The sequence below is a fragment of the Sphingomonas sp. BL2 genome, assembly GCF_056680015.1.
In genome coordinates this window covers 1-113155 of record NZ_CM155261.1, presented here as the reverse complement: position 1 = coordinate 113155, position 113155 = coordinate 1, and the positions used below count along the sequence as shown (strand labels likewise).

The following is a 113155-nucleotide window of genomic DNA, read 5'->3' as shown; positions in this document are numbered from 1 at the left end:
GACATGCTCGTCTGGCGTTTCGTCACCGCACAGGAACACGACCTCGCCGAAACGCTTGCCGCGCTGCTGACCGGCGCGACCGGAGACCGGCTCGGCGGCAGCGGCATCATGGCGGCGTTGCTCTCGCCCGACGGCCGCGTCCGCACCGCCAATCGCGTGCTGCGCGCGCGTGCATGCGGCGACGAATACGATACGATCGAAGGTCGCGATTTCGCCCGCTTCCTCATCACCGACAGCCGCGGTCTCGTCCGCTTCGAACGCGAGGGCCTCGAAGGCACGCCACTCCGCGTCCTCCAGATCCCGTTCCTCGACGGCGACGACGCCCCCGTGCTGGTCGCGCTGCTCGACGAGGAGGAGAACGCGCCCGCGCTCGGTGCCAGCGCTTCCGCGCACGTCCGCAGCCTCGTCAGCATGATGCCGTTCGGCATGGCGCTGGTCGACCGCGACGGGCGCTTCCTGCAGATGAACGACTCGTTCCTGCGCGCCGCCGGCGTCAACTCGGTCGCGCCACCGCTCTATCCAGGCGACCTCGTCGTCCGCGAGGACAAGGCCGCGGTCGCCGACGCGATCCGCAAGTTCGCGAACGGCGCGACGCACTCCGCCGACATGGCCGTCCGCCTCAAGGATCACCCGGACGAGCCGGTCGCGCTGACGATCGCCGGCGCGCGCGGGCTCGGCGACGCGGCCGTCCTGCTCAGCCTCAAGGACAATAGCGAGGAAAGCCGCCTCAAGCGCGAGGTGGCGCAGGCCACCAAGATGCAGGCGGTCGGCCAGCTCGCGGGCGGCGTCGCGCATGATTTCAACAACATCCTGACCGCGATCATCGGTCACTGCGACCTGATGCTGATGCGCCATTCGCCGGGCGACAGCGATTACGACGACATCCAGCAGGTCCGCACCAATTCGAACCGCGCCGCCAGCCTGACACGCCAACTGCTCGCCTTCTCGCGCCAGCAGACGCTCCGCCCGCAGATCCTCCAGCTCCCCGATGTCGTCTCGGAGGTCTCCAACCTGCTCAAGCGGCTGATGGGCGAGAACGTCCGCCTCGACATGACGCACGGCCGCAATCTCGGCCCCGTCCGCGCCGATCCAGGCCAGCTGGAGCAGGTCGTGGTCAATCTCGCGGTCAACGCGCGCGACGCGATCGTCTCGGCGAACGCGCGCGGCGGCGGCGTGCTGACGATCACGACGCGTGCCGTTCCCGCATCCGAAGTGCGCGAGATGGCGTCCGACATCCTGCCCGTCGCCGACTACACCGCGCTGATCGTCCAGGACACGGGCACCGGTATCCCGCCCGACGTGCTCCCCAAGATCTTCGAGCCGTTCTTCACCACCAAGGAATTCGGCAAAGGCACCGGGCTCGGCCTTTCCACCGTCTACGGCATCGTCAAGCAGTCCGGCGGCTACATCTTCGCCGACAGCAAGCCGGGGCAGGGCGCGACCTTTTCGATGTACCTGCCGGTCCACTCCGCCCCCGCCGCGACTCGTCCCGTGGTCATCAAGCCCGCGCCGAAGCCGGTCGACCTGTGGGGCACGGGCACGATCCTTCTTGTCGAGGACGAGGACATGGTCCGCGCCGTCGCCGAGCGCGCGCTCACGCGGCAGGGGTACACAGTGCTGACCGCTGAAAACGGCGAGATCGCGCTGGAAGTGCTGGAGAAACACGGCCGCCCCGACCTGCTCATCAGCGACGTCGTCATGCCGCAGATGGACGGCCCGACGATGGTCCGCCATGCGCGCGAGAAATTCCCCGATCTGCCGATCCTGTTCATGTCGGGCTATGCCGAGGAGCAGCTGCGCAAGTCGATCGATCTAGACAACGTCGCGTTCCTGCCCAAGCCGTTCTCGGTGCAGGAATTAGCTGAAGCGGCACGAGACGTGCTTGCCGCACGCTGACTCGAACAAGATGTTGGCAAGTCGTAACAATCCCGACTATGCGAGAAATATGACCGCTACCCAACAGATCCTCATCGTCGAGGACGAACCGTTGATCGCCATGATGCTGGAGGATTTCCTCGAGGTATTGGACAAGGGAGTCGCGGGCTCGGTCGATACCGTCGCCGATGCCTTGAAGCGGATCGAAGAAGGTGGCGTAGATGGCGCGATCCTCGACGTGAACCTGCGTGGCGGCGAGAAGAGCACCGCAGTCGCCGAGGCATTGGCGGCAAGAGGCGTCCCGTTCGTGTTCGCGACCGGCGGCGGCGACGATGGAGTCGCCCCGGAATTTCGCGACCGCCCACGGTTGCAGAAGCCCTTCACCATGGACGGTGTAGCGAAGGCCCTCGAAGGCCTCTGATACTAATCGATAGAGCGCCAGGCGCCCCCCTTCTGCCCCCCTCCCTTCCAGGGAGGGGAGTAGTCCCGCTAAGCCTCGTCATTCCCGCGAAGGCGGGAACCCATATTGGCAGTCCTCACTAACAAGATCGTGAACCGTTGCCGTTCTGGATCTCCGCCTGCGCGGGGATGACGAGATTGAAGCGGTCCCGCTCGATCAAAAATCGACGCAACTCTCTTGCGTAAATACCCTCTCCCGCGACATAGGCGTTCGCCATGACCCGCACATTCGATAAATCGCGTCTACCGAGCCGCCATGTCTCCGTCGGCCCAGAACGCGCCCCGCACCGCAGCTATTACTACGCGATGGGCCTCGACGAGGAGCAGATCGCGCGCCCGTTCGTCGCGCTCGCGTCCGCCGGCAACAACTCCGCGCCCTGCAACACCACGCTCGACGCGCAGGCCGACGCCGCGCAGGCCGGCGTCATCCAGGGCGGCGGCATGCCGCGCCGCTTCAACACGATCACCGTCACAGACGGCATCGCGATGGGCCATCAGGGCATGAAGGCCAGCCTCGTGAGCCGCGAAGTCATCGCCGACTCGGTCGAACTCTCGGTCCGCGGCCATTGCTACGACGCGCTCGTCGGGTTCGCGGGCTGCGACAAGTCGCTTCCGGGGATGATGATGGCGATGCTCCGCCTCAACATCCCGTCGGTGTTCGTCTATGGCGGCTCGATCCTGCCGGGCCGCTACCAGGACCGCGACGTCACCGTCGTCGACGTGTTCGAGATCGTCGGCAAATACGCCGCGGGGGCGTGCCCGCTGTCCGAAGTCCATGCGATCGAGAAGGTGGCTTGTCCTGGCCACGGCGCGTGCGGCGGCCAGTACACCGCGAACACGATGGCCTGCGTCGCCGAGGCGATCGGTTTGTCGATCCCGAACAGCAACATGGTGCCCGCACCTTACACCACGCGCGAACAGATTGCGGTGGCGGCCGGTGCGCAGGTCATGGAGTGCCTCGCCGACAACATCCGCCCGCGCGACATCTGCACGCGCGAGGCGTTCATCAACGCCGCGCGCGTCGTCGCCGCGACCGGCGGCTCGACCAATGCCGCGCTGCATCTCCCCGCGATGGCCTCCGAGGCGGGCATCGAGTTCGACCTGTTCGACGTCGCAGAGATATTCAAGACAACGCCTTACATCGCGGACCTCAAGCCCGGTGGGAAGTACGTGGCGAAGGACATGTACGAGGCCGGCGGCGTCTACATGCTCATGAAGACGATGCTCGCCGGCGGGTTCCTCAACGGCGATTGCCTGACGGTGACGGGCAAGTCGCTGGGCGAGAACATCGACCAGGTGACGTGGAACCCCGACCAGAAGGTCATCTACGACATCAAGACCCCGCTGACCCCGACCGGCGGCGTCGTGGGCTTACGCGGTAGCCTCGCCCCCGACGGCGCTATCGTGAAGGTTGCGGGCATGCACCGCCTCCAGTTCTCGGGCCCGGCGCGCGTGTTCGATTGCGAGGAGGACACCTTCGCCGCGGTCGAGAAGCGCGAGATCAACGAAGGCGAAGTCATCGTCATCCGCTACGAAGGCCCCAAGGGCGGCCCCGGCATGCGCGAGATGCTGTCGACCACCGCCGCGCTCTACGGCCTCGGCATGGGCGAAAGCGTTGCGCTGATCACCGACGGGCGGTTCTCGGGCGGCACGCGCGGCTTCTGCATCGGCCATGTCGGCCCCGAAGCAGCGGACGGCGGCCCGATCGCGCTGGTCGAGAACGGCGACATCATCCACATCGACGCGGAGGCCGGCACGATCGACCTTGATGTTCCCGAAAACGTCATAGCAGACCGCCGCGCCGCGTGGGTGCCGCGCACCAACGATTACGGCTCGGGCGCACTCTGGCGCTATGCGAAGACCGTAGGCCCCGCGTACAAGGGTGCCGTCACGCACCCTGGAGCGGCAGCCGAAACCCATGTCTACGCTGATATCTAAGAGAATACCGACGGTTGCCCTGCTTCTCTCGCTCCCGCTATCAGCGTGCGGGCGGGGGCAGCCGAGCAGCGAACAGGTCGAGGCAAAGCAGCGCACCGAAACCGCTGGGGACAGCCGTATCGCCTGCGCGCAGGGTAACGTCGCGTTCGCGTCGATTTGCACGATCGAGCAGGCACAGGGGGAGAACGGCCTGATCCTGACGATCCGCCATCCCGATGGAGCCTTCCGCCGGTTGCTGGTAACGCAGGACGGTCGCGGCGTGATCGCGGCGGACGGCGCCGAGGTGGCGAAGATCACGATCACGGGCACGGACGGCATCGAGGTCGCGCTCGGCGGTAACCGCTACCGCCTCCCGGCCACCGTCAAGGGTACGACGAACCCCTCATGATCCGAATCGAAGGCCAGCCGGTCCTTACCGCCGCCGAAATGCGCGCGGCGGAGGATGCGGTGATCGCCACCGCAGTCTCGGTGGAGACGCTGATGGACCGCGCCGGCACCGCGATCGCGGGCGCCGTTCGCCGACTGGCTGGCGCAAACGAAGTCCTGATCCTCTGCGGCCCCGGCAACAACGGTGGCGACGGCTATGTCGCGGCCCGCGTGTTGGCGGAAATGGGCATTACGGTCAGGGTCGCGGCGCTGTCGGAACCCAGGACGGACGCGGCGAAGTCGGCTAGGGCAGGGTGGCTAGGCCTGGTCGAAACGCTGGCGGAGGCGAAACCCGCGCCGATCCTCGTAGACGCGCTGTTCGGCACCGGCCTGACCCGCCCGCTCGACTCGGTTCCCCATTCAAGCAGTTCCCCCGCGGACGCGGGGGCCCAGCTAAGTTCCGAGGGCTCACCTAGCGGCCTATCCTGGGCCCCCGCGTCCGCGGGGGAACGGTCTGTGGTCGAGTGTCTCCATTCCCTCGCGAACGCCGCGCAGCTAAGCATCGCGGTCGACCTGCCCAGTGGCCTTGGCACGGACACAGGCAAGGCGCTCAGCACGCCGCCCGTCTTCGACCTCACCCTCGCGCTCGGCGCGGTAAAACCAGCGCACCTCCTTCAACCTGCCGCGCGCTATTGCGGCCAGATTCGTCTCCTCAACATCGGCGTCCCCACCGTCAGCAAGGCCGAAGTCCTCGAGGTCCCAATCCTCCGAACCCCCGGCCCGGACTCGAACAAATACACACGAGGCATGGTCGCGATCGTCGCAGGCACCATGTCCGGTGCCGCCGACCTCGCAGCGCTCGCCGCTATGCATGCCGGCGCTGGCTACGTGACCCTGCTCGGCGACAGCGAAGGCCCCCCGCACGCGCTCGTTCGCATGCCGTTTTCCGATCACGCGCTTGCCAACGATCGCATCGGCGCACTCGTGATCGGCCCTGGCCTCGGTCGCGACGATACCGCCAAGAGCCGCCTCGGAGCCGCGCTGATCTCGGGCCACCCGCTGATCATCGATGGCGACGCCCTCCGCCTGCTCGACCCCGACCGGATCAAGGCGCTGAAAGCCCCCGTAGTCCTCACCCCCCATGCAGGCGAGTTCGACGCGCTCTTCGGCGAATCCGACACCGACAAGATCACCCGAGCCCGCGACGCCGCGGCCCGCGCCAACGCCATCGTCGTCTCCAAAGGTGCCGACACCGTCATCGCCGCCCCCGACGGGCGCGTCCGCATCGCGCAAGGGGCCAGCGACTGGCTCTCCACCGCCGGCACCGGCGACGTCCTCGCCGGCGCGATCGGCGCGATGCTTGCCGCCAAGCTCGATCCGCTCGACGCAGCCTCCGCCGGAGTGTGGCTCCACGGTGACGCTGCCCGCCGATTGGGGCCTGCGTTCATCGCCGACGACTTGGCGGAAGCGCTCCGGTCCGCCAGAGCGTCGCTATGACCACTGACTCGACCTCTGAACCGAATATCGACACCATCGTCCGCGTCGCGGCGCGTGGCGACGGCATGACCGCCGACGGCCGCCACGCCGCCTTCTCGGCGCCCGGCGACACGCTCGCCGCCGACGGCACGGTAATCCCCGGCCCGCACCACCAGACTCCCCCCTGCGTCCATTTCCCGACTTGCGGCGGCTGCCAGCTCCAGCATCTCGACGACCAAGCCTATGCCGAGTTCGTCACCGACCGCATCGCCTCCGCGCTCGACGGTCAGGACCTGTCCGCCCCGATCCGCGACCCCCACATCTCCCCCGAACGCAGCCGCCGCCGCGCGACGCTCCACGCCGAGGCCAAGGGCGGCAAGATCACGCTCGGCTTCACCGCGGAGAAGGCGCACACGATCGTCGACATCAAGGAATGCTGGATCCTCGATCCGCGGCTGTTCGCGCTCGTCCAGCCGCTCCGCCAGCTGCTCAAGCGCCTCAACTTCCGCCGCCGTGCGGACATACACCTGACGCTCGCCGACCAGGGCGCGGACATCCTGATCACCGGGTTCGCGCCCGAAGGCCTGCCGGCCGCCGAAGCGCTTACGAAATTCTGCGAAGACCACAAGATCGCCCGCGTGGCGTTCGACGACGGCCTCGGCCCCGAGACGCGCTGGGAGCCGGACGCGGTCACGATCACGCTCGGCGGCGTGCCCGTACCCCTGCCGCCCGCGTCGTTCCTGCAGGCCACACCCGATGGCGAGGCCGCGCTCACCGCCGCCGTGCTCGAAGCGATCGGCAAGCCCGCGACGGTTGCCGACCTGTTCGCCGGGCTCGGCACCTTCACGCTGGCGATCCCCGCCAAGGTCTATGCCGCCGAAGGCGCGCGCGACGCACTTGGCTCGCTGAAGGCCGCCGCGCACCGCACTCAGCGGCCCGTCTACCCGGAGCACCGCGATCTCTATCGCCGGCCGCTGACGGTGGCCGAACTCGACCGGTTCGACGCGGTGGTGATCGATCCGCCACGTTCGGGCGCGCGCGAACAGGCAACTGCGCTGGCCGAGTGCAAGACGCCGGTGATCGCCTATGTCTCGTGCAATCCAGCCAGTTTCGCGCGGGATGCCAAGGAGCTGTGTGACGCCGGCTGGCGGATCGACTGGGTCCAGCCGGTCGGCCAGTTCCGCTGGTCGACGCATGTCGAACTCGCCGCGAAGTTCGTCCGCAACGCTCCCCAGCCGTCATCCTGACGAAAGTCTGGATCTAGAGCCACCAATGCCGCGCCCTGTAACCCTGGATCCCGGATCAAGTCCGGGATGACGGGGGTGGGTAAACCGCACTCACGAAGAACAATCCATCGGGCGGCGCATTGAGCCCCAGCATCGCGCGATCCTTCGCCTCGAGCGCAGCCGCAACATCGCCAACCGCCCAACGCCCCATACCCACCAGCGCCAGGCACCCGACCATAGACCGCACCTGATGGTGCAGGAACGACCGCGCGGCCGCGTAGACGAACAGCCGCTCCCCCTCGCGCACCACCTCAAGCCGGTCCAAAGTCCGCACCGGACTATCCGCCTGGCAATGCGCCGACCGAAACGTCGTGAAGTCATGCCGCCCGACCAGCGCCCCCGCAGCCTCCGCCATCGCGTCCGCATCCAGCAACTGCGGCACCTGCCACGCCAGCCCCGCCTCGAACGTCAGCGGCGATCGCCGATTGACGATCCGATACTCATACGACCGCCCGACACACGAAAACCGCGCATGCCAATCGTCGTCGACCACCTCGCACGCCAGCACCGACACCGGCGCCGGCTTCACCAAGGCATTCAGCCCCTCCATCAACCGAAACGCCGCCAGCGGCTTCGCGATATCGACATGCGCGCGCATCGCCATGCCGTGGACGCCCGCATCGGTCCGCCCCGCCGCCTGCACCGACGCGGTCTCGCCGGTCATCTTCAGCACCGCAGCCTCCAGCGCTGCCTGCACGCTCGGCCCATGCTTCTGCCGCTGCCAGCCCATGAACGGCCGCCCGTCGAACTCCACCGTCAACGCGAACCGCGTCAAAGCTGAGTCCCCGACGGGATCGCAAACCCACGCAGCAATTCAGTGGCCGACGTCACGCCGCGCCCCGCCCGCTGCACCAAAGTCGGCCGGATCGCCCCGTCACCACACCCGATCGTCAGCTCGGCATTGACCGTAAGCCCCTCGCACCCAAGAAACGAGAACGGCAGCACATCCGCCGCCAGCACCTTGATCCGCTCCCCCGCATGCTCGAACCAAGCTCCCGGCGCCGGGTTCATCGCCCGCACCAGCCGCTCCACCTCGACCGCCGACCGCTCGAAATCGATCCGCGCCTCCGCCTTGTCGATCTTGGCGGCATAGGTAACGCCCTCCGCGGGCTGCGGCCGGGCAGGGTAGGCGTCGAGATCGGCCAGCACCTCGACCATCAACCGAGCCCCCATCGCGGAAAGCTCGGACGTCAGATCCCCCGCAGTCTTCCCAACGATCGGCGTCCGTCCCTCCAGCCGAACCGGCCCTGTATCCAGCCCCGCCTCCATCTGCATGATCCCGACGCCCGTCTCGGCATCGCCTGCGAGGATAGCGCGCTGCACCGGCGCCGCCCCGCGCCACCGCGGCAACAGCGACCCATGCACGTTGAGGCACCCGAACCGCGGCGCCTCCAGCACCGCGCGCGGCAGAATAAGACCATAAGCGGCCACTACCGCCACATCCGCGCCCAAAGCCGCAAACGCCTCGCGAGCTTCCAGCCCCTCCGGCAACGACGCCTTGAACGACACCGGCGTCCGCACCTCGATCCCCAGCGCCTCCGCCCGAAGCTGCACCGGCGACGGCACCAGCTCGCGCCCGCGCCGCCCCCCTGGCCGGGCCGGCTGGCAATATGCCGCTGCCACGTCATGCCCCGCCGCGACGAGGGCCTCCAGCACCGGTACCGCGAAGTCCGGCGTTCCCATGAAGATGATCCGCATGGCCCTCTCGAACACGCTGGCGGGGAGCCGCGCAACCCCCTATCTGTTCCCTATGGCATCCCCCGAGATCGAGGCGCTGACGCAGGCGCTGGCCCGGCTCCCCGGCCTCGGCCCCCGGTCCGCACGTCGCGCCGTGCTGCATCTGCTCAAGAAGCGCGACGCGGCGCTGGGGCCGTTGCGCGAGGCGCTGACCGCGGTCGACGAGCGGCTGGAGAACTGCTCGACCTGCGGCAACGTCGACACCACCAACCCCTGCGCGATCTGTGCCGACCCGCGCCGCGATCAGCGCTCGCTGTGCGTCGTCGAGGAAGTCGCCGATCTCTGGGCGCTCGACCGCTCGCGGCTGTTCCCCGGCCGCTTCCACGTCCTTGGCGGCCGCCTGTCCGCGCTCGAAGGCATCCGGCCCGAGGACCTCAGCATCGACAGCCTCGTCCGCCGCATCGAAGCCGGCGGTATCGACGAAGTCGTCCTCGCGATGAACGCCACGCTCGAAGGCCAGACCACCGCGCACTACATCGCCGAGCGCATCGAACGCTTCCCCGTGCGGGTCACCCAACTCGCACACGGCCTGCCGGTCGGCGGCGAACTCGACTATCTCGACGAGGGCACGTTGGCGCAGGCACTAAGGGCAAGGCGGCCAATGGCTTGAGCCAAGTCCTTGACGCACCCCTGCGCGGAACCTAGCTGCGCAGGATGACCGTCATGACCGTTCTCGAAGTCCCCGATCCCCGCCTGCGTCTCGTCGCCGAGCCGGTGGAAACGGTCGACGACTCCATCCGCACGCTCGTCGCCGACATGATCGAGACGATGTACGACTTCAACGGCATCGGCCTCGCCGCGACCCAGGTCGGTGTACAGCAGCGCGTCCTTGTCATCGATCTCCAGGAGGAGAAGGACGAGGACGACAAGCCGATCAAGAACCCCAAGGCCTACATCAACGCCGAGATCCTGTCGGTCAGCGACGAGGTCTCCACCTACAACGAGGGCTGCCTCTCGATCCCCGAGCAGTATGCCGAAGTCGCGCGCCCGGCGCGGTGCCGCGTGAAGTGGCTCGACGAGACCGGTGCTGCGCATGAGGAGGATTTCGACGGATTGCTGTCGACCTGCATGCAGCACGAGATCGACCACCTGGACGGCGTATTGTTCATCGACCACATCAGCCGGCTGAAGCGGGACATGGTCATGAAGAAGCTGGCGAAGCAGCGCAAGCTGGGCTGAGGGGCCGGGGCGACCACAAGCATGAGCGCGAGCGCTTGAGGGTGGGCACCCGTTCACCCAACACGCTACCACCCCGGCGAAGGCCGGGGCCCAATTGGGGGACATCGCCAACTGAGCGCATTCCTCCGTTACCGCGACCTTTCCAATTGGACCCCGGCCTCCGCCGGGGTGGTGCTATTCGGCGAGGGTGTCGTGGCGCCCCCTTTCTAGTTCCCTCGCGAAGGCGGGGGCCCAGGACCACGAGCGCTACCGCTTATAACCCTGGACCCCCGCCACCACGGCAGAACAATATTCCGATTGTCCTACATCAACCGTTCGACGTATGTTCCAAGCATGACGTCCCCATTCGCTCCCCAAACCCGCCCGCTAACGCCCCCATCTCCTCGCGAGGAAATGCTGCGCCAGCGTCTGCACTTCCTATACTTCACTCCAGTTTCGGCCGCGCAGAATGGCTGAGTTCGCCATCATCGCCGTCCTCGCGCTAGCCGCCGGCATCCTCCTGGGCTGGCTCCTGGCCTCCCGCCGAGCCGCCACCCTCGCCAGCGAACTTGCCGTCGCCCAAACCAAGGTCGCCGACGCCGACCTCATCCGCACCGCCCGCGATGCCGTAGAACGCGAACGCAACGCCGCGATGCAGGACCTCGCCACCCTCCGCGCGCAGAACGCCGAGCGCGCCACCGACACCGATCGCCTGCGCCTCGACCTCGCCACGATCCGCACCGACCGCGACGCCGCCCGCACCGAAATCGCCACGCTGAAAGCACAAGGCGAGGCGTTCGAAGCGCGCCTGCTCGAACTCCGCGAGGCGAAGGACGTCATGGCCGCGCAGTTCGGCGACGTCGCCAACAAGCTGCTCAGCGACGCGCAGAAGACCTTCCTCGAACGCGCCGACGCCCGCTTCCGCCAGTCGGAAGAGTCCGCCGGCCTCAACCTAAAGTCGATGCTGCAACCTGTCAGCGATCGCCTGCAACGCTACGAAGAGGGCGTCGCGAAGGTAGAAGCCGAGCGCCGCGACGCATTCGGCGACCTCAAGGGCCAGATCGAACAGATGCGGCTCGGCCAGGAAAAGGTCTCGACCGAAGCCGCCAAACTCGTCAACTCGCTCCGCAACGCCCCCAAGTCCCGCGGCCGCTGGGGCGAACAACAGTTGAAGAACGTCCTCGAAACCTGCGGTCTCAGCGAACACACCGACTTCCAGACCGAGGTTTCGGTCGCGGTAGGCGACGACGGCGCCCGCCTTCGCCCCGACGCGATCATTCGCGTCCCCGGCGGTCGCGCGTTGGTGATCGACGCAAAGGTCTCGCTCAACGCGTACCAGGACGCCTTCGGCGCGGTCGACGACGCCGAGCGCCTGATCGGCTTGGCCGCCCATGCGGCCTCCATGCGCGCGCACGTCAACGGCCTCGGCAACAAGGCCTATTGGAGCCAGTTCGCCGACACCCCCGACTACGTCATCATGTTCGTCCCCGGCGAACATTTCCTGTCCGCCGCGCTCGAACACGACCCGACGCTCTGGGATTTCGCGTTCGAGAAGCGCGTGCTGCTGGCAACGCCAACGAACCTGATCGCGATCGCCCGCACGGTCGCCGCAGTCTGGCGCCAGGAGAAACTCGCCAACGAGGCGCGCAAGATCGGCGAACTCGGCAAGGAAATGCACGATCGCCTTGCCAAGGTGGCCGACGATCTCCGCAAGGTAGGCGTCGGCCTCAACAGCGCGGTGAAGAACTTCAACGGCTTCACCAACTCGTTCAACGGCCGCCTGATGGTAACCGGCCGCAAGTTTCGCGACCTCAACATCGAAACGGGTGCGCGAGATCTGGAGGACGTGTCCTCGGTCGACGCACTGGCGCTAGGTGAGGGGCCCGCGCTGATCGAGAAGCCGGAAAACGTCGAAAGCTGACCTCCCCGTACCACCACCCCGGCGCAGGCCGGGGCCCAGTTGGGGGACACGGATGATGGACGCTGCGATCCGTTACTCTAGCTTTCCCAACTGGGCCCCGGCCTCCGCCGGGGTGGTGCGGAAGTAGCGTTCTTCCGCACAAAAAACCGATCGGTACAAAATTCGTTCATCTCACGGCAACCTTTCCCGACCCTGCGCATTAACCGGATAACACCCCCAAGAGTCACCCGGTCATGAAACACCTAGTCCCCATCCTCTGCGCCCTCATCCCCTTCGCAGCAATGATCGGCGCCTGCGTAACCTGCCCCTGACGCCTGTCGCGCAGACACAAAAAAAAAGGCCCGCCCGGATCACTCCGGGCGGGCCTTTCTGTATCGGCTAGAAGGGAAGCGAAGGGATCAACCCTGCGCTTCGTCCTCCTGATCGCGCGGTGCTTCGGCGGTCGCGCCGGGCTCTGCGTTCGGATCGTAATCCTCGACGAAGCCAGCCTCGTCGCGCTCGAACATCGACGACATCACGTCGACGCCCGAAGCCTGCATCTCGGCCTCTTCAGGCGAACGGGCGACGTTGACCTTGACGGCCACCGACACCTCGGGGTGCAGCGATACCTTGACGGTGTAGACACCGATCGCCTTGATCGGCTTGTCGAGCACGATCGCCGACTTGCCGACCTTGTGACCGTCGGCCACCAGCGCATCGACAAGATCGCGAACCGCGACCGAACCGTAGAGCTGGCCGGTGTTCGACGCCTGACGGATCAGGGTCACGGTCGCGTCGTTGAAGGTCTTCGCTTCGGTCTCGGCATCGCTGCGACGCGATGCGTTGTCCGATTCGATCTTCGCACGGTTCGACTCGAACACCTTGCGGTTGGCTTCGTTCGAACGAAGCGCCTTCTTGTTGGGAAGCAGGAAGTTACGCGCGTAACCGTCCTTGACCTTCACCACGTCGCCGATAGCACCAAGCTTTTCGACGCGCTCAAGCAGAATGACGTCCATGTGGGCGCTCCTTACTTAACGATGTAGGGCAGCAAGCCCAGATGACGCGCACGCTTGATGGCCTGGGCCAGTTCGCGCTGCTTCTTTGCGGCCACCGAAGTGATACGCGACGGGACGATCTTGCCACGCTCGGACACGAAGCCCTGCAGCAACCGGACGTCCTTATAGTCGATCCGGGGAGCGTCTTTGGCGGAGAACGGGCAGCTCTTGCGGCGGCGGAAGAATGGACGTGCCATGATTATTCAGCTCCCTCTTCGCGGTCACGACGGGGACCACGGTCCGGACGATCGCCACGATCGGGACGGCCCTCACGGCCACCTTCACGGTCGCCACGACGCTCGCGGTCACGATCCTGCTTGCGCATCATCACGGTCGGGCCCTCTTCGAGGGTATCGACCTTGACCGTCATGTAACGGATGATGTCTTCGTTGATCTGGGTCTGGCGCTCCAGCTCTGCGATCACGCTGCCCGGGGCATCGATCTCGAGCATGACATAGTGCGCCTTGCGGTTCTTGGCGATTTTGTACGCCAGCGAACGCAGGCCCCAGTTCTCGGTCTTTACGACCCGACCTTCGTTGTCGTTCACGATCTTGGTGGCGATTTCCGCCAGTGCGTCCACCTGCGCTTGTGCCAGATCCTGGCGCGCAAGGAACACGTGCTCGTAAAGAGCCATGTCTTGTCCTTCGTCTTGGCCGATCGCTGATACACGCCCCATGCGTGCACCCCTCCGGCTGTCGTCTTAGAAAACGGCGTCTAGAATGCAAACAGGGGCGAGAGACGCGAATCTCTCACCCCGGTTGCAGAGGGCCTTACCCGTTTATCGGGGAAAGGCAAGGTGTTCAGGTTTACTGGTCCGTTTACCGGAACGCGCCGCCACGAACCTGGACCACGTTGCCGCGACCGTCGATCAGGATCGCGTCACGACCCGAGCGAACCCACTGATGCGCGCGGGGCGGGGGTGCGAGGCGATAGTTGCGATACGTCGTGATCACCCGGTAGTTCTGCGCCTGGCGACGATCGAAGCGCTGGCCGGTGCGCCAGTTGCGATACTGCGGCGTACGGACGACGGTGCGCTTGGTGACGACGGTGCGGCCGTTGTCGTTGTGGCGCACGGTGGTGATTTCGCGACGCTGCTGCGCTTCGGCAGGCGCTGCGGCGAGCAGCGGGCTGGCGACGAGGGTGGCGGCGAGCGCGCTGAGGATGAACGTCTTCATGATAATCTCCCGTTGAAACACGGCGCCGTTGCTGCGGCGTCCTCCATAATCTGGGAGCCGATTGTCGCAGGCGCTTGTCGCAAGGTCGGCGAAATGGTCGCATATTGTCGCAAGGCCGCGTGGTTCGTTCAGGTTGCAACTCGACGCGCACCTTTATAGGCCCCGCGCTCAAACGAAGACCCAACACAGAGGAGAGGCCATGCGCGCGTTCATCTTCCCCGGCCAGGGGAGCCAGTCTGTCGGCATGGGCAAGGCGCTCGCCGACGCCAGTGCCACCGCCCGCGAGGTCTTCGCCGAAGTCGACGAGGCGCTCGGCCAGCACCTGTTCCGCCTGATGAGCGAAGGGCCGGCGGACGACCTGCTCCTTACCGAGAACGCGCAACCAGCGATCATGGCGAATGCGATCGCGACATTGCGTGTGGCTGAGAAGGAAGGCGGCCTCCGCCTTGCCGACAAGGCCGATTACGTCGCGGGTCACAGCCTTGGCGAATATACCGCCCTGTGTGCCGCCGGTGCGCTCGACCTGTCGACCACCGCGCGGCTCCTGAAACTTCGCGGCCGCGCGATGCAGGCGGCGGTCCCGGTAGGCGAGGGCGCGATGGCCGCGTTACTCGGTACCGACCTCGAAAAGGCGCAGTTGATCGCCGGCGCCGCGGTCGACGCGATCCTGGCGGAGGGCGGCCCCGAGCTGATCTGCACCGTCGCCAACGACAACGACCCGTCGCAGGTCGTCATCTCCGGCCACCGCCGCGCCATCGAAAAGGCGATCACGCTGGCCAAGGACCTAGGCGCCAAGCGCGGGATATTGTTGCCCGTCTCCGCCCCCTTCCACTGCCCCCTGATGCAGCCCGCCGCCGAAGCCATGGAAGCAGCCCTCCTGGACGCCGACCTCCGCGCGCCCTTGGTCCCGGTCTTTGCCAATGTCGACGCGGTCGCCGTCGCCGATCCCGGCGTGATCCGTCACCTGCTGGTGCAACAGGTTACCGGCATGGTCCGCTGGCGCGAATCGGTCCTCGCGATGCACGCGGCGGGCGTCGGCCACTTCGTTGAGTTCGGCGGCAAGGTCCTCAGCCCAATGGTCAAGCGCATCACCCCCGACGTTGAGACGACCAGCGTCATCACGATGGACGACATCGAAGCGCTTGTTCGGAGTTTGTAGAGTAAGAGTGGTTCGCGCAGAGGCGCGGAGGCGCAGAGGAGATTGCGATGGTGGATATCGATCGGATCACTGGCAACGTCATTGATGTCGCGATCCGCATCCACCGAGACCTGGGACCGGGACTGCTCGAAAGCGTTTATGAAACCGTCTTGGCGGGCAAGCTCACCGCGATGGGATATCGCGTGGAACGACAGCGTCCGGTAGACATCGAGTTTGAAGGAATGTGTTTTGCTGCCGCCTTCCGTATCGATCTGTTGGTGGACGAGCGACTGATCCTCGAGATCAAATCCATCGATCAGCTGAGCCCGGTGCATGCCAAGCAACTGCTAACCTATCTCAGATTGACCAAGCAGCCGGTCGGGCTGCTCATCAACTTCGGTGGCGAGACGCTCAAGGAGGGCGTCCGCCGGCTCGTCAACAATCACTATCCTCTCAGCGCCTCAGCGCCTCAGCGCGAACAAATTTCTTGAATCTGGAGACTAAAATGTTCGACCTCACAGGCATGACCGCCCTCGTCACCGGGGCATCCGGCGGGATTGGGTCCGAGATCGCCAAGGCCCTGGCCGCCCAAGGCGCGCGCCTGACCGTGTCCGGTTCCAATGCCGACAAGCTCGAAGCCTTCCGCGCGAGCCTTGGTAGTGACCATGTCGCACTCCCCTGCAACCTCTCCGACGCCGCTGCCGTCGACGCGCTCGTCCCACAGGCAGTGGAAAAGCTCGGCAAGCTAGATATCCTCGTCAACAACGCCGGCGTCACCCGCGACAATCTCGCGATGCGGATGAAGGACGACGAGTGGGACAGCGTCATCCGCGTCAATCTCGAAGCCGCGTTCCGCCTCATGCGCGCCGCCGCCAAGCCGATGATGAAGGCAAGGTTCGGCCGGATGATCTCGGTCACCTCGATCGTCGGCGTCACCGGCAATCCCGGCCAGGCCAACTACGCCGCATCGAAGGCGGGCCTGATCGGCATGTCGAAATCGATGGCGCAGGAACTCGCCAGCCGGGGCATCACCGTCAACTGCGTCGCGCCCGGTTTCATCACCTCGCCGATGACCGACGCGCTGCCCGAGGCTCAGAAGACCGCGCTCACCGCAAAGATTCCCGCCGGCCGCCTAGGCGAAGGCGCAGACATCGGCGCGGCGATCGTGTACCTCGCTAGCCGTGAAGCCGGGTACGTCACGGGACAAACCGTGCACGTGAACGGCGGGATGGCGATGATCTGAACTTGCGCGCTGAACTGCCGCGTTCTAGGTGCGTTCAGGAAATACCGAAAACCCCCAGATTTGAAGAGGGAACTACCATGAGCGAGACAGCTGACCGCGTGAAGAAGATCGTCGTCGAGCATCTCGGCGTCGAAGCCGACAAGGTGACCGAGGACGCGAGCTTCATCGACGACCTGGGCGCAGACAGCCTCGACATCGTCGAACTCGTCATGGCGTTCGAGGAAGAGTTCGGTGTCGAGATTCCCGATGATGCCGCCGAGAAGATTGCGACCGTCAAGGACGCGATCACCTACATCGACGAGCACAAGGCCTGATCAGGGTCTAGGGTTCAAACCTTTGGACCTGCCCTGAAGGGTGTGATTTGAGCGGCTCCCCGTCCTTGGGCAAAGAGGGCGGGGAGCCGTTTCGTTTTGAGAGCAGACGGAGTTTGAAGCCATGCGGCGTGTCGTCGTAACCGGGCTAGGCCTGGTCACCCCCCTGGGGGCGGATGTTGAAACGGCCTGGGCGAATATCCTCGCCGGCAAGTCGGGTGCGGGCCCGATCACGCGCTTCGACGCGTCGGATCAGGTGTGCCGCATCGCCTGCGAGGTGAAGCCGGCCGACCACGAATATGGCTTCGATCCCGCCAAGCGTGTCGACCACAAGGTCCAGCGCCAGGTCGATCCGTTCATCATCTATGGCATCGACGCCGCAGGGCAGGCTCTGGAAGACGCAGGTCTGACCGAGATGACGCTCGAAGAGAGCTGGCGTGCCGGCGTGTCGATCGGCTCGGGCATCGGCGGCCTGCCGGGTATCGAGAGCGAATCGATCGTCCTCCACACCAAAGGCCCGCGTCGCGTCTCGCCGCATTTCGTCCATGGCCGTCTGATCAACCTGATCTCGGGCCAGGTCTCGATCAAATACGGTCTGCGCGGTCCGAATCATGCGGTCGTTACCGCCTGCTCGACCGGCGCGCACGCGATCGGCGACGCCGCGCGGATGATCGCGATGGACGACGCCGACGTGATGCTCGCGGGCGGCGCGGAGGGCACCGTCTGCCCGCTCGGCATCGCCGGGTTCGCACAGGCCCGCGCGCTGTCGACCAATTTCAACGATTCGCCCGAGAAGGCCTCCCGTCCCTATGACAAGGACCGCGACGGCTTCGTTATGGGCGAGGGCGCCGGCGTGCTGGTGCTCGAGGAATACGAGCACGCCAAGGCACGTGGCGCGAAGATGTATGCCGAGGTGATCGGCTACGGTCTGTCGGGCGACGCGTATCACGTGACCGCACCGCATCCCGAGGGCGACGGTGCGTTCCGCTCGATGCAGATGGCGATTCGGAAGTCGGGCCTCAAGCTGGAGGACATCGACTACATCAACGCGCACGGCACTTCGACGCCGCTGGGCGACGAGCTCGAGCTCGGTGCTGTGCGTCGCCTGTTCGGCGATGCGATCTCGGGTCTGTCGATGTCGTCGACCAAGTCCGCGATCGGGCATCTGCTTGGCGGTGCCGGCGCGGTCGAGAGCATCTTCTGCATCCTCGCGCTGCGCGACCAGATCGTCCCGCCGACGCTGAACCTCGACAATCCGAGCGACAGCTGCGTGGGGGTCGACCTTGTCCCGCATGTCGCCAAGAAGCGCGAAGTCCGCGCGGTGCTGAACAACTCGTTCGGCTTCGGTGGCACGAATGCTTCGCTGGTAATGACCAAGGTCCGCTAAATAAGTTTGTTCCCCCGCGAAGGCGGGGGCCCAGACTGGGCTCCCGCCTTCGCGGGAGAACAAGAGGTAGTGATGCGCAAGGTCGGCTGTTTCGGACTCGTCTTAGGCCTGGCGGCCGTCGTCGCGCTGTTCCTGGTCGTCCAAGGCTGGGGCGGGGCAGGCCCGGCACCGCGCACGCTGACCGTACAGATCGGCGAAGGCAGCACGCTGGCCGGCGCTGCCACCGAACTCGAAAAGGCCGGTGCGATCCCCTCGGCCCGCCGCTTCCGCTTGTATGCGCGGGTCTTCGGCTCGGGCGATCCGATCAAGGCGGGCGAATACCGCATTGCGCCGCACGCCAGCCAGTCCGACATCCTCAAGCTGATGCAGGGCGGCAAGGTCCTCCAGCGCCTCGTCGTCGTCCCCGAAGGCTATCCCTCGGTCTTGGTCCACGACGCGCTGGCGAAGGCGGACGGCCTGACCGGCACCGTGCCCGTTCCGGCGGAAGGCTCGATTCTCCCCGACAGCTACGCCTTCCAGGCCGGTGACACCCGCGCATCGGTCGTCACGAGGATGCAGGCGGCGCTGAAGACCTACCTCGCCACCGCCTGGGCCGCGCGCAAGCCCGGCATCGCGGTGACGACTCCTGAACAGGCGATCATCCTAGCCTCGATCGTCGAGAAGGAAACCGGCAAGCCCTCCGAACGCCGCACCGTCGCCGCGGTTTACGGCAATCGACTGCGCAACGGCATGCCGCTCCAAGCCGACCCCACCGTGATCTACCCGATCACCAAGGGCCGCCCGCTGGGCCGCCGCATCTTGCGGTCGGAACTGCATGCGAAGAACGGCTACAACACCTATGCCGAAGCGGGGCTGCCGGTCGGCCCGATCGCCAACCCCGGCCGCGCCTCGATCGACGCGGTGCTCGACCCGGCGCAGACCCAGGCGCTCTATTTCGTAGCAGACGGCACCGGCGGCCACGTGTTCGCGAACACGCTGGCCGAACACAATGCCAACGTGAAGAAATGGTACGCCATCCGCAAAGCCCGCGGCGAGATGTAATCCTCCCCGGAACGGGGAGGGGGACCATCCGCAGGATGGTGGAGGGGGCTCACCGCGAGCGTACCAGCAGTGGCAACTACGGCAGGCGGTACGCTCGTGGCGCTCCCCCTCCACCCCGCCGCTACGCGTCGCGGTCCCCCTCCCCGTGCCGGGGAGGAGTTATCCCCGCAGAGCGTTAGCCGCGCGCGCCTTGATCTCGATTTCGGCCATCGTCCCGCCGGTCACCCAGCTACCACCGACGCAGAGCACGGGCTTGAACGCCAGCCACTCAGGAGCGCTCGCCTCGGTAATCCCGCCGGTCGGGCAGAAGCTGCACTGATAGAACGGCGCGGCCAGAGCCTTGAGCGCCTTCAACCCGCCATTCGCCTCCGCCGGGAAGAACTTGAAGTGCGTCAGCCCCAGGTCGAGCCCGGTCATGATGTCCGCCGCATTGGCGATCCCCGGCAGGAACGGAATGCCGCTCTCGATGATCGGCGTGGCGAGTCGTTCGGTCAGCCCCGGCGAGACGATGAACTCCGCCCCCGCATCGCGGACCTGCGCGAACTGCTGCGTGTTGACGACGGTACCTGCGCCGACGATTGCGCCGGGCACCTTCTTCATCTCAGCGATGGCCTCCAGCGCGGCGCCGGTGCGCAGCGTCACCTCGAGCACGCGCAGGCCGCCGGCAACCAGCGCCTCGGCGAGCGGGCGGGCGAGCGCGGCGTCCTCGATTACCAGCACCGGAATGACGGCGCTGGTCTGCATGATGTCTGCGATAGTGGGCGAGGGGGTTGCGGTCATTGGGTGTGTTCCTGTGCGAAGGCGGCCGCGGCGCCGAACAGGCCGGGCTGGGGATGGGTGATGAGCTTGACGGGCATTGCCGCCATCATACCCTGGAAACGACCCTTGGCGACGAAGCGCTGGTCGAAGCCCGAGCGGATCAGGCGATCCTTGATTCGGAAGCCGAGCCCGCCTGCGATCACGACGGCCTTCGCGCCTTGCGCCAACGCGAGATCGCCCGCAACCGCGCCGAGTGCGAGGCAGAATCGGTCGAGCGCCGCGAGCGCGATCGAATCGGTCCCGTCGATCGCCTCGGTCCAGATCGTCTTGTCATCATGGCTGGGGACCGCGCGGCCCTCCAGCGCGGCAAGCGTCTCGTAAATCGCGACGATGCCGGGTCCAGCAACGACGCGCTCGGCGGATACTCGCGTGAACGTCTTTCGCAGCCGCTTCAGCAGCGCATCCTCGATCCCGTCGAGCGGGGCGAAGTCCATATGACCGCCTTCGGTCTCAAGGACCTGATAGCCGTCCTTGCGTCGCAGCAGCTGCGCGACGCCGAGCCCGGTGCCGGGGCCGCAAATCGTCGTGATGCCCTCGGACGGCAGCGGCGTATCGGGGCCGCAGAGATGGATGAAGTCGCTGCTCGGCACCTGTGCGACGGCATGGCCGACCGCGCCAAAATCGTTGACGACCACCCACTGGTCGGCCTTCAGGCGCTCGGTGATCAGCGACTTGCGGATGATCCATGGGTTGTTGGTGAGGCGGATGACGTCGTTCGCGACCGGCGACGCGACCGCGATCGCGAGCGCACGGGGGAGGGGGCGACCGAGGCCAGCCTCGAACGCCTGGTACGCGGTCTGGAGCGACGCGTGGTCCGCGGTCTTCAGCGTCGCCGGCTCGCCGAGCGAAACGACGCGGCCGTTCTCGACCTCGGCGATCGCGAAGCGCGCATGCGTCCCGCCGATATCTGCCGCTACGATTTCCATTCGTCTCTCCCGATCCTCGATATCTTTGCATCCGTTCGTCCTGAGCGAAGTCGAAGGACCGCTCGCTTGGAGCAATGTCCTTCGACTTCGCTCAGGACGAACGGTAGGTAGGGATCTAAAGCCCAGCCCCAGCCAGCATCGCCGACGCACCCTTCTCCGCCTCGTCGGCAAGCCCACGGAACATGCCGAACAGCTCGCGGCCCATCCCGCTAACCGGTGGCGGAACCGCGACCATCTCGCGCGTCGCCCACACGTCCGCGTCGACCAGCGCGTCCAGCGTACCGTTGACCGCATCCACCCGGATCATGTCGCCATCGCGAATCAACCCGATCGCACCATCGAGCAGCGCCTCCGGCGAGCAATGGATCGCGCACGGGACCTTGCCGCTCGCACCCGACATCCGCCCATCGGTGACCAGCGCCACCTTGAACCCGCGATTCTGCAACACCCCCAACGGCGGGGTTAGCTTGTGCAACTCCGGCATGCCGTTCGCGCGCGGCCCTTGGAAGCGGACGACGACGACGACGTCCTTCTCCAACTCGCCGCGCTTGAACGCCTCGATCACGTCGAGCTGGTCGTCGAACACCATCGCGGGCGCCTCGACGATCCAGCGCTCGCGCTCGACCGCGGACACCTTGATGCACGCGCGGCCGATATTGCCCGCGAGGATTCGCATCCCGCCATCCGGCGAGAACGGCGCGGTGGCAGGGCGCAGGATCGTCTCGTCGCCGCTGTCCGGCGTATCGCGCCAGCCGAGCGTATCGCCCTCGACAACCGCGGTCTTCGTATAGGCCGAAAGATCTTCGCCAACGATCGTCATGATATCGCCGTGCAGCAGGCCTTCGCCGAGCAGCTCGCGGATCACGTAGGGCATGCCCCCGGCAGCCTCGAACGCGTTCACGTCCGCTGAGCCATTGGGATACACGCGCGCGATCAGCGGCACCGCGCAGGAAAGGCGGTCGAAATCCTCCCAGTCGATGATGATCCCCGCCGCGCGAGCGATTGCGGGGACGTGGAGCAGATGGTTGGTCGAGCCCCCCGTCGCGAGCAGGCCGACCGCGGCGTTCACGATCGCCTTCTCGTCGACGCAGTGCCCGAGCGGCCGATACGAATCGCCCCGCGCGCCGATCTTCGCCAACCGGTGCACCGCCGCCCGCGTCAGTTCCTGCCGCAGCTTCGTGCCCGGATTGACGAACGCCGCGCCCGGCATGTGGAGGCCCATCACCTCCATCATCATCTGGTTGGTGTTGGCGGTGCCGTAGAAGGTGCACGTCCCCTTCGAATGATACGCGCCGATCTCGGCTTCGAGCAGCTCGTCGCGCCCGACCAGCCCCTCGGCGAATTTCTCGCGAACCGCGGCCTTCGCCTTGTTGGGCAACCCGGTCGGCATCGGCCCGCCGGGGATCAGCACCATCGGCAGATGCCCGAAGCGGAGCGCGCCCATCAGCAGGCCCGGCACGATCTTGTCGCAGATGCCGAGCAGCGCCGCGCCTTCGAACGTGCCGTGGCTCAGTGCAATCGCCGTGCTCAGCGCGATCGTGTCGCGGCTGAACAGCGACAGCTCCATGCCCGGATACCCTTGCGTCACGCCGTCGCACATCGCCGGCACGCCGCCCGCGACCTGCGCGGTTGCACCGGCCTCGCGTGCCCAGATCTTCATCAGTTCCGGATAGCGGTAGTAGACGGCGTGAGCCGACAGCATGTCGTTATACGCGGTGACGATGCCGATGTTCATGCCGGCATCGGCCTTCATCGCGTCGCGGTCTTCCTCGGTCCCGGCATAGGCGTGCGCGAGGTTCGCGCAGCCGAGGCCGGGACGCCGGACCTGCGCCGCCGCCTCGCGCTTGATCAGCGCGAGATAGGCGGCGCGGCTGCCACGCGAGCGCTCGATGATCCGGTCGGTGACCGCGGAGACGACGGCGTTGAGCATCGTCACGGCGCCCAGTGCACGTCGACCGGCAGCTCGACCTCGGCCAGTACGCGGCCGATCGGATAGGACGACGACGGCCCCTGTTCGATCGCCTGCTCGAGCACCTTCTTCTTCGCGTCGCCGGTGATCATGATCATCAGCGCCTTCGACGACGCGATCGCCGCCGCCGACAACGTCACGCGCGCCAGCGGTGCCTCGGGCGGGAGCGGATCTGGCATCACGCCGAGCGCACGACGTTCCTTGGGACCGCTCAGCGCTTCGTCATAATCGGGGCCGGGGAAGATCGACGCAGTGTGCCCGTCGCCACCCATACCGAGCAGGCAGAAGTCGAGCGGCCAGTGCAGGTCCTGCATCAGCGCATCCGCCGAACGACCGGCCGCCTTGTAGTCCGACATCGCCTCGGGAACGATCGGCTTCACGCGCGCGCCCTTGGGGAGGAAGATCTTCGCCAGCGAAGTAACGTTCGACAGCGGATCGCCGAGCTTTACGATACGCTCGTCGCCCGGGATGATCGTGACCTTCTTCCAGTCGAGCTTTGCCTGGGCAAGCTTCTCGTACGCGGCGAACGGCGTCTTGCCGCCCGCCAGCGCGATCACCGCCGAGCCACGCGCGTCGAGCGCGCTCTCGATGACGAACTGGATATCGCCTGCGACTGCGTTGGCGAGCTCGCCCGCGTCGTCATATTCCCACCATTCGATTTCGGTCATAAACTTCAACTCACTCAGAAAATTGCTGTCAAAAATGCCGTTCGTGCCGAGTAGGGATCGATCGAAGCCGAGAGCCCGTATCGAGGTACAGTGCCACACTCCGGCCGATCCCTCGATACGCCTTCTCGACTTCGCTCGAAGGCTACTCGGGACGAACGGGAGAAACCAAACTCAGTCGTCCTGCCAGGTCACGCCATCGCGCTCGGTCAGCGCGATCGCGGCGGATGGACCCCAGCTGCCCGACGCATAGCTCTTGGGCTTCATCGCGTTGGCCTTCCAGCCCTCGCGGATCGCGTCGATCCAGGTCCATTGCGCCTCGACCTCGTCACGGCGCACGAACAGCGTCTGGTCGCCCTCGATCAGGTCGAGCAGAAGCCGCTCATACGCGATCCGCCGACGCGACCCGGCGAACTCGGCATCCATGCTGAGGTTCAGCGGCACTTCGCGCAGGCGGACGCCCTCGCGGTCGAGACCCGGTTCCTTCGCCATCACCAGCAGCTGAATATATTCCTCCGGCTGAAGGCGGATGATCAGCATGTTGGGCTGGAGCAGCCCGCCGCGTCCCGCGAACATCGAGTGCGGTACCGCCTTGAACTGGATCGCGATCTCGCTACGGCGCGTCGCCATGCGCTTGCCGGTGCGCAGGTAGAACGGCACGCCCTGCCAGCGCCAATTGTCGACATGCGCCTTGATTGCGACGAACGTCTCGGTGGTCGAAGGCTGGCCGAGTTCGTCCGAGTAGCTCTTGACGAACTTCCCCTTCACCGCGCCTTCGCCATACTGGCCGGTGACGGTGACGTTCGGGACTTCTTCAGGCTTGATCATGCGCAGCGAGCGGAACACCTTCGACTTCTCGTCGCGGACGTCGGTGCCCTCGAAGCGCGCGGGGGGCTCCATCGCGATCAGCGCGAGCAGCTGGAGCATGTGGTTGGCGACCATGTCGCGCAACGCACCCGCGGTCTCGTAATAGCCCGCGCGCTCTTCGAGCCCGACCGTCTCGGAGATCGTGATCTGGACGTTGTCGATCCCCTGCGCGTTCCACACCGGCTCGAAGAACGAATTGCCGAAGCGCAGCGCAAGGATGTTCTGGACGGTTTCCTTGCCGAGATAATGATCGATCCGATAGGTCCGGTCCTCCGGAAAAGCCTTCGCCACCGAGTCGTTGATCTCGCGGCTCGTCTCCAGGTCGTAGCCGAGCGGCTTCTCCAGCCCGACGCGCACTGTCTCGCCAGCAAGCCCAACCTTGTGCAGCCCCTCGATCGCGGCTTCGAACAGCGACGGCGCGGTCGACAGGTAGATCGCCAGCCCGCCGGAGATATCGCCGATCTTGTCCGCCAGCGGCTGGAAACTCGCCGGATCGGACAGGTCGGTCGGCTGGTAGAAGATCCGGTCGAGGAACGTCCCGATCGCGCCTTCGTCCTTGCGATCCTCGGGCAGGAACTCGTCGAGCGCCTTCTTGGCGAACTTGCGGTAATCCTTGTCGTCATGCTCGTGACGCGCGGCGCCGGTGATCGTCAGTTCCTCGGGCAGCAGCCCGTCGGCGTGCAGGCCATAGAGCGACGGCAGCAGCATGCGCTGCGCGAGATCGCCGGTCGCGCCGAACAGGAGCAGCTTGGCTACGGGATTACGGTGCATGGAAGCTCCTGGATGTGGCGATGGACCGGGCGGAAAACGCCGGTCCTAGAAAACGAGGCCGGCTACGGGATCGACCCCGGCCATGATGTTCAGGTTCTGGACCGCGGCACCGCCGGCGCCCTTGCCCAGATTGTCGAGCGTCGCGACCAGCCGCGCATGACCGACCGCATCGTTGCCGCAGACGCGCAGCGTCAGCCGGTCGGTCCCTGCATTCTCCTCGATATCGACCGAGCCGATATCGCCGGGAGCAACCGAGACGAGCTTCGAGCCATTGAACGCAGCGCGCAATACGTCTTCGATCGCCGCAAGCGTGGGCCGGCCGGGCAGGGCGTGGAGATGCAACGGCACTTCGACGACCATGCCGCGGTAGGTGTTCGCCACGGCAGGCGCGAAGATCGGCGCGTGCGTTAGGCCCGCATGTTGCGTCATCTCTGCGATATGCTTGTGCGCGAGACCTAGCGCGTAGGCGCGGAAGGCTGTCGCCGGTTCGCCATTCTCGAACGCCGCGATCATCGCCTTGCCGCCACCCGAATAACCCGAGGTCGCGTTGACGCTCAGCGGGAGGTCGGCGTGTATGAGACCGGCCGCGACCAGAGGCGCGACGAGCGCGAGGAAACCGGTGGGATAGCAGCCGGGGTTCGACACGCGCATCGCGGTCGCGACCTTATCCGCCTGGCCCGGCAGCTCGGGGAAGCCGTAGGTCCAGCCGGCAGCGACCCGGTGCGCGCTCGATGCGTCGATGACGCGGGTGCGCGCATTGTCGATCAGCGTGACGGCTTCGCGCGACGCCCCGTCCGGCAGGCACAGGATGACGAAATCGGCATCGTTCAGCGCCTCGCGCCGTGCCGCCGGATCCTTGCGCCGATCCTCAGGCAGCAGCGCCAGCGTGATGTCGGTCCGCCCGGCGAGCCGTTCGCGGATCTCGAGGCCCGTGGTGCCGACGGCGCCGTCGATGAAGACCGTGGTCATGCCGCGTCGTTCGCCGAAAGGTCGAGCGCTTCTGCAGCGACATAGCCGACCAGCCCGCTCGGGCGGGCGACGCCCCATGCGGAAACGCCAGCAATCTCCAGCACTTCGAAACTGTCGCCAGGGTTGAGGTCGACCATCGTATCGCTCGCTTCGTCTCGTCCGCTGCGCAACAAAGCTGTGCGCGCGACGGGCCGTATCATCGGCACGGCATAGTGTGGAGCGAATACGTATTCGGCGAGACGAATGTCGGCGATATCGCGGCGAACGGCATGGGTGCGCGGGTCGAGGTCGACCGAGCGGCCCGTCAGCGAAAAGCTCGTACGGGCCTGGTCGTCGAATGGCTCAAGCGTGAGCGGCTGCGCGGCCGCCAGATCCGTTGCCAGTGCCGGCAGGGGCGGGGCCGTCGCCGATGAATTGCCCAAACTCTTCAAGAAAATCTGCCCCTTCGGTCGTGCGCGCGACGAAGATGTTGCGCTTGTCGCTATCGTCGCGTTGCCGGCGCAGATAGCCGAGGGCACCCAATCTGTTCAAGGCGCGCGTAACGACCGGCTTCGATACGTTGAGCGCACGGGCCAGGCCGCGCACCGTATGTGGACCCGGTTTGAGATAAACGAGCAGAAGAAGCGCCATCTGACGATTGGTCAGATCGGGTTCACCCGAGCGGACATAATCCACCAGAGCGGTCATCCAGGTCGATAAGGTATTGGCTGCCATTGATGCCACAGCGTTGATCCGCCATCTGAATTTATGTGCACGATACCCAGTCATGAGCGTCATTACGGGGTCTCAACGCCGCCCGGACGTCATGTTTCCGTAGTTTTGCGATTGCCTTGCGATATGCGGAGGCAGCGCCACGGTCGATCGCCCGGTTGATCGAAACCGCGACGTCGCCTATGTGCGCGCCTTCGCAAAAGTTCCGGGGTTTTCCGCGCAATGTTCGCCTTTCTGCTCGTCATCCACGCGATCATCGCGGCCGCCCTCGTCACGGTGATCCTCATGCAGCGCTCGGAAGGCGGCGGTCTGGGCATGGGCGGCAGTCCGTCGGGCCTGATGTCGGCACGCGGCGCGGCCGATTTCCTGACCCGCGCGACCGGCGTTCTCGCGACGATGTTCGTGCTGTTCTCGATCCTGCTCGCGGTCCTCGCGGCGAATCACCGCACCACCACGATCGACACGTCGCTGGCGCGTACCCCGGCGGCGGCAACGGCCGTTCCGACCGCGCAGCCCAAGGGTGATGCGGCTCCGTTCGCCGGTGGCGCCGAGAATGCTGGCGTCCCCGCCGGCACGACCAAGCCGGCCGACAACGGCGCGGTCCCGCTAGCCAACTAAACACTCCATTCGCCGATAAAAGACCCTCGCGTGATCCGCGGGGCTCTTGTCGTTCGTCCCCAACACACGCTACGAGACTCTTCCCATGGCTCGGTACATTTTCATCACCGGGGGCGTGGTTTCGTCGCTCGGTAAAGGTCTCATGGCGGCATCGCTTGCCGCTCTCCTCCAGGCACGCGGGTATACCGTCAGGATTCGGAAGTTCGATCCGTATCTGAACGTCGATCCCGGCACGATGTCGCCGTATCAGCACGGCGAGGTCTACGTCACCGACGACGGCGCGGAGACCGATCTCGACCTCGGCCATTACGAGCGCTTCACCGGCGTTCCGTCGCGCCAGTCGGACAACGTCACCTCGGGGCGCATCTATCAGCAGATCATCACGCGCGAGCGTCGCGGCGATTATCTCGGCGCCACCGTGCAGGTCATCCCGCACGTCACCGACGCGATCAAGGCGTTCGCACGTGCCGAGACCGACGACATCGATTTCGTCCTGTGCGAGATCGGCGGCACCGTCGGCGATATCGAATCGCTCCCGTTCATCGAGGCGATCCGCCAGCTCAAGAATGAGGAAGGTCGCGGCAACGCGATCAGCATTCACGTGACTCTGGTCCCGTACATCGCCGCCGCCGGCGAACTGAAGACCAAGCCGACTCAGCATTCGGTCCGCGAACTCGCCGCGCTCGGCGTGCAGCCCGACGTGCTGGTCTGTCGCTGCGAACATCCCCTGCCGCCGTCGGAGCGCGCCAAGATCGCGCTGTTCTGCAACGTCCCCGCCAGCGCCGTCATTCCCGCGCTCGACGCGAAGAGCATCTACGCGGTGCCGCTTCAGTATCACGGCGAAGGACTCGACATCGAAGTTCTCCGCGCGTTCGGGATCGAACCCGCCGAGGCACCCGACCTGTCGCGCTGGACCGAGATCATGGACCGCCTGACCAATCCTCAGGGCGAAGTCACGATCGGCGTGGTCGGCAAATATGTCGGGCTCCAGGACGCGTACAAGTCGCTGAACGAGGCGCTGGTCCATGGCGGCATCGCGAATCGCGTGAAGGTCAACGTCCGCTGGATCGACGCCGAGCTGTTCGAGAACGCCGAAAGCGACATCGCGGGTCAGCTCGAGCCGTGCGACGCGATCCTCGTCCCCGGCGCGTTCGGCGAGCGTGGTGCGGAAGGCAAGATCGCCTCGGTCAAGTTCGCGCGTGAGCGGAAGATCCCGTATTTCGGAATCTGCTTCGGTATGCAAATGGCCTGCGTCGAGGGTGCCCGCGATCTCGCCGGCATCCCGAATGCTTCGTCGACCGAGTTCGGCCCGACCGACGAGCCGGTGGTCGGCATGATCACCGAATGGATGGGGCGCGAAGGTCTCGAAACGCGTGCAGCGGAAGGCGACATGGGCGGCACGATGCGGCTCGGCGCCTATGACGCGAAGCTCACGGGCAACAGCGTGGTGGCCTCTATCTATGGCGGTACCGAGATTTCGGAGCGCCATCGTCACCGTTACGAGGTCAACACCGGGTACAAGGAAGCGCTCGAACAGGGCGGCCTTGTCTTCTCGGGCATGTCCCCCGACGGCACGCTGCCCGAGATCGTCGAACGTCCCGACCACCCCTGGTTCGTTGGCGTCCAGTTCCATCCTGAGCTGAAGTCCAAGCCGTTCGACCCGCATCCGCTGTTCGCGAGCTTTATCGAAGCCGCCGTTAAGCAGAGCCGCCTGGTCTGAACAACGCTTCCTCCCCCGCGGAGGAGGGAGACAAGTCGTGCTTTCCGCCACCCAAGACATGCTCGCATTGAATATCCCCTGAATTACTAGACTTTGCGCGGCAAGGTTCAGGGGAAAACATTCATGTCGCTTACGCTTGCGCTGTTGCTTGCCGGTCAGGCCGCTACCGTATCAACGCCGGCCGTTCCGCCGCAGACGGCCGCTGGCGAGCAGGCTGACGCACAGGCCAACGGTCGCCTAGGCAACCAGCAGCAGGGTGGTGGCGGCGATGTCGTCGTCACCGCGCGTCGTCGCGCGGAGACGATTCAGACCGTCCCCATCGCGATGTCGGTCATCGGCGGCACCGCGCTCGCCGAGACTGGCGCGTACAACGTGAGCCGCCTGACGCAGCTTCAGCCGACGCTGCAATTCTACTCGACCAACCCGCGCAATTCCGCTGCCAACATCCGCGGCCTAGGCGCACCGTTTGGCCTGACCAACGACGGGATCGAGCAGGGCGTCGGCATTTATGTCGACCAGGTCTATTACAGCCGAATCGCCTCGGCGACGTTCGACTTTACCGATACCGAGCGGATCGAGGTCCTCCGCGGACCCCAGGGCACGCTGTACGGCAAGAACACCACCGCCGGCGCGATCAACATCACGACCCGCAAACCCAGCTTCACGCCGGAGGCGCGGATCGAACTCACGACGGGCAACTATCAGTTTATTCAGGCCAAGGCGTCGGTGTCAGGCCCGCTGATCCCCGACAAGCTCGCGATCCGGCTGTCTGCCTCGGTGACCGAGCGCGACGGCACGATCCACAACGTCGTGACCGGCAAGAACCTCAACGCGCAGGACAACAAGAGCGTCCGCGGACAGCTATACTGGAAGCCGACCGAGACGCTCGATTTCGCCCTGTCGGGGGATTACGGCCAGCAGAACCCCGATTGCTGCGTGCAATATTACGTCCGCACCGGCGCAACGCAGCGGCCGCTGATCCGGCAATATGCCGCGCTCGCCGCCGCACAGGGCTATGTAGTACCGTCGACCAATGCGTTCGACCGGGTGACCGATGTCGACACGCCGTTGCGTGCGAAGCAGGAACTGGGCGGCGTATCGCTGCTCGGCAATCTGGATTTGGGCGCGGCCACGATCACCTCGGTCAGCGCGTGGCGGTTCTGGCACTGGGATCCGTCGAACGATCGCGACTTCATTGGCTTACCGATCACCACCGTGTCCGCCAATCCGTCGCAGCAGACGCAGTACAGCCAGGAGCTGCGAATCGCCTCGAACGGCAAGCACACGCTCGATTACGTGCTTGGCGCGTTCTACTTCTACCAGACGATCGATACGCAAGGGCTTCAGGTCCAGGGGCCCGCGGCAAGCGCATTCCTGCTCAACCCGACCAGCACGGGCGGGAAGAATCCGGCGACGCTGAACGGCCTGACCGCGCGCAACACGATCGGCTTCAAGAACACCAGCGCGGCGCTGTTCGGCAAGCTGACCTGGAACGTGAGCGACCGGTTCCAGATCACGCCGGGCCTGCGCCTCAACTACGACAAGAAGAAGGGTGACTATGTCTCGGTCGTGACGACCGGCGCAGGCGAACTCGTCACCGGTGAGGCAAGATTCAACGACCAGCGCGGTGTGCTCGCGCCGCAGAGCTACCGGCCCGATTTCGACAACTGGAACCTGTCGGGCGACATCACGGCGGCCTACACCGTGACCTCCGACATCCACGCTTATGCGACCTACGCGCGGAGCTACAAATCCGGCGGGATCAACCTGTCCGGCCTGCCGCTCGACGGTAGCAACAATCCGATCCTGTCGGCCGCCACGGTGAAACCCGAGAAGGTCAATCACTACGAACTCGGCCTCAAGACGCAGTTTCTCGATCGTCGATTGACGCTCAACCTCGCCGGCTTCTGGACCGAGATCAGCGATTACCAGGCGACCGTCACCAACGGGCAGCTCGGCGTGTTGCGCGGCTATCTCGCCAATGCCGGCAAGGTGCGGACTCGTGGTCTGGAGTTCGATTCGGCCTTCCGCCCCACCGACCGGTTCAGCGTCTACGCCAATGGGGCCTATACGGACGCGAAATACGTGAAGTTCGTCGACGCGCCTTGCCCGCCTGAGCTATCCGGAGGGTCTGCCCCGACGGCGACGAGCCTGCCAGGTCCGGCAGGGACGGGGACGGTCAGCCCGGCCAACTGCGACATCTCCGGTCAGCGCCTGCCCGGCGTGTCGAAATGGGCTTTCTCCTACGGCGCCGAATACGATTTGCCGGCCACGATCGGCGGCGTCGATGGTCAGATGTATCTCGGCTATGACGGCAGCTACCGTTCGACGTTCTCGTCGAACCCGTCTCGCTCGCTCTATACCGACATCAAGGGCTATGCGCTCAGCAACTTCCGCTTGGGATTCAAGGCGAAGGACAGCTGGAACGTGTTCGGCTGGCTGCGTAACGCGTTCGACCACAACTACTACGAAGTGCTCGCGCTCCAGTCCGGCAGCACCGGCTTGGTCGTCGGACAGCCCGGCGATCCGCGTACCTACGGCCTGACCGTGTCGCGATCGTTCTGATCGCGACACGTGTTTCGTCACGACGCGTTCAGGTTGGGTGCGATAGGGGTTAATTACGGCCCGGAGGGACGTCGCAGTCGGAAGCTCCCGATGTCCCTCCGGATCCGGATCCGAGACATCTTGCCGTATGGCCGCATGCTCTTGCGCGTAGCCTCCACTGCGCGCAGTCTGTTGCCGATAAACTGGCAGGGGCGGCGACATGTTCTTCGTACGACAGGGGCCCTTGTGGTTTCGCATGACGACAGGCGTGATCGTTCTCTGGGGGCTCGTCGGATGTTTCATGTGCCTGCAACAGCTTAGGCTCGGCGCGGACGCGATGGGGCAGTCCAGCGCCTATGACCGCGCGCTCTATGCGGCGCTGCCCAACTGGTATGACCCGCTGTTTGCCGTTGCAGTCCTGACCGGCCTGATCGGCGCGGTGCTGCTGTTCATGCGGCGTGCCAGTGCGCGTCCGTTCCTGATCACATCGCTGGTGGCGACGATCGCACAGTTTGGCTGGCTGTTCGCCTCGACCGACATCGTCGCTCGCAAGGGCGCAAGCGAGACGCTGGGCCTGCCCTTCGTCATCATTGCGGTCGCGGCGTTCACGCTCTGGTTCGTCGGCCACGCCCGGCTGAAGGGTTGGGCAGTATGACGCGCACGACACTGGGCGAGCGTGACGCCGCACGCTATTAGCGCCGCCATGTCCACGACCTACACCCTCGACACCGCGACGAGTCGCGCCAACCCGACGCCCGCGCCGCTCAAGCACCTGACGATCCCCGCGATCCGCCGCCAGAAGGGCAAGACGCCGCTCGTCATGCTCACCGCCTACACGGTTCGCACGGCGCAGTTGCTCGACCCGCATTGCGACATGCTGCTGGTCGGCGACAGCCTGGGGCAGGTGATTTACGGCCTGCCATCGACGGTACCCGTAACGCTGGACATGATGGCGGCGCACGGCGCGGCGGTGTTGCGGGGCAGCTATCATGCGGTGGTCGTGATCGACATGCCGTTCGGCAGCTACGAAGCGTCGCCTGAAAAGGCGTTCGAGAGCGCGGCGTTCTTGCTCAAGCAGACCGGCGCGGCGGCGGTGAAGCTCGAAGGCGGCACCGCAATGGCGCCGACCGTCAAGTTCCTGACCGAGCGTGGTATTCCGGTGATGGGCCATGTCGGCCTCACCCCACAGGCGGTCAACGTGCTCGGCGGCTACGGTGCTCGCGGTCGTACGCCCGAGGAAGCCGCCAAGATCGTCGCCGACGCGCAGAGCATCGCCGAGGCAGGTGCGTTCTCGCTCGTGATCGAAGGCGTGGTCGAGCCAATCGCGATCGAGATCACCAACTCGATCGCCTGTCCGACGATCGGCATCGGTGCATCGGCGCAGTGCGACGGTCAGGTTCTGGTGACCGAGGACATGCTCGGGATGTTCGACCGGACCGCGAAGTTCGTGAAGCGGTTCGCCGACATCGCCGACACGATTTCGTCCGCGACGCAAACCTATGCGGACGACGTTCGCGCGCGCGCGTTTCCGGGCGCAGAGCAAGTCTACGCGCCCAAGGATTGATCCGCTTCCGTTTCGGTTCCGGCGCGGCTAAGGTCCGCGCCGCCCACCCCCTCACTATTTCCGGAGCATTCCTTGGCCCTCCCGCCGAAAACCGATCAAGCATTCCTGCGTGAGGTCGACGAAGAACTCCGACGCGACCAGCTCGCCGGGTTCTGGACGAACTGGGGCAAATGGGTCGTGGTCGGCGTCGTCGCCGCACTCGCGGCTCTCGCCGGTTTCCTCTACTGGCAGCATCACAATGGCGAGGCTGCTGGTGTCGAGGGCGAGCAGCTTCAGGCCGCTTACGATTCGCTCGGCGCTAACAACGCCGCGGCCGCGTCGAAGCCGCTCGCCGAACTCGCCAAGTCGAACCGCGACGGCTACCGCGCACTCGCGCTGTTCACGCAGGCCGACGTCCTTCTCCAGAAGGACGACCTGAAGGGGGCGGCTGCCAAGCTCGGTTCGATCGCTGCCGATACGTCGCTTGCAAAGCCGTTCCGCGATCTCGCGCTGGTTCGCCAGACCTCGGCCGAGTTCGACACGCTGAAGCCGCAGGTCGTCGTTGAGCGGCTTCGTCCGCTGGCCGTGCCCGGTGGTCCGTGGCTCGGCAGCGCGGGCGAGATGGTTGCGATCTCGTATCTGCGCATGAACCAGCGCCAGCAGGCAGGGACCATGTTCGGCCAGGTCGCGCGCGATACCGGCGTGCCCGAGACGATCCGTCAACGCGCGGTTCAGATGGCTGGCGTACTGGGTGTGGACGCTGTTGCCAGCACGGGCGCTACTGCCAGGGTGATCACTCCGGCTGCATCAAACGAGGATACCAAGGCGCAATGATGAAGACATATCGGGTGACGGTCGCCGTCGCCGCGCTGGTGGCGCTCAGCGGTTGCGGGATTTTCAAGGGCGGCGGCAACAAGAAGACGCCGACGGTAGGCGACCGCGTTTCGATCCTGGTTTCTGAAAACGAGGTCGAGACCGACAAGACGATCGCCGACGTCCAGGTCCTGTTGCCGGCCCCTGCGGTCAACGATGCCTGGGCACAGCCCGGCGGAAACCCTGCCAAGTCGATGGGCCAGCTCGCGCTCGGCGACCAGCCCAAGCGTCTCTGGCAGGCCGGGATCGACGGTGGCTCGAACCGCGAGCGTCTCGGCGCTGCTCCGGTCGTTGCCGACGGCAAGTTGTTCGTCACCGATGTCACAGCGACCATCCATGCCTTCACCGCCGATACCGGCGCCGCGCTGTGGAGCGCGGGGATCACCGAGGGCAAGCTCAACAAGGCGGCGCGCTTCGGCGGCGGCGTCAGCTATGACGACGGCAAGCTTTACGCCACCGACGGCGTCGGCGACGTGGTTGCCATGAGCGCGGCGGACGGCAAGATCCTCTGGCGCGCCAAGCCTGGCGCGCCGCTGCGTGGTTCGCCGACGGTCGCTAACGGCGCGGTCTATGTACTCACGCAGGACAACCAGGTCTTCTCGCTCAACCAGACCGACGGCAAGGTCCAGTGGGTCCAGTCCGGCACGCTCGAAACACAGGGCGTGTTCGGCGTCGCGGCACCCGCCGTGAGCCAGGGGACGGTGGTCGCCGGCTTCTCCAGCGGCGAACTCAGCGCGTATCGCTACGAGAACGGCCGAATTTTGTGGCAGGACGCGCTGTCCCGCACCTCGATCACGACGTCGGTGTCGAGCCTGTCGGACATCGACGCCGCACCGGTCATCGATGGCGGCCGCGTCTATGCGGTTGGGCAGGGCGGCCGCATGGTCGCACTCGAACTGTCGACCGGACAGCGTCTGTGGGAGCAGAACTTCGCGGGTATCTCGACCCCGTGGATCGCGGGCGAGTGGCTGTTCGTCATCACCGACGACGCGCGTCTGGTCTGCCTGTCGCGCTCGAACGGCAAGGCACGCTGGATCGCCCAGTTGAAGCGGTTTCAGAACGAGAAGAAGCGTAGCAACGCGGTCACGTGGTTCGGTCCGATCCTGGCCGGCAACCGCCTCGTCCTGACCAACTCGCGCGGGGAGATCAATTTCGTCTCGCCGACGGACGGTACGGTGAGTTCGACGATCGAGACCAAGACGCCGTTCTCGCTGCCACCGATCGTGGCGAACTCGACGCTCTACACGCTCGACCAGAAGGGCAAGGTCACCGCGTATAGGTAATGTCTGCTCCCTCTCCCCGCTGGGGAGAGGGAAGGGGCCCGCACGCGAAGCGGGTGGGAAGGGTGAGGGGCGTGAGGCTCGGATCGCGGATCCCAACTCCCCCTCACCCTTCCGTCGCCTAAGGCTCCTCCCTCCCTCTCCCCAGAGGGGCGAGGGATCTAGTGACGCCAGCGCGTTCCCGCGCTAAGGGCACGCCATGTCCAAACTCCCCGTGGTCGCGATCGTCGGCCGCCCAAATGTCGGCAAGTCGACTCTTTTCAACCGCCTCGTCGGCAAGAAGCTCGCGCTGGTCGACGATCGCCCCGGCGTCACGCGTGACCGCCGTGAAGGCGATGCGTCGCTGATCGGGCTCGAATTCCGCATCATCGACACCGCTGGCTATGAAGACCACGACGCGCAGACTCTGCCCGGCCGCATGCGCCAGCAGACCGAAGCCGCCGTCGAACAAGCCGATGTCGCGCTGTTCCTGTTCGACGCGCGCGCCGGCATCGTCCCGCTCGACGAAGAGATCGCGCGCTGGCTGCGCACCGCCGACGTTCCCGTCCTTCTCGTTGCCAACAAGGCCGAAGGTCGCGCAGGCGAAGACGGTATTCTCGAATCGCTCGCACTAGGCTTCGGCGACCCGGTCCAACTGTCGGCCGAGCACGGCGAAGGTATGGGCGACCTGTTCGAAGGCTTGCTTCCGCTTCTCGAAGGCAAGGAAGAGCCGCCCGAGGAACAGCCCGACAACGAATATGAAGGCCCGCTTAAGCTCGCGATCGTCGGTCGCCCGAATGCGGGCAAGTCGACCTTGGTCAATCGCATCCTCGGCGAAGACCGCATGATCACCGGCCCTGAGGCCGGCATCACGCGCGATTCGATAAGCGTCGATTACGACTGGCATCCGACCGGCGGCGAGGCGCGGAAGGTGCGCCTGATCGACACCGCGGGCATGCGCAAGCGCGCCAAGGTGCAGGACAAGCTCGAGAAGATGTCGGTCGAGGACGCGCTGCATGCGGTCGACTTCGCCGAGGTCGTGGTGCTGCTGCTCGACGCGACGTTGGGGCTAGAGGCACAGGATCTCCGCATCGCCGACAAGGTGCTGCAGGAGGGCCGCGCACTCGTCATCGCGCTCAACAAATGGGACATCGCCGAGAGCGCATCCTCGCTGTTCAACGGCGTCAAGCGCGCGCTCGAAGACGGACTGTCGCAGGTCAAGGGCGTCACGGTGATGACCGTGTCCGGGGCGACCGGCAAGGGCATCGACCAGTTGCTCCAGGCCTGCTTCGACACGCGTGATGCATGGTCGAAGCGCGTCGGCACCGGCGAACTGAATCGCTGGTTCGAGCGCGCAATCGAGGCGACTCCGCCACCGGCTCCGGGCGGCAAGCGGATCAAGATGCGCTACGTCACGCAGGTCAAGACGCGTCCGCCCAGCTTCGTCATCTTCGGCACGCGCGTCGATCAGTTGCCGGCTAGCTATGAGCGGTATCTGGTCAATTCGATGCGCAAGGATCTTGGCTTCGGCGCGGTGCCGGTGCGACTGATGTTCCGCGCGCCGAAGAATCCGTACGACGACGGCAAGGGCGGCGGCGGCCACTAGGCGGGGTGTCGGGCGTGGTCCGTATCGACGCCAGGGGCATGCGTTGTCCTTGGCCTGCGGTGCGGCTTGCCCGCGCGTTGCGCGACGGTGCGACCCGCGTCGAGGTGATAGCGGATGACCCTCAAGCCCCGACCGAACTCGCGGCGGTCGCGGCGTCCGCCAATGCAACAATAGAAATCGTTTTGGATGTATCTATTTCAGTCTTTGTCGTAACTTGTCGTTAGTTTTTCAACACTGTGTTTACCTAGGTTATGTATGATACGGCTCTGACCTTCATGGCGCTATTTGCTTAACGGGAGAAGGCGACAGTGGCGTTCGAGGGAAGCACCCTGATCAATTGGCCCGCGTTCGTGCAGGCGCGCAACGAACTGGGCGCGGGATTTGGCCGCATCCTCGGATATTTTCGTGAGGACGGCGTGAAGTCGGTTGCTGCGATCGAGGCGGCGATGCGCGCGCTCAATGCTGCGGCGATGGTGATCCCTGCGCATACGCTCAAGGGTGAAGCGCGGCAGTTCGGGGCGGAGCCGCTTGCCGATCTCGCGGAGGCGATCGAAGCGATTGCGCGCGATTGCCTGGAAATGCAAGACACACCCGACGAGGCGCTGGAGCATATCGTTCGGTTGCGGCCGCTGTTCGTCGAGACGCTGACGCTGCTGGAGCGCGAGGCCAATCCGGTCGCAGTGCGCAAGCCCGTTGCGGGCGGTGGGTTTGGTCGTCGCGCCGTGCCGACCGGGTTCGGCGGGGAATAAATTCATCGCCAGACTGGCGGACAATGCAGCCCTGCCATCTCACCTTTCAGCGAGATGACAGGGGGGTGAATCAGCCCTTCAGATACGGAGCCGCGCCCGCCTTGGGCGAATCATGCTCCGAGATCGAGTTGAGCTGGATGTAGTTGTGGATACCCATCCGCGCGATCATCTCGAACTGCCGCTCTAGCGTGTCGACATGCTCTTCCTCGCTGGCGAGGATGCGGGCGAACAGGTCGCGGCTGATATAGTCCTTGACCTCTTCGCAATACGCGATCGCGCCCTTGAGCTGGACGGTGGCCTCGACTTCGAGCGCCAGATCCGACTTCAGGACCTCCTCGACGGTCTCGCCGATGCGGAGGCGGCCGAGCAACTGGAAGTTGGGCAGGCCATCGAGGAACAGGATGCGCTCCGACAACCAGTCGGCGTGCTTCATCTCGTCGATCGATTCCATCCGCTCGTACTGGGCGAGCTTGTAGACGCCCCAATGCTCGAGCATCCGGTAATGGAGCCAATATTGATTGACCGCGGTCAGCTCGTTCTTGAGCGCCTCGTTCAGGAATTCGATTACTTGGGGGTCGCCGCGCATGGCCATATCTCCGTCACCTCTAAGGAGCATGTAGCGGGCTGACACAGATTAGCACAACCCCCAAAAATGGCGGTTTTCCGGGCTTTTCTAGCTGTTGCGACGCTTATGCAGCGGCGCGTTCCTCGTCGATAATCGCTCGCGCTATCGACGTGCACTGGCCACATTTCGGTTTCCGACCCATCGAGCGGAAGGCCTGGCACGGTGTAGTGCAACCGCCGCGTGCGCAGTTGCGAACGTCGGATTCTCGTATGGCATTGCAAACGCAGACGACCATGGGAACTCCCTAGCTGTAAGCAGGGGATACGGATAATGCGAACCACTCGCAAGGCCTTTTGCGTCTTATTCGCAAATAGCGTCATCGGCTGGCCGTGAATGCCGAACCGCGCATCGGCTGCCACGCGAAGCGGGAGAGGCTGCGCCATAGCCATTCGAGCGGACCATAGCGGAAGCGGTCGAGCCACGGCTTCGACCAGAGTAGCATCAGCAGCCAGATCGGCACGACGACGAGGTATAGCTGGGCTCGCGACAATGTGCCGTACAGCCCGAGCCCGTACCCGTAGAACAGGGTGGTGCAGAGGACGGTCGTACCGAGATAGTTTGAGAACGCCATTCGACCTGCCGCCGCGACTCGCGTCGTCAACCAGCCGCCGCGCAGTGCGAGCAGGATGATTGCCGCGGCGTACCCCATGATCGTCATCGGCCGAAGCGGGGTTGCGAGCGCGAGCCACGACAGCGCTACATAGCGCGCGTCGAACCCGTGGCCGATGTCGAACGCCGCGATGGCCGCATAGCCGATCCAGCCGATCCCGATCCCGACGACCGCAATCACCGTGTAGCGTCGCCGCGACCATTCCCCCGTCAGGAACCCCGATCGCAGCCCCGCCATGCCGAACAGCATGAAGCCTAGCGTCTCCGGACCAGTGGCGGTCAGCGACGTGATCGGCCCAGCGGCGTGCGTCCAGCGCCACGCGACCAAATCGCGCCATCCGCCACGACCGATCGCGAGTTCGCGGGTGACGGAGGCGCGGGAGGGCTGGCCGAATTGATCCGCCAACAGCTGCCAGTTCGTCATTACGCGCGCCGTTGCGCCCGGCCGGTGCGCGGCGCCGTGCAGGTCGAACGTGTAGGCGACGAGGGTCGTCAGCTCGACCGTCTGGAACGCGATGCAGGCGAGCCCGACGCCGATCAGCCAGCGCACCGGCAACCGCGCGAACATGTACGCGATCGCGCCGACCAGTGCGTAGTGCGCGAGGATGTCGCCCCACCAGAGCAGGTACAGATGCGCGGTGCCGAACACGAACAGCCACGCCATGCGGCGCAGGTGGACGGTCGCGGGGTCTTCGCCATTCGCCTCCGCCCGGTCGATGACCAGCAGCATCGACGCGCCGAACAGGAACGAGAACAGCCCGCGCATCTTGCCGTCGATGACGATGAAGGTCGTGGTCCAGGCGAGCAGGTCGGGCGTGCTCGGTGGACCCATCGAGGCGGGGGTCATGTAGGCGAATTCTGGGAAGCCGAATGCGGCGATGTTTGAGGCGAGAATGCCCATGACGGCGACGCCTCGGATGAGGTCGAGCGTGGCGATTCTGGTGGGGGCGGGGGTCATGCGGAACGCCGGAAGTGCACGAAGTGCAGCCGCTGGTGCAGCATTTTGCGAGAGCGTTGCGCTGGTTGGAATGCGGGGCTTTCGACGTCGGTAATCGTCGTGGCGTCGGCCTCGAGGAGGACGTCGGGCGTGGCCATTTTGGAGGGGCCGGGGGTCATGCGAAATGCCAGAAGTGCACAAAGTGCAGACGCTCGCGCAGTATTTCGCGGGAGCGTTGCGCTGGTTGGAATGCGGGGCTTTCGACGTCGGTGATGGTCGTCGCGTCGGTGCCGTCAAGGATGTCGGGAATGGGCATTTTGGAGGGGGCGGGGGTCATGCGAAATGCCGGAAGTGCACAAAGTGCAGGCGCTGGCGCAGTATTTCGTGGGGGCGTTACAGGGGGTGAGCCATGACGTGGTCGCGTTTGGCTGCACTGTAAGAGTGGTCGGTGTTGGGTGGGTCGGACGGACTTGGGCGGTGCTTGATCGACGCTTGGGTTCGGGCTCGGCGTCTTGGTAGCGCGGTAGGATGGTAATGCTTCGGTCATGGTTCGACGCTGGCATATCGGGGTGGTGTAGGACAGGGCGGTTTGACGGGTATCTTAGGTAGTGTGCCGTGTCGTTTTGGTGGATCCGTCAGCTGGTCGGTGAACTCCGCCGCCTGTCGTTTCTGCGCGATGCCTTGCCGCACATCGCCTGTTGTCCTCCGAGCTGCTCCGCCTCTCCCGTTACCCTAGCGGAAGCCGGGGCATTCTTTGTTGGCGAGCGCTTTGGCCCGATGCGAGAGATTCCGGCTTTCGCTGGGATCCCGGGTTGTGGGCGGCGACGCCTAGTCCGACGACATCTCTTGCAACCTTGTTCTCCCGCGAAGGCGGGAGCCCAGTCTGGGTCCCCGCCTTCGCGGGGAAACATTCTGTGTTTTATAGCTATTCCCGCTCGCAATCCACCGCCCCGGCGGAGGCCGGGGCCCAGTTGGGGAGAGGCGATGATGAGCGCGGTGCTCCGTTACCTTGGCCTTCCCAACTGGGCCCCGGCCTTCGCCGGGGTGGCGCTCGTGGGGGCAGGCAGTGGCAGGCAGTGGCAAGCAGCGGTAGCCGGTAGCCAGCAGCAGGCTGCGTCCCAGTTCGCCCGCGCTCGAATCCATCAAGCCAGCGCCGCATTTACGCCCATCAGCTTCGGGAAGAACCCCTCGTGCGCGGTCCGCAGTGTGTCGAGCGCGATCACGTCGTCGCGGTCGGGGCGTTCGAAGATCAGGCGCTTGCCGCCGGTGCGACCCAGGGGTTCGGCCTCGACGTCGGCGGCGTGTGCCGCACCGAGGAAGTCGAGCAGCGAATGGTCGTCGACCGTGACGATGTAGACGCCCTGGTCCTCCGCGAAAAACGAGCGGGCGCAGTCGAACGGTTGCTTCCGGTCGATCATCGCGCCGATGCCGCCGGCGAGCGCCATCTCGGCGAGCGTCACGGCGATGCCGCCGTCGGAGACGTCGTGGACCGCGGTCAGTTGGCCCAGCGCGATCGCTTCGCGGATTAGGTCGCCGACGCGGCGTTCGGCGGCGAGATCAACCGGCGGGGGCGGGCCGGCGTCGAGCTGTTCGCGGCCGTGGCATTCGCGCAGCCAGAGCGACTGGCCGAGATGGCCGCCGCGCGTGCCGACCGCGAGGATGATGTCGCCCGAGCCCTTGAACGCGATTGTCGCGTTCTTCTGCCAGTCGGCGAGCAAGCCGATCGCGCCGATCGCCGGGGTCGGCAGGATCGCCGAACCGCCGCCGGTCGCCTTCGATTCATTGTAAAGCGAGACGTTGCCCGAGACGATCGGGAAGTCGAGCGCGATGCAGGCGTCGCTCATGCCTTCGAGGCAGCCGACGATCTGGCCCATGATCTCGGGGCGCTGCGGGTTGGCGAAGTTTAGGCAGTTGGTGACAGCGAGGGGCAGCGCGCCGACGGCCGTGAGGTTGCGCCAGGCTTCGGCGACCGCCTGCTTGCCGCCCTCGACCGGGTCGGCGAAACAGTAACGTGGCGTGCAGTCGGTGGTCATCGCCAGCGCTTTCTGCGTGCCGTGGACGCGGACGACCGCGGCGTCGCCACCGGGGCGCTGCACCGTGTCGGCGCCGACCATGTGGTCGTACTGCTCCCAGATCCAGCGGCGCGAGGCGACGTCCGGCGAGCCCATCAGCGTCAGCAGGTCGGCGGCGATGTCGCTGCTGTGCGGCGCGTTGGCGAGCGGCGCAGGCTTCGGCGTCGGGACGTGCGGGCGATCGTAGAGCGGCGCTTCGTCGGCGAGCGGCCCGAGCGGGATGTCGCAGACGGTCTCGCCCTTGAACGTCAGCACCATGCGGCCGGTGTCGGTGACGCGGCCGATCACCGCGAAATCGAGCTCCCACTTCTTGAAGATCGCCTCGGCCTCGGCTTCGCGACCGGGCTTGAGGACCATCAGCATGCGCTCCTGCGATTCCGAGAGCATCATCTCGTACGGCGTCATGCCGGTCTCGCGCTGTGGCACGTCGTCCATCGTCAGCTCGATGCCAACGCCGCCCTTCGACGCCATCTCGACCGCGGACGAGGTGAGGCCCGCAGCGCCCATGTCCTGGATCGCGACGATGACGTCGGTGGCCATCAACTCGAGGCAGGCTTCGATCAGCAGCTTCTCGGTGAACGGATCGCCGACCTGGACGGTCGGGCGCTTGGCGTCCGAATCCTCGCCGAAATCGGCCGAGGCCATCGTCGCGCCGTGGATGCCGTCGCGGCCGGTCTTGCTGCCGACATAGACGATCGGATTGCCGATGCCACTCGCGGCCGAATAGAAGATCTTGTCCTGGTCGGCGATCCCGACGGTCATCGCGTTAACCAGGATGTTGCCGTCATACGCCGAGTGGAAGTTCACTTCGCCGCCGACGGTCGGCACGCCGACGCAATTGCCGTAGCCGCCGATGCCGTGGACCACGCCCGAGATCAGGTGGCGCATCTTGGGGTGATCGGGGCGGCCGAAGCGCAGCGCGTTGAGGTTGGCGATCGGCCGCGCGCCCATCGTGAAGACGTCGCGCAGGATGCCGCCGACGCCGGTCGCAGCACCCTGGTACGGCTCGATGTAGGAGGGGTGGTTGTGGCTCTCCATCTTGAAGATCGCCGCCTGGTTGTCGCCGATATCGACGACGCCGGCGTTCTCGCCCGGGCCGCAGATGACGCGCGGGCCCTTGGTGGGCAGCTTCATCAGGTGGATCTTGCTGGATTTGTAGCTGCAATGCTCGGACCACATCACCGAGAAGATGCCGAGCTCGACCATGTTCGGCTCGCGGCCGATGGCGCGGAGGACGCGCTCATATTCTTCGGGGGACAGGCCGTGGTCGGCGACGATCTGCGGTGTGATCTCGGTCATGGGGCGGGCTTTAGCGGGGTGGGGGGCGTCCGTCACCTGTGCGAACCACGACAATGTGGTTTGGGACCGTAATTACCCCGATTATGGCTTGGCGGCGCGCAACGTTTCGTTGATCCGCGACTGCCAACCGGGTCCGCTCGCGCGAAACCTTTCGAGCACGTCGTTGTCTAGCCGCAGGGATACGAGCGACTTGCCTGAGGTTACGGAGCCCTTTGGCCGGCCGTGCGACTTACTGCCGTTCGGAAAGGCCGCTGCCAATTCCGGGAGGTCTTCGATCGGCCGTGCCCGCGCGAAATCGGCTTCGGTCCATTCGGGATTGTCATCGTCGAATAGGATTTCCGGGGTATCACCAACCATGACGGCGCAACTCCTTCGCATGGGCGCGGCGCAGGTTGATCTAAACGAAAGCGTCGTTCGTTGCCATGTGCCGGGTCGGGCCCCTCCAGATCCCGTCATCCTGACGAAAGTCAGGATCCAGGGTAACCGAGTGCGGAGTCTTGTAGCTCTGAGTCCTGACTTTCGTCAGGATGACGGTGGGGAGAGAGTGCCGCGGTGAATGATCGGCCATAGGGCAGAGCCGCGGTTTGCCACGCCCGCGGATCGCCGTATCAACCGTACGGCGGCTGCGTGTAGCCCTTGGGGCTGAGCGTGAAGATGTCACATCCAGTCTCGGTAATGCCGATCGAATGCTCGAACTGCGCTGACAGCGAACGGTCGCGCGTGACCGCCGTCCAGCCGTCGTCGAGCAGCTTCACGTCGGGGCGGCCGATGTTGATCATCGGCTCGATCGTGAAGATCATGCCGGGGCGGAGCTCGGGGCCGGTGCCGGGCTTGCCGACATGGACGACTTCGGGGGCGTCGTGGAACAGGCGACCGACGCCGTGTCCGCAGAAATCGCGGACTACGCCGTAGCGGTGCTTCTCGGCATGGCGCTGGATCGCGTTGGCGACGTCGCCCATGCGGTTGCCGGGCTTGGCGTGCTCGATGCCGATCATCAGGCACTCGTAGGTGACTTCGACGAGGCGGCGCGCCTTGATGGGTACGTCGCCGATCAGGTACATGCGGCTCGTGTCGCCGTGCCAGCCGTCGAGCAATGGCGTGACGTCGACATTGACGATATCGCCCGATTTCAGCGTCTTCTCGCTCGGGATGCCGTGGCAGACGACGTGGTTGATCGAGATGCAGACGCTGTGCGTGTAGCCGCGATAGCCGAGCGTCGCGGGGACGCCGCCGCCCGCGACGATGAAGTCGTAGATCAGCCGGTCGATCTCGGCGGTGGTAACACCCGGCACCATGTGCGGGATGATCATGTCGAGCGTCTCGGCCGCGAGCCGGCCCGCCTTCATCATGCCTTCGAAGGCGGCCGGGCCGTGCAGCTTGATGGCGCCGGTGCGCGCGTCGGGCTGGTCCGAGGTGACGGTTACATATTCGGTCATGTCGCGCGATATAGCGTGGCGGGCGCGGTTTTGCGAGGCTATGCGAGGGGCATGACCCAAGACCCGGCACAAGAACGCATCTGGACGGCCGCGCTGACGATCATCGGCGACGAGATCCTGTCGGGCCGCACGCAGGACAAGAACGTCGCGCAGATCGCGGCCTGGCTCAACGTGCAGGGCATCCGCCTCGCCGAAGTGCGCGTGGTCGCCGACAAGACCGAGGCGATCGTCGAGGCGGTCAACGTCCTGCGCGCGCGCAACGATTACCTATTCACGACCGGCGGGATCGGGCCGACTCACGACGACATCACGGTGGACGCGATCGCCGAGGCGCTAGGCGTCGCGGTCGAGCATCATCCGCGCGCGATGGCGGTGCTCGAGGCGTATTACGCGACGCGCGGCGGGCTGACCGAAGCGCGCGCACGGATGGCGCGGGTGCCGGTCGGGGCGGACCTGATCGACAACAAGGTGTCAGGCGCGCCGGGGATCAAGATCGGCAACATCTTCATCATGGCGGGCGTGCCGCACATTACTGCAGGGATGCTCGACGCACTGACGGGTACGCTCGAGGGCGGACGCCCGGTGGTGTCGAAGACGATCGGGTGCTGGGTGGCAGAGAGCGAGGTCGCGGACATCCTGCGCGACGCGGAGAAGACGCATGAGGGCGTCGCGATCGGGAGCTACCCGTTCTTTCGCGACGGCAAGACGGGCGCGAACTTCGTGGTGCGAAGTTCGGACGAGGCGCTGGTGGACCGCTGCCTCGCGGACCTGACGCGTGATCTGGAAGCCACCGGGCGGACCGTCAGCGCGCAGGCGATCTGACGCGGATCAGGCGCCCCATTCGGGGCCTTCGGGATCGGGGTAGAAGGCGTCTGGATCGAAGGATGCCTGCCGCGAGGGCGGGACGTGCTCGATCGGCTCCGGCAAGGTCGGACTGTCTCCCCCAAACCGAATCCGGACATACCCCATATTGCCTGCCATCGCCTGGAAAACGACCGCATAGTCCTCCTGCTGCATGCGCCGGCCGATGTACGGCGCGCGCTCGGCGGAGACATAGCCCATCTGCACGCCGCGCAGGCTGAACACCGCGACCGCATTGGCATCATGCGGGTTCTTCGGTTCGCGTCGAAGCTCGACCGGTTCGCCAGGCGTACACAGCATCACCTCCATCCGCCGGTTGCTCTTGCTCTTGTCCGCATTGGGGAAGTCGATGCCGACTATGCTGAGGGTCAATTCGTCCATGCCGCATGCTAGGCCGGCGCCGCGCGGATCGTAAAGTGCCCGGGCGGGGAGCGGCCGCCGGTCCGCAGGCGCAATTCGACCGTCCTGGCCGACCGCATTGACGGCTGATCGTCCGCGATCCGTCGTTGTCGATACGTCGCGGGCATGCGACACGATGTGTTCAGGTTTTTCGGTCTAGCATGATCCCATTACCGATCGACGCCACGCAAGGACGACTGATGCGCGCACCCCGGTTTTCCTGTCTGTTGCTGTCGAGCGTCGCGGCAAGCTTGCTGGTCGCGACTCCGGCATCCTCGAGTCCCCTCGACCATGCCGAACTTCAGCGTGTGCTCAACGTGCTAGTGGCCGAACGCTCGGGCAACTATGGCATCGCCGCCCTCGACCTTCGCGATGGCGCGACCGTTTCGATCAATGGCGATATCCCCTTCCCGATGGCGAGCACGGTCAAGCTCGCGATCGCCGCCGCCTATCTCGGCGAGGTCGATCAGGGGCGACGGACTCTCGGCGACATGATCGTCGGCCGCCCCGCCGCCAGAGTCCTGGAATTGATGATCGTCCGCAGCGACAACCAGGCAACCGACCAGTTGCTCGCCGCACTCGGCGGCCCCGCCGCTATCCAGCAATGGCTGTGGTCGCAGAAGATATCCGGCATCCGGATGGACCGGACCATCGCTCAGTTGCTGCGAGAACGCGGACACCTTGCCGATAGCAAGGATGTCGCCACGCCCGTTGCCATGGTCACATTGTTGAACAAGCTCGACAACGGTACCGTTCTGACGGCGCAGAGCCGTGTTTTCCTGCTCGAACTGATGAGCCGTTGCCAGACGGGCACGCGGCGGATCCGCGCGCTGCTTCCCGCCGGCACCCGGGTCGAGGACAAGACCGGCACGCTCGACGGTATCACCAACGACGTCGGGTTCATCACCATGCCGGACGGCCGTCGCGTGGCTGTCGCGGTGTTCGCGCGGGGCGGCCGCGATCGCCAGCCGGTCATCGCCGAGGTCTCACGTGCAATCTACGACTATTTCGCGGACAGCGCCCGCAGCGCGCTCTCTCTTTTCATGCGAATGCGGTGATACCAGCATAGCTTTGCTCGCTGCGGCCTACGTCCGCAAACGATGCTGATCTCAACCGGTTGCGCGTGGTGGAGCCGAGGGGAATCGAACCCCTGACCTCTGCAGTGCGATTGCAGCGCTCTCCCATCTGAGCTACGGCCCCGCGCGGTTGGCCATAGGCCAGGATCAGTGGCTTAGCGGCTCGATTTGGGCCTTGCAACCGGGTTGGTGAGACGGCTCGAACTTCCCTCCGGCGCGTCGTCGCAACGCAGCGTCGTGTCGCCGTCAAGCTGCCGCAATCGCAGGAACATTCCGCCAGTTTGGCGCTTGTAGTCCTCGGAATGTACGACCCCGCAATCGACGGGGCCGGCAGCCGCAGGACAGCAATTAGGAGGTTCCTATGGTCTACGAACGCAACACCCGAGATCGCCAGTCGGGCGACTATTACGGTCGGCCGAACTCGAACGATTATGGTCGCGATTTCCGCGCAGACGGTGGCGGCTATGGCCGTTCCAGCGCGCGTGAATACGAAGCCGCCGGCGAATATGATCGCGACGACAACCGCAGCGGCCGTGGTCAGGGATATCAGGGGCGTGACGACCAGGGACGCGGCGATCAATATGGTCGCGAGCAGGGCGGTCGTGACTATTATGGCGGCCACAATGACCGCTCGCAGCCATCGGGCGGCGATCGCTACGGGCAGTCGCGCTACGGCCAGGGATCGAGCCAGGGTTACGGGCAGCAGGGTTATGGCCAGCAGGGTAACGGCCAGCAGGGTTACGGTCAGCAGCGGTCTGGACAGGGCTATGGCCAGCAGTCCTACGGCCAGCGCAGCCAGGGTTCGGGCGATACCGAATATCACGGCAGCTATGCATCGGACGGTCGCCGCTTCGAGGACGTAGGTCGCAACCGCGATGCCGATGACGACAACCGCAACTCTTCGCGCGGCGGCAGCCGAAACGAGGGGCGTGACTATGGTCGTCAGCCACAGGGCTATGACTATGACGATCGCGGGTTCATCGCGCGTGCAGGCGACGAAGTTCGCTCGTGGTTCGGTGACGACGAGGCCGAGCGCCGCCGCGAAGCCGATGCACGCTATGACGAGCGGTCCTATGGCAACTCGGACAACCGTGCGTTCGGCAATCGCGCGTCGAACACGCACGACGACCATTACCATAGCTGGCGCAGCACGCAGATCGCAGCGCTCGACCGTGACTATGACGAGTATCGCAACGAGAACCGCTCGAAGTTCGAGAACGAGTTCTCGTCGTGGCGCAATGAGCGCCAGGGCCAGCGCAGTTCGCTGTCGCAGGTCACCGAGCATATGGAAGTCGTCGGTTCGGATGGCAGCCATGTCGGCACGGTCGACAAGGTGAAGGGCGACCGGATTCTGCTGACCAAGAACGACCGCGATGCGGGCGGCGTGCACCACTCGATCCCGTCGCGCTGGATCAAGACCGTCGATGGCAAGGTCACGTTGTCGAAGTCGGCCGATGAAGCCAAGTCGGCGTGGAAGGAAGAAGAGCGCAACTCGGCGATGTTCGAGTACGGCGATCGCACGGGCGGCGACAAGAAGGATGCCAGCACAAGCGGTTATTCTTCGAGCTCGCAGACGGGCAGCACGCAGACGGGCAGCACGGCGACCGGCACGGCATCGGGTACCGGCACGACCACCGGCAGCACCACGACCGGCGGCACCACCGGCACGACGTCGGACACGCTCGGCAAGTCGGGTTCGACCACGTACTAACTGGTGGAAAGCGTTGGCTGGCGTCGCATGACGCCGGCCGGAGAGGGGCCCGGGCGGAAACGTCCGGGCCTTTTTGCAGGTTGCGTTGGGTGTGCGTTTCGCCATACCCGCAACACGAATAATCAAGACAGGAGCAAGTTATGGCCCGTGCATGGAGCCTGAAGGCACGTCCGCAAGGCATGCCGAAGCATACCGACTTCGCCATGATCGATCTCGACCAGGCGACGCTCGGCGCCGGCGAGGTGCGGATCGCCAATCGCTGGCTGTCGGTCGACCCGTACATGCGCGGGCGGATGAACGACGTGAAGAGCTATGTCCCACCGTTCTCGCTGGGCGAAGCGATGCAGGGCGGTGCGGTCGGCGAAGTGGTCGAGAGCAACGACGACGGCATCAAGGTCGGCGACATGGTCCTGCACATGGCAGGCTGGCGCGACGAGGCGGTGGTGCCGGCCGCACAGGTGCAGAAGCTGCCTGCGCTCGACGTGCCTCCGCAGGCATTCCTGGGTCAGCTCGGCATGCCGGGGATGACGGGGTATTTCGGCCTGCTCCAGGTTGCCGAGGCGAAGGCTGGCGACACGGTGTTCGTGTCGGCCGCAGCGGGCGCGGTCGGTTCTACCGTCGTGCAGGTCGCCAAGGCCAAGGGCATGACGGTGATCGGCTCGGCCGGCGGCGCGGAGAAATGCGCCTGGGTGAAGTCGCTCGGGGCGGATGCGGTCATCGACTACAAGAGCGACGTGCCGGTGGTGAAGGCGCTGGGCCAAGCGGCGTCTAAGGGCATCGACGTATATTTCGACAATGTCGGCGGCGAGCATCTCGACGCGGCGCTGGCGCATGCGAACATGCATGCTCGGTTTGCGGTGTGCGGGATGATCGACGTGTACAACAGCGGCGCGGCGACGCAGTTGAAATACCTCGCGCGGTTGATCGGCAACCGGGTTCAGATCCGCGGGTTCATCGTCAGCGATTACATGAATCGCGCCGAGGAGTTCTACAAGGACATGGGCGGGATGCTGGCGGCGGGGACGCTGAAGCGGCAGGAAACGGTGCACGAGGGGCTCGAGACGATGCCGGATGCGTTTCTTGGGCTGTTCTCGGGTGGGAATACGGGGAAGATGCTCGTCAAGGTTTGAGCGGGAGCCGGCCGGAGGATGAGCTTTGGCATGTGTCCCGGCCGCTCTCTTGTTCTCCCGCGAAGGCGGGAGCCCAGTCTGGGTCCCCGCCTTCGCGGGGAAACAAGCTAAGCTAGGTCCCCGCTACAGCCACTTCGCCTGCTTGAACTTCACGTACAGCCCGGAGCAGACCACCGCGATCACGCCCAGCACGACGTAATACCCGTACTCCGTCTTCAGCTCGGGCATGTTCTCGAAGTTCATGCCGTAGATCCCCGCGATCGCGGTGGGGACGGCGAGGATCGCGGCCCAGGCGGCGAGTTGGCGGGTGATTGCGCCGGTGCGTTGTTGTTCGAGCAGGTTGCTGAATTCGAACACCGACGTCAGCACTTCGCGCAGGCCCTCGACCATCGTCTGGACGCGGCGGACGTGGTCGAGCACGTCGCTGAAATAGGGTTTTGCCTCGGTGTCGATGCAGGGGAGGTCGAGGCGGACGATCTTGCTGGCGACCTCGCCCATTGGCCCTAGAATACGCTGGAAGCGGATCATTTCGCGTCTCAGACCAAAGATACGGACAATTTCGTCGCGGCCTAGGAATGCGTCGATCGTGCGTTGTTCCATCGCCAGCACCTCGTCCTCGATGCTCTCGACGATCGGAAGATAGCCGTCGACGACGTAATCGAGGATCGCGTGGAGGACGTAATCGACGCCGTTGATCAACAGCGTCGGCGCAGCTTCGAGCTGTTCGCGCAGTGCCTTGTGCGACCGTGCCGAGCCGTGGCGGACGCTGATGATGTGGCTGTGGCCGACGAAAATCGCGGTTTCGCCGTACGCGATCTTGTCGTCTTCGAGTTGCGCGGTGCGGGCGACGACGAACAGCTGGTCGCCATAGACGTCGACCTTGGGTAGTTGGTCCGCCTTGATCGCGTCCTCCACCGCCAGCGGGTGGAGGTTATACTGGTCCTTCAGCGTCCGCATCTCGGCGTCGGTCGGGTCGCAGATGCCGATCCAGACGAACTCCGAACGATCCGCGGGGCAATCGACCTTCTCGTCGATCGAGACCGCGCGGACGCGCTCGCCATGGCGATAGAGATACGCGGCGACGACCGTCATGGAGCCTCGAGGATTACGCGGACTAGGCTCGCGCCGGTATCAGAACGCCGGGAGGACCGCACCCCGATAATGCTGCTCGATGAAGGTCTTGGTCGCCGGGCTGCGCAGCGCGGCGATCAGTTTCACAACGCGTGGGTCCTTCTCGCCACCGGGCAGGCCGACGACGAAATTGACGTAGGGGCTGTTCTTGTCCTCGATCGCGAGCGCGTCGCGGACCGGGTTGAGCTTCGCGTCGAGCGCGTAGTTGGTGTTGATCAGCGCGAGATCGACCTCGCCGAGCGTGCGCGGCAGGGTGGCGCCCTCCAGTTCCTTGAATTGCAGGTTCTTCGGGTTGGTGGCGATATCGTTGAGGCTCGACAGCGGATTGGTCGGGTTCTTGAGCGTGATCAGCCCGGCCTTCTGGAGCAGCAGCAGCGCGCGGCCACCGTTGCTCGGCTCGTTGGGGATCGCGACGGTCGCGCCGTTGGGGATCTGCGCGATCGACTTCCACTTGCGCGAATAGGCGCCGAGCGGTTCGACATGGACGCCGGCATAGGTCACCAGATGTGTGCCGCGCGAGGCGTTGAACTCGTCGAGATACGGCTTGGTCTCGAAATAGCTGACGTCGATCTGCTTCTGCTCGACCTGGAGGTTGGGCTGGACGTAGTCGTTGAAGACGCGGATCTGGAGGTCGACGCCTTCCTTGGCGAGCGTCGGCTTGATCGACTCGAGAATCTCGGCATGCGGCACTGCGGTCGCGGCGACGGTCAGCGTCTTGCCGTCGTTGGTCTTGGCGCCTCCGCAGGCGGCGAGCGCGAGCAGCGAGAACGAGGCGAGCAAAATGCGGCGGTTCATGGCAGTTCCTAGCGGCGGGTGAAGTGGCGGGCGAGCGCGTCGCCGGCATATTGGATGATCTGGACGAGTACGACCAGCAGCACGACGGTGACGACCATGACGTCGGTCTGGAAGCGCTGATAGCCGAAGCGGATCGCGAGATCGCCGAGCCCACCCGCGCCGACGACGCCCGCCATCGCGGTGAACGAGACGAGCGCGACCGCGGTGACGGTGGCGCCGGCGATCAGCCCGGGGAGCGCCTCGGGGATCAGCGCGCCGGTGACGATCTGGCGCGTGGTGGCGCCCATCGCCTGCACCGCCTCGATCGTGGTGCGGTCGACTTCCTTCAGCGATCCCTCGACGAGCCGCGCATAGAAGGGCGCTGCGCCGACGACGAGCGGCGGGATCGCGCCGGCGACGCCTAACGAGGTGCCGACGAGCATGACGGTTAGCGGGATCATCACGATCAGCAGGATGATGAACGGGACCGAGCGGAGGATGTTGACGATGATCCCGAGCACGGCGTTGGCGACGCGGTTCTGCGACAGCCGGCCCCGGTCGGTGAGGTAGAGCAGGACGCCGAGCGGGAGGCCGAACGCGATCGTCAGGATCAGCGATCCGCCGAGCATGATCAGCGTGTCGAGGCAGGCCTGGCCGATGTCCGACCAGTCGATGTTGGCGAAGAAGCTCATGCCGCCAGCGCCGCCAGCATGCGCTGCGTCGCGGGGTGAGTGGCGTTGGCGAAGATGTCGGTGACGTCGCCGGTCTCGACGATGCGGCCGCGCTCGAGGACGGCGACGCGGTCGCAGACGTAGCGGACGACGTCCATTTCGTGCGTGATCAGGACGATCGTCAGGCCGAGGTCTCGGTTGAGCTCGCGGAGGAGGGTGAGGACCGAGCGGGTGGTTTCGGGATCGAGTGCGCTGGTCGCTTCGTCACAGAGCAGGATGTCGGGGTCGGTGGCGAGCGCGCGGGCTATGCCGACGCGCTGCTTCTGGCCGCCGGAGAGTTGAGCGGGGTATTTGGTGGCGTGATCGGCGAGGCCTACGCGGTCGAGCAGCGCGGCGACTTTCGTCTCGCGCTCGGCTTTGGATACGCCGGCGAGCGCCAGCGGGAACGCGACGTTTGCCGCGACCGTGCGCGACGATAGTAGGCCGAAGTTCTGGAAGATCATGCCGATCCGGCGGCGTAGCGCGCGCAGGTCCGCCGCCGACAACGCGGCTACGTCGACACCATCGACTTCGACCCGGCCCGAAGTCGGGCGTTCGAGCTCGTTGATCAGGCGGATCAGCGTCGACTTGCCTGCGCCGGACTGGCCGATGACGCCAAATACGCCGCGCGCCGGGATTTCCAGCGATACGCCGTCGAGGGCAGCCGCGTCGCTTGCCGGGTAGGTTTTAACGACGTCAGTTAGGCGGATCATGCGGTGCCCATGACCTGCGCGGCGAACCGCTCCATTTCCTCGGCCTGCGGGCTCATCTGGAGCAGCAGCAGGTCGAGACCGGCCGCCTCGTATTCGGCGACACGCTCCTTCAGTTGTTCGGGCGTGCCGACCAGGTTGGGGCGCAGGCCGCGGTTGGAGACGGAGTATTCCTGGATCTTGAGTTCGCGTTCGAGCTGCGTGCCCGACAGCCACTGGTCGAAGTTCGCGTAGCCTGCGGGGAGTTCGGTGACGCTGGTGATGCGGTCGAGCTCGCGCTTGGCCTCCGCCTCGCTGTCGCGGACGATCGCGTAGGCGGCCATGCCGTATTGCATCGGCGCGCCGCCAGCCGCCTCGCGTCGCGCCGCCATGTCGGCGATCTTCGGCGCGATCGCGTCGGCTGGGTCACCGTGCATGACGTAGGCGTCGCACTGCGCCGCGATCATCGCCTTGGCCTTCTCGCTCTCGCCGCCGGCATAGACGGTTGGGCGCTTGGCGGGCTTGGGCGAGCAGATCGCTTGCTGCGTGGTGTAGAACTGGCCCGCGAAGTCGAAGCGCTCCTGCGTCCACAGCCCGTCGACCACGGTCAGCCACTCGGCGGTGCGCGCGTAGCGATCGTCGTGCTGATCGAACTGGAGGCCGTATTGCTTGGCCTCGTCCGCCCACCAGGATGACACGACGTTGAGCGCGAGGCGGCCACCCGAAATGCGGTCGATGTTCGCCGCCGCCTTGGCGAACAGCGCGGGGTGGTGGAAGTTCGGGCGGACCGCGACCATCAGCTCGATGCTGTCGGTCACCGCCGCCAGCGCCGCCGCGGTCGACCATGCGTCGAGCGCTGGCTGTTCGATGCCCTTGATATCGTTGAGATTCAGCTCGGCGATCAGCGTCAGGTCATAGCCCCAGCGCTCGGCATTCTGCGTCAGCGCCTTGGTGTAGGCCCAGCTCGCCTCCATCCCCTCGTCGGGGACGTTGCGAAGCCAGCCGCCGAAGACGGGAGTCCAGTAACCATAGCGCATCAGCGGGCCTTTTCGATCTGTTCGATCAGGTAATCGACGAGGCGGTCGTGCGGATCCCAGCCGAGCACATCCAATGGCTTGGCGACGAAGTTCGACAGTGCGTTGATGTCGTAGAAGCGCGCGACGCCGTCGCGGTCGTCGATCATGACTTCCACGCCGCCGACGTCGAGATCGACCGCGCGGGCGATCGCTTCGGCGGCATCCTTCAAGGTTTGCCAGGGCTCGACCGCGGCCATCCTGACGCCGGAGCCGGGGACGACGCACGCATCCGCGGGGCAGAGATCGAACGCGCCGCCGCCCGCGACCTCGATCGCGTAGAGGCACTTGCGGTCTAGCGTCTCGATCCGGGTGATCGCGCCGTCGCGGACGGGGACGTATTCCTGGACCAGCAGCACGCCGTCTACGCTGCTTGGCAGGCCGGCATCTGCCACGGCGGTGCGCAGTTCTTCGAGGCTGTCGAAGCGGATGATGCCTGCGCCTGATCCGCCAATGTTCGCCTTCACGACCAGCGGGAAGCGGAGCGTCTGTGCGGCGGGGGCGACGTCGGCGGCGCGGTGGACGACACGCGTCTCAGGGATCGCGAGACCGAGCGAGGCGATCAGCGACAATTGCCGGGCCTTGGAGGCGTCGATCGCGAGAACGTCGGTGCCGTTGATCACGCGCGCGCCGGTGCGGCGCCAGCGATCGAGCATCGCCATCGTGTCGAAGATCGGATGCTCATCGTTGCGCAGGAAGCTCGACATCGCGATGCGGTTGAAGACGACGGGGGCGGGGGCGCTCTGGTCGGCGGGGTTCCAGAAGCCGTCGGGTTTGGCGCGCGAGAAGTCGACGCCACGGCGATCGAGGGCGGCGAACAGCGGTTCGAACCAGAGCGGGTGCTCGTAGAGAATGGCGAGATCGGTCATCGCCCACCGGATACGCATTGCGCACGGGCGTGCAAACCCAAGCAAAACTTTGCCGCGCGCAATATCGTGTCGCGGGGGTGCTGACAGCGAGGGGTGGAGGCGGTAGCGTGGCGGATGATCTCCAGATTCGTCACGCTCGCTCTTGCCGTTCTCGGCGCCGCTTCCGTCTCGGCGCAGGAGGCTCCGCCGGCGTCGCCGCCCGTTGCGCCGGCGACCGTCTCGATCGTACTGACGACGAGCGAGGGGCCGATCACGCTGGCGCTGGAGAAGGAGCGCGCGCCGCTGACGACCGCGAACTTCCTGCGCTATGTCGACCAGAAGCGGCTCGACGGGGTGACGTTTTACCGCGCGATGAAGCTCGGGGCGGACGCGGGGTTGATCCAGGGCGGGCCGCAAGGCGAGGTTAAGCGGTTGCTGCCGCCGGTGAAGCATGAGCCGACCAGCCAGACCGGGCTGTCGCATGTCGACGCGACGATCTCGATGGCACGGTTTGCGCCGGGGAGCGCTACGGCGGATTTCTTCATCACGGTCGGGCCGGTGTTGTCGCTGGATGCGAATCCGGCGGGGAGTGGGGATACGGCTGGGTTCGCGGCGTTCGGGCATGTTGTCGAGGGGATGGATGTGGTGAAGCGGATTCTTGCTGCGCCGACTTCGCCGACTGCTGGGGTTGGCGTGATGAAGGGGCAGATGATCGCTGCGCCGGTTAAGATTTTGACGGTTCGTAGGGTGAAGTAACGCAACCACTCAATTCCACCCCGGCGAAGGCCGGGGCCCAATTGGGGAACGTTGCTAACGTAGGACCGCCAGCAGCTACTCCGGCCTTTCCAATTGGGCCCCGGCCTTCGCCGGGGTGGTGCGAGGATGGGTCACCCCTCCACTAAATTGTTTCCCCGCGAAGGCGGGGACCCAGACTGGGCTCCCGCCTTCGCGGGAGAACAAGGTGGCGGGGGCTGACCTTCGCTCTCAGGCCGGCGCCATCACCCGGATGATCCCCGCGGCGACCTTCGCCGTCACCGGAGTCTTCGCCAGCACTTCGCCGTCGATCGAGATCGGCAGCGGCGGGATGGTGTTGATCTTCAGGCTCTTCCCCCGAAAATCGCGCACTTTCTCGTGGCGTGACTCGAGCCGGAACACGCTGGCATACCAGTTCTGCACGAGTCGCCGCTTCACGTGGCCCATCACCGCCTGCACCACGATCTCGCCCGAATCGACTGCCGCAGCGTCGACCAGTTCGGTGCCGCCATGATACGGCCCGTTCGAGATCCGCACCTCGACGACGCGGATCTTCACTGCGGTCGGGCCTTCGCCGACGATCAGCGTGAACGGGCGGAAGCGCATGTATTGATACGTCGCCCACGCCAGATAGCCGACCTTGCCGAAGACCTTCTTCAGCCCGTGCGGGACCGTCTCGGCGATCTTCGGGCTGATGCCCATCGCCGCGCAGTTCGCGAAATAATCGCCGTCGATCATGCCGAGATCAATCCGGCGCGGCTTGCCGGTGCGGATCACCTCCACCGCGCCCTCGATATTCAGCGGAATGCCGAGCGTGCGCGCGAAGCTGTTGGCGGTGCCGAGCGGCAGCACGCCGAGGATCACGTCGTGACCAACCATCAGGTCGACCAGTCCGCTCACCGTGCCGTCGCCGCCGCCCAGGATCAGCAGGTCGGGCTTCTTCGCGAGCGCCCGCAGCACCGTCGCCTCCAGATCCTTCGGGTCCTCGACCGCGTGCGCGTCGACCTCATAAGGTAGCCCCGACATCGCCGCACAGGCGCGCTTGAACAGCTTCTGCCCTTTGCGCGACTTGGCGTTGACGACGAGCGCCGCGGACGTGATCGTATCGTTCGACATAAGGCCCCCAACGCACGGCATGCGGTTTCGCACCCGTAACGCTCTTGCGTAACGCTTGATCCGTCCGCGCGCATCCCGCAAAGCCCCGCCATGACCGCAAGCTATCCCGCGCTTCGCCTCCGTCGCACCCGCGCCTCCGCCTGGAGCCGCCGCCTCCATGCCGAGACCGTGCTGACGCCCGCCGACCTGATCTGGCCGCTGTTCGTCACCGAAGGAGCCGGCGTCGAGCAACCGATCGCCAGCCTGCCGGGCGTGTCGCGCTGGTCGGTCGACGGGATCGTCGCGCGTGGCCGCGAGGCGCGCGACCTCGGCATCCCGTGCATCGCGCTGTTCCCGTACACGCAGGTCGACCGTCGGACCGAGGACGGTCGCGAGGCGCTCAACCCGGACAACCTCATGTGCCAGGCGATCCGCGCATTGAAGGATGCGGTGCCCGAGGTCGGCGTGCTGACCGACGTCGCGCTCGATCCGTACACGAGCCACGGCCATGACGGGCTGGTCGACGCGGCCGGCTATGTCGTCAACGACACGACCGCCGAGATGCTCGTCGCGCAGGCGCTCAACCAGGCGAATGCGGGCGCCGACATCATCGCGCCGTCGGACATGATGGACGGGCGGATCGGCATGATCCGCAGCGCGCTCGAGGCGGAGTCGCACCATAACGTCCAGATCATGTCCTACGCCGCCAAGTACGCGAGCGCGTTCTACGGGCCGTTCCGCGATGCGGTCGGCTCGCGCGGGCTGCTCAAGGGCGACAAGAAGACGTACCAGATGGACAATGCCAACGCCGAGGAAGCGCTGCGCGAGGTCGCGATGGACCTGGCGGAGGGCGCCGACACGGTGATGGTCAAGCCCGGCCTGCCGTATCTCGACATCATCGTCCGCGTCCGCCAAGCGTTCGAGGTGCCGGTGTTCGCGTACCAGGTGTCGGGCGAATACGCGATGATCGAGCACGCCGTCGCAGCTGGCGCGGCGGAGCGCGACGTGATGGTGCTCGAGACGCTGATGTCGTTCAAGCGCGCCGGCTGCTCGGGCGTGCTGACCTATCACGCGGCACATGCGGCGCAATTGCTCGGCGGATGATCGAGACCGAACGGCTGATCTTGCGCGGCTGGCGTGATGACGATGCCGCCTTGCATCATGCGATGTGCGCCGATCCGGCAGTGATGGCGTATCTCGGGCCGGCGCCGACGCCGGCAGAGTCCGCTGCGGTGGTGGCACGCCAGAAGGCGATGTTCGCCGACTACGGCGCTTGCTTCTGGGCGCTCGAACGACGGGATACCGGCGCGTTCATCGGCTGGTGCGGGCAGAGCGAATGGGGACAGGGCTATGCGCGGGAGGCAGCGGAGGCTTCCCTCGCCTGGGGGTGGCACGAGATGGACTTGCCGACGGTCTGGGCGATCACCGTCCCCCCAAACACGGCCAGCCGTGCGCTCATGGAGCGGCTCGGGATGACCCGCGTGGTCGATGGCGATTTCGATCACCCGAAGCTCGCCGAAGATGACCGCCTTCGCCGCCACATCCTCTACCGGATCGACCGTCCCGCTTATGTCTGACACCGTTGCGATGGAAGTGCGGCCCCTGATGGCGCGCTGGTGCCGGACGATGTTCGTGGCGACGATCCTGACCGGATCGTTCCTGTTGTTCCTCGTCCAGCCGATGGTGGCGCGGATGGCGTTGCCGCGGCTGGGGGGCGCGCCGGCGGTGTGGAACTCGGCAATGCTGGTGTACCAGGCGTTGCTGCTCGCGGGCTATGCGTATGCGCATTGGCTCGGCCGAGTGCGGCCGCGGGCGCAGGCGGCGATCCACCTTGGCGTGCTGATCGTCGCGGCACTGTGGTTGCCGATCGGGTTGATCGCGATGGACCTGCCCGCGGATGCGTTGCCGGCCTTGTGGGTGCCGTGGCTACTCGGGCTGTCGATAGGGCCGTTGTTCTTTGCGGTCTCCGCGCAGGCGCCGTTGATCCAGCGCTGGTTCAGTGCGGCGAGTGGCGGCGGCGATCCGTATGCGCTGTATGCCGCGTCCAATCTCGGCAGTTTCGCGGGGCTGATCGCGTACCCGTTGCTGGTCGAGCCGCTGATGGCGGTGCACGGCCAGAGCCTGTTGTGGAGCGGTGGGTATCTGCTGCTGATCGTGCTGGTGCTCGCCTGCGCCACGCGCCTGCCCAAGACCGCGGCGGTCGATCATGTCGCCGCAACCAGCGCGCCGCCGGGCGCGCGGCGGATCGCGCATTGGATCGCGCTGGCGCTCGTGCCGTCGGGGATGATGCTGGCGACGTCGACCTACATCACCACCGATATCGTCGCGATGCCGCTGCTGTGGGTGATCCCGCTTGGGTTGTACCTGCTCAGCTTCAGCGTGGCGTTTGCGAACGATCGCTGGCTGGCCGACCTGCTCACGCGGATCGCGCCGATCACGATCCTGCTGTTCGGCGGGGTCATCATGGGTGGGGTGAGCGAACGGCCGTTCTTCAGCGCGGGGATCGCGCTGGTGCTGCTGTTCATGATCTCCGTCGCGCTGCACACCGCGCTGTATCGCAAGCGGCCGGCGCCGGATCGGCTGACCGGCTTCTATCTCGCGATGTCGGTTGGTGGTGCGCTTGGTGGCGTGTTCGCTGCGCTGGTGGCGCCGGTCGTGTTCGACTGGACGTATGAGTACCCGCTGCTGATCCTCGCGGCGGGCGCGCTGGTGCCGCAAATCTATCTGTTTGGGCGGTTCCGCGCGCTGTGGATGGGCAGGGGGCCGGCGAAACACGTCGCGCTGCTCGCGATCGTCGTGGCGTTGGTCATCCTTACCGGGTTGCGGATCGGCAATCCCGATGGCGTGTTCGGCGAGGGGCGGCAGGGGCTCGTGTTCCTGGTGATCGCCGCGATCGGCTTCGTCGCGATCGGCGCGCGGCGGCCGTACATGGTCGTGCTGGCGGGGGCGCTGGTACTGTTCGGTGGGTATCGGTCGCTCGAGTTCTCGCTCGATCCGGGCGCGCGGGTGCGGAGCTATTTCGGCGTCTACACCGTACGAGACGAGCCGGGGCCGAACGGCGGCACGCGCGAACTCGATCATGGGACGACGGTGCACGGCATCCAGTTGCGCGGTTCGCCTGAGCGCGAGCGGACGCCGACGGCCTATTACGCGGCAGGATCGGGCGTCGGGCAGGCGATGCAAGCCGCGCCCGCGCTATACGGGCCGCAGGCGCGGATCGGCGTGGTCGGGCTCGGGACGGGGACGCTGTCCTGCTATGCGCGGCCGGGGCAGCGCTGGCGGTTCTACGAGATCGACCCGGCGGTGGTGCGGATCGCGCGGGATACCGGGCAGTTCACCTATCTGTCGCGGTGCCTGCCCAAGTCGGAGATCCGGATGGGCGATGCGCGGATCGCGCTCGCGCATGATGCGGCGGATAGTCTCGACCTGCTCGCGCTCGATGCGTTCTCATCGGACTCGGTGCCTATGCACCTGATGACGCGCGAGGCGTTCGCGACCTATGGCCGCGTGCTGTCGCCGCGCGGCCTCTTGCTGGTGCATATTTCCAACCGGTTCATTGATCTGGAACCGGTGATCGCGGCGGCGGCGCGCGAGGGTGGATGGACTGCGGTCGAGCTGAAATACCGTCCGTCGAGCTTGCTTGTCGATCGGGCATCGGCGTCGGACTGGGTGGCGTTGTCGCGCGATCCGCGTGCAATTGCCAAGTTGCGGTCGGGTGATCCCGAATGGGCGCCGCTGGTGCCGCGCAAGGGCTTCACCGCTTGGACCGACGATTATTCGACGATCCTGCCGTTGCTGAAGGGGTTCTAGCCTCCTGATCCTCCCCCGCCAGGGGGAGGTGGCTGGCGCTTGCCAGACGGAGGGGGCGGTAAGGGAAACCGCCGTTCCGTGTCCTCCCCCTCCGTCGCCTTTGGCGCCAACTCCCCCTGGCGGGGGAGGATCACAGGTCTGTCAGGCGGCCGGAAGGCTTGCCTGGATGCGCGTGATCGTGGCGCCTTGGCGATCGTTTTCCGCCTGTGCCTTGTCGCGGATCGCGGCCAAGGCCGGATAGTCCGCTTGCAGCTTGGCGGCGCGGTCGGTGGCGCGTTGTTCTATGTCGGTCACCAGTGCGGAGGATTGCGCGCGCCAGTCGTCGAGTCCGGCAAGGGCGGTCTGCGCGGCTAGCCACGCGTCGCTGCCGACGGCGCCGCCGCGTGCGGTCCGGGCGAGGGCTTCGGTTTTGGCTGCGTCACGCGTGAAGCCGGTGGCGATCGCATCGAGCTTGCCCGAAATCGTCCGGATATCGGCATCGAGCGCCGGATCGGGCGCGGCCACCGCCGTCTTCACCTCGGGCTCGGCGAATCCGAGCTTCTCGACTGGGCGCAGGCCGAGCGACGGATAGGCGGTGGTATCCTTGCTGCACGCGGACGCCGCGAGCAGGGCGAAGAGCGACAGCGAGCGGAGCGGAGCGGCGAGTTTCATGCCCGCCGCTCTATGCGTCCGCGCCGCGCGACACAACTTTATCGCGGCAAACCCTTGCGCCCCCGAAAATGCCTGCTATCAGCGCCCCTCCAGTGCACCCATAGCTCAGCTGGATAGAGCATCAGACTACGAATCTGAGGGTCGGGCGTTCGAATCGCTCTGGGTGCACCAGGATTTTCCGCTTCACGGCGGGCTTGTCGAACCGGTCACGGGACGGCGATGCACCCATAGCTCAGCTGGATAGAGCATCAGACTACGAATCTGAGGGTCGGGCGTTCGAATCGCTCTGGGTGCACCATTTTTCCTAGCATCGGGCGTCGAGCCAGTGGGCGATGCGATCGAGCAGCCGGTCGGTCGCGTCCAGTCTTTCGCCCATTTGCAGGAAGGCGTGGATCATGCCGTCGAACCGGTCGTGGTCGACCGTGACGCCTGCGTCGCGCAGGCGCTGGCCATAGGCTTCGCCCTCGTCGCGTAGCGGGTCGTTCTCGCAGGTTAAGAGCAGCGTCTGGGGCAGGGCAGTGAGGTCGTCTGCCAGGATGGGTGACGCGTGGGGGTTGGTGCGGTCTGCATCGGAGCCCAGGTACAGGTCGATCTGGCGCTCCAAGGACTTCGCATCGATGATGTTGCCGTCTTCGCTTTTCCGCGACGGGTAGGCGGTATCGCGGCGTAGGTCGGTGTTCGGGTAGAGCAGGATCTGGCCGTGTAGCGCTGGTCCGCCTTCGGATGCTGCGCGGGAGGCGAGGGCGGTCGCGAGCGTACCACCTATACTGTCTCCGGAGACGACGACGCGCGACGGGTCGATGTCCAGCGCATCGGCTTGCGCGACGATGCCTTGCAACGCGGTCCAGCTATCGTCGAGTTGCGCGGGGAAGCGGTGTTCGGGCGCGAGGCGATAGGCGGGGGCGGCGACCAGCCAGCCGGTCCGGTTCGCCAGCGCGCGCAACGCCGGGTCGTGGCCGACGATCGACCCGGCGATCGCCCCGCCGCCGTGGATGTGCAGCAGGAGCGGCAATGGGCCGGGTTTCGGGCGATAGAGCCGGACGGTCAGCGAGCCGGACTCGGACGGCAGCATGAGGTGCGTGATCGCGTGAACCGGTTCCGGATCGCCAGAGAAGGTCTTCAGCAGCGCCGTCTGGTAGCGGAAGTCGGCGAGCCACCGCGCATCGTTGGCGTGCGGATCGGCATCCGGGGCGAGTGTCTTGATCGTGTCGAGTATCGTTCGAGCCTGTGGATCCACCGGCGCATCTCCTTCGCGGGTCGGACGTTTGGTGGCTGTAACGGGTTCCCTGCGTGGGCGGCTGCGACTTTGGACAAGGCCGGGCGTTCAGCGCACTAAGGATTTGAAGGAGATGGCTATGAAGCGGACGGGCAAGCGATTGATCGGCGGGGCGCTGCTGGCGGCGGTATCGGGGATCGGGCTGTCGCTCTATTCGAGCCGCGTCGCGCGGCGCGCCGAGGACCTGGTGCCGGCGGAAGGACGCTTTCTCGACGTGGCGGGCGCTCGGCTGCACTACATCGACGTCGGCAGCGGGCCGGCGATCGTCATGGTCCACGGGCTCGCCGGGCAGTTGCGCAATTTCAGCTATGCGCTCGTCGACCTGCTGAGGGACGAGTATCGCGTGATCGTCGTCGATCGGCCGGGGTCGGGCTATTCGACCGCGACGGGGGCTATGCCGGGGATCATCGGGCAGGGTGCGATCATCGCCGACTTCATTCAGAAGCTCGGGCTCGATCGGCCGTTGCTGGTCGGGCATTCGCTGGGCGGTGCGCTGAGCCTCGCGGTCGGGCTCGACCATCCGCATCTGGTTCGCGCGCTCGCGCTGATCGCGCCGCTGACGCAGCCGTTGGAGCAGGTGCCGGAGAGTTTCCGCGGATTGGCGCGGATCCCGTCGGGTGCGCGTCTGGCGTTCGCGCAGGTGCTGGGGACGCCGCTCAGCCGGTTGACCGCGAAGAAGACGCTGGAAGGCGTGTTTGCGCCCGAGGCTGTGCCGGAGGATTTCATAACGCGGGGCGGTGGTGCGCTGTCGGCACGGCCGATCGCGATCGCGGCGGCGGCGGCTGATCTGGCTGGGGCGAACGACGATGTGACGGCGATGGTCGCGCGGTATGCGGAGATCGGTTTGCCGGTGCGGATATTGTTCGGGCGGCAGGATGCGATTCTTGACCCGGCGTGGAATGGGCACCGGACTGCGGCGATTATTCCGGGGGCTAAGATCGACACGATCGAGGGCGGGCATATGATCCCGATCACTGCGCCTGAGGCTTGTGCGCGGTTCGTGCGGGCTGCGTTTGCGGCTGGGTGAGGGATGCCGCGTCCCGTAGACTTTCCACCCCGGCGAAGGCCGGGGCCCAATTGGGGAAGCTAGCTAACGAAGCGCATCCCTCCGTTACGCCGAGCTTTCCAACTGGGCCCCGGCCTTCGCCGGGGTGGTGCCTTGGTGGAGGACGGCGCGCGCAACTGATGGTTCGGCGGTGGAGCAAAATACTACCGCCGCGGCTGATACCGCACCGATAATTCACAGCGCTACGCCATAATCGAGCGGCAACTCCCGCTCCTTGTTCTCCCGCGAAGGCGGGAGTCCAGTCTGGGCTCCCGCCTTCGCGGGAGAACAAGCTTTCGGTAAGGTTCAGCCCGCGACGGGGAGCTTCACCTTGCCGGCTTCGTCGCGTTCCAGGGGGCCGTAGGACAGCACGACTTCCAGCAGCAACGGGCCGCCATAGATGTGCGGGAACAGCTGCCCCCCACGCGACTCTTCCCACTTCACGTCGTCGCCGAGCGCTTCGAGATCGATCGCCGCGACGTGCAGGTCCGACTGACCGGCGAAGTGCTTGTCGACCGTCTCCGTCAGCTGCTCGGCGGTCGAAAGGTGGATATAGCCGTCGGCCACATCCACCGGCGCACCCACAAAGCTCCCGCTTTCCAGAGTCGCCAGCTGCTCCCCCGTCAGCACCTTGTACGCGATCGGATCGCGGCTCATTCGCCGTCCTCCGGGCCCGCTGCGTCGTCCTCGCCGATCGTCGCGCCCGTATCCGGAGCGAGCTCCGGCACGGCGTCCGCCAGGTTGATCTCGGCGTCTTCCTCGGTTTCCTCGATCCGTGCGGCGGAGACGACATGTTCGCCCTTCGCCACGTCGAACAGCTTCACGCCCGCCGAGTTGCGGCTGATGACGCGGAGCGACGCGAGTGTCGTGCGGATCAGTTTCGCCTGATTGGTCACCAGCATCAGCTGATGGCCCTTCGCCGCGGCGAAGCTCGCCACGACGGGGCCGTTGCGCGCGATGTTGTCGATGTTGGTGATGCCCTGACCGCCGCGACCGGTGCGGCGATAGTCATAGGCGCTCGACAGCTTGCCGTAGCCGTTCTCGCAGACCGTCAGGATGAATTGCTCGCGGTCCTTGAGGTCGTTGTAACGGTCCGACCCCATGCCGTGATCGCCCTCGCGCTCGCCCTTCCACGGTGCGAACTTGAGGTAAGTCTCGCGCTCCTCGGGCGTCGCGCCGACACGGTGCAGGACCGACAACGAGATGACCTCGTCGTCGCCCTTGAGCGTCACGCCACGCACGCCGGTCGACGTCCGGCTCTGGAACTCGCGAACGTCGTCGCCGGCAAAGCGGATCGCCTTGCCGAGCTTGGTCGCGAGCAGCACGTCGTCATGCTCGCTGAGCAGCGCGACGCCGATCAGCTTGTCCTCCGAACCCTCTTCGAAGCGCATCGCGATCTTGCCGTTCGACGGCACGTTGGTGAACGCGTCCATCGCGTTGCGGCGGACGAGACCGCGCTGCGTCGCGAACATCACGTGCAGGCGGCTCCACTCGCTGAGATCCTCCGGCAGCGGGAGGACGGTCGAGATCGTCTCGCCCGGCGCCAGCGGCAGCAGGTTGATCATCGGCCGACCACGCGTGGCGGGGCCACCCTCGGGCAGGCGCCAGACCTTGTAGCGATACACCTTGCCGAGGTTCGAGAAGAACAGCACCGGGGTGTGCGTCGAGGTGACGAACAGCTCGGTGACGACGTCCTCGTCCTTCGTCGACATGCCCGCGCGACCCTTGCCGCCACGCGCCTGCGCGCGGAACGTGTCGAGGCTGGTGCGCTTGATATAGCCCTGCATGGTCACGGTGACGACCATGTCCTCGCGCTCGATCAGGTCCTCGTCGTCGATGCCGTTGGCGGCGGCGGCGATCTCGGAGCGGCGCGGCGTGGCGAATTCGTCGCGGATCGCGATCAGCTCGCCGCGCATCACTTCGTACAGCTTCGCGCGGTCGCCGAGGATGTGGAGCAGCTCGCCGATCGTCGCGGCCAGCGCCTTCAGCTCGTCGCCGATCTCGTCGCGGCCGAGCAGCGTGAGGCGGTGCAGGCGAAGATCGAGGATCGCGCGGACCTGCGGCTCGGACAGCTTGTAGATGCCGTCGGCCTGCTTGTCCTCGACTGCTTCGACCAGTGCGATGTACGGCGCGATCTCCTCGACCGGCCATTCGCGTGCGAGCAGCTTGCCGCGCGCTTCGGCCGGGCTCGACGAGCCGCGGATGATCTTGACGACTTCGTCGAGGTTGGTGACCGCGATGACGAGGCCGAGCAACAGATGCGCGCGCTCGCGTGCCTTGGCGAGTTCGAACTTCGAGCGGCGGGTGATGACCTGCTCGCGGAAGGTGATGAACGCGCCGATGATATCGCGAAGGTTGAGCAGTTCCGGGCGGCCGCCGCGGATCGCCAGCATGTTGGCAGGGAAGCTCGACTGCGCCGGGGTGTGCCGCCAGAGCTGGTTAAGCACCACGTCGACGGTCGCGTCGCGCTTCAGGTCGATGACGATGCGGACGCCCATGCGGCTCGATTCGTCGCGGATGTCGCTGACGCCTTCGATCCGCTTGTCCTTGGCGGCTTCGGCGATCTTCTCGACCAGGCCGTTCTTGCCGGTCTGGAACGGGATCTCGGTAAGGACGATCGAGCGACGGTCGCCCTTGCCCTCCTCGACGATGTGCCGCGAGCGGACGATGATCGAGCCGCGGCCGGTCTCGTAGGCGGACTTGGCGCCCGCACGGCCGAGGATGATCGCGCCGGTCGGGAAGTCGGGACCGGGGACGATCTCGAACAGTTCCTCGGTCGTGATCGCGCCATTGTCCATGTAGGCGAGGCACGCGGCGATGACTTCGCCAAGATTGTGCGGCGGGATGTTGGTCGCCATGCCGACCGCGATGCCGCCCGCGCCGTTGACCAGCAGATTCGGGAAGCGTGCCGGCAACACCGAAGGCTCGCGCTCCGAGCCGTCATAGTTGGGCGTGAAGTCGACCGTGTCCTTGTCGAGATCGCCGAGCAGCGCGTTCGCGACCTTGCCGAGACGCGCCTCGGTGTAGCGCATCGCCGCGGGCGGATCGGGATCCATCGAGCCGAAGTTGCCCTGGCCGTCGATCAGCGGCACGCGCATCGACCAGTCCTGGGTCATGCGGGCCAACGCGTCGTAGATCGAGCTGTCGCCGTGCGGATGGTATTTACCCATCACGTCACCGACGATGCGCGCGGACTTGCGGTAGGGCTTGCCGGCGACGAAGCCGCTCTCGTGCGCGCCGTACAGGATGCGGCGGTGGACGGGCTTCAGGCCGTCGCGGACGTCGGGCAGCGCGCGCGCGACGATGACGCTCATCGCATAGTCGAGATAGCTCGACTTCATCTCGTCGACGATCGAGATCGTAGCGATGCCGGCGGGCTCGCCGCCCTGGGGTTCGGCGAGTATGGTCTCGTCGGTCAAATCTGAACGCTTTCGGCTTGTTGCGGTATGATGACATACCTTAGCCGAGGGGGGGGCACCTTACTACCCCCGCGCACGCGTACGCACGCGAGGGAGCAAGGTTTCATCGTTAATTCGGGGTTATTTGCAGGCGGTCTTGGTCTTGTTGCCGGCGAGCGAGCAATTGTACGTGACGGTCTTGCCGTTCGCGAGCTTGGCGGTGACCATGCGGCCCTTGGCGACGGTGGTCGTGCGCTTGGCGACCTTGGTGTTGCCCATCGGCGTGGTCGTCTTGGTCGTGGTGGTGTGCGTCGCGACGGTCTTCGGCTTGGCCGTCATGGTCTGCGCCTGCGTCGCGGCGACGGCTGCGGTGCCGGACAGCAGCGTCGCGGCGGCGAGGATCGCGAGGGGGAGGGACTTGATCATGCGGGTATCCTCTCGTTTCGGCCTTGGTGGACGATGCGGAGAGACTGCGCCGGAGGACCTGAACGGAGTGTGGCAGCGAGGTGAAATCGGCGTCATGGATCGGGTTACGGACGTCGACGATCCTCCCCCGCCAGGGGGAGGTGGCGCCAACGGCGACGGAGGGGGAGGACACGGAATAGAGGTTGCCCTTTCCTCCCCCTCCGACCGGCAAGCGCCAGCCACCTCCCCCTGGCGGGGGAGGATTGCAGGTTTCTAAGGCGTGACCTCGGCACCATCCCAGGCGAACAGCTTACCGCTGTCCGGTGCGCGCAGGCCGTCGATGACGTCGAGCAACTGCACCGCCGCGCGGTCCGGCTTGAACAGGTTGCCGGGGGTGACGTTACCCTGGAACGGCTTCGACAGGCCGGTGTCGACCGTGCCCGGATGCAGGCCGACGACGATCCCGCTCGAATTGCGGCGCTTGTCCTCGATCGAGATCGTCTTCACCAACTGGTTGAGCGCCGCCTTCGACGCGCGATAGCCATACCAGCCGCCGAGCTTGTTATCGCCGATGCTCCCCACGCGCGCCGAGAGCACAGCGAACACGATCCGCCCCGCTTTGGGCATCGTCGGCAAAAAGTACTTCGCCACCAGCGCCGGGCCGATCGCGTTGATCGCAAAGTTGCGCGCCATCCACGCCGGATCGAGCTCGCGCATCGCCTTTTCCGGGCCCTTGTCGCCGTCGTGCAGCAAACCGGTCGCCACTACCACCAGCGTCGGGGACCCGACCCGCAAGGCCGCCGCCGCAATGCTAGCCTCGTCTTCCAAATCGAGATGCCGATCGCCGCTATCCGATCGCGCGAACCCGTAGACCTTGTCGAAAGCCCCTTCCTCGATCAGCGCTTCCTCAAGCGCCTTGCCGATCCCACCCGACACACCGATGACGACCGCGCTGCTCACTTGCGCAAGAACCGGAACTGCGCGTCGCTGCTGCCCGCCGCGTCATACGCGTAGCCGTCGCTGTCGAACCCCTTGATCCCCTCGATGTCGTCGACGCGGTGTTCGACCAGCCACCGGGCGACCATGCCGCGAGCCTTCTTCGCGTGGAAGCTGACGAACTTCTGCGCCTCGCCCTCGCGGAAATCGATCGCGACGACGCGGATCGACTTGGGCAGTTTCCCATCCGCCGCCGCCCAATATTCCTGGCTCGCGAGGTTGAGGATCGTCCCCGACCCCTCCGCCTCGACGTCGTCGGCGAGCAGCTTGGCGATCCTGTCCCCCCACCAGTCGGTCAGCTTCGTCTTCCGCGGCGCCCAGCGTGTACCCATCTCCAGCCGGTAGGGCCGCATCAGGTCGAGCGGTCGCAACAGGCCGTACAGTCCCGACAGCATCCGCACGTGATCCTGCGCGTAATCCACCGCCGCCTCGTCGAGCGTCTTGGCCTCGAGCCCGGTATAGACGTCGCCGGCGAACGCGAACATCGCCGGCCGCTCGGGCAGCGTGTCGAAATCGCGGAACCGTTCCGCGTTCAGCTTCGCCAGCGCGGGCGAGATATGCATCAGTTCCGACAGCTTCTTCTGCGTCAGGTGCGCGGCGGCATGCGCCAGCGTCTTCGCCTCGTCGGCAAAGCGCGGTGCGGTAGGCTCGAGCTTGGGCAGCGCGCTCTCGTAATCGAGCGTTTTGGCGGGCGATAGGACAGCGATCATGCGCGCGATCTAGCGACGGCCGACGGCGCGTTCAATCGACGTTCACCCGCAATCTTACATCCGCGGGATCCAAGCCGCTCGCTTGAACGTATGCATGGCGGATCATATAGCGTCGTCGCGCGCCACTTACGTTATCGGGCCGACGCAGAGGGAGAGTTTCCGCATGAAGACCATTTCCAAGCTTGCACTGATTGCGGCGTTTGCCACCGGCACGAGCGGCCTCGCGCTGTCGGCGCCTGCGTTCGCTAAAGACAAAAAGGCCGAAGAGGCGCCGGCAATGAAGCTGAGCCCCGAAGTCCAGAAGCCCGGCATTGCTGCGCAGACCGCGCTGGCCGCCAAGGACTATGCCGGCGCACAGACCGCGATCGACCAGATCGATGCCGCCGCCAAGACCGACTACGAGAAATATATCGGTGCCGCGCTCCGCTATCAGCTTGAGAGTGATAAGCTGGTTGCCGCGCAGACCGCCAACCCGAACGCACCGATGAACGAGACGACGCTGGCAAAGCCGCTCGACGCGCTGATCGCCAACCCGGCGACGCCGGCCGCCGACCGCGGTCGCTACGCCTATCGCCGCGGTGCGCTCGCGTTCAATGGCAAGCAGTACCCGATCGCGCTCCAGTATTTCGCCAAGGCGAAGGAGCTTGGCTACACCGATCCGAACCTGCCGTTGCAGATCATCAAGGCGAAGATGGACAGCGGCGATGTCGCCGGCGCGACCGCCGACCTGGACTCGAGCATCACGCAGATGACGGCGTCGGGCCAGAAGGCGCCGGAGGAATATTACCGGTACGCGATCGCCAAGTCCTACGCCGCCAAGCGCAACGCCGACACGATGGCGTGGCTGAAGAAGTGGATCGCGGCATATCCGTCGGCAAAGAACTGGCGTGACGTGCTGATCCTGTCGGGCATCCAGGCAAACGCGCTGATCCCGCTCGACGAGGCACAGAAGGTCGACGTGTTCCGCCTGATGCGTGCGACCAATTCGCTCGCCGATCAGACCGACTATCTCCAGTATGCCGACAGCGTGAACCGTCGCGGCCTGCCGAGCGAAGCGCAGGCAGTGATCAAGGAAGGCCTCGCTGCGGGCAAGATCCCGGCGTCGAACACGATGGCCAAGGGCCTGCTGGCGGACGCGAGCAAGAACATCGCCAACGATGGTCCCTTGTCGGGTCTTGAGAAGCGGGCTGCGGCGGCGCCCAACGGCAAGCTCGCCGCGGGTACGGCCGATGCCTATCTTGGCCAAAACAACTACGCCAAGTCGATCGAGCTGTATCGTCTGGCGCTGACCAAGGGCGGTGTCGATGCCGACGACGTGAATCTGCACCTCGGGATCGCGCTCGCGCGGTCGGGTGACAAGGCGGGTGCTGCGACGGCGTTCTCCGCGGTCAAGGCTTCGCCCAAGGCCGACGTTGCCGGTCTGTGGACGACTTGGCTCGGCGCACCGGCGGCGTAAGCCACGGCGTCTTGAATTGGGAAGCGGGGCGGCAGCAATGCCGCCCCGTTTTTGTTTGGGGTATCGTTAGCCAAGCGCGGCGTCCGAACGCCTCTCTCTAGAAGGGAGGGGCGAAAGTTATCCAACCCCTCAATCCTCCCCCGTAAGGGGGATGTGGCTAGTGCTTGCCAGACGGAGGGGGAGGTAAGGGAGAACCGCTGTTTCGTATCCTCCGTCGCCTTCGCCGCCCCCCCCTTGCGGGGGAGGATCGAGGAGAAGATTAGTCGACCACCACCGGGATGCCCGACAGCGCCTTCGCGGTCCGGATCGTCAGCGACGTCTTCACGCTGGCCACGTTCGGCGCCGGCGTCAGGTGGGTCGTTAAGATTTCCTGGAAACTCTTGAGGTCAGCGGCGACGATCTTCAGGATGAAGTCGATCTCGCCGTTGAGCATGTGGCATTCGCGGATTTCGGGAATGTCGGCGATGTGATGCTCGAACGCGGCAAGGTCGTGCTCGGCCTGGCTGCGCAGCGACACCATCGCGAAGACGGTGATCGGGAAGCCCAGGCGGCTGGCATCGAGATCGGCGTGATAGCCACGAATGGCACCCGCTTCCTCGAGCGCACGGACGCGGCGGAGGCAGGGCGGTGCGGTAAGGCCCACCTGGTCGGCCAGGTCGACATTGGTCATCCGACCGTCGGCCTGCAGCAGCGACAGGATCTGACGATCGATCCGGTCAAAACTCATTACACGCAACTCCTGATGGGCATCGCAAACCAAGCGATTCATTCCTCATAGCGATAAGATTGTTGCGGCGAAACGCAATTGTCCCACAATGCGACGAAGGCCATTGCCTACCGAAATGGGTTGTTCCTTCGCATCGCCGCGCGCGTTAAGGAATCGGTACGGAGAGCGTGCTAAGCCCGCTGAAGCCGGGGAACGATGTGCGGTTCGACGATAGCCTGAAGACGATCCTTGCCGCCGACATGGCCACCGATTTCGGTGCGCAATCGGCATGGCGGCAGTTGGTCGACCTGATGGGACGCGGTCGTGCGGTGGTCGACGAGCCGGCGATCGCGCGGTTGCGGCTGTTGCGGCAGGCGGTACCAGTCGAGGTACGGGCTGCGAGTGCGCGGGCGCTGGCGTTTGCCAAGCCCGATGCGCGGCTCGTCGGGTTCTTCGCGGAGGACGTTCTGGCGATCGCCGCGCCGGTGTTGCGGACTGCCACGCTGGAGCCGGACGACTGGCTCGCGCTTCTCCCGCGACTGACACCGCCGAGCCGATCCGTGCTGCGCCATCGACGTGATCTGCCCGCCGAGGTCCAGCGTGGGTTGCAGAGCTTCGGTCCGACCGACTTCGTGTTGCCGCAACCCGAAGCGCCGGTTGGCGTGGAGGTGGTCGAGGCTGAACCGGTCGCGCCGGAGCCGGTCGCACCCGAACCGGCGCCCACCAAAAAGGCGCCGATCGTCGAAGCATTGATCGCGGAGGTTTCCAAACCGGCTCCCGCCGACATTCCCGAGCTGTCCCTCTACGCCGCGCCGCTCAGCGAAACCCCGTTCATGGCGCTCGGCGCGGTCGCACGCGGGCTGCCGTTCGTCGCCGAGGCGTTTCGCCACGCCAAGCTAGTCGAGACCGAGCCGACTGTCGTCGAGCCGGCTGAACCAGCACCGGCGGACCGGTTCGAGATTTCCGACCTCGTCGCGCGGATCGAGGCGTTCAATCGCGACCGTACCGTCGATGCTGCTACGCTCGCGCCCGCGGCTGCTGAAATCGAGGGTTTCCGCTTCGAGACCGACTCGCAAGGGATCATCCGGATGGTCGACGGCGTCGCGCGCTCGGCACTGGTCGGCGTGTCGCTCGCCTATGCCGCGCAGCAGGGCGAGGCGCATCTCGACGGAGTCGCGGCAGGCGCGTTTCGCCGCCGCTCCCGGTTCGGCGATGCGCGGCTTGAAGTAGGCGGCCTGTCCGACGCGTTCGGATCGTGGCGGCTTTCGGGCGTGCCCGCGTTCGAACATGCGTCGGGTCGCTTCATCGGCTTCCGCGGTACCGCGCGCCGCCCTCGTCGCGACGAGACGGCCGAGCCGGTTCGCGTCTCGTCACCGGTGTCCGACTCGCTCCGCCAGCTCGTTCACGAACTGCGCACGCCGACCAATGCGATCGCTGGGTTCGCGGAGCTGATCGAGACGCAGTTGCTCGGTCCGGTATCGCCGACCTACCGCGACCGTGCGACCACGATCCGCACGCAGGCCGGCGACCTGCTCGCGGCGATCGACGATCTCGATACTGCCGCGCGGATCGAAGGGCGTGCGCTCGACCTGCGCCCCACGACGGTGCCGGTTCGTGCGTTGCTTGACCGGGTCGTGCGGGATCTTCAGCCGCTCGCGACGCTGCGTGGTGCGAGCCTGGGCGTGGCGATGCCGGCAGGCGACTGCGACATTCGCGGCGACGACCGTGCGGTCGAACGGTTGATCGGCCGGTTGCTCGCCGCGCTGGTTTCGGCCGGGCGGAAAGGCGAGCAGCTCGGCGTGGTCGTGCGGCCGGTCGCCGAGACGGTAACGATCGAGTTCGACCGACCCGCCGCGCTCGCCGCACACGCCACCGATGTCCTGCTGAGCATCGATGCCGAACATGAGAGCGACGGCGATGGCGCGCCCTTGCTCGGGACCGGGTTCGCGTTGCGGCTGGCACAGAACCTCGCGGTCGAACTGGGCGGCGTGCTGACGATCGGCGCCGACCGCCTGACCCTTCAGCTTCCGGCCGCGGATATTGTCGATGCGGAGCGGACCGCCGACGAACAGCGGTGACGTATCGCCCCCCGCGCCCGACCGACGCACAACGCGTGGTATGGCCCGAGGCATTCGGCACGCGCTTCACCGTCTTCGTGGACGTCGAAGAGGAATTCGACTGGAACGCCCCGCTGGATCGCCGCAACCGAGCGACGACCGCGATGGCGGCCTTTCTAGAGGCGCATCGCCGGTTTGCCGAACGGGGCGTCGGGCTGTCCTGCATGGTCGACTATCCGATCGCTACCGATCCGGCGGCCGTCGCGATACTCAGGCGTGCCCTTGAAGACGGACGGTCGGAGATCGGCACGCAGCTCCATGCCTGGGTCAATCCGCCGTTCCCGGACAGCGCGCCGCCGGGATCGAGTTACGCTGGCAACCTGCCGCGCGCGTCGGAAGCCGCCAAGCTCGAAACGCTGACCCGGGCCATTACGACCGCATTCGGCCGCAGCCCGCGCGCCTATCGCGCCGGCCGCTACGGTATCGGTCCCAATAGTTTTGCGCTGCTCGCCAGGCTGGGTTACCGAATCGATAGCTCGGTTCGTCCCGGCTACGATTACAGTGCCGAGGGAGGCCCCGACTTCTCGATGGCCGACGCCGGCGCCTATCGCGCAGAGGGGATCGTCGAGTTGCCGCTGACCACGGTCTTCACGGGCGGTGCGCGACGGGGTGGGGCGCATTTGTACCGGGCACTCGGACGCATTCCGAAGGGCAGGGGCCTCTTCGCTCGCGCGCGCCTGTTGTCCCGTATCGCGCTGACGCCCGAGGACATGCCGATCGCCGATGCTCTGGAGGCCGTCGCGGTGGCGGCTGGCGAAGGTCTGCGGTTGCTCAACCTGTCCTTCCACTCGCCGTCTTTGGTCCCGGGTCACACGCCTTACGTTCGCGACGCGGCGGATCTGAAGCGAGTTCATGCATGGTGGACCGCGATGCTCGACGAGTTCGAGCGGCGTGAAATCCGCAACGCCTCGCTTGAAGAAATCATCGCGGCGTTGGGGTAAGGCGTCGATTGTTTCCCCGCGAAGGCGGGGACCCAGACTGTGCTCCCGCCTTCACGGGAGAACAAGAAACGGCCGCGCCGCTGCGGCTTCGACGCGCTTTCGTATCTGGCGGGAACATCAACGTTCGACAAGTTCGACCGCCGTGGCATCTGCAATAGTCACGCTGCGCGCCAACTCCAACAGGCTCCCCTCACTGGAAGGGAGGGGCAGGGGGTGGGTCGGCTTCCGCATGTCCGACCGTTGGGGCTGAAGCTGGCCGACCCACCCCCAATCCCTCCCTTCCAGGGAGGGGAGATCGTTGGGGTTTGGGGTTCGTTGCAGCTTTCACCCTGGCGTCATCACGCTGTACCCCAAAACGAGAAAGGGCGGCCCGTTGCCGGACCGCCCTTCTGATACGCAGATACTGAAAGCGAGATTAGCGCTTCGAGAACTGGAAGCTGCGACGGGCCTTCGCCTTGCCGTACTTCTTGCGCTCGACGACGCGGCTGTCGCGGGTCAGGAAGCCTGCTGCCTTCACCGATGCGCGCAGCACCGGCTCGAAGCGGGTCAGCGCCTGGCTGATGCCGTGCTTGACCGCGCCGGCCTGGCCCGAAAGGCCACCACCCTTGACGGTGCAGACTACGTCGTACTGACCTTCGCGCTCGGTGATCCCGAACACTTGGTTGATGACGAGACGCAGCGTCGGACGTGCGAAATACACTTCCTGGTCACGACCGTTGATCGTGATCTTGCCGGTGCCGGGCTTGACCCAGACGCGGGCGACGGCGTCCTTGCGACGGCCGGTCGCATAGGCGCGGCCCTGCTTGTCGAGGATCTGCTCGCGCAGCGGCATCGGCTCGCGGACGGGCTCGTTCGAGACCGGCGCTGCGATATCGCCTTCGCTGGTCGGCAGAGCCTGCTCGGCGGGGGCAGCCGGCGCGGGCTGGTTGGTCAGGCTCGCGAGATCGGCGAGCGACTGGCGGTTGTCGGACATTATGCGCCCACCTTGTTCTTGCGGTTCATGCTGCCGATGTCGAGCACGGCAGGGTTCTGTGCCTCGTGCGGATGCTCGGTGCCCTTGAAGATACGCAGGTTGCGCATCTGCTCACGACCCAGCGGGCCGCGCGGGATCATGCGCTCGACAGCCTTTTCGAGAACGCGCTCCGGGAAGCGGCCGTCGAGGACCTTGGCGGCAGTGATGCCCTTGATGCCGCCGGCATAACCGGTGTGCTTGTAATAAATCTTCTTCGCGGCCTTGTTGCCGGTGAAGCGGATCTTGTCGGCGTTGATCACGACAACGTTGTCACCGCAATCGACATGCGGGGTGAACGACACCTTGTGCTTGCCGCGCAGGACGTTGGCGATGATCGATGCGGCTCGGCCGACGACGAGACCTTCCGCGTCGACGATATGCCACTGCTTGTCCACCTCTGCCGGCTTCGCCGACTTGGTGGTCTTCATGAGCGCCTTCATGGGCGTTAGACCTTCCAGATTGAATGCAAGCGCACCAAGGGGAGGCCCCGCAGCGCGAATGCCGGCCTAATGCTGAAAGGGGGGCTTCAAGTCAAGCTTTCCGCCGGTTTCCTGACGGGTATTATTATACCCGCTGCTTGTAGCCCCGTTGATTCAGGCGGGGTGCGGTGCCGACTGCGTGGGCGGCGAACATCGCGGCGATCAGGAGGAGTGCGGCGTTACCCTGGTGCGCGACCGCGACGTCGATCTGTACGCCGGTCATCAGCGTCGCGATGCCCAGCATGATCTGTAGCGTGACGAGGCCAACGACGAAGAAGCCTGCACTGCTGCCGGTCTTGGTCGCCTTGATCGCCAGCCAGATGAGCCCGGCGGCGGCGGCAAACGCGAACCAGCGGTGGATGAACTGCACGACGATCGGGTTGTCGACCGCGTTGCTCCAGGCGGGGTTCACCATCGGCACGTCGGCAGGGAACAGCCCGTCGCCCATTAGCGGCCAACTCGCGAAGGCATAGCCGGCGTCGAGTCCGGCGGTGAAGGCGCCGTAGACCAGCTGCACGAACAGCAGCGCGAGCGCGAGGATCGCAACCGGCGCGAGGCGGGCAGGCGCGGCGAGCGGATTTCGGTGCAGCGCCATCAGGTCGAGCGCGGTCCAGACGATCCCGGCGAGGATCGTCAGTGCGGTCAGCAGGTGGACGGCGAGACGGATGTGGCTGACGTCGGTGCGCACCGACAGTCCGGAGGCGACCATCCACCAGCCGATCGCGCCCTGGAACGCGCCAAGCGCCAGCAGAGCCGACAACCGCCAGCCATAGCCGACCGGGATTCGCTTGCGCACCGCGAACCAGATCAGCGGCACCGCAAACACGAGGCCGATCACGCGGCCCCATAGCCGGTGGAGGTATTCCCAGAAGAAGATCGCCTTGAACCCGGACACGGTCATGTCGGCGTTGAAGGCGGCGTATTCGGGGATGCGCTTGTAGGCGGCAAACTCGGCCTGCCACTGCGCGTCGTTGAGCGGCGGGATGATCCCGCTGATCGGCTTCCACTGCGTGATCGACAGCCCCGACTCGGTCAGCCGCGTAATCCCGCCGATGACGACCATCGCGACGATCAGGCCGGCGACCGTGAACAGCCACAGGGCGACGGAACGAGGACGGGCTTTGGTGAGGAAGGCGGCGCTGGGTTGAAGCATGGTGAGGAGATAGTGGTTTGCGAGGTGAGGCGCCATCGGTTCGTGGTGCGGCGTTGCTTCATGTTGCTGGGGGCGATCGAGGGCCGAGACTCCAGTAGCCGCAGCACGCTACCTCCTTGTTCTCCCGCGAAGGCGGGAGCCCAGGCTGGGTCCCCGCCTTCGCGGGGAAACAAGTGAGGAGGGCGCGACGTTGCATGGTCAGGGCCTTGCTGGACGGCGACGAAAAACCACCCCAGCAGCCAACAAAATCTGCAATGTAATGTTGTATCCTTTCAACCACCCATCTATATCCGAAGAACGATGACGCCCTCGGCCACGCATACCCACCGCTTCGCCGGTCTCGATCGCTACGCGATCGGCCTGTCCGGCCTGTGCATGGTGCATTGCCTGGCGACCTCAGTACTCGTTGCGCTGATGTCGACGGCCGGCGGGTTCCTGCTCGACCCGATCTTCCACGAAGTCGGCCTGACGATCGCGATCGGCCTTGGCGCGCTCGCGCTCGGCCGCGGCGTGCTCAATCACGGCTATATGATGCCTGCCGCGATGGGTGCGCTCGGGCTCGGCATCATGGCGGGCGCGATGACGCTGCCGCACGACAGCGGTGGCGGCGAGACGTTGTGGACGATCGTCGGCGTCGGCCTGCTCGCATTCGGCCACGATCTCAACCGTCGCGCGGAAAGCTGAGCGGGTTGCTGGAACCCTTCCGGCATCCTACTTCATCCAGCATGGCGCACGCTCACAACCACACCGAACCGCAGGGCGCCGATCTCACCGTCGCAGCACAGACGACGCTTGAAAAGGCTGGCGAGCAATGGACGACGATGCGCGCCAGCGTATTCGCGGCACTGGCCAGCTTCGAGAAGCCGGCATCTGCGTACGATATCGCCGAAGCCGTCTCGAAAGCCGAAGGTCGCCGGGTCGCGGCGAACAGCGTGTATCGCATCCTCGACCTTTTCGTCGGCGCGAACCTCGCTCGGCGAGTCGAGAGCGCCAATGCCTATGTCGCCAACGCGCACCCGGATTGCCTGCACGACTGCATCTTCCTGGTCTGCGACTCGTGCGGCCAGACCACGCATCTCGATAACGACACGATCACCAAGGGCGTTCGCAACGCGGCTGAGGCGGCGGGCTTCTCCCCGGTTCGCCCGGTGATCGAAGTCCGCGGGCGATGTGCGGACTGCGAAGCGAAGTAGAAGCTTACCCCACACGCTTACCTTCGTGATCGGCCGTCCCTCCCTGGAAGGGAGGGGTAGGGGTGGGTCGGTTCGTTTTGGCCAGTACCACCTGATCCGGAAGCCGACCCACCCCCGGCCCCTCCCTTCCAGGGAGGGGTGGCTGCTGCGCTACTGGCTCGGTTTTACCCCAGATCCTTCCCCATCCGGACCATCGGCACAGGCACGTCCCCCGGGGTCTCGATCCGCTCGATCGGCAGATACCCGCAGGCCCGGTACAGCGGCTCGCCGGCCAGCGTCGCCATCATTTCCGCTCGCGCAAACCCGGCCTCTCGCGCTGCGGCCTCGCAAACCGACAACACCAGCCGCCCGACACCCCGCCGCGTAAAATCCGGATCGGTATACATCGCGCGGATGCGTGCCGCATCGCGCGCCGGATCGAGCAACGCCGCATCGCGCAACGCCGTGCTGTGATCGCCCCCATAGAGCGTCGCGCGCCGACTCCAGCCGCCACATCCGGCCAGCCGACCCTTCGCCTCGACTAGCAGATACGTCCCGTCCGCTATCAACTGCGTATCGAGCCCCATCACCGCGCGGCTCGCCTTGATCTGAGTCGGCGTGAGGAAGTCCCCCTGCAACGCTCCGATCGCGCGGGCCATCAGCGCGGAAATCGCCGGAATATCCGCCTCACGAGCAACACGGTGCGTAAAGTTCATAATTGTGCACTTTCCGAGCGATTCCAGTGCGAATGCTACGTCAAGACACGGTAACAATCGACACGATACGCGCGCTGCATTAAGCCCGTCCGATGGCCGACCTTCCCTCGACACCGCTGCTCGACACCGTTTCGACGCCCGACGACCTCCGCAAGCTGCGCCCGGACCAGCTCCGCCAACTCGCCGACGAACTGCGTACCGAGACGATTTCCGCGGTCGGCACCACCGGCGGGCATCTCGGCTCGGGGCTCGGCGTGGTAGAGCTGACCACCGCGATCCACTATGTCTTCGATACCCCGCGCGACCGCCTCGTATGGGACGTCGGTCACCAATGCTATCCGCACAAGATCCTGACGGGACGCCGCGATCGGATTCGCACGCTGCGGCAGGGCGGGGGGCTTAGCGGGTTCACCAAGCGTAGCGAGAGCGAATACGACCCGTTCGGCGCGGCGCATTCGTCGACGTCGATCTCGGCAGCGCTGGGCTTTGCGATCGCCAACAAGATTGCAGGCACCCCCGGCAAGGGCATCGCGGTAATTGGCGATGGCGCGATGTCCGCGGGCATGGCGTACGAGGCGATGAACAACGCCGCGCAGGCGGGCAACCGGCTGGTCGTGATCCTCAACGACAACGATATGTCGATCGCTCCACCGGTCGGCGGGCTGTCGGCGTATCTTAGCCGGATCGTGTCGAGTCGCGAGTTCCTCGGCTTCCGCGACCTTGCTCGGAAACTCGCCAAGCGGCTGCCACGGCCGATTGCCAGCGGCATGCGCAAGACCGATGAGTTCGCGCGCGGCATGACGATGGGCGGCACGTTGTTCGAGGAGCTCGGCTTCTATTATGTCGGTCCGATCGACGGGCATAACCTCGAACACTTGATCCCGGTGCTCGAGAATGTCCGCGATGCCGAGGAGGGCCCGATCCTCGTCCACGTCGTCACCAAGAAGGGCAAGGGCTACGGCCCCGCCGAGGCCGCCGCGGACAAGTATCACGGCGTCCAGAAGTTCGACGTGATCTCGGGCGTCCAGACCAAGGCGCCCCCAGGCCCGCCGCAATACCAGAACGTGTTCGGCGCGCAGCTCGTCGCCGAGGCCGCCAACGACCCGCGGATCTGCGCGATCACCGCGGCGATGCCTTCGGGCACCGGGCTCGACGCGTTCGCCAAGGCGTATCCCGACCGGTTCTTCGACGTCGGCATTGCCGAACAGCACGGCGTCACCTTCGCCGCCGGCCTCGCCGCGCAGGGCATGCGGCCGTTCTGCGCGATCTACTCGACGTTCCTCCAGCGCGCGTACGACCAGGTCGTGCATGACGTCGCGATCCAGAACCTGCCGGTCCGCTTCGCGATCGACCGCGCGGGGCTCGTTGGTGCGGACGGTGCGACTCATGCCGGCTCGTTCGATGTCACGTACCTCGCGACGCTGCCGAACTTCGTCGTGATGGCGGCGGCGGACGAGGCGGAACTCGTCCACATGACGCATACCGCGGCGCAGTACGACACCGGCCCGATCGCGGTGCGCTATCCGCGCGGCAACGGCACCGGCGTCGCGCTGCCCGAGACTCCGCAACTGCTGGAGATCGGCAAGGGGCGCGTCGTGCGCGAGGGCAAGAAGATCGCGATCCTGTCGCTCGGCACGCGTCTCGAGGAAGCGCTCAAGGCCGCGGAGGTTCTCGAGGCCAAGGGGCTGAGCACGACGGTAGCGGATCTCCGCTTCGCCAAGCCGCTCGACGTCGATCTGATCCGCAAGCTGCTCACGACGCACGAAGTCGCGGTGACGATCGAGGAGAACTCGGTCGGTGGTTTTGGCGCGCACGTGCTGACGATGGCGTCTGACGAGGGGTTGATCGATGGCGGGCTGAAGCTGCGTACGCTGCGTTTGCCCGATGTGTACCAGGACCAGGACAAGCCCGAAGTCCAGTATGCCGAGGCCGGGCTCGACGCGACTGCGCTGGTGGATACCGTGCTCAAGGCGCTCCGCCACAATTCGGGCGGGGTCGCCGAAGCGCGCGCATGACCGGGCCGACCAAGGGTCTTGTGATCATCGTTCTGGCGATGGTCGTGATGGTGTCGTTGAATATTGCGATGTGGCGGCGGATGCGGGGTGGGCTGGCTGCGGCGAAGGCCGAGCAGGCGGCTAATCCGGAACTGTTCGATGAGAACGGTACGCGGATTTCGTGAACCGCCAGCCCCACACGCCACCCCGGCGAAGGCCGGGGCCCAGTTGGTAAGGCCTTAGTAATCGAGGGTAGCGCTCCGTTAGTGACGTCCCCCAACTGGGCCCCGGCCTTCGCCGGGGTGGTGTATTTTGATCAACTTCACCCGCCCAAGTAGTGCGTTTGCGCGGCGTCTGTAGCGCTTACCGCAAGGATCGACCGCGCTTTGCTTGGCGGTAGAGCTTGCCCTCGACCATCACCACTTGCCGCGATGACGCGCTCGAGCAGATCCTGCCCTTCACGCCACCAGCCGATCCCACTCGCGGCATTCAAATGCCCTTGCGGCCCGGCGTCGACGAAGTGGCTGCCCCAGTCTGCCGCCATGCTGTGCGCGCGCTCGGGCGTGACCCAGGGGTCGTCGCTGCTCGCCACCACGATCGACGGGAACGGCAGCGGCGTTCGCGGAGTCGGCGAGAAGCCCTTCAGCTCGGCCTGCGCGCCGCCGCGATCGACGTCCGCCGGCGCCACCAGCAGTGCGCCCGCCACTGGCCAGCCATAAGGCTGCGGGCTGAGTTCGGCCCACCATGCCACCGCGAGGCACCCGAGGCTGTGTGCAGCGAGGATCACCGGTGCCTGTGCCTGCCGGATCGCCTCATCGAGTCGCGTCACCCAGGCGTTGCGGTGCGGCGTGTTCCACATGCCGAGCTCGACGCGGACCGTGTCGGGCCGCGCCTCTTCCCATAACGTCTGCCAGTGTGAAGGACCCGATCCACCAAGGCCGGGCACGGTCAGGATCGTCGGCTGGACGGAATCATACGGTGCGAAAGAACCCACAGCGCTTCTCCTTCTCCAAAACCTCGTTCTTCGAGGTCGGGAGCGTGGCCGAAGGACGCTCTAGGGCACGCCATCCGGTCACGATCCCATGTCTTCAACTTAATCCTACTAATCGAATGGGCAATGACATTGCGGCAAAAGGAAGGCAGCTTGCGGTAGTCGGACCCGGCGGCGATACGCACGCTCATGGCAAAGATACGCGCGGACCAGATGCTGGTCGACAGAGGCCTCGTCGAGTCGCGCACACGGGCGCAGGCGCTGATAATGGCGGGCCTCGTGTTTGCGGGGACGAAGAAGGTCGACAAGCCGGGGCAGACGCTCGCGGACGACGTGCAACTCGACGTGCGCGGTCGTGATCATCCCTGGGTCTCGCGCGGGGGGATCAAGCTGGCGCACGGCCTCGCGCATTTCGGCTGGGACGTGGCCGGCGCGGTCGCGATCGACGTCGGCTCGTCGACCGGCGGCTTTACCGACGTCATGCTGAAGAACGGCGCGGCGAAGGTCTACGCGGTCGATAGTGGCACCAACCAACTTGCCTGGTCGCTCCGGCAGGATGAGCGCGTCATCGTCCACGAGCAAACCAGCGCGCGTATCCTCACGTCCGCGCATATCCCCGAGCCGATCGACCTGATCGTCTGCGACGCGAGCTTTATCGGCTTGGCCAAGGTGCTGGAGCGGCCGATGTCCTTTGCCAAGCCCGACGCGAGGCTGATGGCGCTGGTGAAGCCGCAGTTCGAGGCGGGACGCGGCGAAGTGGGGAAGGGCGGTGTCGTCCGCGATACCGCGATCCACCAGCGCGTCTGCGACGAGGTCGCGGCGTGGTTGACGGGGCAGGGGTGGAGCGTGGTCGGCGTGGTCGAGAGTCCGATCACGGGGCCTGAGGGTAATGTCGAGTTCCTGATTGCTGCTTTGCATGGCGAGAGTTCGACGGTGGAACAGCGGACCTCGGACGTGCCAAACGATCCCGAAACGCCCCCGTCATCCTGACGAAAATCAGGACCCAGAGCCACGCGGGGTGCGTTCGGTATCCTGGGTCCTGACTTTCGTCAGGATGACGGCGTGGGGAGGTAGCGTGCCGGAATGAACCACTAGCGGAACGATTATCCACCAAACTCGGTTTACCGATCGCAAAATGCGCGCCAGGACGAGCGCGCGTAGAGGCGGAAGGATTTGTGTGGGCGGTATCGCTTCGAAGGGCCAGTTGAGGATGTCGTTCCTCCGCTGGGCGGTCGTGACCGTGCCCCTGATCCTTTTGCTAGGCTTCCTGTCCGGCCGATCGGTCAGCGTCGGCAGCGAGAATGCGTGGTACATGGCGCTCGCAAAGCCTGCGCTGAACCCGCCCGGCTGGGTGTTCCCGGTCGTTTGGACCACGCTCTACATCCTGATCGGGCTCGCGCTCGCTATGATCCTCAACGCGCGCGGCGCTCGGTTGCGCGGGCTGGCCGTCGCGCTGTTCGTTGGCCAGTTCCTGCTCAACCTCGCCTGGACACCGATGTTCTTCGGCGCGCACAAGATCGGGCTGTCGGTACTGGTGATCGTCGCGATGCTGGCGCTGTCGATCGCCGCGACCTTTGTATTCGCGCGCATCCGCCCCGCCGCGGCGTGGCTGATGGTGCCGTACATGGTGTGGATCAGCTTTGCCGGCGTGCTCGCGTTCAGCATCGGGCAGTTGAACCCCGAAGCCGAAACCCTTGCACCCGCGCCGCATACGTCCCAAATGCTGTGACGCAGCAGTCACTGTAACAGTCACTGCGACAGTCTTTGGGATTTTGAAGCAATGCAGTCCGAAAACCGCGTGTTCGACGATATCGTCAAGGTCTTGAACGGTGCTGCCGGTACGCTTGCGGGCGTCGGTCGCGAAGCCGGTTCCGGTGCACGGGAACGCGCGCGCGAATGGCTTGGCGGGCTCGACTTCGTCAGTCGCGAAGAGTTCGACGCCGTGAAGGCGATGGCGTCGGCCGCGCGCGACGAGAACGATGCGTTGAAGGCCCGGCTCGATGCGCTCGAAGCCAAGTTTGCCGCACAATCGACGGTAAATGCACCGCTCGGGGCGTCGGTCGACTGACTTTTCCACAGTTTTCCGCAGAATTGGGGCCGATGGGGTTGTCGGGGCGTTTTTGCCTCGGCACCCTTTGTCGTGCGATAAGGACCGCCAGGACCCTATGATGCTTGAACACGCCGACCACGACCACGAAGACGCCGCCCCGATCGACATGCTCGAGAGCTATTACGCTGCGCATGGCTGGGAGCATGAGCGTCACGACGACGAGATCGTCGCGACCGTCAAGGGAAGCTGGGCGACCTACGAACTGCGCGCGCTGTGGCGCGAAGACGATAGCGTCCTGCAATTCCTCGCTTTTCCCGACATCAAGGTGCCCGACGAGCGGCGCCAGGCCGTGTACGAGACGATCGGGCTGGTCAACGAACAGCTCTGGATCGGCCACTTCGAACTCTGGTCGTCGAGCGGCATCTTGCTGTTCCGGCACGCGGCGATGGTCGACGGCGGAGACGACGGCACGATGTCGCTCGACGCGGCGGAACTGCTGGTCGAATCGGCGATCGAGGAGTGCGAGCGCTTCTACCCCGTGTTCCAGTTCGTGCTGTGGGGCGGGAAGAGCCCCAAGGAAGCGATCGCCGCGGCACTAATCGAAACGCACGGCGAGGCATGAGCTTTCCGGCAGGTCCGCTGTGGCTGATTGGTTGCGGCAACATGGGCGGGGCGATGCTGCGGCAGTGGATCGCCGCCGGGCTCGAGCCGGCGACCGTTACGGTGATCACGCGGAGCGGGCAGGGGGCGCCCGAAGGTGTCCGTTCGCTGACCGCGCTTCCCGACGAAGAGTCGCCCGCGACGGTGATGCTCGCGCTGAAGCCGCAGCAGATCGATGCCGCGCAGGCTTTGCTGGCGCCCATGCGAGGCAAGCCGCAGCTGCTCCTATCGATCCTCGCCGGTGTCGACCACGCGGCGCTCTCCCAGCGGTTCGCGGCTGACACGATCGTCCGCGCGATGCCCAACCTTCCGGTGGCGATCGGCAAGGGCGTGACTTCGCTCTACACCGCTGGTGCGTCGGAAGAGGCGATCGCGGCGGCGGAAGCGTTCGCAGCGCCGCTCGGTCATTACGAATGGATCGCCGACGAAGCGCATTTCGATGCCGTGACCGCGCTTGCCGGATCCGGCCCCGGGTTCGTGTTCCGATTCGCCGATGCGCTCGCCAGGGCGGGTGCAGCGCTCGGGCTGCCGACGGACCAGGCGGCGCGTCTCGCTATCGCCACGCTGGAGGGTTCTGCGATCATGGCGGCCGAGGCGGACGTATCGCCCGGCATACTCGCCGACCGCGTCGCCAGCCCCGGCGGATCGACTCGCGAGGGCCTGAACGTCCTCGACCGCGACGATGCCCTGGTAGCACTGCTTACCGCGACGCTTGCCGCCTCCGAACGCCGCAACGCCGAAATGGCGGCTGCGGCGCGTTAGAGGCAGTCTTGATTGTCGTGGGAATTGCTAGCCGCGCGGTGCCGCTGCGGTGAAGGCAGCGGCGATTGCGGCGTGCATCGGCTTGGCGGCGAATGCGGCGTCGTATGGGCAGGGGCGGCGGCGAGCCTTGTCCTTGCGCGGCTCGAAACCCTCGATCCAGCTGTAGCGGTCGGTGATGCCCCACAACAGCACGTCCTTCAGCGCCGGGTAGGCGAACATCAGGTCTAGATAGCCGCGTGTGAAGTCGGCCACGCCTTGGTCGCGTGTGGCGACCTCGGCGGGGAGATTATTGTCGCGGACGTCGAGTTCGGTGATGACGATGGCATAGCCCATCGCGGTGACGGCATCGATGAAACGGCGCCATTCGCCTTCGAGCGCGGCGATCGTGGCGCGGGTGTCGGTGCCTTGCGTGACGAGGTGCGACTGGACGCCGAGTGCGTCGACCGGAACGCCGCGCGCCTTGAACCCTTCCAGCAGCTTGACGACGCCGGCGCGGTGCTGTGCGTTGCCCGGTTCCCAGCTCATATAGTCGTTATAGACGAGTTGCGCGTGCGGTGCTGCGGTGCGCGCCGTGTGGAAGGCAAGGTCGAGCGTCGCCTCGGGGCTGCCGAGGGCGCGGGACAGGGCGGTCGTGTACAGAGTGCCGTCGGCAGGGGTGACCGCCTCGTTGACCACGTCGTAGCTGCGGATACGCGTGCCATAGCGCTGGCATACCGTGGTGATGTGCCGGACGAGCAACTGTTCCGCCGCACGCGCAGGCGTCGCGCCGAAATCGTGGCTCTCTTCCCATTTCGGCATCCATTTCGGCTGGTGCCACAAGAGGTTGTGGCCGCGTACGGGCAGCGCGTTGGCATCGGCCCATGCCATCATCGCGTCGAACCGCGCGAAGTCGAAGGTCGTGGCGCTGGGGCGGAGCGCCTGCCACTTCATCTCGTTCTCGGGAACCAGCAGCCCGCAGTCGCGCTTGAGCAGTCTCGCATAGGCCGGATTGGCGAACGAGCCGCGGTCCGCGCCGGGTTCGCTCCACGCGAAACAGGAGCCGAGGCGCATGCCCTTGGCTGCTGCCAGCGATTGCAGGCTCCCGTCGGCTCCCGTCGGGCGCAGGATCGATCGCGCCTGAGCATTCGCCGCAGCGCCGGCAGCCGCCAGCCCCGCCAGCATGCCCAGTCCGTCCCGCCGTGTAATGTCCACGAAGCATCCTCATTATATTTTTGTGATAGCGCTATCGTTGTTAGATATCGGGACGATGTCAATCGCTTACCGGGCCGCTAAGGCCTGCGCGCCGCCAAGTCGCAGGCGGGTGAGGCTGGTGGGTGACTGGGCGGGTGACGTGGCGGGCGGCATGAACTAGATCGACATCATGCCTGGGCTCTTCGATCATCTTATGCCGGCGAAACGCTGGACGCCGTCGCGGTACCGTGCGTTGCTGCGTGCACGGGGGCCGCGGTCCGTGCAGTTCCGCACTCGTGCGGCGATCCTGACGGGGGCGATCCTGATCGGCGTCGTCGCGACGCTGTTCGCCAAAGCGGCGGACTGGGCGGCGGGGGTGTTCGCCGGTTACGCGCAGAGCTGGCACTGGCTGCCGCTGTTGACGACGCCGCTGACGTTCATGGCGCTGGTCTGGCTGACGCGGCGGTACGCGCCGTTCGCGCGGGGATCGGGTATTCCGCAGGTGATCGCGGCACAGGCCGATCCGAACGAGGCGACGCGGACGCTGATCTCGCCGCGCACCGTCGCCGCCAAGGCCGTGCTGACGATCGGCGCAGTGCTGGGCGGTGCGTCGGTCGGGCGCGAGGGGCCGACCGTGCAGCTTGCCGCAGCGGTGATGGGCGCGACGCACCGGCTGGTCCGCGTACCGTTGCGGGGCGGCGTGCTGATCGCCGGTGGCGCGGCGGGTGTCGCAGCCGCGTTCAACACGCCGCTCGCCGGGTTGTTGTTCGCGATCGAGGAACTGGCATCGGCGTATGAGCAGCGCGTGACGCTGCTGGTCCTCGCCGCGATCGTCATCGCCGGGATGGTCGCGCAGTCGGTGCAGGGCGACTACATCTATTTCGGCGCGATCGGCGCGCATATGCCGTTGCTGTCGGCGCTGCTGGTAGCGCCGGTCGCCGGGATCGCCGGCGGGATGGCGGGCGGTCTGTTTTCCCGCACGCTGCTGGCGATGGCGCAGAGCCGCAACCGCATGACGACCTGGACCCGCGCCAACCCGGTGAAGTTCGCTGGGGCGTGCGGCGCCGTCGTCGCGGTGCTGGGCGTGTTCACCGGCCTGACCTGGGGAACCGGCTATTCCGCGGCGCGCGCGATGATCGTCGGTGTCGATGCGCCGTTGTGGTTCGGACCCGCCAAGTTCGTGGCGACCGCCGCGACCGCGATCGCGGGGTTGCCGGGCGGGATTTTCGCGCCGTCGCTCGCGGTCGGGGCGGGTGTCGGCAATTTGCTTCGCGAAGTGTTTCCCGGCGAACCCGCGAGCGCGATCGTGATCCTGGGGATGGTCGCGTATTTCGCGGGTGTCGTCCGCGCGCCGCTGACCGCCGTCATCATCCTGTCGGAGACGACCGCCAGCCGCGGACTGATGCTGCCGATGTTCGCGACCGCGTTCATCGCCGATGCGGCCAGCCAATGGGTCTGCCGCGAGAAGCTGTACCACGGGTTGTCGAAGACGTTCGCGATGCCCGCAACGCCGAAAGCTCCTTAGGGCCCGATATCGATCGCCTGCGCCTCGGCCCGTTTGGCGGATGCCTTGGCGAAGCCGAGTTGCTCCGCGATCGGATCGTTCCAGCCGTAAGGATCGGTCCGAAACGCGACCTTGCCGGCGTAGTCGACATAGACGTTGTGGTACAGCAGCCGGACCGGAATGCGGCGGGGCAGGGGGACGAAGCTTGTCTCCCCCGAATCCTGCGCCGTCTGCCACGCCTCGCCGACGCCTTCGTCCTCCGCGAGGATCCGCGCGAACCCAAGCGCATCCTCGACGCGAACGCAGCCGTGGCTCAGATGACGCTGGCTGCGATCGAACAAGCCCGGCGCGGAGGTGTCGTGCAGGTAGATCGCCTGATCGTTCGCCATGTCGAACTTGACCATGCCTAGCGCGTTGCTCGGCCCCGGCTGCTGGACGATCCAGCCATCTCGGACGACCATGTTGTGCGCGGTGAGATACTCCTCGCCGACATTGGCCATCTCGCCGTTCTGGATCGATTTGGGCACGGTCCAGGTAGGATTGGCAACCAGACGATAGATCGGTGACGACAGCGCCGGCGTCTCGCGGCCGGGTTCGCCGACGATCACCTTGCGCTGATCGATCATCGTGCCGTCGCGGTAGTAGCGAAGCTGTGCGGCGGCGGTGTTGACGTCGATCCGCGTGGGCGGCGGCGTTCGCGCCAGCCATCGCCGCCGTTCGAGCCCGACCGCCAGCGCGCGAGCACGATCGCCCGCACCAAGGTTCAGTACCTTCAACGTCTCGGGTCCGACCACGCCGTCTGCGGCGATGCCGTAGTCGGTCTGCAGCCCTTTCAGCGCCTCGGCCATCGCCTGCGTGTAGATCATTGAAGTCGCGGTCGTCGGCGTGGTCGCCGTCGGCGAAATGGGCGTCGGTACGGGCGCTATGGCGAGCGGGTCGGTCGACGAGGGAAGATATCCGCTCTCAGCTAGCTGCTCGACGATCGTGGCGACACGCGCGTCGCGGTTGCCGACGCGGATGACGCCGGAGGGTATCGCCTGCACCGGCGTCGCGGTCGACGCCTTGGCGCTGAACGCGAGATACGCTTCTGAGAGTTGCTTGTACTCGGCATCCTGCGGCGCGAGACCGTCGAACCAGGCGACGAGGTCGCCCTTGGCGAGCGCCCGCGACAGCCCGGTGGTAAGGTCGACCTTGGGGCGGGGCAGCGTGTAGATCTGATGCAGCGAGGCGGGGTCGACGCGGCCCTGTGCGAGCGCGCCGGCATAATCGAGTGCGGCCTTGGTTCGCGCGGCATCGTCGACGGGCGGGGCGCCATCGGCGGGTGCGGGTAGGAACTCGACCCGATCGAGGCCTTGGCGCGCACGGTCGGCAAGGATTTGATCGAAGGCCGCGATGTTTGCCGCGGTCCAAGCGGCCTTGGTCGAAGTGGCCTTGCCAACTGCCTTTGGTGCCGACTTCGACGCGGTGCGGGGCTGGCCTTCCGCGATGGCCTTTGTTGGGACGATGGGCTTCGGCGCGCGAGCAAATCCACCGAGCGCCAGAGCCAGGACCGGCATGCAACCCGAAGCGAGCTGCATCCGTAAAGTTCGTACTGTCATCGGTGGATAACGTTTGGACCGTTGGATGGGCTCACATTAGCGGCAGATTTCTCGGTTTCTCAGTTCGGCCAACCGTCGATCAGCCGAAATCGAAGACGCCGCCGGGTGGTGCCGCGACAAACTTTTCGCGGGGTATCGTCGCTGCGTCCAGCGCCTCGGCCAGCGCGATTTGCGGCGCGTCGCGTGCTTCGTCGGTCAGCTGGAACGTGCCCCAATGGATGCCGAGCGCCCGTTTCGCGTCGACCTCGCCGAAGATGCGTACCGCCTCGGCCGGATCGACATGCTGCCCGGCCATGAACCAGCGCGGGGCGTAGGCGCCGATCGGGATCAGCGCGACGTCGGGCGCGCCGAGACGCTCGCGGATCTGGCCGAAGATCGCGCCATTGCCGTACGCGGTATCGCCCGCAAACCAGATCGCTCCGGCGGGCGTGTCGAGCCAGTGCCCTGCCCATAGCGCCATCCGGACGTCGCTCGGCCAGCGGTTCGCCCAGTGATAGGCAGGGGTGATCGTGGTGGCGATGCCGTCGCCAACCGGCAGGCGATCCCACCAGTCGCCGACGACGCATCTGGCTTTGGGCACCGCGGCGCGCAGGATCGTATCGTTGCCGAGCGGGAGGACGAACAGGGGCGCATGAGCCACCTGAAGCCTGCGCAAAGTGGCGACGTCGAAATGGTCGTAATGGCAATGGCTGATGAGGACGACGTCGATCGGCGGCAGGTCGTCGAAAGCGATGCCGGGCGCCGCGACGCGCTTTGGCCCGGCGAACGAGACGGGACTCGCGCGCTCCGACCAGATCGGGTCGGTCAGGATGTTGAGCCCCGCCACCTGGATCAGCATCGAGGCGTGCCCGATCATCGTGACGCGAATCCCGTCGACGCTCGCGTCGGGCTTGGCCGGCGTGACCGGTACCGAGCGCGGCCATTTCGCGACGCCGCTCGCCAGCTTCCACCGCAGCACGTCTTTCAGGCCGCGGTCGGTCGGCGCCTGCCCCGGATTGAAGAACCGAAGACCATCGAAATGGTCGGACGGGGGACCCTGGTAATAACGGTTCTGCGGCATGCGCCTGCCTAGCCCGAAGCCCCCCGGCCGCCCAGACGCTACTTTGCGTTCTTCACGTATTTGTCGAACCACGCGATCGACCGCTGCCGGACGTCTGCAGACTGTTCGGGGCCCGTCACGCAGTGGCCGGCGTCGGGATAGATCACCAGGCTGACGGGGACGTTCTGATCCTTCAGTGCGTGCCACCATTCGATCGACTGGGTCGGCGGCACCTCGATATCGCGCTCGCCGACATAGATGAACGTCGGCGTCCGCGCGGTCTTCGCATGATAGATCGCGGAGACGTCCTCATACGCCTTCATGTCGTCGTACATCGACGTGCCGAAGAACGGCAGCAGCCACTGGTCGATGCCGTTGGTGCCGTAATAGCTGACCCAGTTCGACAGGCCGGCGCCGGCGACGATGCCCTTGAAGCGGTTGGTCTGCGTGTTGGCCCACATCGCCATGAACCCGCCATAGCTGCACCCGCCGAGGCCGAGGCGCTTGTCGTCGACCGGCGCGACGCGTTCGACCGCATCGACGCCGGCCAGCACGTCGCGCAGGTCGCCACCGCCGAAGTCACGCTTGTTCGCGGCGGTGAATGCCTCGCCCTGGCCGTAGCTGCCGCGCGGATTGGGCAGGAAGACGTAATAGCCTGCCTTGACCAAAGCGGCGTTGAGCGAGGTCGGATAGAGATAGCTGGGCGTCGAGGCCGCCGACGGGCCGCCGTGGACGATCGTGATCATCGGCGCCTTGCCGGTTGGTGCGGTGCCCGAGGTGGGGCGGGGGGCGAGCAGCCAGCCCTGGACGTCGAAGCCCTCGTTCTTCCAACTGATGCTCCGCGCTGCGGCAAGCGCGGGCATCGCGTCGTTGTCGTGCGTGATCTGCTTCACGCCCTGTCCCTGGGGGGTGAGCGGCCCTGCGTAGATGGCCGGTGCGTGCTCGTAATCCTGGACCACGGCGGCGGCGATCCGCCCGTCCGCGGAGAACACCGCGCGGCCATCGCCTGCGCTCGAGCTTGCCGGCTTGGCAAACCCCGGCACGACCGGCTGCCCGGGGGTGAGCGTGCCGAACTGCATCTGGTCGCCGGCCAGCGTCACCGTGCGCAGGCCACCGCGGGTCCAGGCGATCGTCGTCACCGTCGACTTGGCGCCGGCGGTGACGTTGCGCGGGGTGCCGCCCTCCAGCGCGATCGTGAAGACGTCGCCGCCGATCGAGCCGAAATCGCTCATCAGGCCGCCGACATAGGCGACGGTGCGGCCATCGGGAGACACGCGCGGCTGGTTGATCTGCGTCGTCGGCTTGGCGATCGAGCGGACCGCGCCGGTCTGCGCGTCGATCGCGTCGAGCGTCGCGACCCACCAGTTGTTGTCGCCATTGCCGAGCGCGGTCGTCGCGACGAACCCGCGGCCGTCGGGCGTCCAGTCATATTCATAGACATAGCGACCCGCAGGCGAGAGCGGCGTCACGGTCGTCGTCGCCTTGGCGATGTCGAACACGGCGAGGCGTTGTTCGTCGCTCTTCTCGCCGATCTCGCCGATCATCCGAACGCCGGCCTGCGTCGCGCCCGATTCCTTGGCGGCGCCTAGCGTCACCAGCAGCGCGATCCGCTTGCCGTCGGGCGACACGCGCGGAGTCTGCGCGATACCGGCGATGGTCGCGACGGTGCGTGTCGCCTTGGCATCGGCATAGGTTAGCCGGACGTTGCCCGCCGCGGTGTCGCGGATCAGGAACACCAGGTCGCCATTTGGGGCAAACGTGAGCCCAGCATAGCTGCACGTCGCGCACGGATCGATCGTCCGCAGAACGCGCCCGTCGGTGACGTTGCGGAGCGTTATGACACCATGCGCGCTGCTGCTCTCGACGGTCGCGGTGCGATCGCCCGCGGGCGACAGCGCAAGCCCGCCATATTGATGGAGCGTCTGCGCGGACGCAGGCGCGGCGGTCGCGACGAGAAGGGCGGCGGTGACGGTAAGACGCATGGGGGGCTCCGGCAGGACAGCGGTTGCCCCTGCTTAGCGCCTCGCCAATCCGCGGCAAGCGGATGCAGGACGTTTGGCCTGTCGAGGGAATGGTGCGGCGGTTCCGCCACACCATTCCCTGCGATCAGAAGCCGATGCTGGCGGTCAGCTTGAACGTGCTGTCCGTGCCGCGATTGCCGATCAGTCCGGCATAGCCCGACGTCACCCGGATCGTCGCGCTCGGGGCCCAGACGAGATCGAGCCCCGCGGTCATCGCATCGCGCGACAAGGGGACCCCGGCGATGTCGAAGGTCGACGTGCCGGCGCTGAACCGAGCCATGCTGGTCGGTGCGGCACCGTCGACGCGGCGCTGCCAGGCGCTGACGCCACGCGCCGACAGACCCTCTACGATCGGCGTGTCGAACCGGAAGCCGGCGCTGGCGAACGCGAAGGATTCGGTTCGCGCTGCTACGGTCAGCGCGGTCGCGCCGCCTGCTTCCGCGATCCCGTCGGTATGGACGCGGAACGCCTGGAAGCCGGCGAACGGCTGGACGCTGCCGCCACCCAACGGAATCGCATACCCGGCCTCGGCGAAGCTGTGGAACGTATCGCCGTCATAATCGGCGCGCAGGCGATCGGCGAACCCGGGGAAGCTGACCGATCGCTCGGTGCGATTGTCGGTCCAGCCATACCCGACTCCGGCGCGAACCCTGACCGCACCATAGTCGCCACCGGCATAGCCCAGTACGTGGATCGTCTTCGACCGGGCGGTGCTCGCCCGCGTATCGATCGCCAGCTTGGTACGGGTATAGCCGCCGGCGATGCCGATCCGGCCACCGCCCGCGGCAACGTCGAAGCCCCCGACGCCGCCGATCGTATCGCGGTCGACCGCGCCCGTATCGGCGGTGCGATCGTCGTTGCCGCTGTTGGCGAGCAGCGTCCCCCACAGGCCACTCGGCTGGTCGCCGCCGAGTGTGCGCGACAGGGCTGCGTTCTGGACGACCTGCGCATCGCGAACCATCGCGGTCCGCAGCGAGGCGTGAACTTCACCGGTGAGCGTATCGAACGCGCCGGCGACGGTGTCGGCGTCGGGGACCAGTGTCAGCGCCGCATAGGCCGCATTGCCGATGCCAAGCGCGGCAAGGGCTGGGGCGACGGCCCGCTGGTTATCTGTACGGGCAACGCCGATCAGGCCCGCGCTTGTGCGCGCGACATCGGCGAACACCGCATTGCCGGTATAGCCGAGCCGTAGTTCGGTGCCGCCGGCGGTCGACTGGGTGACGGCATAGCTGCCGGTCACGCCACCGGCGGCGGTCAGCAGCGTGTAGCGAGTGCCGATCGTTCCCGCGGTCCCGGTGATCGCAAGTCGCGCGCCCGATTGCAACGTGGCGGTACCGCCGACCACGATCCGATCCGACAGACCGCCTGGCGCGATCTCGGCCGCGTAGATCGAGCCCGATTGCTGGACGAGATTGCCGGCGATCGTGATCGTACCGATGCTGTTGCCGGGTGCGATCGTCCCGCCGTTGGCGATGATCGCGCTGGCGATCGTGCCGTTGCCGCCCAGCGTCCCGCCTGACTGGACCGTCACCGCCGATGGCAGCGTGCCCGCCAGCGTAAGGCGTCCTGCCTGGACGCTGGTCGAGCCGGTGAAGCCGAACTGGTTGCCGATCGTGAGGTTGCCGGTGCCGGCCTTGACGAGTGCGCCCGTGCCGCCGAGCGTCGCGCCGAACACACCGTCGCCGGTCTGGTCGATCCGCACCGTTCCGGCGTTCGCGATACTGCCGGTCAGCGTCGTGGTGGTACCGTTCAGTATGGCCCCCGAGGCGATGCCCGTCCCGTTCGCGAAGCTGGACGCAGCAGTCAACGACCAGTTGCCCGAGACGATATCGAGGCGTTCGAAATTGACGGCCCCTGCGAAGCTGCCCGTGCCGGTTCCCGCGAGTACCACCTGGTCGGTGCCCGTGCCGCCATCGACGCGACCGGTGATCGACGAACCCGGCAACAGCGCGAGTGTATCGTTGCCTGCGCCGAAATCGATCGCCAGTCCGTTGCTGCCGCCGACGATGCTGCCGGAATTGACGATCATATCGTCGAACGTGCCGACGAAGGTGACCGCTGCGCCCGTGCCGCCCTGGATCGTGCCGGCGTTGACGATCGTGGTCGCGCCATAGGCGCTGCCGGCCGAGCCATTGTCGATCAGGATCCCGCGCGCGGCACCCGCGATGATCGCGCCCGCTGCGTTCTCGATCCGGCCGCCGCCCATCGCGATGCCCTCGGCACCGTTGGGTTGGCCGCCGGAGTCGACCCCGTTCGCGCTCAGCCCGCGGATCGTGCCGAAGTTGCGAACCGTGCCGATCAGGTCGATATCGACGCCGTCCCCGTCGCCATTGATCGCGACGCCGTCCCAGGCGCCGGTGATCGTGCCGTAGTTGGTGACGGTACCGGTGCCATCCGATCCGACGCCGGAGCCGTTACGCCCCTGGATCAGGCCGTAATTGGTGACGTCGACCGCTGTATCGCTGGTGATGCCGTGACGCAGACCGGAGATCGTGCCGGTCGCGAGGTTGGTCACGATGCCCGACTTCGCCTGCCAGTCGATCCCGTCATAGCTGTTGTTGGGTGCGCCATCGGAGCGGATCAAACCGGCATTGGTGACAATCGCACCCTGGCCCGGCCGGATCGCATCCTGACCGAACGATCGGATGATGCCCGTCGCATAGTTGTTGATCACAATCGACGCCGCACCGGAGGCGACCGCGTCGAAATCGATCGCCTGGCCACCGGCCGTGGTCTGGATCGTACCGGCATTGTCGATCCGAATGCTGCCGCCGGTCGGGTTGACGTTGATCCGGATCGCGTCGTCGGCGCTGGTAATCAGGCCACCCTCCGCGTTGACGATCGCGATCGTGCGGACGCCGTTCGTGCCGGCCACGCTGCCCGCGACGTTGATCGCGCGGCCGCTGGCGTTGGTGTTGGCGATCGTTCCCGCGTTCACGACCGACAGCGTCGGTCCGGTCGCGGCGATCGTCGTGGCGTTCGCGCTCGTCAACGTTGCGCCTGCGCCGACCGTATAGACGGTGCTGGCAAGCGTACCGGCCAGGGCAAGCGTGCCGCCGGTGACGTTGGTAGCACCCGTATAGGCTTGCGTCCCGAGGGTCAGAACGCCCGCTCCGGCCTTCGTGACGCTGCCTGCGCCCGTGACCGTACCGGTGAAGCCGGTGTTCGCGGTCTGGTCGAACACCAGCGCACCGGCGTTGGCGATCCGACCGTTCAGGACGGCGCCGCTGCCGATCGCGGTGGCCCCCGCGGCGATCGTCATGCCGCTCGAATAGGTCTGCGCGCCGGTCAGCGTCCAGATCCCGGCATTGACTGCTAGCGTCTCGAAATTGACTGCGCCGGTGAACTTGCCGGCGCCAACGCGCTGCAGGATCACCGCATCGGTTCCGTCATCGCCGTCGATCAGGCCCGAGACGCCCGTCTCCGCGCCGGTCTGCACGAAGACGTCGTTGCCCCCGCCGAAAATGAGCGAACCGGCGAGCGTGCCGCCGTCGGCGACATAGGTCGAGGTGGTGCCATATTGCAGATCGCTGCCGAGATAGACGTAGCCGACGATCGTACCACGGTTGAGGACGGTGCTGTCATAGCCGAGGATCGCCTGCGCTGCCCCGCTGATGACTCCGCCCGTATCGTTCAGCACGTCGGTGCGGCCATTAAGCGACAAGGCGGTATCGCGCCGGCTCTCGATCCGTCCGGTATTCACGACCCGATTGGGTTCACCGTAATAATAATCGGCCGATACCGCGACGGCGTCGGTGACGATCGTGCCACTGTTCTCCAGCGTGCGGACGTTCAGGATGCCGCTGCTGCTCGAACCGGTCGCCCCGGAGATCGTGCCCGAGTTGACGACGGTCGGGGCGTTGATGCCGTATGCGCCACCCGCGAGGTTGATCGTCCCCGAGTTGACGACGGTGCCGCTGCCGATGATCGCGCCGGATGAATAATAATAATAATAGTCAGCCGACCGGGCTCCCGTCATGTTGATCGTCCCGGCGTTCTCGAACCGGCCTGATCCGGCCTTCACCGCATAGGTTGGATCGTAGAAGACCCGGTCGTCTGCCGATCCGGTCAGCGTGCCGCGACTGATCACGGCAAGATCGTTTGCCGGCGCGTCGAGATCGCCGAGCCGTCGCGCCAGCGTCGGCGCCGTCATGTCGATCAGCGTTCGACCCGCCAGGCTGATATCGGCGGTCACGTCCACGGTACCGGTGCCCGACACGATCATCGTCGTGGTCAGCGGGCGTGCCGCAATCAGCGTCAGCGCGGCATTGTTCGCCAGTTCATAGCCCACGCCCTCGAACGCCGCGGGTATCGTGACCTGCGCCGCCGCATCGGCGCCGACGCGGTACACGATGCTGTCGAAGCCATCACCCCCGGTAATGCCGCCGGTCGCGCCGGCCAGCGCGCGGCCGGTCGGCTGAACCAGATCGGTGACGAGCAGGTCGTCGCCGCCGCCGAACTGGATCGCGCCGTTAACCGTGCCGCCGGTATCGACGAAGATGTCCGCCGATTGATCGTAATAGGAAGTACTCGCGAACTGGACGCCGCCGTTGATCGTGCCGCCGTTCAGGACGATGCTGCCATAGCCGTTGCGTCCGCTGATTCCGGTCGCGCCCGAGATCGTGCCGCCTGCCTGATTGTCGACGATCCCGTAATAAGTGATGTCGACGCCCACGCCGTCACCGTTCGCGCCGCCGGTGATAACCCCGGTATTGACGAAGCGTCCGTACGACAGCGAGACGCCGCTGGTCGCGCCCTGGATCAGGCCGCTGTTGGTCGATGGGGTCTCGTTCGACTGCGATCCGCTGATGATTGCGCCGATGTTGCCGGTCGAGCGGATCGTACCACTGTTCGCCAGCGCGCCCGAATAGACCAGCGCGCCATAGCCCGATGCGATGATCGTGCCCGTGTTGGTGATGGCGGTCGGACCATTGTAATTGGTGACGCTGGCCCCGCTGCCGCCGATCGCCGTGATCGTGCCGCTGTTGGTCAATTCGCCATTATAGACCGACACCGCCGCGCCATAGCTGTTGGTGACGTTGGCGGTGATCGCACCGATGTTGGTCAGCGACAGCGTGCCGGGATAGCGGGCCGACATCGTGATCGCCTGGCCGGTGGTCGCCAGCGTGGCGGCATTCGTGATGCTGCCCGTACCCGTCGCGGTCAGTCCATTGGGCAGCCGGACGCCGTCGGCGAGCGTCACATTGGCGTCGGTAAGGTTCAACCCGAGCTGTTCGAAGCTCGACGGGATCGTCCCGGCGCCCAGCGTCGTGTTGCCGTCGATGCCCAGTTTAAGCGTATCGATCCCGCCGCCGGCGTCGATGGTGCCGCTCACGCCGCCGATCCGGCCGGCGGCGATGTCGAACCGTGCGGTGACGGTATCGTTGCTGGCGCCGAGCAGCAGGTCGCCGTTGATCATGCCCTTGGCGATATCGATCGCGCTGTACTGATTGGCGTTGCCGCCTGCCACGACGGACCCGTTGATGGTGCCTGCGTTGACGAGATTGAGCGTGCCGGCGCTCCGGATCGCGATCGGTCCTGCGCTGCCGATCGTTGCGCCGGCGGCGTTGGTGACGCTGAAGAACCCGTTGGCCTCGATCGCGGCACCGCTGCCGGCATTGACGATCCGGCCGCTGTTCTCGACGATCATGCCGCCGGCCGATGCGAGGGTCGCGGTGCTAGCATTGGACGTGATCGCGCCGCTGTTGACGATCTGCAGATACTGGTACGTCGATACGGGGTTCGCGGCGATCGCGGAGGCGGAACCGGCCGTGATCGTGCCGCTGTTGCGGACCTGCTGGATCGCGCCGCTGATACCACCGTTGATCGCGCCCGCGTTCGTGACGAACGTGGCGGGGGCGAAGTTGGCGGGGGTGCCGACGACGATGCCGCGATCGATCGTCCCGGCATTGTCGATCGCGCGGGTGACGCCCGTGATGCCGGCGATCGTGCCCCCGGCCTGATTGGTGATCTGCGTGAAATATGCGCCCGTGTCCGCGACCAGGGCAGGGCCGGTGGTGGCGGTCAGCGTGCCTGCGTTGACGATCGTCGCTGTCAGGAGGCCGGCGGCATTGTTGGGATTTGCCTGCAACCGGATCGCCGAACTGCCGCTGACGGTGCCGTCGGCGGTAACGGTTATAGCGGTGCTGTTGGCGGGATAGACGGTGCCGTAGGGCGGACCGCAGACGATGACGCTCGCGCCCGCATAGGGGTCGCACGGGCCGAGATACCCGAAATAGGAATTCGCGGTGGTGACGACGATCCCCGGCCTGGCCCCACCTGAGACCGTCCCCCCGACCATCAATGTGGACGTCGAACCAGATGTCTCGATCCCCCCAGCGCCATTTCCCCCAAAAACAGTAGCGCCCTTTTCGACGACCACACGTGTCCCGTTGGTCGGAACGGCAAGCCCAGACAAATCGATTCCACTGCAGATGGTCGTGCCGCCGACCGTTGTCGGATCCGGGGCGCACTGCGCTGCGGCTGGCGAAGCAGCCGCAGCAATGGCAAGAACGCTCGTACCGAACGCAAACGACACGAGACGTGGCCGAACAGACCACGTCGCAAACTTACCAGCCATGCGAAAATTTCCCCCTGTCCCCGTCCCTATACGAGGAAAACGTGACGGTACCATTTCAGATAATCATGTCGAGAGGGGGATTGGCATTCGATCGGATATCGTCTGGTTTTTATTGCCCAAGGCGCCATGTGCCGGACGAGCAAGCCGTGGCTAACCACCGTTCGTGTCATCGGGTCTAGCTCAACGCGATATCTAATAAATGACTGGCGGGTGAGGGGCGTAAGAAAAAACCGATATCGCGTTACGTCGCTGATGTACCTCGCGTAAATAACAGGGCCTAGAACGACTTAGTGCCGTACACGTAAACCATGATTCGGGTTCTACATCCCAACCGAAAGCTTTCCGCGCGACAACCGTTCCAACCACTGCGGGGCAACCGGCAGGGCTGCCCGCCACCGCAATCGCAACCATTGAGTTTTCCGGCCGAAGCTCGGCCATCGCCAGTTGATGTCGGCCGGTTCAATCCAACCGCATACCGAATATTTATATTTGAAGCCGCCTTGTCGACGGGGCATTTTATGCTTCGGATAAGTGGCTCGGTACGTTTTGTGGCAGCGCTCTGGAGGAAGCGTTCTTCTCGCATTTGCTACCGTTCAATCACTTCTGCGCACTCATCGATCGACGGTCATACAAGAAACGTGGCCATGAACTGGGTGGCGTATGCGTGGGGGAGCTGCAATTATTTACAAAGTCTTTACCATGAGCCCGAATTCACGGACATAATCTGTAATTCGTTATGATCACTCGCGTTTGAAGCGCATGGTTAGCGGACGTGAATGCTACCTCCAAGAAGTAGCAGCGCGCAACCGGGAGAATGCAGGGTGGATTCGAGCAATCGACGCCGCGTACAGTGTATCTTTATCGTTGGCGAGAGAAGCGGCCAAACGTTCAAGGAGATATCCAGGTTTGTTCTAGGCAATGCGAATTACACTATCATAAGCATCCCCGATTTCGACGAATTCGTACGCGACATCGAAAATATCGAGCCGGGGTGCGTCGTCGTGAAAGCAAGCGCGGTGCAACTCGCGCAACTCGCCCTTGCGCGGCTAGAGAGTGCTCGATCGCCGCCGTTGTCGTTGATCCTGCTGGGGGACACACTCGACGTGGCAACCGTGATCGAGGCGATGAAGGTGGCGTCGATCCAGTTTCTTGCACGCCCTTTCGATGCATCGCATCTGCTCGCGGCGTTGGCGGAAGGGTTCGATAGCCTGGATCGGGAGTTGCAGACCACGACCGCGGATCGCGCGGGCGTCGATCAGTTGGCGTCGCTGACACCGCGCGAGCGCAACGTGTTCGAAGGGCTGATCGATGGCCTGTCCAACAAGGAGATCGCGAAGCGGTTGGCGATCAGCCACCGGACGGTCGAGGTGTACCGCGCCAATCTCGCGGTGAAGCTTCACTCCAAGAAACCGACCGACTGGGTTCGGCTGAAGTTGGGGCTTTCGCCGGGAACGGCAAATCGGCGGCGCGACGACACGTCGGCGGAGGAACCGGTCGTCGGAACCCCGGAGATCAGGGCGACACGTCGATCGTGATCGTATCGCTGTAACGCCCTGACGGCATGCCTGCCACCTCGCCGACGGTGATGCGGAGTTCGAGCGCGACGCCGTCGATCGTCAACGGCGGGGCGATCGTGCGCGACGATGGCCCCGACAGGTCGACGGGTGTTCCGTCGATCGCAAGGCCGTAGGGGATACGGGCCTGGCCGGAGTCGCTGCCGACCAGATGACCCGTGTTCGCCGATACGACGAGCAGATGCGCGACGGTGTTTGCCCGAACCTGAAGCATCGCGGTGCGCTGTTCGCCGGTGGTGAGCGTGCCGAGATCGATCGCCTGCGCCGACGTTCCGCTGGCAAAACCACTGCTCGTACCCGCGAAGTTCGCCTGGGCGCGGGCGATGCTGCGCAAGACGATCGTCGATCGCGCGGAGAAAGCGTCGGCAGCATCGGGCGTCCTGAGCATCGCCTGGACGATCCGGGAATATTCACCCGCCGCGATCACCGTATCCTGGTCGACCAGCAGCCTCCAGACGATCGTGACGCGCGGTCGCGCGGTCGTCAGGCGGACGGTCGACAGGTCGGGGGAAAGCCCCGCCACTACGCCGTCGCCGGGTTGCACTTCGATCCGGTACACGAGCGGCCGTGTCGCGTCGCCGAACCGGATCGTGCGCAACGGCGCCGACGCATCGTCGACCAGTGCGACGGTCGCCTCGCAATCCGTACCCTCGACCAGATCGACCGTCGTTCGCAGCGAACCCTCGCCGGGGGTCATGCCGAACGGGTCGTAGGCGATGGGGCTCGCGACCAGCGTGCCGATCCGGACATCGCACGCGAACGCGGTGACGGGCATCGCCAACCCCAGCACGATCGCGGCGCCGGGAAGCCAGCGGCTAAAGGCGGACTGCATGAAGCGTACCGACATCGACTATTCCCTTCGAGAGTTCTGGGACGGCGAACTCGACCGTGGCCACGGTTTCGATCGTCACGCGGTAGCGGCCGGGCGAGAGATGGTCGGCTGCGAACCGGCCCGCGTCGTTGGTGAAGATCGGCCGTTTGCCGAACGACTGGTCGCCGATCTTCTCGATGACGCCGGAGTAGCTCGACACCGGCCCGCTGGCGGTGACGATGAACCCCATCGCGATCCGCGACGCCGCCGATCCGACCGCGACTCGGTAGCCCGACGCGGAGCCCGGAAATGCGAGCAATTGCCCGTCGCCCAGATCATAGCCGGCGGGCAGCGGGTCGACGTCGTAGATGTCGAGGATCGGGCTGAACACCCGGTTGAGCGGCACCAGCGGCGCGCCAAGCCAATCCTGTCGTCCGACCACGTACCCCGCCTCGTCCTTGATCGTGACGGCCGCGCCGTCGAGCGTGGCGTGTCGATCGAAGATCGCGAAATTGCCGACGCCGGGGCGACCGATCGAGACCTTGCCGTCGGCAAAACCGAGAAAGGTCGATGCCCGCAGCCGCGTTTCGCGCGCGCCGATGCCGGTCGGCGAGCGGGAATATTGAAGGTCCTGCTCGATCGACGCGATGAACCGGTTGCCGAAATAGCGCGCATCGCCGGATACGCCCGCACGCTCGTCGCTGCGACCGAGCTGGATCCGGCCCGACAGGTCGCCGACCTGGTCGATCGGGCTCCGGCTGGCCTCGATCACCCCGGTATTCTGGCGGGTGTCGACTCGTGCCGCGATCGTATCGCGTCGCCCGGTGCGCATCGACAGGCCGAGCAGGCCTTGCGGATGCCAGCCGCCCGGCAGGTTGCGCTCGACACCCAGGGTGGCCGTCCAGACGAAGCGACCGCGCGTGAGATAGCCGTTCAGGTCGAGGCCCTGCCGTCCGGTGTTGCTGCGCGTGCTGCCGTAGCTTGCGATCGCGGCGAGACCGTAATTGCCGCGTCGCCAGTCGGCGCGGGCATCAACATGCCAGCGCTCGTCGTTGATCCGTCCGTCGCGATCGAAGGGCGACGAGAAGTCCTTGCTGTAGCGGCTCGACAGGACCGTGAAATTCCAGGTGTCTCGGTCGAGCGTCAGCGTCTGGAGCCAGTCTATGCTGAACGCGGTGCCCTGCTTTCCGTCGAACCGGCTGGTGCTGGCCTGGGCACGGAACAGCCCGATCGGCGTGCCGACCACGCCTTCCCCGCTGACCTGCCAGTTACCGTCCGCATATTGCCCGCCCGTGCCGAGCGTGAAGCGGTTGGCGAAGCCGTGCCGGATATAGCCGGTCGCGGTCATCGGACCGCCATAGTGGCGTTCGCCATTCTCCTGTCGTCCGAGCGCGGCGCCGAAATCGGTGAGCCCGCCCGCCAGCATCGCGGTCGCGGTAAAGAAGGCTGCCGATGCCACCTCGTGACGGCCAAGATCGTCCTCGACGATCAGCCGGACGTCGTTCGCGCCGAACTGCGACGACAGATCGGTCAGCTGATAGCGGCCCGGATCGAGGCGCAGGCGGCGCGTCTCGACGCCGTTGGTCTCGACGATGATCGTCGATGGCCGGTCGAGCGTCACGCCGCCGCGCCCCGAGGGACGGATATTCTCGAACGGCCGAATCCCCTGATAGTCGCGCGCAACCGCGATGCCGAGGATCGTGTTGCTGCCCTGGAAGCCCGTGATGCGCGGCGTCAGTTCTCCCGCGGCGTAGCGGATGGCCGAGTCGAAATCGTCATAGGTCAGCCGCGTAACCGCTCGATCGAACCCGTAATGCCCGCCGTCATGCTCGGCGAGGACACCGCCCGACCGGAGGGTAACGCCGGGAAACGCGCCGAACGTGACGAACCCGTCCGCCGTCACGCGCAACGGCGACCGTCCGCGGTCGGGCCCGCTGTCGATAAATCCCTGATCGATCGCCAACCCGACACCGCCCGCAAGCCGTGCCTGCTGCATGTATCGCGACGGATCGGGACGAACGTCGCCGCGCATGCTGAGCGACTGGAGCGCGAGCGCGCTCGCCGGCACGGTAACGGCGACCTCAAGCGTCGCCGGATCGTAGCGGACACTGATCGGCGGGACGTCGAGCGCGTCGAAGCGTGCCCGGAGAGCCGGTCCGACTTTTGCCTTCAGCTTGGCGAACAGCGTGGCGTCGATGCTGGGACCGAGCAGCGCCAACAGGCGGACGGCGTCGATATCGCCATTGCCCGCCGTATCGACGCGAACGCCGATCTCACCAACCAGACGCCCGTTCACGAGCAACGGCGCGTCGAGGTCGACAAGGCCACGTGGAACCAGCGGCGGTGTCACCAGCGGGGGTGCCGTTGGGGACGATACTGCCGAGGGCGGCGGTATCGCAGGCCGGATATCCTGGGGGAGGGTGGGGGGGACGCGCCCGTTCTCCTGCCGGGCCTCGCCGGCGCCAGCGACGGCATCGTCGGCCGCGATTAGCAAGGCGACGTCCAGCGTCGCGAACGGGAAGACGGCTGCGCCTGCGGCCGAACCGTAGGACAGCGCGCAGAGGCAGGCCGCGGATCGCCTTAGGTGCCGTCGGGCATGCCGAGGGGACCGTCGTGCGCGGTCATAGCCCGCGGCCACCTCGCTCCTCCGGAAAAGCGCCGATGATAAGCTGGGCGGGTCCCTTGATCGTGTCGACAAGAGATATTTCACGCGACGCGCCAGGCATCACGAATACGGCTTCGCCGTAGCGGATCTGGTCGAGCGCGAGCGGTTCGACCTTGTCACCGCGTTTCAATTGCCAACTGTACAATGTCAGGTCCGCGACACCGGCGCCGCTGTTGGTCATTCGTCCGTGCAGCACGCCGTCCTTTCCAATCACGAGATCGCCGGTCATCGCCAAAGCGGGCTTCAGCGAGTCCGGCTGGACGATCGCGGTAGTGTTGAAATTGAGCGACATCCCCAGGTGGCTCTGCATCGCGGACGTGGCGTCTTGCTTGACCATCTCGGTGGAATTGGTTTGCTTCACGCGGAGGACGAAGACCTTGCCCTTGTCCATCGTCGGCGCACCGACATACCGGACCTGCATCAGCTGCGACTTGTCGCCGGCGATGCTGGCTTGTGGCGGGAAGATCAGGAAATCATTGGGCGCCGGGGTAAAGGCCCGCTTGCCGGCTTCGTCGACCGCAACCGAGAACGGCTGGAGTTCGACGTTGAGGACTTCGGCACGGGTATTGGTCACCGTGATCCGGGCAGTCGATCGCGCGCCGCTAGGCGTCAGCGTGTAGATCATCGGCTGTACGCCGTAGGCGAAGGCCAGCGTCGAGGTGAGGGCCGTAAGAGCGAGGCTGGCGATGACGCGACGCGATGTTCTCAGCACGATGTTTCCCCCCGGAAAAAAAAGAGGTGGACGCCACCGGATTGCAGCGTCCACCCCAGTAGAATCAGCCGACCGTCACATCCCAGCTCTCAGTGTAAGAACCGGCAAGGAAGGGCAGCGACTGCAGCGTGACCGAGAAATTGCCGGGCAGGCCGTTGGCGACGGTCGCATCCGGTGCGCCGATACCCGACGTAATCGCCGCGCTGGTCATGTTGACGTTGTTGAACGGCAGAAGGTTGCCGTCGAGATCGAGCGTCAAATTGTAGTGGACCTGCGACCCGGATGGGCCTGAAAAATAGCCGTTCACGGCATCTACGGTGATCGCCTTGTTGCCGGCCTTGTTGCAGGTGACCAGCACGCCAGCGATGTTCTGCAATGTCTGGTGCGAAGGATCGAACGAACGCGCGGTCGTGTCGACTTTGCAGACCGGCACGATCGTGCCCGTCGAGGTCAACGAGGTAGCGCTGGCAATACCTGCGAATGCGGTCGAAGCAACGATGGCGATGGAGAGAACCTTAAGTCCGATCATGATGAATTCCCGTGCTGTTGATCGACTGGATTGCCGATGGTATTTGTCTACACACTAGCCATCGTTCATAAATCGTTCAGTTGAATAGGTCTGATTGACTATCACTATGATGCATTTTGCGTTGAACATGCACCGACAGTGACAAGGCTATTCTTTGCGCCTGGGGTGCCCCGCTGACATTCATCTTTGCATAGATCGACCGCAGATGGGCGCGTACCGTGTTCACGGAGATGTTGAGCGTACGCGATATCTCCTTCGGGCAAACCGCGTCGGCCACCCCCTGGAACACCGGCAGTTCGGACGGCGTCAGGCCGAACATCGCGCCCGCTATGCTTGCGTCGATCAGCGCGCGCGAACTGATATCGTCGAGCGTGACCAGCAACACCCAGGATCCCTCGACGATTGTCTTGAGGATAGTTACCGCGACCCACCGCGATACGCCGAAAGGCAGGATCAACGCTGCCACCGCCTCGTCGCGCGACAGCGCGAGCGCCGCCTGCTGCTGGAACAATCGATTGGACGCAGGTTCGGCAAAGCGCAGGCGGTGGCCGACATGCGGGGCGACCATGCCGACATCGAGCAATCGCTGTCCTGCTTGGTTCGTTCGCTGCAGCCGCAGGGCATCGTCGAGCACCAGCCTCGCCTGCGCGTCGAGTTCGAACCAGGCCACGCTCCAACGTTGTGCCAGCGCGCTCGGGCTGGGCCGCGATAGCATATCCATTCTGTCGATGACGCTCATAGGACCCCTTGGAATGTGCCGCTGTCAGAGTTGCAGATATTCCGTGTTTCGATCTCGGGATGGATGCGTCTTGTCGATCGCCCAACCCCACCTGTTCCTACATCCAACCAATCTAATCGAAGTTAAAGTACGTATGGCAACTTAGGTAATGCCCCTTACGTACTAGTCCGTAGTCGATCTTGATGTTGGCTATCCGGGAAATCCGTCGGATGATGACCAAACGGAGTCTTGAATATTGCCGAATGTGTAGATCGATACTTCAATAAAATCCGAGGGATGGGGATAATTGCGAGATGCACGCGGATTGCGAGCGCGAACCGATCACGTTTCCCGAACGCATCCAGAGTTTCGGCTTTCTGCTTGCGGTCACCAACAACTGGGTGATCGAGAGGGCATCGGCGAACCTGTCCCAGTTTCTCGGGATGGAGGTCCAGTCCGCGATCGGGATGCTTCTCGACCGCGTGATCCCGCAGCCGGCGATGCATCACCTGCGATACCGCGCTGCGATGCCAGGCGCCGGCCGGGGGATCGACCGGATCTTTGGTTTGCGCTTGAGGCCGGGGGGAGATCTTTACGACCTGGCCTTTCACCTGAGCGGCAATCTACTGATCATCGAAGGCGAGCCCTGCGGGAGCGACCAGCCGGCCAGTGCGGCGACCCTGGTGCGTTCGATGATGGGGCAAGTTCAGTCGCAGGCTACGGTCGATTCGCTCTACATCGATGCCGCGCGCCAAGTCCGCGCGATCACCGGCTTCGACCGCGCGCTCATCTATAGAATCGACGACGACGGTACCGGGCAGGTGATCGCCGAGTCCGCAAAGGCCGATGTCGGTCCACTGCTGGGACTGCACTTCCCCGCGACCGACATCCCCAGCCAGGCGCAAAGCCTGTATCTCCGCAACCCGTTCCGGATCATCGCGAACGTCGCCGCGGCGCCCGTCCCACTGGTCTCGTCGGGCTCGGGCCGGACTGCGCCGCCGCCGCCACTCGACCTGACACTGGCAGTGACCCGCGCGGTATCGCCGGTCCATATCGAGTATCTGCGGAACATGGGCGTCGCGGCCTCCTTGTCGATCTCGATCATCATAGACAACACGCTCTGGGGCCTGTTCGCCTGCCACCATTTCACGCCGCGGCTGCCGAGTTTCGTCATGCGCAGCGCCGCCGAACTCTTCGGCGCGATGTTCTCGCTGACGCTGGAGAACCGGCTGCATGCCAGCGCCGCCGCGGACGATACGCGCAACCGTATCGCGACCGACGAAATCGCGGTTGCGATATCGACAGACCCGACGCGGCTGGCCGATCCCACGTGGTTGAGCACGACCATTGCGAAGGTCATAGCCTGCGACGGCATTGCGCTGACGAACAACGGCGCGCTCTCCACTGCCGGGACAGTGCCCGACAAGGCTGCGATCATGACGCTGGTCGAAAGGCTTGACGGAGCGGATATCGACCGCGTCTTCGCGACGGACTGTCTTGGCCATTCAGAGCGAGCGGCGGGCGTGCTCGCCATTCCCATCGCCCGGTCGCCTCGCGACTATCTATTGTTGTTCCGGCAGGTGCGCGTCGAAGAGAAGCGCTGGGGTGGCGATCCAGATCCTGTCGTCGTCGTCGACATAGGCGAACCACACAACGCAGCGAGCTTGCCGCATCCCAGAACCAGTTTCAGTCCGTTCGTACGTGGCAACCTCGGTCAGTCTTTGTCGTTCACCGATGGCGATTGCCGTGCCGCGGAGATGATCCGCACGGCATTCGACCGCATCCTTCTGAATCTGCTGGTGACCAAGACCAATCACGCCGAGCAAGGGTCTGCGCGACAGGACATGGTGATCGCCGAACTCAACCACCGGGTCCGCAACATCCTGACGCTGATCCGCGGCTTGATCGGGCAGACCGCAATCGACGGTATCGGCACCGAGGATTACGTCGCGGCGCTTGGCGGTCGCGTCCAGGCCTTGGCGCGCGCGCACGATCACGCGACACGGGGCGATGGCGTCTCCGGCACGCTGATCGCGTTGCTGGACGACGAGATCGCCGCGTTCGTACCGACCCGGCGCGATCGGTTTCAGATGTTCGGACCCGCCGTTCGGTTCGACGCGCAGGCGCTGGCGACATTGGCGCTCGTCATCCACGAACTCGTCACGAACAGCGTCAAGCACGGTGCGTTCTCGACCAGCGGGACGGTCGAGCTCCACATCACCAACGATTGCGACGGCGTGCGCATGGCGTGGCGCGAGCGCCAGGGTCCGACGCCCTCCGAGCCAAGGGAGCGAGGGTTCGGTTCGGTCATCATCGAACGCATGATCCCGTTCGACCTGCAAGGTCTCGCACGGACCCGCTATCCGCCCGCAGGGTTCGAAGCCGACTTCTTCGTCCCCGCGGCGCACGTCGTGGCCGAGGCCGAATTGCTGGTAGCAATCCCGATCGGAACGGCATCGTCCGACTCGCCATCGGAGCGCCCTCTGGCCGGACTATCCGTGCTCCTGCTCGAGGATAACATGATCGTGGCGCTCGAGGCGGAGGACTTGCTTCATCAACTCGGTGCCGCGAAGGTCGAGATCGCGGCCGATCTGATCGGGGCCGAGAAAGTGATCGATCGCGGCGGCGTCGACATCGTCATGCTCGATATCGGCATAGGCGATCTCAACAGCGCCCCTCTGGCACGCCGTCTCTCCAGCGCGTCGATCGCGTTCTTCTTTGCCAGTGGTTACGATGAACGCCCCGGTCTGGCGTCCGAATTCGCCGATATACCGATCGTGGGGAAGCCGTACAGCCTTACCAATCTCCGGATGGCGGCGACCCAGTCCCTGCTGGGGTAGAGAAATTAAGGCTGTTATAGGTGAAATATATCGCTTAATTTTTAGATTAAAGATGATTGCTACTGACGGGTTTTGGATCGTCGATTGGATCGGTTCAACAATCGCTCAAATAGTAATTACCTTGTTAACGTTTTTATCGTTACCTACTTCCAATGGTCATCTGCTTACCCCGCGAAAAGATTTCGATCGGGCGATTTAGAAATGCGAGACTTAGGACCCCGTCGCGCGGCTTCGATTGGTTGCGCCCTGCGGTGGTCAGTTGGCTCGCCTGCGGGATGTTATGCGCGTTTACCGTCATCCCGGTGGGCGCGGCCGACCGCTGGACCGGTCTCGCATCCACTGTGTTCCGGAACTACGGCCGCGATCAGGGTATCCCGCACCCTGTCGTAACCGCGCTCGCGCAAGGAGGTGACGGGTTTATCTGGATCGGTACCCAAGGCGGTCTGGCACGGTGGGACGGTTATCGGTTCAAGGCGTACGCCACCAACCAGAGCATTCGCGGAGGCTTGCCCGACAATTGGGTCCAGACTTTGCATTTCGATACGGCCGGTCGTCTCTGGATAGGAACGCTCTCCGGTCACCTTGCACGGTATGATCCTGTCCACGATCGCTTCGATACCGTTGCACTGGGCAGCGGCGCGGCCCAGATTCAGATCGGCGCTATCGTCGACGATGGCAGTGGAGGTCTCTGGATCAGGACCGACGACGCGCTGCGCCGCCTCGATGCGCGCGCGAAACAGGTCAGCATCTTGCGCGGCGGGATGCAGGGACTGCCCAATGGTCGGATCCAAGCGGTACTGCGTGCTCGAACGGGCGCGCTCTGGGTGGGCACCGCAACGGGATTGGCACGCCAAGACGTCGGGGCATCCGTTTTTACACCCGTGGTGATGGCCACCAATACGCTAAGTGTATCGGCATTGTTCGAGGATGACCGCGGTCGCCTCTGGATTGGTACGGTCCGCAATGGACTGTTCGTGATCAACCGGCAGAACGATGCCCCTCGCCGGATAGGCACTGACGGCGACCTTATGCAAACCTCGATCTCGGCAATCCGAACGGCTGGTCCTCATCAGATATGGGCGGCACTCCGCGGTTCGGGTATCCTGTCGATCGACACGCGGTCGGGCTTGGCGACGGTTATTCAACACGATCGCACCGTGCCGACCAGTCTTGCGCACGATGATGTCTGGGCTCTGCTACGCGACAAGACAGGTGGCATGTGGGTCGGGGGGACGGGGGGACTCAGCTATCACCCGCCGAATTCCGGGTTGATCACCACTATCTACGGGGCGCAGCAGCGACCGGGCGCGTTGAGCGCCAGCGATGTCATGTCGATCCTCACCACGCGCGATGGTCACATATGGCTGGGCTACATGGACGGGGGGATCGACGTCATCGATCCCCGACGCGGCCGGATCGCGGCGCTCCGACCAAGCCGCACCCAGCCGGACCGATCTCTCCCGTGGGAGACCGTGTTCGCCATGGCCGAGGGAGACCGCGGGGAAGTCTATATCGGCACGCGTCGAGGCCTGTACGTGTCGACTCTCGCAGCGCGCACCGTCCGGTTGCTCAAGCTCAAGGGTCATGACGTCGACTTCGCGGTCAACGCACTGCTATATGACACGGGCGTATTGTGGATCGGTAGCGAATTTGAAGGCTTGTGGGGCGTCGTGCCAGGCCAGCGCGCCGGCACGACAAACCGGATCGTCTTCGCGCCCTCGGATGCAGCTAAGTTGACGAATCTGCATGTCAGCGTCCTTGCCCGCGGCGTTGGACAGGATCTGTGGGTCGGCACTCGCGATGGCCTCAACCGCTTCGACCTGTCCACACACCGAGTCGAAACGTTAAAGCCGGACCCGAATGATCCGCGCGGACTGCCGGCGGGGTTCGTGGCGGCGTTGCAACTCGATCGCGCGGGACGACTTTGGGTCGGTACGGTCGGTGGAGGTCTTGCCGTGTCAGCAGGGCGGGACGCGCAAGGACGACTGCGCTTCCGCCGTTTCGGATTGTCCGAGGGACTTCCCCATCTCAATGTCGACAGCCTGGCGCTCGATGGCAGAGGCACGCTTTGGGCCGGTACCGACGACGGGCTGGCCCGGATCGACCCCCACAGCCTGTCGATCCACGCGATGAAGCCAGCCGATGGCGCCGTGCTGAGGGATTACTTCGTCGGCGCCCGCGCCACTACTTCCGCTGGTGAAGTGTTGTTTGGCGCCAAGGACGGCTTCACGATCGTCCGGCCCGGTAAAGCACTGGTCTCGCGCTTAGTGCCCCGCATCGTCATCACCGATCTGCGCGTCGGCGGAGTCCCGGTGCCAGTCGGACCTTACAACGAGATCGGCACGCCTGCTCAGCTCGTCCTGACACCCGAAGCGAACAGACTGACGGTCGAGTTCTCGGCGCTCGACTTCATGACTCCCGAGCAGAATAGATTTGCCTACCGGCTTGAAGGGTTCGACGTCCGGTGGACGGAGACGGATGCCACGCGTCGGCTCGCGACGTACACGAACCTGCCACCAGGCGACTACACGCTGCGGCTGCGCGCCTCGGATCGCGAGGGAGTGTGGACCGAGCGCACGATGCCATTACGGCTCCGCGTGCTGCCGGCTTGGCACCAACGCCTATGGTTCCGCCTGCTGCTGGTCACGCTATGCGCGCTCACGATCGTCGTGCTCGTCCGCTGGCGGACGGCGCATCTCCGCCGGCGACAGCGGGAGCTAGAACGCCAGATCGTCGACAGGACCAGCGATCTCAGCGCCGCCAACGAACGTCTGACCCAACTGGCGCAGGTCGATACCCTCACGGGGTGTGCCAGCCGCCGTCACTTCCTCGATCGCACGGGCGAACTGATCCAGCTTGCCGGTCGCCATGACCTTCCGTTGAGCCTGGCAGTGCTCGACCTGGACGATTTCAAGCACGTCAACGACACGTGGGGCCACCCTGGCGGCGATGCCGTGCTAGCTGCAGCCGGGCAGATACTGCGCCAGCATGTGCGCCTGAGCGACCACCTTGGCCGAATCGGTGGGGAGGAATTCGCGTTGCTGATGCCGCACACCACCGCGGCGGGCGCACATCTGCTCGCCGACCGAATACGGTACGCACTCAGCGACGCCGTCGTTACCGTCGAAGACGCCGCGATCCAGATCACTGCCAGCTTCGGCATCGCCGAAATGCGGGCAGACGAGGATTATGACGCGCTCTACGCCCGCGCCGACGCTGCGCTATACGCGGCCAAGCATGCGGGCAGAAACCGGGTGGAACTCAGCGTCTGATACATACGGCGTCATCTAGGCGCCCGCTTATGTGATCGCAGCGATAGACTGTTGAAGTACGACGCAGGCGGTCGCCTTCCGCGGAGCCCCTCCAGATAGCACACTCGTTTGCCAGTGGAGCGAAAGCGCTGAGAATTAAGCTACAACACCGGTTTAGTAAGGAATGGCTGGGGCGGCAGGGTTCGAACCTGCGCATGGCGGCATCAAAAGCCGCTGCCTTACCACTTGGCGACGCCCCAA

The 113155-nt window shown here is 65.6% G+C and carries 103 protein-coding genes and 4 tRNA genes (1 of these 107 cut by a window edge); 52 read left to right on the top strand and 55 right to left on the bottom strand.

The window, feature by feature from the left end; translation table 11 throughout:
- Both AC1ME3_RS00535 and AC1ME3_RS00530 read left to right on the top strand, forming a co-directional pair.
- A protein-coding gene (locus tag AC1ME3_RS00535; RefSeq protein ID WP_480954397.1) for a hybrid sensor histidine kinase/response regulator crosses the window boundary here: on the top strand, positions 1-1896 show its 3' portion. 480 nt of this gene lie to the left of the window's left edge; the window shows 1896 of its 2376 coding nt (coding positions 481-2376); its start codon lies beyond the left edge, outside the window; its stop codon occupies positions 1894-1896.
- Between the two features lie 49 nt (positions 1897-1945).
- On the top strand, positions 1946-2296 hold the full coding sequence (locus AC1ME3_RS00530; RefSeq protein ID WP_056062573.1) for a response regulator: 351 nt from the start codon (positions 1946-1948) through the stop codon (positions 2294-2296).
- A gap of 118 nt (positions 2297-2414) precedes the next feature.
- Here the strand turns inward: AC1ME3_RS00530 and AC1ME3_RS00525 are convergent, their stop codons facing one another.
- On the bottom strand, positions 2415-2552 hold the full coding sequence (locus tag AC1ME3_RS00525) for a hypothetical protein (protein WP_480954396.1): 138 nt from the start codon (positions 2550-2552) through the stop codon (positions 2415-2417).
- On the opposite strand from AC1ME3_RS00525, the gene ilvD reads away from it, so the two are divergent.
- From ilvD to AC1ME3_RS00505, 4 genes are read left to right on the top strand one after another with little or no spacing between them, the layout of a single operon-like run.
- Entirely contained in the window at positions 2551-4272 is a 1722-nt protein-coding gene (ilvD, locus tag AC1ME3_RS00520) for a dihydroxy-acid dehydratase (protein WP_480954395.1), read from the top strand. The genes AC1ME3_RS00525 and ilvD overlap by 2 nt on opposite strands.
- Positions 4253-4660, top strand: coding sequence for a hypothetical protein (locus AC1ME3_RS00515; protein WP_480954394.1), 408 nt, complete (start codon positions 4253-4255; stop codon positions 4658-4660). The genes ilvD and AC1ME3_RS00515 overlap by 20 nt, the downstream gene beginning before the upstream one ends.
- A complete protein-coding gene (locus tag AC1ME3_RS00510; protein WP_480954393.1) occupies positions 4657-6135 on the top strand; it encodes an NAD(P)H-hydrate dehydratase in 1479 nt (492 codons plus the stop codon). Before AC1ME3_RS00515 ends, AC1ME3_RS00510 begins: the two co-directional genes overlap by 4 nt.
- The gene (locus tag AC1ME3_RS00505; RefSeq protein WP_480954392.1) at positions 6132-7361 is read left to right on the top strand and encodes a class I SAM-dependent RNA methyltransferase; all 1230 of its coding nucleotides are present in this window, start codon (positions 6132-6134) and stop codon (positions 7359-7361) included. The genes AC1ME3_RS00510 and AC1ME3_RS00505 overlap by 4 nt, the downstream gene beginning before the upstream one ends.
- A gap of 55 nt (positions 7362-7416) precedes the next feature.
- Here AC1ME3_RS00505 and truA read toward each other — a convergent pair whose 3' ends face one another.
- Together truA and fmt are read right to left on the bottom strand one after the other, a co-directional pair.
- Entirely contained in the window at positions 7417-8175 is a 759-nt protein-coding gene (truA, locus tag AC1ME3_RS00500) for a tRNA pseudouridine(38-40) synthase TruA (RefSeq protein WP_480954391.1), read from the bottom strand.
- The gene (gene fmt, locus AC1ME3_RS00495; RefSeq protein WP_480954390.1) at positions 8172-9098 is read right to left on the bottom strand and encodes a methionyl-tRNA formyltransferase; all 927 of its coding nucleotides are present in this window, start codon (positions 9096-9098) and stop codon (positions 8172-8174) included. Before fmt ends, truA begins: the two co-directional genes overlap by 4 nt.
- 52 nt (positions 9099-9150) lie before the next feature.
- Here fmt and recR point away from each other — a divergent pair, with 52 nt between their 5' ends.
- From recR to AC1ME3_RS00480, 3 genes are all read left to right on the top strand, one after another.
- On the top strand, positions 9151-9747 hold the full coding sequence (gene recR / locus AC1ME3_RS00490; RefSeq protein ID WP_056052820.1) for a recombination mediator RecR: 597 nt from the start codon (positions 9151-9153) through the stop codon (positions 9745-9747).
- Between the two features lie 44 nt (positions 9748-9791).
- Entirely contained in the window at positions 9792-10316 is a 525-nt protein-coding gene (gene def, locus AC1ME3_RS00485) for a peptide deformylase (RefSeq protein WP_480954389.1), read from the top strand.
- Between the two features lie 448 nt (positions 10317-10764).
- Positions 10765-12216: a DNA recombination protein RmuC gene (locus AC1ME3_RS00480; RefSeq protein WP_132897672.1), complete on the top strand. Its 1452-nt coding sequence runs from the start codon at positions 10765-10767 to the stop codon at positions 12214-12216.
- 398 nt (positions 12217-12614) lie between these two features.
- Here AC1ME3_RS00480 and rplI read toward each other — a convergent pair whose 3' ends face one another.
- The 4 genes from rplI to AC1ME3_RS00460 form a co-directional block, all read right to left on the bottom strand.
- The gene (rplI, locus tag AC1ME3_RS00475; protein ID WP_107952437.1) at positions 12615-13211 is read right to left on the bottom strand and encodes a 50S ribosomal protein L9; all 597 of its coding nucleotides are present in this window, start codon (positions 13209-13211) and stop codon (positions 12615-12617) included.
- Between the two features lie 11 nt (positions 13212-13222).
- A complete protein-coding gene (gene rpsR / locus AC1ME3_RS00470) occupies positions 13223-13447 on the bottom strand; it encodes a 30S ribosomal protein S18 (protein ID WP_031393978.1) in 225 nt (74 codons plus the stop codon).
- A 2-nt stretch (positions 13448-13449) separates the two neighbouring features.
- Positions 13450-13884 (bottom strand): 30S ribosomal protein S6, encoded by a 435-nt coding sequence (gene rpsF / locus AC1ME3_RS00465; protein WP_056050884.1) that lies wholly within the window; start codon positions 13882-13884, stop codon positions 13450-13452.
- Between the two features lie 184 nt (positions 13885-14068).
- Positions 14069-14425 carry an RcnB family protein gene (locus tag AC1ME3_RS00460; protein ID WP_480954388.1) on the bottom strand — a complete coding sequence of 119 codons (357 nt, stop codon included), beginning with the start codon at positions 14423-14425 and terminating at the stop codon, positions 14069-14071.
- A gap of 199 nt (positions 14426-14624) precedes the next feature.
- Between AC1ME3_RS00460 and fabD the strand changes: the two genes are divergently transcribed.
- The 6 genes from fabD to mltG all read left to right on the top strand — a co-directional run bounded on the left by fabD (position 14625) and on the right by mltG (position 19545).
- Positions 14625-15584 carry an ACP S-malonyltransferase gene (gene fabD, locus AC1ME3_RS00455; RefSeq protein WP_480954387.1) on the top strand — a complete coding sequence of 320 codons (960 nt, stop codon included), beginning with the start codon at positions 14625-14627 and terminating at the stop codon, positions 15582-15584.
- Positions 15585-15631: 47 nt separating this feature from the next.
- Entirely contained in the window at positions 15632-16054 is a 423-nt protein-coding gene (locus AC1ME3_RS00450; protein ID WP_480954386.1) for a GxxExxY protein, read from the top strand.
- Positions 16055-16068: 14 nt separating this feature from the next.
- Positions 16069-16806, top strand: coding sequence for a 3-oxoacyl-[acyl-carrier-protein] reductase (gene fabG / locus AC1ME3_RS00445; RefSeq protein WP_480954385.1), 738 nt, complete (start codon positions 16069-16071; stop codon positions 16804-16806).
- A gap of 77 nt (positions 16807-16883) precedes the next feature.
- Positions 16884-17120 (top strand): acyl carrier protein, encoded by a 237-nt coding sequence (locus AC1ME3_RS00440; protein ID WP_031393971.1) that lies wholly within the window; start codon positions 16884-16886, stop codon positions 17118-17120.
- A 121-nt stretch (positions 17121-17241) separates the two neighbouring features.
- Positions 17242-18504, top strand: a complete 1263-nt coding sequence (gene fabF / locus AC1ME3_RS00435; protein WP_480954384.1) for a beta-ketoacyl-ACP synthase II — start codon at positions 17242-17244, stop codon at positions 18502-18504.
- A gap of 72 nt (positions 18505-18576) precedes the next feature.
- The gene (mltG, locus tag AC1ME3_RS00430) at positions 18577-19545 is read left to right on the top strand and encodes an endolytic transglycosylase MltG (protein WP_480955871.1); all 969 of its coding nucleotides are present in this window, start codon (positions 18577-18579) and stop codon (positions 19543-19545) included.
- 159 nt (positions 19546-19704) lie between these two features.
- Here the strand turns inward: mltG and eda are convergent, their stop codons facing one another.
- The 8 genes from eda to AC1ME3_RS00390 all read right to left on the bottom strand — a co-directional run bounded on the left by eda (position 19705) and on the right by AC1ME3_RS00390 (position 27218).
- Complete coding sequence (gene eda / locus AC1ME3_RS00425) at positions 19705-20325, bottom strand: bifunctional 4-hydroxy-2-oxoglutarate aldolase/2-dehydro-3-deoxy-phosphogluconate aldolase (protein WP_480954383.1); 621 nt, start codon at positions 20323-20325, stop codon at positions 19705-19707.
- A complete protein-coding gene (gene glk, locus AC1ME3_RS00420; protein ID WP_056486103.1) occupies positions 20322-21290 on the bottom strand; it encodes a glucokinase in 969 nt (322 codons plus the stop codon). Before glk ends, eda begins: the two co-directional genes overlap by 4 nt.
- A gap of 115 nt (positions 21291-21405) precedes the next feature.
- Positions 21406-23220 carry a phosphogluconate dehydratase gene (gene edd, locus AC1ME3_RS00415; protein ID WP_480955870.1) on the bottom strand — a complete coding sequence of 605 codons (1815 nt, stop codon included), beginning with the start codon at positions 23218-23220 and terminating at the stop codon, positions 21406-21408.
- A gap of 2 nt (positions 23221-23222) precedes the next feature.
- Positions 23223-23927 (bottom strand): 6-phosphogluconolactonase, encoded by a 705-nt coding sequence (gene pgl, locus AC1ME3_RS00410; protein WP_480954382.1) that lies wholly within the window; start codon positions 23925-23927, stop codon positions 23223-23225.
- 171 nt (positions 23928-24098) lie between these two features.
- On the bottom strand, positions 24099-25562 hold the full coding sequence (zwf, locus tag AC1ME3_RS00405) for a glucose-6-phosphate dehydrogenase (RefSeq protein WP_480954381.1): 1464 nt from the start codon (positions 25560-25562) through the stop codon (positions 24099-24101).
- 45 nt (positions 25563-25607) lie between these two features.
- The gene (gene argC, locus AC1ME3_RS00400; RefSeq protein WP_480954380.1) at positions 25608-26531 is read right to left on the bottom strand and encodes an N-acetyl-gamma-glutamyl-phosphate reductase; all 924 of its coding nucleotides are present in this window, start codon (positions 26529-26531) and stop codon (positions 25608-25610) included.
- The gene (locus AC1ME3_RS00395) at positions 26528-26962 is read right to left on the bottom strand and encodes a hypothetical protein (protein WP_480954379.1); all 435 of its coding nucleotides are present in this window, start codon (positions 26960-26962) and stop codon (positions 26528-26530) included. Before AC1ME3_RS00395 ends, argC begins: the two co-directional genes overlap by 4 nt.
- A complete protein-coding gene (locus AC1ME3_RS00390) occupies positions 26874-27218 on the bottom strand; it encodes a MarR family transcriptional regulator (RefSeq protein WP_056063384.1) in 345 nt (114 codons plus the stop codon). Before AC1ME3_RS00390 ends, AC1ME3_RS00395 begins: the two co-directional genes overlap by 89 nt.
- A 246-nt stretch (positions 27219-27464) precedes the next feature.
- Here AC1ME3_RS00390 and secG point away from each other — a divergent pair, with 246 nt between their 5' ends.
- From secG to AC1ME3_RS00340, 10 genes are all read left to right on the top strand, one after another.
- The gene (gene secG / locus AC1ME3_RS00385) at positions 27465-27860 is read left to right on the top strand and encodes a preprotein translocase subunit SecG (RefSeq protein WP_056050855.1); all 396 of its coding nucleotides are present in this window, start codon (positions 27465-27467) and stop codon (positions 27858-27860) included.
- 85 nt (positions 27861-27945) lie between these two features.
- Positions 27946-29580 carry a CTP synthase gene (locus tag AC1ME3_RS00380; protein WP_333921847.1) on the top strand — a complete coding sequence of 545 codons (1635 nt, stop codon included), beginning with the start codon at positions 27946-27948 and terminating at the stop codon, positions 29578-29580.
- A gap of 123 nt (positions 29581-29703) precedes the next feature.
- Positions 29704-32145 carry a TonB-dependent receptor gene (locus AC1ME3_RS00375; RefSeq protein WP_480954378.1) on the top strand — a complete coding sequence of 814 codons (2442 nt, stop codon included), beginning with the start codon at positions 29704-29706 and terminating at the stop codon, positions 32143-32145.
- A gap of 235 nt (positions 32146-32380) precedes the next feature.
- Positions 32381-32779: a hypothetical protein gene (locus AC1ME3_RS00370; RefSeq protein ID WP_480954377.1), complete on the top strand. Its 399-nt coding sequence runs from the start codon at positions 32381-32383 to the stop codon at positions 32777-32779.
- Positions 32780-32827: 48 nt separating this feature from the next.
- Complete coding sequence (panB, locus tag AC1ME3_RS00365) at positions 32828-33688, top strand: 3-methyl-2-oxobutanoate hydroxymethyltransferase (RefSeq protein ID WP_480954376.1); 861 nt, start codon at positions 32828-32830, stop codon at positions 33686-33688.
- A 72-nt stretch (positions 33689-33760) separates the two neighbouring features.
- On the top strand, positions 33761-34501 hold the full coding sequence (locus AC1ME3_RS00360) for a tetratricopeptide repeat protein (RefSeq protein WP_133018941.1): 741 nt from the start codon (positions 33761-33763) through the stop codon (positions 34499-34501).
- Complete coding sequence (locus AC1ME3_RS00355; RefSeq protein ID WP_480954375.1) at positions 34498-35823, top strand: outer membrane protein assembly factor BamB family protein; 1326 nt, start codon at positions 34498-34500, stop codon at positions 35821-35823. Before AC1ME3_RS00360 ends, AC1ME3_RS00355 begins: the two co-directional genes overlap by 4 nt.
- A gap of 196 nt (positions 35824-36019) precedes the next feature.
- Complete coding sequence (der, locus tag AC1ME3_RS00350; protein WP_056062647.1) at positions 36020-37405, top strand: ribosome biogenesis GTPase Der; 1386 nt, start codon at positions 36020-36022, stop codon at positions 37403-37405.
- 5 nt (positions 37406-37410) lie between these two features.
- On the top strand, positions 37411-37629 hold the full coding sequence (locus AC1ME3_RS00345) for a sulfurtransferase TusA family protein (RefSeq protein WP_082441432.1): 219 nt from the start codon (positions 37411-37413) through the stop codon (positions 37627-37629).
- Between the two features lie 84 nt (positions 37630-37713).
- A complete protein-coding gene (locus AC1ME3_RS00340; RefSeq protein WP_136189710.1) occupies positions 37714-38154 on the top strand; it encodes an Hpt domain-containing protein in 441 nt (146 codons plus the stop codon).
- 70 nt (positions 38155-38224) lie between these two features.
- Here the strand turns inward: AC1ME3_RS00340 and bfr are convergent, their stop codons facing one another.
- From bfr to map, 7 genes are all read right to left on the bottom strand, one after another.
- Positions 38225-38740 carry a bacterioferritin gene (gene bfr / locus AC1ME3_RS00335; RefSeq protein WP_093399561.1) on the bottom strand — a complete coding sequence of 172 codons (516 nt, stop codon included), beginning with the start codon at positions 38738-38740 and terminating at the stop codon, positions 38225-38227.
- Between the two features lie 103 nt (positions 38741-38843).
- Positions 38844-39014: a (2Fe-2S)-binding protein gene (locus tag AC1ME3_RS00330; protein ID WP_082441433.1), complete on the bottom strand. Its 171-nt coding sequence runs from the start codon at positions 39012-39014 to the stop codon at positions 38844-38846.
- Positions 39015-39095: 81 nt separating this feature from the next.
- Positions 39096-40346 carry a DUF418 domain-containing protein gene (locus AC1ME3_RS00325; RefSeq protein ID WP_480954374.1) on the bottom strand — a complete coding sequence of 417 codons (1251 nt, stop codon included), beginning with the start codon at positions 40344-40346 and terminating at the stop codon, positions 39096-39098.
- A gap of 154 nt (positions 40347-40500) precedes the next feature.
- The gene (locus AC1ME3_RS00320; protein WP_480954373.1) at positions 40501-40662 is read right to left on the bottom strand and encodes a hypothetical protein; all 162 of its coding nucleotides are present in this window, start codon (positions 40660-40662) and stop codon (positions 40501-40503) included.
- Between the two features lie 805 nt (positions 40663-41467).
- Entirely contained in the window at positions 41468-43696 is a 2229-nt protein-coding gene (purL, locus tag AC1ME3_RS00315) for a phosphoribosylformylglycinamidine synthase subunit PurL (RefSeq protein ID WP_480954372.1), read from the bottom strand.
- Between the two features lie 81 nt (positions 43697-43777).
- Positions 43778-44053 carry a BrnA antitoxin family protein gene (locus AC1ME3_RS00310; protein ID WP_480954371.1) on the bottom strand — a complete coding sequence of 92 codons (276 nt, stop codon included), beginning with the start codon at positions 44051-44053 and terminating at the stop codon, positions 43778-43780.
- Between the two features lie 251 nt (positions 44054-44304).
- Positions 44305-45132 carry a type I methionyl aminopeptidase gene (gene map, locus AC1ME3_RS00305; protein ID WP_480954370.1) on the bottom strand — a complete coding sequence of 276 codons (828 nt, stop codon included), beginning with the start codon at positions 45130-45132 and terminating at the stop codon, positions 44305-44307.
- Positions 45133-45183: 51 nt separating this feature from the next.
- On the opposite strand from map, the gene AC1ME3_RS00300 reads away from it, so the two are divergent.
- Complete coding sequence (locus tag AC1ME3_RS00300) at positions 45184-45954, top strand: competence/damage-inducible protein A (protein WP_480954369.1); 771 nt, start codon at positions 45184-45186, stop codon at positions 45952-45954.
- 6 nt (positions 45955-45960) lie between these two features.
- Here AC1ME3_RS00300 and AC1ME3_RS00295 read toward each other — a convergent pair whose 3' ends face one another.
- Entirely contained in the window at positions 45961-46374 is a 414-nt protein-coding gene (locus AC1ME3_RS00295; RefSeq protein WP_480954368.1) for an HIRAN domain-containing protein, read from the bottom strand.
- A gap of 179 nt (positions 46375-46553) precedes the next feature.
- On the opposite strand from AC1ME3_RS00295, the gene AC1ME3_RS00290 reads away from it, so the two are divergent.
- Positions 46554-47450, top strand: a complete 897-nt coding sequence (locus AC1ME3_RS00290) for a serine hydrolase (protein ID WP_480954367.1) — start codon at positions 46554-46556, stop codon at positions 47448-47450.
- A gap of 66 nt (positions 47451-47516) precedes the next feature.
- Here AC1ME3_RS00290 and AC1ME3_RS00285 read toward each other — a convergent pair.
- Positions 47517-47592, bottom strand: a tRNA-Ala gene (locus AC1ME3_RS00285).
- 237 nt (positions 47593-47829) lie between these two features.
- On the opposite strand from AC1ME3_RS00285, the gene AC1ME3_RS00280 reads away from it, so the two are divergent.
- Together AC1ME3_RS00280 and AC1ME3_RS00275 are read left to right on the top strand one after the other, a co-directional pair.
- The gene (locus tag AC1ME3_RS00280; RefSeq protein ID WP_480954366.1) at positions 47830-49179 is read left to right on the top strand and encodes a DUF2171 domain-containing protein; all 1350 of its coding nucleotides are present in this window, start codon (positions 47830-47832) and stop codon (positions 49177-49179) included.
- A gap of 140 nt (positions 49180-49319) precedes the next feature.
- On the top strand, positions 49320-50309 hold the full coding sequence (locus tag AC1ME3_RS00275) for an NADP-dependent oxidoreductase (protein WP_480954365.1): 990 nt from the start codon (positions 49320-49322) through the stop codon (positions 50307-50309).
- A gap of 123 nt (positions 50310-50432) precedes the next feature.
- Here AC1ME3_RS00275 and AC1ME3_RS00270 read toward each other — a convergent pair whose 3' ends face one another.
- The 6 genes from AC1ME3_RS00270 to AC1ME3_RS00245 are packed head-to-tail and all read right to left on the bottom strand — an operon-like array spanning position 50433 to position 55573.
- A complete protein-coding gene (locus AC1ME3_RS00270; RefSeq protein WP_480954364.1) occupies positions 50433-51401 on the bottom strand; it encodes a magnesium and cobalt transport protein CorA in 969 nt (322 codons plus the stop codon).
- A 39-nt stretch (positions 51402-51440) separates the two neighbouring features.
- A complete protein-coding gene (locus tag AC1ME3_RS00265) occupies positions 51441-52235 on the bottom strand; it encodes a MetQ/NlpA family ABC transporter substrate-binding protein (protein ID WP_480954363.1) in 795 nt (264 codons plus the stop codon).
- Between the two features lie 8 nt (positions 52236-52243).
- The gene (locus tag AC1ME3_RS00260) at positions 52244-52906 is read right to left on the bottom strand and encodes a methionine ABC transporter permease (protein ID WP_056062682.1); all 663 of its coding nucleotides are present in this window, start codon (positions 52904-52906) and stop codon (positions 52244-52246) included.
- Positions 52903-53637, bottom strand: coding sequence for a methionine ABC transporter ATP-binding protein (locus AC1ME3_RS00255; RefSeq protein ID WP_480954362.1), 735 nt, complete (start codon positions 53635-53637; stop codon positions 52903-52905). Before AC1ME3_RS00255 ends, AC1ME3_RS00260 begins: the two co-directional genes overlap by 4 nt.
- Positions 53634-54650, bottom strand: a complete 1017-nt coding sequence (locus tag AC1ME3_RS00250; RefSeq protein ID WP_480954361.1) for an LLM class flavin-dependent oxidoreductase — start codon at positions 54648-54650, stop codon at positions 53634-53636. The genes AC1ME3_RS00255 and AC1ME3_RS00250 overlap by 4 nt, the downstream gene beginning before the upstream one ends.
- Complete coding sequence (locus AC1ME3_RS00245; RefSeq protein ID WP_480954360.1) at positions 54650-55573, bottom strand: ATP-grasp domain-containing protein; 924 nt, start codon at positions 55571-55573, stop codon at positions 54650-54652. Before AC1ME3_RS00245 ends, AC1ME3_RS00250 begins: the two co-directional genes overlap by 1 nt.
- A gap of 96 nt (positions 55574-55669) precedes the next feature.
- On the opposite strand from AC1ME3_RS00245, the gene AC1ME3_RS00240 reads away from it, so the two are divergent.
- The gene (locus AC1ME3_RS00240) at positions 55670-56290 is read left to right on the top strand and encodes a peptidylprolyl isomerase (RefSeq protein WP_480954359.1); all 621 of its coding nucleotides are present in this window, start codon (positions 55670-55672) and stop codon (positions 56288-56290) included.
- Between the two features lie 228 nt (positions 56291-56518).
- Here the strand turns inward: AC1ME3_RS00240 and AC1ME3_RS00235 are convergent, their stop codons facing one another.
- Positions 56519-57403 (bottom strand): diacylglycerol/lipid kinase family protein, encoded by an 885-nt coding sequence (locus AC1ME3_RS00235; protein WP_056062698.1) that lies wholly within the window; start codon positions 57401-57403, stop codon positions 56519-56521.
- A 90-nt stretch (positions 57404-57493) separates the two neighbouring features.
- Here AC1ME3_RS00235 and hemB point away from each other — a divergent pair, with 90 nt between their 5' ends.
- Genes hemB through AC1ME3_RS00220 form a run of 3 tightly spaced genes read left to right on the top strand, consistent with a single transcriptional unit; the run spans position 57494 to position 61192 of the window.
- A complete protein-coding gene (gene hemB, locus AC1ME3_RS00230) occupies positions 57494-58486 on the top strand; it encodes a porphobilinogen synthase (RefSeq protein ID WP_480954358.1) in 993 nt (330 codons plus the stop codon).
- Entirely contained in the window at positions 58483-58959 is a 477-nt protein-coding gene (locus tag AC1ME3_RS00225) for a GNAT family N-acetyltransferase (protein ID WP_480954357.1), read from the top strand. The genes hemB and AC1ME3_RS00225 overlap by 4 nt, the downstream gene beginning before the upstream one ends.
- Positions 58952-61192 carry a fused MFS/spermidine synthase gene (locus AC1ME3_RS00220; protein ID WP_480954356.1) on the top strand — a complete coding sequence of 747 codons (2241 nt, stop codon included), beginning with the start codon at positions 58952-58954 and terminating at the stop codon, positions 61190-61192. Before AC1ME3_RS00225 ends, AC1ME3_RS00220 begins: the two co-directional genes overlap by 8 nt.
- A gap of 141 nt (positions 61193-61333) precedes the next feature.
- On the opposite strand, the gene AC1ME3_RS00215 is transcribed toward AC1ME3_RS00220, so the two are convergent.
- On the bottom strand, positions 61334-61843 hold the full coding sequence (locus AC1ME3_RS00215) for a hypothetical protein (protein WP_480954355.1): 510 nt from the start codon (positions 61841-61843) through the stop codon (positions 61334-61336).
- A 94-nt stretch (positions 61844-61937) separates the two neighbouring features.
- Between AC1ME3_RS00215 and AC1ME3_RS00210 the strand changes: the two genes are divergently transcribed.
- A tRNA-Arg gene (locus AC1ME3_RS00210) sits at positions 61938-62014 on the top strand.
- 50 nt (positions 62015-62064) lie between these two features.
- A tRNA-Arg gene (locus AC1ME3_RS00205) sits at positions 62065-62141 on the top strand.
- Between the two features lie 6 nt (positions 62142-62147).
- On the opposite strand, the gene AC1ME3_RS00200 is transcribed toward AC1ME3_RS00205, so the two are convergent.
- The gene (locus AC1ME3_RS00200; protein WP_480954354.1) at positions 62148-63080 is read right to left on the bottom strand and encodes an alpha/beta hydrolase; all 933 of its coding nucleotides are present in this window, start codon (positions 63078-63080) and stop codon (positions 62148-62150) included.
- 118 nt (positions 63081-63198) lie between these two features.
- Here AC1ME3_RS00200 and AC1ME3_RS00195 point away from each other — a divergent pair, with 118 nt between their 5' ends.
- Positions 63199-64146 carry an alpha/beta fold hydrolase gene (locus AC1ME3_RS00195; RefSeq protein ID WP_480954353.1) on the top strand — a complete coding sequence of 316 codons (948 nt, stop codon included), beginning with the start codon at positions 63199-63201 and terminating at the stop codon, positions 64144-64146.
- A gap of 324 nt (positions 64147-64470) precedes the next feature.
- Here the strand turns inward: AC1ME3_RS00195 and AC1ME3_RS00190 are convergent, their stop codons facing one another.
- From AC1ME3_RS00190 to yaaA, 5 genes are all read right to left on the bottom strand, one after another.
- A complete protein-coding gene (locus AC1ME3_RS00190; RefSeq protein WP_480954352.1) occupies positions 64471-64821 on the bottom strand; it encodes a DUF952 domain-containing protein in 351 nt (116 codons plus the stop codon).
- Entirely contained in the window at positions 64818-67583 is a 2766-nt protein-coding gene (gene gyrA, locus AC1ME3_RS00185) for a DNA gyrase subunit A (RefSeq protein ID WP_480954351.1), read from the bottom strand. The genes AC1ME3_RS00190 and gyrA overlap by 4 nt, the downstream gene beginning before the upstream one ends.
- A gap of 120 nt (positions 67584-67703) precedes the next feature.
- A complete protein-coding gene (locus AC1ME3_RS00180; RefSeq protein ID WP_480954350.1) occupies positions 67704-67988 on the bottom strand; it encodes a hypothetical protein in 285 nt (94 codons plus the stop codon).
- Positions 67989-68240: 252 nt separating this feature from the next.
- The gene (locus AC1ME3_RS00175) at positions 68241-68927 is read right to left on the bottom strand and encodes an SDR family NAD(P)-dependent oxidoreductase (RefSeq protein WP_480954349.1); all 687 of its coding nucleotides are present in this window, start codon (positions 68925-68927) and stop codon (positions 68241-68243) included.
- Positions 68924-69673, bottom strand: a complete 750-nt coding sequence (gene yaaA, locus AC1ME3_RS00170) for a peroxide stress protein YaaA (protein WP_480954348.1) — start codon at positions 69671-69673, stop codon at positions 68924-68926. Before yaaA ends, AC1ME3_RS00175 begins: the two co-directional genes overlap by 4 nt.
- Before the next feature lie 163 nt (positions 69674-69836).
- On the opposite strand from yaaA, the gene AC1ME3_RS00165 reads away from it, so the two are divergent.
- Complete coding sequence (locus AC1ME3_RS00165; protein WP_480954347.1) at positions 69837-71129, top strand: hypothetical protein; 1293 nt, start codon at positions 69837-69839, stop codon at positions 71127-71129.
- A gap of 259 nt (positions 71130-71388) precedes the next feature.
- Here AC1ME3_RS00165 and AC1ME3_RS00160 read toward each other — a convergent pair whose 3' ends face one another.
- Positions 71389-71856, bottom strand: a complete 468-nt coding sequence (locus tag AC1ME3_RS00160; protein ID WP_055880606.1) for an Lrp/AsnC family transcriptional regulator — start codon at positions 71854-71856, stop codon at positions 71389-71391.
- A gap of 167 nt (positions 71857-72023) precedes the next feature.
- On the opposite strand from AC1ME3_RS00160, the gene AC1ME3_RS00155 reads away from it, so the two are divergent.
- Entirely contained in the window at positions 72024-73913 is a 1890-nt protein-coding gene (locus tag AC1ME3_RS00155; RefSeq protein WP_480954346.1) for a sensor histidine kinase, read from the top strand.
- A complete protein-coding gene (locus tag AC1ME3_RS00150; protein WP_480954345.1) occupies positions 73910-74893 on the top strand; it encodes a polysaccharide deacetylase family protein in 984 nt (327 codons plus the stop codon). Before AC1ME3_RS00155 ends, AC1ME3_RS00150 begins: the two co-directional genes overlap by 4 nt.
- A gap of 415 nt (positions 74894-75308) precedes the next feature.
- Here the strand turns inward: AC1ME3_RS00150 and rpsI are convergent, their stop codons facing one another.
- From rpsI to AC1ME3_RS00135, 3 genes are all read right to left on the bottom strand, one after another.
- Positions 75309-75866: a 30S ribosomal protein S9 gene (gene rpsI, locus AC1ME3_RS00145; RefSeq protein WP_082441435.1), complete on the bottom strand. Its 558-nt coding sequence runs from the start codon at positions 75864-75866 to the stop codon at positions 75309-75311.
- Complete coding sequence (rplM, locus tag AC1ME3_RS00140; protein ID WP_082441436.1) at positions 75866-76345, bottom strand: 50S ribosomal protein L13; 480 nt, start codon at positions 76343-76345, stop codon at positions 75866-75868. The genes rpsI and rplM overlap by 1 nt, the downstream gene beginning before the upstream one ends.
- Before the next feature lie 124 nt (positions 76346-76469).
- A complete protein-coding gene (locus tag AC1ME3_RS00135; protein WP_480954344.1) occupies positions 76470-77537 on the bottom strand; it encodes a COX15/CtaA family protein in 1068 nt (355 codons plus the stop codon).
- Positions 77538-77837: 300 nt separating this feature from the next.
- Between AC1ME3_RS00135 and AC1ME3_RS00130 the strand changes: the two genes are divergently transcribed.
- Positions 77838-78221 (top strand): MerC domain-containing protein, encoded by a 384-nt coding sequence (locus AC1ME3_RS00130; protein ID WP_056047781.1) that lies wholly within the window; start codon positions 77838-77840, stop codon positions 78219-78221.
- Positions 78222-78262: 41 nt separating this feature from the next.
- The gene (locus tag AC1ME3_RS00125) at positions 78263-78730 is read left to right on the top strand and encodes a Fur family transcriptional regulator (protein ID WP_107961831.1); all 468 of its coding nucleotides are present in this window, start codon (positions 78263-78265) and stop codon (positions 78728-78730) included.
- A gap of 164 nt (positions 78731-78894) precedes the next feature.
- Here the strand turns inward: AC1ME3_RS00125 and AC1ME3_RS00120 are convergent, their stop codons facing one another.
- Entirely contained in the window at positions 78895-79425 is a 531-nt protein-coding gene (locus AC1ME3_RS00120) for a GNAT family N-acetyltransferase (protein ID WP_480954343.1), read from the bottom strand.
- Between the two features lie 92 nt (positions 79426-79517).
- Between AC1ME3_RS00120 and dxs the strand changes: the two genes are divergently transcribed.
- On the top strand, positions 79518-81440 hold the full coding sequence (gene dxs / locus AC1ME3_RS00115; RefSeq protein ID WP_426280605.1) for a 1-deoxy-D-xylulose-5-phosphate synthase: 1923 nt from the start codon (positions 79518-79520) through the stop codon (positions 81438-81440).
- Positions 81437-81604, top strand: coding sequence for a hypothetical protein (locus AC1ME3_RS00110; RefSeq protein WP_480954342.1), 168 nt, complete (start codon positions 81437-81439; stop codon positions 81602-81604). The genes dxs and AC1ME3_RS00110 overlap by 4 nt, the downstream gene beginning before the upstream one ends.
- 137 nt (positions 81605-81741) lie before the next feature.
- On the opposite strand, the gene AC1ME3_RS00105 is transcribed toward AC1ME3_RS00110, so the two are convergent.
- Positions 81742-82413, bottom strand: a complete 672-nt coding sequence (locus AC1ME3_RS00105; protein ID WP_056047792.1) for an RBBP9/YdeN family alpha/beta hydrolase — start codon at positions 82411-82413, stop codon at positions 81742-81744.
- Positions 82414-82599: 186 nt separating this feature from the next.
- Between AC1ME3_RS00105 and AC1ME3_RS00100 the strand changes: the two genes are divergently transcribed.
- The 5 genes from AC1ME3_RS00100 to proC all read left to right on the top strand — a co-directional run bounded on the left by AC1ME3_RS00100 (position 82600) and on the right by proC (position 85882).
- Complete coding sequence (locus AC1ME3_RS00100; RefSeq protein WP_480954341.1) at positions 82600-83400, top strand: TlyA family RNA methyltransferase; 801 nt, start codon at positions 82600-82602, stop codon at positions 83398-83400.
- A gap of 220 nt (positions 83401-83620) precedes the next feature.
- A complete protein-coding gene (locus AC1ME3_RS00095) occupies positions 83621-84139 on the top strand; it encodes a TspO/MBR family protein (protein WP_480955869.1) in 519 nt (172 codons plus the stop codon).
- A gap of 51 nt (positions 84140-84190) precedes the next feature.
- Positions 84191-84478 carry an accessory factor UbiK family protein gene (locus AC1ME3_RS00090; protein ID WP_056485995.1) on the top strand — a complete coding sequence of 96 codons (288 nt, stop codon included), beginning with the start codon at positions 84191-84193 and terminating at the stop codon, positions 84476-84478.
- 97 nt (positions 84479-84575) lie between these two features.
- Positions 84576-85082 carry a type III secretion system chaperone family protein gene (locus tag AC1ME3_RS00085; RefSeq protein WP_165895101.1) on the top strand — a complete coding sequence of 169 codons (507 nt, stop codon included), beginning with the start codon at positions 84576-84578 and terminating at the stop codon, positions 85080-85082.
- Positions 85079-85882: a pyrroline-5-carboxylate reductase gene (proC, locus tag AC1ME3_RS00080; protein ID WP_480954340.1), complete on the top strand. Its 804-nt coding sequence runs from the start codon at positions 85079-85081 to the stop codon at positions 85880-85882. The genes AC1ME3_RS00085 and proC overlap by 4 nt, the downstream gene beginning before the upstream one ends.
- A 27-nt stretch (positions 85883-85909) precedes the next feature.
- On the opposite strand, the gene AC1ME3_RS00075 is transcribed toward proC, so the two are convergent.
- On the bottom strand, positions 85910-87073 hold the full coding sequence (locus AC1ME3_RS00075) for an endo-1,4-beta-xylanase (RefSeq protein ID WP_480954339.1): 1164 nt from the start codon (positions 87071-87073) through the stop codon (positions 85910-85912).
- Between the two features lie 169 nt (positions 87074-87242).
- On the opposite strand from AC1ME3_RS00075, the gene AC1ME3_RS00070 reads away from it, so the two are divergent.
- Positions 87243-88577 carry a chloride channel protein gene (locus tag AC1ME3_RS00070; protein ID WP_480954338.1) on the top strand — a complete coding sequence of 445 codons (1335 nt, stop codon included), beginning with the start codon at positions 87243-87245 and terminating at the stop codon, positions 88575-88577.
- Here AC1ME3_RS00070 and AC1ME3_RS00065 read toward each other — a convergent pair.
- The 4 genes from AC1ME3_RS00065 to AC1ME3_RS00050 all read right to left on the bottom strand — a co-directional run bounded on the left by AC1ME3_RS00065 (position 88574) and on the right by AC1ME3_RS00050 (position 99515).
- Entirely contained in the window at positions 88574-90112 is a 1539-nt protein-coding gene (locus AC1ME3_RS00065; RefSeq protein WP_480954337.1) for a L,D-transpeptidase family protein, read from the bottom strand. The genes AC1ME3_RS00070 and AC1ME3_RS00065 overlap by 4 nt on opposite strands.
- A 121-nt stretch (positions 90113-90233) precedes the next feature.
- The gene (locus AC1ME3_RS00060) at positions 90234-91214 is read right to left on the bottom strand and encodes an MBL fold metallo-hydrolase (protein ID WP_480954336.1); all 981 of its coding nucleotides are present in this window, start codon (positions 91212-91214) and stop codon (positions 90234-90236) included.
- Between the two features lie 38 nt (positions 91215-91252).
- Complete coding sequence (locus AC1ME3_RS00055) at positions 91253-93175, bottom strand: S9 family peptidase (protein WP_480954335.1); 1923 nt, start codon at positions 93173-93175, stop codon at positions 91253-91255.
- A gap of 124 nt (positions 93176-93299) precedes the next feature.
- A complete protein-coding gene (locus AC1ME3_RS00050) occupies positions 93300-99515 on the bottom strand; it encodes an autotransporter domain-containing protein (protein ID WP_480954334.1) in 6216 nt (2071 codons plus the stop codon).
- A 1280-nt stretch (positions 99516-100795) separates the two neighbouring features.
- Between AC1ME3_RS00050 and AC1ME3_RS00045 the strand changes: the two genes are divergently transcribed.
- On the top strand, positions 100796-101329 hold the full coding sequence (locus AC1ME3_RS00045) for a response regulator transcription factor (protein ID WP_480954333.1): 534 nt from the start codon (positions 100796-100798) through the stop codon (positions 101327-101329).
- Here the strand turns inward: AC1ME3_RS00045 and AC1ME3_RS00040 are convergent.
- The 5 genes from AC1ME3_RS00040 to AC1ME3_RS00020 form a co-directional block, all read right to left on the bottom strand.
- Positions 101307-102215 (bottom strand): hypothetical protein, encoded by a 909-nt coding sequence (locus tag AC1ME3_RS00040; RefSeq protein WP_480954332.1) that lies wholly within the window; start codon positions 102213-102215, stop codon positions 101307-101309. The two genes, AC1ME3_RS00045 and AC1ME3_RS00040, sit on opposite strands and share 23 nt — an antisense overlap.
- Positions 102184-104529 (bottom strand): fimbria/pilus outer membrane usher protein, encoded by a 2346-nt coding sequence (locus AC1ME3_RS00035; protein ID WP_480954331.1) that lies wholly within the window; start codon positions 104527-104529, stop codon positions 102184-102186. Before AC1ME3_RS00035 ends, AC1ME3_RS00040 begins: the two co-directional genes overlap by 32 nt.
- A gap of 271 nt (positions 104530-104800) precedes the next feature.
- Positions 104801-105556 carry a fimbrial biogenesis chaperone gene (locus AC1ME3_RS00030; protein ID WP_480954330.1) on the bottom strand — a complete coding sequence of 252 codons (756 nt, stop codon included), beginning with the start codon at positions 105554-105556 and terminating at the stop codon, positions 104801-104803.
- A gap of 64 nt (positions 105557-105620) precedes the next feature.
- Positions 105621-106085 (bottom strand): hypothetical protein, encoded by a 465-nt coding sequence (locus AC1ME3_RS00025; protein ID WP_480954329.1) that lies wholly within the window; start codon positions 106083-106085, stop codon positions 105621-105623.
- 76 nt (positions 106086-106161) lie between these two features.
- The gene (locus AC1ME3_RS00020; protein WP_480954328.1) at positions 106162-106824 is read right to left on the bottom strand and encodes a helix-turn-helix transcriptional regulator; all 663 of its coding nucleotides are present in this window, start codon (positions 106822-106824) and stop codon (positions 106162-106164) included.
- A 293-nt stretch (positions 106825-107117) separates the two neighbouring features.
- Here AC1ME3_RS00020 and AC1ME3_RS00015 point away from each other — a divergent pair, with 293 nt between their 5' ends.
- A complete protein-coding gene (locus AC1ME3_RS00015) occupies positions 107118-109643 on the top strand; it encodes an HWE histidine kinase domain-containing protein (protein ID WP_480954327.1) in 2526 nt (841 codons plus the stop codon).
- Positions 109644-109918: 275 nt separating this feature from the next.
- Positions 109919-112915, top strand: a complete 2997-nt coding sequence (locus AC1ME3_RS00010) for a ligand-binding sensor domain-containing diguanylate cyclase (protein WP_480954326.1) — start codon at positions 109919-109921, stop codon at positions 112913-112915.
- 164 nt (positions 112916-113079) lie between these two features.
- Here AC1ME3_RS00010 and AC1ME3_RS00005 read toward each other — a convergent pair.
- Positions 113080-113154: transfer RNA gene (locus tag AC1ME3_RS00005), tRNA-Gln, on the bottom strand.
- Position 113155 lies beyond the last annotated feature (1 nt).

What these genes read in the sequence shown, in the direction of transcription:
- AC1ME3_RS00530 (WP_056062573.1), top strand. Translation starts at nt 1,946, where the DNA reads ATGACCGCTACCCAACAGATCCTCATCGTCGAGGACGAACCGTTGATC.
- ilvD (WP_480954395.1), top strand. Translation starts at nt 2,551, where the DNA reads ATGACCCGCACATTCGATAAATCGCGTCTACCGAGCCGCCATGTCTCC.
- AC1ME3_RS00525 (WP_480954396.1), bottom strand. Translation starts at nt 2,552, where the DNA reads ATGGCGAACGCCTATGTCGCGGGAGAGGGTATTTACGCAAGAGAGTTG.
- AC1ME3_RS00515 (WP_480954394.1), top strand. Translation starts at nt 4,253, where the DNA reads ATGTCTACGCTGATATCTAAGAGAATACCGACGGTTGCCCTGCTTCTC.
- AC1ME3_RS00510 (WP_480954393.1), top strand. Translation starts at nt 4,657, where the DNA reads ATGATCCGAATCGAAGGCCAGCCGGTCCTTACCGCCGCCGAAATGCGC.
- AC1ME3_RS00505 (WP_480954392.1), top strand. Translation starts at nt 6,132, where the DNA reads ATGACCACTGACTCGACCTCTGAACCGAATATCGACACCATCGTCCGC.
- fmt (WP_480954390.1), bottom strand. Translation starts at nt 9,098, where the DNA reads ATGCGGATCATCTTCATGGGAACGCCGGACTTCGCGGTACCGGTGCTG.
- recR (WP_056052820.1), top strand. Translation starts at nt 9,151, where the DNA reads ATGGCATCCCCCGAGATCGAGGCGCTGACGCAGGCGCTGGCCCGGCTC.
- def (WP_480954389.1), top strand. Translation starts at nt 9,792, where the DNA reads ATGACCGTCATGACCGTTCTCGAAGTCCCCGATCCCCGCCTGCGTCTC.
- AC1ME3_RS00480 (WP_132897672.1), top strand. Translation starts at nt 10,765, where the DNA reads ATGGCTGAGTTCGCCATCATCGCCGTCCTCGCGCTAGCCGCCGGCATC.
- rplI (WP_107952437.1), bottom strand. Translation starts at nt 13,211, where the DNA reads ATGGACGTCATTCTGCTTGAGCGCGTCGAAAAGCTTGGTGCTATCGGC.
- rpsR (WP_031393978.1), bottom strand. Translation starts at nt 13,447, where the DNA reads ATGGCACGTCCATTCTTCCGCCGCCGCAAGAGCTGCCCGTTCTCCGCC.
- rpsF (WP_056050884.1), bottom strand. Translation starts at nt 13,884, where the DNA reads ATGGCTCTTTACGAGCACGTGTTCCTTGCGCGCCAGGATCTGGCACAA.
- AC1ME3_RS00460 (WP_480954388.1), bottom strand. Translation starts at nt 14,425, where the DNA reads ATGAAGACGTTCATCCTCAGCGCGCTCGCCGCCACCCTCGTCGCCAGC.
- fabD (WP_480954387.1), top strand. Translation starts at nt 14,625, where the DNA reads ATGCGCGCGTTCATCTTCCCCGGCCAGGGGAGCCAGTCTGTCGGCATG.
- AC1ME3_RS00450 (WP_480954386.1), top strand. Translation starts at nt 15,632, where the DNA reads ATGGTGGATATCGATCGGATCACTGGCAACGTCATTGATGTCGCGATC.
- fabG (WP_480954385.1), top strand. Translation starts at nt 16,069, where the DNA reads ATGTTCGACCTCACAGGCATGACCGCCCTCGTCACCGGGGCATCCGGC.
- AC1ME3_RS00440 (WP_031393971.1), top strand. Translation starts at nt 16,884, where the DNA reads ATGAGCGAGACAGCTGACCGCGTGAAGAAGATCGTCGTCGAGCATCTC.
- fabF (WP_480954384.1), top strand. Translation starts at nt 17,242, where the DNA reads ATGCGGCGTGTCGTCGTAACCGGGCTAGGCCTGGTCACCCCCCTGGGG.
- mltG (WP_480955871.1), top strand. Translation starts at nt 18,577, where the DNA reads ATGCGCAAGGTCGGCTGTTTCGGACTCGTCTTAGGCCTGGCGGCCGTC.
- eda (WP_480954383.1), bottom strand. Translation starts at nt 20,325, where the DNA reads ATGACCGCAACCCCCTCGCCCACTATCGCAGACATCATGCAGACCAGC.
- glk (WP_056486103.1), bottom strand. Translation starts at nt 21,290, where the DNA reads ATGGAAATCGTAGCGGCAGATATCGGCGGGACGCATGCGCGCTTCGCG.
- edd (WP_480955870.1), bottom strand. Translation starts at nt 23,220, where the DNA reads ATGCTCAACGCCGTCGTCTCCGCGGTCACCGACCGGATCATCGAGCGC.
- pgl (WP_480954382.1), bottom strand. Translation starts at nt 23,927, where the DNA reads ATGACCGAAATCGAATGGTGGGAATATGACGACGCGGGCGAGCTCGCC.
- zwf (WP_480954381.1), bottom strand. Translation starts at nt 25,562, where the DNA reads ATGCACCGTAATCCCGTAGCCAAGCTGCTCCTGTTCGGCGCGACCGGC.
- argC (WP_480954380.1), bottom strand. Translation starts at nt 26,531, where the DNA reads ATGACCACGGTCTTCATCGACGGCGCCGTCGGCACCACGGGCCTCGAG.
- AC1ME3_RS00390 (WP_056063384.1), bottom strand. Translation starts at nt 27,218, where the DNA reads ATGACCGCTCTGGTGGATTATGTCCGCTCGGGTGAACCCGATCTGACC.
- secG (WP_056050855.1), top strand. Translation starts at nt 27,465, where the DNA reads ATGTTCGCCTTTCTGCTCGTCATCCACGCGATCATCGCGGCCGCCCTC.
- AC1ME3_RS00380 (WP_333921847.1), top strand. Translation starts at nt 27,946, where the DNA reads ATGGCTCGGTACATTTTCATCACCGGGGGCGTGGTTTCGTCGCTCGGT.
- AC1ME3_RS00375 (WP_480954378.1), top strand. Translation starts at nt 29,704, where the DNA reads ATGTCGCTTACGCTTGCGCTGTTGCTTGCCGGTCAGGCCGCTACCGTA.
- AC1ME3_RS00370 (WP_480954377.1), top strand. Translation starts at nt 32,381, where the DNA reads ATGACGACAGGCGTGATCGTTCTCTGGGGGCTCGTCGGATGTTTCATG.
- panB (WP_480954376.1), top strand. Translation starts at nt 32,828, where the DNA reads ATGTCCACGACCTACACCCTCGACACCGCGACGAGTCGCGCCAACCCG.
- AC1ME3_RS00355 (WP_480954375.1), top strand. Translation starts at nt 34,498, where the DNA reads ATGATGAAGACATATCGGGTGACGGTCGCCGTCGCCGCGCTGGTGGCG.
- der (WP_056062647.1), top strand. Translation starts at nt 36,020, where the DNA reads ATGTCCAAACTCCCCGTGGTCGCGATCGTCGGCCGCCCAAATGTCGGC.
- bfr (WP_093399561.1), bottom strand. Translation starts at nt 38,740, where the DNA reads ATGCGCGGCGACCCCCAAGTAATCGAATTCCTGAACGAGGCGCTCAAG.
- AC1ME3_RS00330 (WP_082441433.1), bottom strand. Translation starts at nt 39,014, where the DNA reads ATGGTCGTCTGCGTTTGCAATGCCATACGAGAATCCGACGTTCGCAAC.
- AC1ME3_RS00325 (WP_480954374.1), bottom strand. Translation starts at nt 40,346, where the DNA reads ATGACCCCCGCCCCCACCAGAATCGCCACGCTCGACCTCATCCGAGGC.
- AC1ME3_RS00320 (WP_480954373.1), bottom strand. Translation starts at nt 40,662, where the DNA reads ATGACCCCCGCCCCCTCCAAAATGCCCATTCCCGACATCCTTGACGGC.
- purL (WP_480954372.1), bottom strand. Translation starts at nt 43,696, where the DNA reads ATGACCGAGATCACACCGCAGATCGTCGCCGACCACGGCCTGTCCCCC.
- AC1ME3_RS00310 (WP_480954371.1), bottom strand. Translation starts at nt 44,053, where the DNA reads ATGGTTGGTGATACCCCGGAAATCCTATTCGACGATGACAATCCCGAA.
- map (WP_480954370.1), bottom strand. Translation starts at nt 45,132, where the DNA reads ATGACCGAATATGTAACCGTCACCTCGGACCAGCCCGACGCGCGCACC.
- AC1ME3_RS00300 (WP_480954369.1), top strand. Translation starts at nt 45,184, where the DNA reads ATGACCCAAGACCCGGCACAAGAACGCATCTGGACGGCCGCGCTGACG.
- AC1ME3_RS00295 (WP_480954368.1), bottom strand. Translation starts at nt 46,374, where the DNA reads ATGGACGAATTGACCCTCAGCATAGTCGGCATCGACTTCCCCAATGCG.
- AC1ME3_RS00290 (WP_480954367.1), top strand. Translation starts at nt 46,554, where the DNA reads ATGATCCCATTACCGATCGACGCCACGCAAGGACGACTGATGCGCGCA.
- AC1ME3_RS00280 (WP_480954366.1), top strand. Translation starts at nt 47,830, where the DNA reads ATGGTCTACGAACGCAACACCCGAGATCGCCAGTCGGGCGACTATTAC.
- AC1ME3_RS00275 (WP_480954365.1), top strand. Translation starts at nt 49,320, where the DNA reads ATGGCCCGTGCATGGAGCCTGAAGGCACGTCCGCAAGGCATGCCGAAG.
- AC1ME3_RS00270 (WP_480954364.1), bottom strand. Translation starts at nt 51,401, where the DNA reads ATGACGGTCGTCGCCGCGTATCTCTATCGCCATGGCGAGCGCGTCCGC.
- AC1ME3_RS00265 (WP_480954363.1), bottom strand. Translation starts at nt 52,235, where the DNA reads ATGAACCGCCGCATTTTGCTCGCCTCGTTCTCGCTGCTCGCGCTCGCC.
- AC1ME3_RS00260 (WP_056062682.1), bottom strand. Translation starts at nt 52,906, where the DNA reads ATGAGCTTCTTCGCCAACATCGACTGGTCGGACATCGGCCAGGCCTGC.
- AC1ME3_RS00255 (WP_480954362.1), bottom strand. Translation starts at nt 53,637, where the DNA reads ATGATCCGCCTAACTGACGTCGTTAAAACCTACCCGGCAAGCGACGCG.
- AC1ME3_RS00250 (WP_480954361.1), bottom strand. Translation starts at nt 54,650, where the DNA reads ATGCGCTATGGTTACTGGACTCCCGTCTTCGGCGGCTGGCTTCGCAAC.
- AC1ME3_RS00245 (WP_480954360.1), bottom strand. Translation starts at nt 55,573, where the DNA reads ATGCGTATCCGGTGGGCGATGACCGATCTCGCCATTCTCTACGAGCAC.
- AC1ME3_RS00240 (WP_480954359.1), top strand. Translation starts at nt 55,670, where the DNA reads ATGATCTCCAGATTCGTCACGCTCGCTCTTGCCGTTCTCGGCGCCGCT.
- AC1ME3_RS00235 (WP_056062698.1), bottom strand. Translation starts at nt 57,403, where the DNA reads ATGTCGAACGATACGATCACGTCCGCGGCGCTCGTCGTCAACGCCAAG.
- hemB (WP_480954358.1), top strand. Translation starts at nt 57,494, where the DNA reads ATGACCGCAAGCTATCCCGCGCTTCGCCTCCGTCGCACCCGCGCCTCC.
- AC1ME3_RS00225 (WP_480954357.1), top strand. Translation starts at nt 58,483, where the DNA reads ATGATCGAGACCGAACGGCTGATCTTGCGCGGCTGGCGTGATGACGAT.
- AC1ME3_RS00220 (WP_480954356.1), top strand. Translation starts at nt 58,952, where the DNA reads ATGTCTGACACCGTTGCGATGGAAGTGCGGCCCCTGATGGCGCGCTGG.
- AC1ME3_RS00215 (WP_480954355.1), bottom strand. Translation starts at nt 61,843, where the DNA reads ATGAAACTCGCCGCTCCGCTCCGCTCGCTGTCGCTCTTCGCCCTGCTC.
- AC1ME3_RS00195 (WP_480954353.1), top strand. Translation starts at nt 63,199, where the DNA reads ATGAAGCGGACGGGCAAGCGATTGATCGGCGGGGCGCTGCTGGCGGCG.
- AC1ME3_RS00190 (WP_480954352.1), bottom strand. Translation starts at nt 64,821, where the DNA reads ATGAGCCGCGATCCGATCGCGTACAAGGTGCTGACGGGGGAGCAGCTG.
- AC1ME3_RS00180 (WP_480954350.1), bottom strand. Translation starts at nt 67,988, where the DNA reads ATGATCAAGTCCCTCCCCCTCGCGATCCTCGCCGCCGCGACGCTGCTG.
- yaaA (WP_480954348.1), bottom strand. Translation starts at nt 69,673, where the DNA reads ATGATCGCTGTCCTATCGCCCGCCAAAACGCTCGATTACGAGAGCGCG.
- AC1ME3_RS00165 (WP_480954347.1), top strand. Translation starts at nt 69,837, where the DNA reads ATGAAGACCATTTCCAAGCTTGCACTGATTGCGGCGTTTGCCACCGGC.
- AC1ME3_RS00160 (WP_055880606.1), bottom strand. Translation starts at nt 71,856, where the DNA reads ATGAGTTTTGACCGGATCGATCGTCAGATCCTGTCGCTGCTGCAGGCC.
- rpsI (WP_082441435.1), bottom strand. Translation starts at nt 75,866, where the DNA reads ATGTCCGACAACCGCCAGTCGCTCGCCGATCTCGCGAGCCTGACCAAC.
- rplM (WP_082441436.1), bottom strand. Translation starts at nt 76,345, where the DNA reads ATGAAGGCGCTCATGAAGACCACCAAGTCGGCGAAGCCGGCAGAGGTG.
- AC1ME3_RS00135 (WP_480954344.1), bottom strand. Translation starts at nt 77,537, where the DNA reads ATGCTTCAACCCAGCGCCGCCTTCCTCACCAAAGCCCGTCCTCGTTCC.
- AC1ME3_RS00130 (WP_056047781.1), top strand. Translation starts at nt 77,838, where the DNA reads ATGACGCCCTCGGCCACGCATACCCACCGCTTCGCCGGTCTCGATCGC.
- AC1ME3_RS00125 (WP_107961831.1), top strand. Translation starts at nt 78,263, where the DNA reads ATGGCGCACGCTCACAACCACACCGAACCGCAGGGCGCCGATCTCACC.
- AC1ME3_RS00120 (WP_480954343.1), bottom strand. Translation starts at nt 79,425, where the DNA reads ATGAACTTTACGCACCGTGTTGCTCGTGAGGCGGATATTCCGGCGATT.
- dxs (WP_426280605.1), top strand. Translation starts at nt 79,518, where the DNA reads ATGGCCGACCTTCCCTCGACACCGCTGCTCGACACCGTTTCGACGCCC.
- AC1ME3_RS00110 (WP_480954342.1), top strand. Translation starts at nt 81,437, where the DNA reads ATGACCGGGCCGACCAAGGGTCTTGTGATCATCGTTCTGGCGATGGTC.
- AC1ME3_RS00100 (WP_480954341.1), top strand. Translation starts at nt 82,600, where the DNA reads ATGGCAAAGATACGCGCGGACCAGATGCTGGTCGACAGAGGCCTCGTC.
- AC1ME3_RS00095 (WP_480955869.1), top strand. Translation starts at nt 83,621, where the DNA reads ATGTCGTTCCTCCGCTGGGCGGTCGTGACCGTGCCCCTGATCCTTTTG.
- AC1ME3_RS00090 (WP_056485995.1), top strand. Translation starts at nt 84,191, where the DNA reads ATGCAGTCCGAAAACCGCGTGTTCGACGATATCGTCAAGGTCTTGAAC.
- AC1ME3_RS00085 (WP_165895101.1), top strand. Translation starts at nt 84,576, where the DNA reads ATGATGCTTGAACACGCCGACCACGACCACGAAGACGCCGCCCCGATC.
- proC (WP_480954340.1), top strand. Translation starts at nt 85,079, where the DNA reads ATGAGCTTTCCGGCAGGTCCGCTGTGGCTGATTGGTTGCGGCAACATG.
- AC1ME3_RS00070 (WP_480954338.1), top strand. Translation starts at nt 87,243, where the DNA reads ATGCCTGGGCTCTTCGATCATCTTATGCCGGCGAAACGCTGGACGCCG.
- AC1ME3_RS00065 (WP_480954337.1), bottom strand. Translation starts at nt 90,112, where the DNA reads ATGCCGGTCCTGGCTCTGGCGCTCGGTGGATTTGCTCGCGCGCCGAAG.
- AC1ME3_RS00060 (WP_480954336.1), bottom strand. Translation starts at nt 91,214, where the DNA reads ATGCCGCAGAACCGTTATTACCAGGGTCCCCCGTCCGACCATTTCGAT.
- AC1ME3_RS00055 (WP_480954335.1), bottom strand. Translation starts at nt 93,175, where the DNA reads ATGCGTCTTACCGTCACCGCCGCCCTTCTCGTCGCGACCGCCGCGCCT.
- AC1ME3_RS00050 (WP_480954334.1), bottom strand. Translation starts at nt 99,515, where the DNA reads ATGGTCGGGGGGACGGTCTCAGGTGGGGCCAGGCCGGGGATCGTCGTC.
- AC1ME3_RS00040 (WP_480954332.1), bottom strand. Translation starts at nt 102,215, where the DNA reads ATGTCGGTACGCTTCATGCAGTCCGCCTTTAGCCGCTGGCTTCCCGGC.
- AC1ME3_RS00025 (WP_480954329.1), bottom strand. Translation starts at nt 106,085, where the DNA reads ATGATCGGACTTAAGGTTCTCTCCATCGCCATCGTTGCTTCGACCGCA.
- AC1ME3_RS00020 (WP_480954328.1), bottom strand. Translation starts at nt 106,824, where the DNA reads ATGAGCGTCATCGACAGAATGGATATGCTATCGCGGCCCAGCCCGAGC.
- AC1ME3_RS00015 (WP_480954327.1), top strand. Translation starts at nt 107,118, where the DNA reads ATGCACGCGGATTGCGAGCGCGAACCGATCACGTTTCCCGAACGCATC.
- AC1ME3_RS00010 (WP_480954326.1), top strand. Translation starts at nt 109,919, where the DNA reads ATGTTATGCGCGTTTACCGTCATCCCGGTGGGCGCGGCCGACCGCTGG.